Genomic DNA, 115,343 nt, shown 5'->3' on the forward strand with positions numbered 1-115,343 from the left:
TTATTGGGCGCGTCATATGCGGGAGGCGGTGCGTTTCGCGGATGGGGTGGGGGCGTTGGAGGAGTTGGGGGTCACGCAGTTCGTGGAGCTGGGCCCGGACGGCGTCCTGACCGCCCTCGTCCCCGACGCGCTGAGCAGCCCCGGCGGCGTCGAGGCGTTCCCCGTGCTGCGCCGCGACCGGCCCGAGCCGGACTCGCTGATGCAGGCCGTCGCCCGGCTGCACCTCCGCGGCGTCGGCTTCGACTGGCCGAGGCTGTTCGCGGACACCGGCGCCAGGAAGGCCGCCCTGCCCACCTACGCCTTCCAGCGCGACTCCTACTGGCTGCACCAGGACCCGGGCGCGGCGGGCCACGGCCCCGGCAGCACCGGCCACCCGCTGCTCGGCACCGCGGTGACCGCGGCGGGCAGCGGCGAGGTGCTGTTCACGACCCACCTGCCGCCGCACACCCACGGCCGGCTGACCGATCCGGCCCTGCCCGACGCGCCCGTCGTGCCCGCCTCCGCGCTGGCCGAGGCCCTCCTCAGGGCCGCCGGCGAGCTGGGCGCCGGGCCGCTCGAACGGCTGGCCGTGCACGTTCCGCTGCTCCTGCCCGAGCACGGTGCCGCGCAGCTCCAGACCGCGGTCGGCCCGCCCGACGAGGCCGGGCGGCGCCCCTTCGCGGTCCACGGCCGGCACGGTGACGGTGAGGCGCCCTGGACGCTGCACGCCGATGGCGTGCTCGGCACCGCGGAGGAGTCCCCCGCTCCCGCCGCCGGCCGCGGCAGGGAAGCGTCCGCGGAAGCCGCGCTCCCCGAGGAACTGCTGCCCGACGCCGCCGCGTACGGCATCCACCCGGCGCTCCTGGAAGCGGCCGTGCGCACGGCCGCCGGGGCGGCACCGGCCGGTACGGTCCGCGTGCCGGGCGAGTGGCGCGGTGTGCGGCTGCACGCCGCCGGAGCCACCGCGGTGAAGGTCCTGTCCGCCGGCGCGGGCGACGACGCCGTCTCCGTGCGGCTGACCGACCCCGCGGGGCGGCCGGTGCTGAGCGTCGACCGGCTCACGTTCCGCGACGTGCCCGAGGCCCGGTTCGCCGCGGCGGGCGCGGGCCGGTCGCTGTACGCGCCGGAGTGGACCGCGCTCGCGCCCGCGCCGCAGGGCGAGGCCGTGCCGTGGGCCGTGCTGGGCACGGCGGACGTCGAGGGCGCCGCGTTCGAGGACGTCGCCGGGCTCGCGGACGCCCTCGCGGCGGGCGCCCCGTTCGGCGCCGCCGTCACCGCCCTCGGAACGGGCCCCGACGCGCCCGCCGAAGCCCTGGATCTGGCCCGCGCCTGGCTCGCCGAGGAACGGGTCACCGGCCTGCCGCTCGTCGTCCTGATCCGCGGCGGCGCGTCCCTCACGCCGCCCAGCCCGGACGGCACCGACCCCGAGGGCCGGGCGGCCGCCGCGTGGGGACTGCTGCGCGGTGCGCAGGCGGAGGCCCCCGGCCGCTTCGTGCTGATCGACGTCGAGGACGGCCGGGTCCCTGGCGAACTCCTGTCCGCGGTGCTGGCCTCGGGCGAACCGCAGGCCGCGCTGCTCGACGGCGCCGCCCGCGTGCCGCGGCTCGGGCACGCCGCGGACCCCGGCGCGCCCGGCGGGCCCGGTGGCACCGCCCCCGAGCCGGCGACGCGCTTCGACCCGGACGGCACCGTCCTGATCACCGGCGGCGCCGGAACGCAGGCCGCGCTGCTCGCCCGCCACCTGGTGGCCGCGCACGGCGTGCGCCATCTGCTCCTGCTCGACCCGCGCGCCGAAGGCACCTGGCCCGAGCCAGAACTTCTCGAAGAACTGGGCCGGTCCGGTGCCCGTGTCACGGCCCTCACGTGCGACACCGCGGACCGTTCCGCGCTCGGGGCCGCGCTCGCCGCCGTCACGCCGCCGCTGACCGGCGTCGTCCACACCGCGGGCGCGGCGGAGGAGACGCCGCTGCCACGACTGACCGCCGACCGCCTCACCGCGGTCCTGCGGTCCGGGGCGGACACCGCGCGGCACCTGCACGAGCTGACCCGCGACTCGAACCCGGCCGCGTTCGTGCTGCTCACCTCCACCGCGGCGGCGACCGGCACCCCGGGCCTGGCCGCCCGCGCCGCGGCCGACGCCGCGCTGGACGGGCTCGCCCGGCACCGGGCCGCGCTCGGCCTGCCCGTGACCTCCCTGGCCCTCGGCCCCCGGGAAGCGGAATCCCCCGCGCCCCGCGAGGGCTTCCGCCCGCTGACCGAACGGGAGGCCACCGGGCTGTTCGACGCGGCGCTGCGCGCCGGGCCCGCGACGCTGGTCGCCCTGCCCCTCGACCCCGGCGCCATGCGGGCGGCCGGCGACATCCCCGCGCTGTTCCGCCGCCTGGTGCGTGCCCCGGCCGGGCCCGCGGCGGCCGGGACCGGCGTCCCGCTGGCCGAACGCCTCGCCGCACTCCCGGCCGAACAGCGCCACCCGGCCGCCCTGGCCGTCGTCCGGGCGGAAGTGGCCGCGGTCCTCGGCCGTTCCGACCCCGGCGCGATCGAGGCCGACCGCGCCTTCAAGGAACTGGGCTTCGACTCCATGATCGCCGTGGAGCTGCGCAGCCGCCTCGGTGAACGGACCGGCATCACGCTCCCGGCCACCCTGGCGTTCGACCACCCCTCCGCCCGGTCACTGGCCGCACACCTGGTCACCCTGCTGGCGCCCGACGCCGGACCGGCGGCGCAGGCCCCCGCGCTCGCCGAGCTGGACCGGCTGGAGGCGGTACTCGCCGCCGGCCCGCAGGACGAAGGGGAACGCGGCACGATCGTCGTCCGGCTCCAGACCCTGCTGGCCCGGCTGACCGAGACCACCGGCGGCGAAGAGGCCCCGGCACCGGCCGACAGCATCGAATCGGCGTCGGCGGAGGAGATCTTCGCCCTGCTCGACGGTCGGTCCGGCGGACCGGCCGACTGACCAGGCACGCCTGACCGCCTGTACCGACGTTCCCCGAAGGAGAACGAGGCTTCCATGTCAACTGTCTCCCAGGAAGAGAAGCTGCTCGCGTACCTGAGGAAGGCGACCACCGACCTCCAGAAGGCGCGCAGGCGGATCACCGAGCTGGAGTCCGGCAGGGACGAGCCCATCGCGATCGTCGGCATGGCCTGCCGCTATCCCGGCGCCTCGTCCCCCGACGCCCTGTGGCAACTTGTCCTCGACGAGCGGGACGTCATCACGGACTTCCCCACCGACCGCGGCTGGGACCTGGACAACCTCTACGATCCCGACCCCGACAAGCCGGGCCGGACGTACGTCAGGCAGGGCGGGTTCATCGACAGCGCGACCCGCTTCGACGCCGCGTTCTTCGGCATCTCCCCGCGCGAGGCCGTGGCGATGGAGCCGCAGCAGCGCGTGCTGCTCGAAACCGCGTGGGAGGCACTGGAGGGCGCGGGCATCGACCCGGCCTCGCTCAAGGGCAGCAGGACCGGCGTGTTCACCGGGCTCGTCGAGCAGAGCTACCTGAGCCTGGAGAACCCCGGCGAGTTCGACGGCTACCTGATGACCAGCATGCTCTCCAGCATGGCCTCGGGCCGCATCTCCTACACCCTGGGCCTGGAAGGCCCCGCGGTGTCCGTGGACACCGCCTGCTCCTCGGCGCTGGTGGCGCTGCACCTGGCGTCCCAGTCGCTGCGCGCCGGGGAGTCCGACCTCGCCCTGGCCGGTGCCTCCTACATCGCCGCGACCCCGCTGGGCCACATCGACTTCTCGCGCCAGCGCGGCCTCGCCGCCGACGGCCGCTGCAAGCCGTTCGCGGCCGGCGCGGACGGCATCGGCTGGTCCGAGGGCGTCGGCCTGCTGGTGGTGGAACGGCTGTCGGACGCGCGGCGCAACGGGCACACGGTGCTGGCCGTCGTGCGCGGCTCGGCCATGAACCAGGACGGCGCGTCGAACGGCCTGACCGCGCCCAACGGCCCCTCGCAGGAGCGCGTGATCCGCCAGGCATGGGCCAACGCCCGGCTGGGCGGCGCGGACGTGGACGCGGTGGAGGCCCACGGCACCGGCACCGCGCTGGGCGACCCGATCGAGGCGCAGGCCCTGCTGAACACCTACGGGCAGGAACGGCCGGAGGACGGCCGCCCGCTGTGGCTCGGCTCGCTGAAGTCCAACATCGGGCACGCGCAGGCCGCCGCCGGCGCCGGCGGCATCATCAAGATGGTGCAGGCCATCCGGCACGGCATCCTGCCCAGGTCGCTGCACGCCGAGGAGCCGACCCCGGAGGTCGACTGGACCGCGGGCAACGTCGAACTGCTCGCGCAGGCCCGGCCCTGGCCGCGGACCGGCCGCCCCCGCCGGGCCGGGGTCTCCGCGTTCGGCGCCAGCGGCACCAACGCGCACGTCATCCTCGAACAGGCGCCCCCGGCCGCGGAAACCGCGGAAGAACGGGCGCCCGCCGACGTCACCGCGCCCCCGGTGCCCTGGGTCCTCTCGGCCGGCACACCCGCCGCCCTGCGCGACCAGGCCCGCAGACTCCTGACACACGTCACCGCCCACGAGGACCTGCGGACCGCCGACGTCGCCTGGTCCCTGGCCACCACCCGCTCGGCGCTCGGCCACCGCGCGGCCGTCACCGGAGCGGGCCGCGAGGATCTCATCGCCGGGCTGCGCGCCCTGGCCGACGGCACGGCCTCCCCGCACCTGGTCCAGGGGAACGCGGCCCAGGCCGGCCGGACGGTGTTCGTCTTCCCGGGGCAGGGCGGCCAGTGGCCCGGCATGGCCCGCGAACTGATGGACACCTCACCGGTGTTCGCCGCACGCATCCACGCCTGCGGCCAGGCGCTCGCCCCGCACGTCGACTGGTCACTCGAAGACGTGCTCCGGGAGGCCGAGGGCGCCCCCTCCCTGGAGCGGGTGGACGTCATCCAGCCCGTCTCGTTCGCGGTGGCCGTCTCGCTGGCCGAGCTGTGGCGCTCCTACGGGGTCGAGCCGGCGGCCGTCGTGGGCTCCTCCCAGGGGGAGGTCGCCGCGGCCTGCGTCGCCGGAGGGCTGACCTTGGCGGACGCGGCGCGCGTCGCCGCCGTGCGCAGCCGGGTCACCACCGCTCTGGCGGGCCGCGGCGGCATCGTGTCCGTCGGGCTCTCCCGCGACGAACTCACCGCGCTGCTGCGGCGGTGGGACGGTCGGCTGTCCGTCGCCGTCGTCAACGGGCCGGGCTCGACCGTCGTCTCAGGCGACCACGACGCGCTCGCCGAACTCGTCGAGCACTGCCGCGAACACGGCATCCGCACCCGGCGCTTCTCCGCCGACTACGCCTCGCACTCCGCGCAGGTCGAGGAGATCCGTGACCGCCTCGTCCGGGACCTGACGCCCATCAGGCCCCGGCGGGGCACGGTGCCGTTCTACTCCACGGTCACCGCGGGCCCGCTCGACACCGCGGAGCTGGACGCCGAGTACTGGTACCGCAACCTGCGCCACCCCGTGGAGTTCGAGCGGACGACGCACGTGCTCGCCGAGCACGGCCACCACACCTTCGTCGAGGTCGGCCCGCACCCGGTGCTGGCCCCCGTGCTCCAGGACAACCCCGAGGCGGCCGTCGTCGTCGGCACGCTGCGTCGCGGCGAGGGCGGTCCCGAACGGTTCCTCGCCTCCCTGGGGCGGCTGTGGGCGGGCGGCGGCACGGTGGACTGGCCCACCGCCTTCGGCGGGCACGGCGCGCGCACCGTCCCGCTGCCCACCTACGCCTTCCAGCACGAGCGGTACTGGTACGCCGCGTCCGGCGCCGGTGCCGACGTCGGCCGCCACGGCCTGGCCCCCGTCGGCCATCCGGTGCTCGGCGCGGCCGTGACCGTGGCGGGCACCGACCAGACGCTGTTCACCGGTCGGGTCTCGGCCCGCACCAGCACCTGGCTCGGCGGCCACACCGTCCTCGGCACCGCCCTGCTGCCGCACGCGGCGCTCGCCGAACTGGCGGTCCGTGCGGGCGACGAGCTCGGCCTGACCGCCGTGGACGACCTGACGGTCGAGACGCCCCTGGTCCTCACCGAGCGGCAGGCCGTCCAACTCCAGCTGCGGGTGGGGCCGCCCGACGACGAGGCCGGGCGCCCGTTCACCGTGCACGCCAGGCCCGACGAGGGCGACGTCACCTGGACCCATATTGCCGGTGGCCGGCTCAGCCCGCGCGGCGCCGGGCCCTGGGCCGGGCCGGCCGCGTGGCCGCCGCCCGACGCGCTCAGGCTGCCGCCCGCCGAGGTCCGCGCCCGCCTGACGGCCGAAGGGCTGCCGGAAGGGCCCGTGCTCGCCGGGGTCACGGCCGCCTGGCGCAAGGGCGAGGAGGTCTTCGCCGAAGTGCGGCTGCCCGACGAACTCCGCGACGGAGCCGCCGGTTTCGGCATCCACCCGGTGCTGCTGGAGAGCGCCCTGGCCACCGTTCTCCTCACGCTCGAAGCCCCGCGGGAGGGCATCGCGCGCCTCGTGCGCCACGGCGGCTTCCGGCTCCACGCCACCGGCGCCACCGCGCTGCGCGTGCACGCGGCCCCGACAGGCGAAGGCGCCGTCTCGGTGACGATGACGGACCCGGAGGGCCGCCCGGTCGCCACGGCGGGGCCGCTGACCTTCCGCGGCGTCACGGCGGAAGAACTCGGCGGCACGGGCGCGCGCCACCACGACGACCTGTTCCACGTCGGCTGGCGGCCGGTCGCCCTGCCCCGGCCCGAAGTCCCGCTGCGCTGGGCGCAGCTGGGTACCAACCGGTTCGCGGCCGAGCACCTGCCGGACGTCGCCGCCGCGCGCAAGGCCGCGGACAGCGGGGAGGCGATGGCGGGCGTGTTCTCCTGGCACGGACCTGCGCCGGACGGCGACGTCGTCTCCTCGGTGTACGGCGCGACCCACCGTGCTCTGGACCTGGTCAGGGACTGGCTGGCCGACGACCGGCTCGGCACCACCCCGCTGGTGGTCGTCACCCGCGGCGCGGTCGCGGCCGGGGATGAGGACGTGCGGGACCTGGCCGGCTCGGCCGTCTGGGGTCTGCTGCGCACCGCCCAGTCCGAATCGCCCGGCCGGTTCGTCCTCGTCGACGTCGACGACGAGGAGGCGTCCGCGGCGGCCCTGCCCGCCGTCGTCGCCTCGGGCGAGGCCCAGGCCGCCGTGCGCGGCGGGCGGGTGCTCGTGCCGCGCGCCGAGCGCGTCGGGCCGCCGGCCCACGACACGGAGCCCAGCGGCGCCTGGAACCCGCACGGCACCGTCCTGATCACCGGCGGCACCGGAACGCTCGGCGCGCTGTTCGCCCACCACCTCGCCGCGGAACACGGCGTCGAGCACCTGCTGCTGACGAGCCGCAGCGGTCCTGACGCGCCGGGCGCCGACGCGTTGCGCGCCTCCCTCGAAGCGCTCGGCGCCCGGGTCACCGTCGCCGCCTGCGACACCTCCGACCGCGAGGCCCTCGCCGCGCTCCTCGCCGCCGTGCCCGCCGACCTGCCGCTGACCGGCGTGATCCACGCGGCCGGCGTCCTCGACGACGGCCTGATCACCGCCCTCACCCCCGAGCGGCTGAACGCGGTGCTGCGGCCGAAGGTGGACGCCGCCTGGCATCTGCACGATCTGACCCGCGGCCTGGAACTGTCCGCGTTCGTGCTGTTCTCCTCGCTCGCGGGCGTGATCGGCAGCGCGGGCCAGGCCAACTACGCCGCGGCCAACTCCTTCCTCGACGCCCTGGCGCAGCACCGCAGGGCCGCGGGGCTCGCCGCGACCTCCACGGCGTGGGGGCTGTGGGAGCAGCTGAGCGCCATGGCCGCGAACCTCGACCAGGCCGACGTCGACCGCATCGTGCGGACCGGCTTCCGGCTGGTGGCGTCCGACCGGGGGCCGAGGACGCTGGACACCGCACTCGCCCTCGGCCACGCCGCCGTCGTCGGCGTTCCGGTCGACATGGCGACACTGCGGCAGCGGCCCGCCCAGGCGCCGCTGGTGTTCTCCCGGCTGGCCCGCAGCCCGCTGCGCGGCACGGTGCGCGAGAACGGCATGAACGCGGAAACGCTCGCCGCGCTCCTCGCCGGACTGCCGGAGGCGGAGCGCCACCGCACCGTCCTGGACCTGGTGCGCGCCGAGGTCGCCGCCGTCCTGGGCCACCCAGAACCCGGCGGCATCGGGGCGGAACAGCCGTTCGCCGGGCTCGGCTTCGACTCGCTGACCTCCGTCGAGCTGCGCAACCGGCTCGGCGGCGTGGTAGGCCGCCGCCTGCCGGCCAGCCTGGTGTTCGACCACCCGACGCCCGGGGAACTGGCCGCCCACCTGCTCGGCGAGCTGCGGCCCGCGGATGCGGACCAGGACGCCGCGCAGCCCACCGACTACGCGGCCGACATCCGCCTCGCCGACGACATCCGCCCCGCCGATGAGGTCGTCCGCGTGGCCGAGGACCCGGCGGAGGTCCTGCTGACGGGGGCCACCGGCTTCCTCGGCGCGTTCGTCCTGCGCGACCTGCTGCGGACCACGAGCGCCACGGTGCACTGCCTGGTGCGGGCCGCGGACGAGGCCGACGGCCTTCGCCGGGTCCTGGCCAACCTGGAGTGGTACCGCATCCGGGACGAGGTCGACACCGGCCGGCTGCGCATCGTCGTCGGCGACCTGGCCGAGCCCGGGATCGGCCTCGCGGCGGAACGGTTCGACGCGCTCGCCCGCACGGTCGACGCCGTCTACCACTGCGGCGCCTCGGTCAACTGGATTCATCCGTATCCGACGCTGAAGGCCGCCAACGTCCTGGGCACCGAGGAACTGCTGCGCCTCGCCGCCCGGCACCGCACGGTGCCGCTGCACCACGTCTCCACCACCGGCGTGTTCGCCGGGCCGGTCACCCCGGGCGTCCCCCTGGCGGTGACCGACCCCACGGGCCCGGGCGAGGCGCTGCCGAACGGCTACACCCAGAGCAAGTGGGTCGCGGAGCAGATCGTCGGCCTGGCCCGCGAGCGCGGCCTGCCGGTGAACGTGTACCGCGTCGACCAGGTCGCCGGGGACCTCCGCAACGGCGCCTGCCAGACCCGGGACTTCGTCTGGCTGATGGTCAAGGGCGTCGTGCAGTCCGGCGCCGCCCCGAAGGCGCTGCCGGGGCTGTTCCGGCTGATGCCGGTGGACTACGCGAGCGCCGCGCTCGTCGCCGTCTCGCGTCGGCCCGCCTCCGCGGGCGGGACCTTCCACCTCGGCAACGAGAGCCACGTGACGATGGACGACATGGTCGCCGAGCTGCGGTCGTTCGGGTACCGGCCGGCGGAGGTGGACCCCGCCGACTGGATCGACCTCGTGCGGGCGGACCCCGACAACGCCATCGCGCCGCTCCTCGACGCGGTCGAGATGCTCGTCGAGGACAGCGAGTCGTTCTACCCGGCGACCGACACCGCGCGCACGGCGGCGGCACTCGGCGGCAGTGGCATCACCTGCCCCGCCGCGTCCGCCTCTCTCGTGCGCAAGCAGATCAGGTTCTTCGCGGAATCGGGCTGGTTCCCCGCTCCGGAAGGGAGCTGACCACCGGGCGGTGACCGTCCGATGGGCGCGTTTCGCCACACTCGTGTGTGACGTCGAACAGAGGAGACAGTATGGCCGGGACCGAGAGGGAAGCCGCGACTGTTCTGGACGCGGTGCGCGCAATTGTTCCGACGCTCAGGGAGAACGGGAAGGAAGGCGAGGACCAGCGCTGGATTTCGGAGCAGAATCTCGAACTCCTTGAGAAGGCCGACGTTTTCAGGGCCGGTGTGCCGAAGCGGTACGGCGGCCTCGAACTCTCCGTTCCCCAGCACATCGATCTGCTTCTCGAAATATCCAGGGGCTGCGGTTCGACCGGCTGGGTCTGCGAGGGCTTCATCACCGCGGCCTGGATGGTCCGCCTCTTTCCCGAGCGGGCGCAGCAGGAGGTGTACGCCGGCGGCTCGGCCCGCGTCTCCGGCGGCTTCACCCCCTCCGGCACCCTGGTGCCCACCGAGGGCGGCTACCTGCTCAACGGCGCCTGGCGGTTCAACACCGGCTGCCGCGGCGCCGACTGGAACCTGGCCGCCACCAACCTCCACCACCCGGACGGGACGGTCCAGCAGATGCTGACCGTGGTGCCGATCGGCGACATCACCTTCGATGACGACTGGGACACGATGGCCGCGGCGGCCACCGGGAGTTCGACGACGTTCGCGACCGACGTGTTCGTCCCGGCGCACCGGGCCATCGACATGGGCGAGGCGTTCGCGGCGGGCGGCGGCGAGCCCACCGGGCCGGGCGAGGGCCGGGACTACGGCCTGATCAGCGTCGTCATGGCCGAGTCGACCTCGACGCTGATCGGCATGGCGCAGGGCGCCTACGACCTCTTCCTCGAACGCGTGCACCGGCCGCTGTCCTACACCGCGTGGCAGGACCAGGCCGAGCATCCGCTGACGCAGATCCAGGTGGCCACCGCCGCCAACCAACTGGCGGCCGCCCGCGCGCTGCTGGCCGCCCAGGCCGGCATCGTGCAGGAGCGCGCCGACGCCGGCGAGCGGCTGACCACGGAGGAACGGGCCACGCTGCGCGGCCAGTGCGGCTTCGCGGTGAAGCTGGCGCGCGAGGCCACCCAGACGCTGTTCGCCGCGAGCGGCGCCTCGGCGATCCAGCGCAGCCTGCCCATCCAGCGCTTCTTCCGCGACGTCCAGGGCTTCTCCATGCACGCCGTGATGACCCCGGACGCCAATCTGGAGGTGTACGGGCGGGTCCTGCTCGGGCTCGACCCGAACACCACGGTGCTCTGAGCGGCCCGGCCGCCGGCCGGGACAGCGATGCGGCCTCCACGCCTTCGCCGGCGTGGAGGCCGCATCGTGTGTGCGGGCGGCGGGTCAGGTCCCCGAGTTCTTCAGGACCTCGGCCACCGCGGAGAAGTCGTCGTCGGCGAACCCGTCGGCCACCCGCCGGTCCATCAGCGACTGCATCGGGTCGAGCAGGTCCGTGCTGATGCCCTGGTCCAGGCTGGCCCGGCGGATGTTCCGGTACCCGACCTGCTGCATGCCGAGCGCGGCCACGACGTCCACCTGGTACTCGCCGGTGTCGATCTGCCTGGCGAAGTGGGGGATGATGCCCGTCATCGACGTCAGGTAGGGCACCAGCAGCTCGGCGGAGAAGTCCTGCGCCTTGACGCCCTCCGTGCCGACCACGGCAATGGCGTGCATGGCGCCGCCCAGCAGACCGTACATCGCGCCGTTCAGGGCCAGGTCGAGCAGCGAGGCCAGGCCCGCGTCGTCCCCGACGAACCGGGCCGAGCCCAGGACTTCGAGCAGCTCCCTGCCCGCCTCGAACGCGGCCTTGCCAGGACCGCTGTACAGGACGAACGCCGACTCGCTCCCGATGATCTGCGGCACCGCCATGATGCCGCCGTCGACGTACTCGCAGCCCAGCTTCCCTGCCCACCCGGCGGTGTCGCGGGCCTGCCTCGGCGTGCCGTTGGTCAGGTTGAACACGGCGCGGCCGCGCAGCGCGCCGCCCACCGGGTCGAGCACCTCGTGCACGGCGTCGTAGTCCAGGAGGCAGACGACCACGACGGGGCTGGCCCGTACGGCCTCCTCGACCGTGGCCGCACGCCTGGCCCCCTTGCCGACCAGCGGGTCCGCCTTGTCCGCCGTCCGGTTCCACACGGTCGTCGAGTGGCCTGCGGCGAGGAAGGCGTCGGCGAGCGCCGCCCCCATGTTGCCGAGTCCGAGTACCGTCACCGCGGTTGTGTCCACCACTGTCACATCGTCCTTTCCAGCTGGTCGTTGATGGGACGGTCGTCGCCCGGGCGCCCGTACTCCGGGCGCCCGTTCCTCAGGCGCCGGGACCGCCGGCCTCCGCGCCGAGCACCGACACGGCGGCGCCCGGACAGCAGTCGGCCACGTCCTTCGCGGACGTGATGTCGTCGGCGTCGGTGAGTTCCCGCCGCACCGGCTCCGCGACGCCCGCGCCGTTGAGCCGGAACAGGTCCGGGTGCATGGCGGCGCAGAGCCCGGACGCGATGCAGGCCCTTCCGTCGACGTGCAGCGTCCTGCTCATCCGGCGTTCTCCTCGCCCCTCACCGCGGCGCTTCGCCGTTCAGGTGGACGGGGAAGGACTGGATGCTGCGCACCAGCCACATGTCGTCGTACGTCAGCTCCTCGGCGGGCACCGCCGCCCGCATGGCGGGGAAGCGCCGCAGGATCGCCGGGATGGCGACGCTCGCCTCCAGGCGCGCGAGCGCCGCGCCGAGGCAGTTGTGCAGCCCGTGGCCGAAGCCGACGTGGCGCGGGCCGTCACGGGTGATGTCCAGCCGGTCCGCGTCCGGCCAGCGCCGCGGGTCGCGGTTGGCTGAGGCGATGGAGGGGATGACGGGCGTTCCCGCGGGCAGCCGCACCCCGGCGAACTCCAGGTCCTCCCGGGCGAAGCGGAAGAAGCCGACGGCCACGCCGCCGTTGAACCGGATGAACTCCTCGGTCGCGCTGTCCTTCAGATCGGGGCGCTCCATCAGCAGCCGGCGTTGCTCGGGGCGTTCCAGCAGGGAGAGGACGGAGGTGGCGATGAGGTTCCTCGTGGTGTCGAGCCCGGCCATGATCAGCACGGCCATCGTGGCGACGAGTTCCTCCTCGTTCAGCCGGTCGTCGCCGTCGCGCGCCTGGATCAGGGCGGAGGTGATGTCGTCGCCGGGCTCGCGGCGCTTGTGCGCGATCAGCTCACGCCCGTACTCGGCGATCTCCTCGAACGCGTCCCGGTTCTGATCGTCGTGGTCCGGGTCGGTGTGGAAGGCCCGCTCGATGGCGTGCAGCATGTCCTGGAACTTGCTGAGGGAGAAGCCCAGGATGCCGCCGATCAGGTGCGCGGGGATCGCGCCGGCGTAGTCCATGACGTCCGGCCGCTCCTGCTCGGCCAGGCGGTCGAGCGCCTCCTCGACGATCCGGACGGTCGGCTCCTCCCACTGGGCGATCCGCCGCGGCGTGAAGGTGCTCATGGTCAGCTTGCGCACCCGCGTGTGGTCCGGCGGGTCCAGCATCGTGAGGATGCGCTCGACCGCCGTGCCCTGCCCCACCGCCATGCCGCCGTCGACGAACTCCTTGCTCGCGAACGCCGGATTGTTACTGAAACGCGTGTCGCCGAGCAGCCGCTGCACGTCGTCGAAGCGCGTGGCTATCCACACCGGAATATCGCCCATGGGGAACTTGAATTCGTGCATGGGCGAGTTTTCGCGCAGCCACTCGTAGGTGGGAAAAGGGTCCTGGTAGAAGTCGGACTCGAACAGTTTGGTCGGCGGTGCCTTCGCAGTCATTCATGCCCCTCTCAACGGGCCGTGCATACGCTGCCGGAACGGGCTGGAGAGAACTCGCCGACAGGTTACGCGGACCGGGCAAGGGCGCAGTCATGAGCCGGTAATCGACCTGCGGAAAATACCGGGGAGAGGCGGCGGGGCATTTTGTCCCGGGGCCGGCGGGGCGCCGCGCCGCGGAAAACGGGGCGGACCGCGCCCGGTTGCCCGGGCGCGGTCCGCGGTGCCGCTGGGTGCCGTTCCGGCCGCGCCGCCTACAGGCCGAGGATCTGCGAAGCCTGCACCGAGGCGGTGAACCCTGACTCGACCGCGCCGTCCATGAAGCCCGCCCAGCCGTTGGCGATGTCGCTGCCGGCGAACACGACCCGGCCCTGCGGCTGCTGCACCGCCCGGAAGGGGCCGGTCAGCAGCCCCGGCCGCCGCACGGCCCAGCCGCCCGCCGAGTAGGGGTCGTTGCCCCAGTGCTGGGCCTTGACCGCGACCACCTCGATGCCCTCGCAGAACGGCTGCAGCTCCGCCTGGAGCCGCGTGCGGTTGCTGGGGTCGAAGCTGCCGTTGGAGGAGAAGCCGATCATGATGTTGCCGTCCGAGCGTTCCTTGAACGGGATGACCATGGCCACCGGCGCCCCGGGCGCGGCCTCGGCGTAGAACGCGTCCAGGTTGGCGCCGCGAACGTGCATGATGAACTTCTGCGAGGACCTGACGCCGATGCCGTCGGTCGACAGCGTGGTGTACTCGGTGGGCAGGGACGGCGCGAAGTCGATGCTGTTCCACAGGTTGACCGGGATGGCGAGGACCACGGCGCGCGCGGTGTGGGTCTCCCCGGACTTCGTGGTCACGGTCACCGAGGTGCCGTTGTCCGCGACGGAGGCCACCGGCGAGTTCAGCCGGAGCGTCGCGGTGGAGTCGTCGAGTATGGACTGCGCCATCGCGGTCGAGCCGACCACGGGCCGGTAGGTGCTGGTCGCCGCGTAGTCGTCGAAGGTCCAGCCCGACAGCGCCCACCAGTGGGCCATCGTCGTCAGGCCGATGGTGGAGGCCGATCCGGTCAGGCCGCCGATACCGCCGCTGATCAGCGCCTCCTCGTCGGGCGAGTAGCGCATCTGGTCGAGCCTGTCGCGCATCGACAGCGGGTCCAGGTCCGCGAGCAGGTCCTCGCGGAAAAGCGGCTCGTAAGGCCGCTCGAAGTACTGCTCCGATCCGTCGAACAGCGGCGTGATGAGCTGCGACTGCTGGTTGTACACGTCCGTCGGGGTGGACTCCAGGTACCCCGTCGCGGTGGGCGCCACGGCGCGCGTCGGAATGATGTCCGAGGTCAGGTCCCACCCGTAGCGCTGGACCTCCCGCCAGATGTTCGGCTGCCGCTGGTCTACCCAGGTGCCGCCCATCTCGACCTGCTCACCGGCGAACGTCGAGGTCCACGCGCGGCCGCCGATGCGGTCCCGCGCCTCGAGCACCAGCGTGCTCAGGCCCTTGGCCGTCAGCTCGCGGGCCGTGGTCACTCCGGCTATGCCGGCGCCTATGACGATGACGTCCACGGCGTCGGCCTGCGCCTGGGTGCCGCTCGCGGCGCGGGCCTGGGAGCCGAGCGCGGTCATCCCGAGCGGCGCCGCCAGCGCCGCGGCCCCGGCCGTCGTCAGCACCGACCGGCGGGAAGGAGCGTGCGCGGTCGGGGAAGTGGGCAGCTTTTCTTCGGCGTTCATACTGCTTCCTTGAGGAGTCGGTCGTGGCACGGCTCTGCCGGGTTGGCGACGTGGGTGCACCACTCGGTCCCCCCCGGTGCCGGCCGCGGACATGTGGTGCGCGCCCGGTGGGGGGATGAGCGTGATGCGCGTCGCGCACGACGGCGTCTCATCAGGAGCGCGGAAAGGACATGCTGGGCGCGCCGAGGGGTCGGTCGGCGGGACCCGGGTGCTTCGTTCGGCAGGTCGACGGACGCGGGCGGGCCCGGTCGTCCCGGCTGCCGCGCGTTCCGTGCCGTGGCGTGCGGTGGACAGCGGCAGGTCGGCCCGTGTCCGCCTCACTTCAAGGAGCGCGGCTTTCGCCGGAGGTGCCCGCTCACGGCCGGAGCCGAGGCGTATGTCTCCTTCCATCCCCCGTCGGGAACCGGCGCGTCTGCGCGGCCGGCCGGTCGGGCCGGCCACTCGCATACCGGTGCAAGGCCGCCGGCTTCCGGTCCGTCGGCGGCCAACTCACCTTATTGAAAAGCGGTGATGAACCCGCCATTGCGCGGTAATGGCCCGGTAATCGGCCGGCAGGGGGCCGGTGTGCGGGTCCGGCCCCCTGCCCTCAGCCCGCGGGCGGCGTCGCCTGGAAGCCGCCCCGCAGGAAGAGCAGGCCGGCGCCGTCCGAGCCGTTGCGGGCGCTGACCACGTCGCCGATGAAGATGGAGTGGTCGCCGGAGTCGTGGTACGTGGCGAGTTCGCACTCCAGCCAGGCCAGCGCGCCGTGCAGCAGCGGGGAGCGCGTCAGCGGCCCCGGCTCCCAGGCGAGGCCGTCGAACTGCTCGGCGCCCAGAGGCCGCTTCTTGTCGGCGAAGTGGCGGGCCAGGGACTCGTGTTCGGCGCCGAGCACCGAGACCCCGAAACGGCCCTCGGACATGATCGCCTTGTGCATGACGGCGCTGTGGGACACGCAGCACAGCACGGTGGGCGGCGTGAGGGACACCGAGCTGAACGCGTTGGCCGTCATCGCGTGGATGTTGTCGCCGCCGACGCTCAGCACGATGACGCCGGTCGCGAAGCGGGACATCGCCTCGCGCAGGTCGGCGGGTGTCGTCCGAGGGTGTGCGGCGGTCTCCCCTGAGGTCACAGAACTCATGCCGGTCCTCACGTATCAGCCGGTGTAGGTGTAGAAGCCGCGCCGGGTCTTCCGGCCCAGTGCCCCGTCCGCGACCAGGCGGAGCAGCAGCGGGGGAGGGGCGTACGCCTGCTGCCCGAACTCCTCGTGCAGGGCGGTCGCTGTCGAGGCGACGACGTCGAGGCCGATGAGGTCCGCGAGCCGCAGCGGGCCCACCGGGTGCGAGCAGCCCAGCTCCATCCCCGTGTCAACGACCTCCGCGGTGGCGAATCCCGACTCCACCATGCGGATCGCGGACAGCAGGTAGGGGAACAGCACGGCGTTCACGACGAATCCGGGCCGGTCGGGGGAGCGGATGACCCGCTTGCCCAGCACCTGGGTGAGCAGGCGCTCGGTCCGTTCCACGACCAGGCCGTCCGTGTGCACCGAGGCCGTCAGCTCCACCAGCGGCAGCACCGGAACGGGGCTGAAGAAGTGGACACCGATCAGCCGCTCGGCCCGGCCGGCCAGGCGGCCCAGGCGCACGATCGGGATGGAGGAGGTGTTGGACGCCAGGATCGCGTCCTGGGCCTCGACGATCTTGTCGAGCCGGGCGAACAGCTCGGCCTTGGCCACCTCGTCCTCGCGGATGGACTCGACGACGAACTGCCGGCCGGCCAGGGCGTCCAGATCGGGCGTCAGGGCGATCCTGGCGAGGGCCGCGTCGCGGCCCGCCGCCGTGAGCCGGCCCCTGGCCACCGCGCGGCCGAGCGAGTCGGCGATGCGGCGCCGTCCCGGCTCGACCGCGCCGGGCCCGGAGACGATCACCGTGACGTCGAGCCCCGCCCTGGCGCACAGCTCGGCGATGCCCGAGCCCATCAGGCCGCAGCCGACGACACCCACCCGGTGGATGTCCCAGGCGTCCCCGCCCGCCGCGGTCATGCGCCCACGCGCCAGCGGAGCAGGCCGGCGCCCAGCGACATGCCGCCGCCGAAGGCGGCGAGCAGCACCAGGTCGCCGTCGCGCAGCCGGTTCCCTAGGTGGGCGGTGTCGAGGGTGAGGGCGACGGAGGCGCTGCCTGTGTTCCCGTAGCGGTCCAGGGTCCTGTGCGTCTCGGCCGCCGTCAGCCCGCAGCGTTCCACGAGCTGGGAGAGCAGCACCCCGTTGGGCTGGTGCGGTACGAAGTGGTCGACCCGTTCCAGGGCGGTGCCGGTGCGTTCGCACAGCGCGTTGATGAAGTCCGGGAGGTGCTCCAGCACGAAGTCCCGTACGGCACGGCCCTCCATGCGGAAGAAGTGACCGCCCTCCTCGACGGTCTCGGCGGACGCCGGTCTGCGGCTGCCGCCTGCCTCGACCCGGATCAGGTGGTGCGCGTCGCCCCGGGCGGCCAGGTCGAACCCGAGGAACCCGTAGGGCGGTTCGACCTCGCCGACGACGGCGGCGCCCGCGCCGTCACCCAGCAGAACGGCGGTGCGGCGGTCGGAGAAGTCCAGGCTGCGCGAGTACAGGTCGGCGCCGATGACCAGCGCACGGCTGCCCGGCCGCTGGCGGATCAGCGCCTGCGCCAGCGAAAGGCCGTAGACGAAGCCGCTGCACACGACGTTGATGTCCAGGCAGGCCGCGGCGTTCGCGTTGATCCCCCGCTGGACGTGGTAAGCCGTCGGCGGCTGGGGGGAGTCGGGGGTGGACGTGGAGACGATGAGGTAGTCGATCTCGCCCGCGGAGACGCCGGCGGACTTCAGCGCGCGCTCCGCGGCGCGGATCGCCAGGTCCGAGGTGGCCTCGTCGGGCGCGGCGAAGCGACGGCCCGTGATCTGTGTCCGGTCCGCGATCCACTCCTCGGCGACGCCGACGCGAGCGGCGATCTCGGCGTTGGTGACCTCGGTTCCCGGCACGTAGGAGCCGGTGCCGAGGATGCCGATGGAAGGTTCTGTCGTCACAGCAGCCCCCGCAGCGGGTTCAGGGCGGCGGCGCCGAGCTTTTCGCGCCGCGCGGGATCGGTGACCCCGAGTCCTTCCCGGGGCGCCTGGCAGAGCACCGCGACCTTGCCGAGGTGCCGGTTCGTCTGCACCAGCCGGGCCGCCTCGCCTACCTCGTCGAGGCTGTACACGCTGGAGAGGACCGGCGAGATCTTCCCCAGGGAGACCAGCCGGTTGAGCTCGGCCTGCTCCTGGAGGTTGGCCGCGTGACTGCCCACGATCCGCTTGGAGTTCATCCACAGATAGCGGTTGTCGTACTCGTGGATGTAGCCGGTGCTCGACCCGCAGGTCACGACGGTGCCGCCGCGGCGCACGACGAACACCGAGATGCCGAACGTGGCACGGCCCACGTAGTCGAACGCGACGTGGGGGTCCTCACCGACCTCCTTGCGGATGATCCGGCCCAGGCGCTTGCCCTGCTCGATCACCTGCTCGGGCGTGGTGGCCTCGCCGAGGCCGACGTCGGCGCGGTTGACGATGACGTCGCAGCCCAGGGCCTGGAGCGCCTTGGCCTTGGTCTCCGAGCCGACCACTCCGACGGAGACGCCCCCGGCCTGCTTGACCAGCTGCACCGCGAACGCGCCGAGGCCGCCGGTCGCCCCCCAGATCAGGACGACGTCGCCCAGCTTGATCCGGGCGCCCTTGTCGCTGATGAGCATGCGGTAGGAGGTCGCGGCCGTCAGCAGGACGCCGGCCGCCTCCTCCCAGGTGAGATGGGCGGGTTTGGGCAGTACCTGGCTGGCCTTGACCACGGCGTAGTGGGCGAGCCCGCCGAAGTTCGTCTCGTAGCCCCAGGCGCGCTGGCCGGCGCCGAGCATGGCGTCGGCGTGCGTGGCCGGCTCGTGGTCGTCGACCTGGATACAGGTCAGGACGACGTGGTCACCGGGCCGCCACCGCTGGACGCCCGCCCCGGCGCGCACCACGATCCCCGATGCGTCGGAGCCGATCACGTGGTAGGGCCGGTCGTGCCGGGCGGCGGGCCCGCCCTCCCGGCCGTAGCGGCGCAGGAACTGGAAGGTCGGAACGGGCTCGAAGGTCGCCGACCAGACGGTGTTGTAGTTGATCGCGCTGGCCATGACCGCGACCAGCACCTCGTCCGGGGCCAGTTCGGGCATGGGCACGCGACCGACCCTGATGGACTTGCGCACGTCCTTGTCGCGAACGCCGTCGAACATCCCGACGTCCTCGGCCCGCAGGAATGCGGCGGTGTACTGATCCGGGAGTTCTTCCTGTGCCACGACCTCCGCGGACGCACCCGAAAGGAGAGTCTCGGTCAGAGAATCCATCGTGATCCATTCTCTACGGATGGGGGGCTGCCGGCCCGGCCGGTGAGGCCGGTCGGTGGGAGCGGAACGGACCTCGCGCCGGCGGACGGCGCCCGGCGCGGGCCCGGTCTCCGTTCGGCCCTGCGGTCCTTACGCGGCCGGCTTCATCACCGGGCGGTCGATGGCCATGACCCACTTGCCGTTCTCGTCGTGCACGAGAACGTCCGTGCAGGTGCCGTCGAGCTTTACGGGCTCGCCGTCGGGGCCCACGGTTTCGACGGAGAAGTCCACGATGAGGAGCATGGTGTCCGCGGTGCGGAAAGTCTTCAGCACCGTGGCGGTCAGCTTCGGCTTCGTGGCGAGGAATTCCTTGATGGCCTCGGTCCTCGCGGGGCCGGTGAGCGTCTTCCCCGTGAGGTTGGAGATCGCGTCCGCCCGGTACAGCTGGTCGAAGATGGAGCCGTCACCCGAATTGAAGGCTTCGGTGAACACGTCGTTCTGCTGGTCCGGGTCGTCGGTGAGAGAGAGATCGATGGTCGCGCTCATGGTGCGGGGGCCTCCTCGTTTGCTGGTCGAGTCCCGGGAAAGGCGGATGAATTACGTCAGGTCCGTGCCGTAGGGATTGTCGATGGCGAAACGCCACTTGCCGTCCTTGCCGCGGCGCAGCACGTCCACGCCGGTGCCCTGCTGCCGCTGCGGCCCGCCGGGCGCCCCGGGGATGTCGATAGTCCAGTCGACGGCGAGCAGGGCCGTGTCCGAGGTCACGTACGACTCGATGACCTCCGCCTTCATCACCGGCTTCTGCGCGAGGTATGCGGCCTGACCGGCCCGCCTTTCCGCGCCGGTGGCGGCCTTTCCCGGCTCCCACACGGAGACGGCGTCGTCGGTGTACAACCGGTCGACGGCGGCTGCGTCGCCCGAGTTGAACTCCCGGATGTAGTGCTCGACGTGCGCGAATATTTCCTTTTTGAGATCGTCACTGTTGCTGGCCACGGCGAAACCACTCCTCATCTATGTTTCGGCTGTCAATGACCGTTTCCGCGATGGGGTGCGTGAGCGTCGTCAAAAGTGTATGAGGGCCTATCCCATCGACCGGTCATCGCCGGGCCTGAGGGCGCTGCGGAACACGTGGTTACCGGGCCGTTACTGCACTCCCGGCCGGCTCGTGTACGTTCCAGAACCGATGAATAGTGATCCCTAAAGCCGCGCAGGCGGGCAACTCGGCCCTGCGGGGGCCCGTTCGGCGGTTCAGGGGGCGTTTTGAGGATTCGGCGACTGGCGGCACCCGCGCGCGGCTGATGACGAACGGCAGCAGGAATACCGCAATTTCCGATCGGAGCATCTCGATGATCAATGTGTTCCAGCCCAGCCTGGGCGCCGAGGAACTCGAGGCCGTGCAGGAGGTGTTCGAGAGCAACTGGCTCGGGCACGGCCCAAGGACCAGGGACTTCGAGGCGCGGTTCGCGGAGCACCTCGGGGTGGAACCCGAGCACGCCATCTTCATCAACGCGGCCACTGCCGGCCTCTTCCTCGCCACCGAACTGCTCGGCCTCGGCCCCGCCGACGACGTGGTGCTGCCCTCGGTCAGCTTCGTCGCCGCGGGCAACGCCGTGGCGGCCACCGGCGCCAGGCCCGTCTTCTGCGACGTTGACCCACGCACCCTCAACCCGACCGTCGAGCACGTGGAACGTGCGCTGACCCCCCGCACGAAGGCCGTCCTCCTGCTGCACTACGGCGGCCTGCCGGGCGATGTCGCCGCCATCGCCGACCTGTGCCGCGCCCGCGGCATCCGGCTCGTCGAGGACGCCGCCTGCGCGGTCGCCTCCACCGTCGACGGCAAGGCGTGCGGGACGTTCGGCGATCTGGGGGTGTGGAGCTTCGACTCGATGAAGGTCCTCGTCACAGGCGACGGCGGCATGCTGTACGTGCGCGACGCGGAACTCGCCCGCCGGGCCCGCCGCCTGGCCTACTACGGCATCGAACAGGTCAGCGGCTTCGCGGCCGCCAAGGTGACCGACCGCTGGTGGGAACTGAACGTCAAGGACTTCGGGCGCCGGGTCATCGGCAACGACCTCACCGCCGCGATCGGGGCCGTGCAGCTGCGCCGCCTGCCCTCGTTCGTCGAAAGGCGCCGCGAGATCAGCCGCCGGTACAACGAGCTGCTCGCGGACGTCGAGGGGGTCCGGCTGCCCCCGGCCCTGCCGGCCGGCCACGTCGGCACCCACTACTTCTACTGGGTGCAGATGGACCCGGCGATCCGCGACCGGGTGGCCGGCGACCTGCGTGACCGCGGCGTCTACACCACCTTCCGCTACCCCCCGCTGCACAAGGTGCCCGCCTACGGCGGCGACGCGGGCGAGCTGCCCGGCACCGAGGCGGCCTCGGAGTCCACGCTGCTGCTGCCCCTGCACCAGGGACTGCCGGACGCGGACGTGCAGACCGTCGCCGACGAGCTGCGCAAGGCGATCGAGCAGCGCGCCGGCGAGGCGAGGGGCTGACGGCCCGCGAGGAGGAGAGGCGGCCCGTCCGTGCACATCACAGAAACAGCGGTCCCGGGGACCTTCGTCGTCAACCCGGCCCAGCTCCCCGACGAGCGCGGCACGTTCTTCGAGAGCCTGCGCGCCTCCCGGCTGGCCGAGGCGGTCGGCCGCCCGTTCGTCCCCAGGCAGATCAACTTCTCCGTATCGCGCCGCAACACCCTGCGCGGGCTGCACGGCGTGGCGATCCCCCCGGGGCAGGCCAAGTACGTCACCTGCGTCCGCGGCGCGCTGCGCGACATCGTCGTCGACCTCCGCGTCGGCTCCCCGGCGTTCGGCCGGTACACCGTCAACGTGCTGAACGCCGAGTCCGGTCGGGCCCTGTACATCCCGGAGGGCGTCGGCCACGGCTTTCTCGCGCTCACCGACGACACCTGCATCTGCTACGTCCTGTCCAGCGAGCACGTCCCCGGCACGCAGATCGACATCAATCCGCTCGACGCCGACCTCGCGCTCCCGTGGGGGTTCTCCGAGCCTCCGCTGATGTCAGCGAAGGACGCGAAGGCCCGCAGCGCCGCGGAAGCCGAGTCGGCCGGCCTGCTCGCCACCTGGCGGGAAGCGACTCAAGGCACCCACTCCTTCGCCGTGAGGAAGACATGAAGGCTCTGGTCCTGTCGGGCGGGTCGGGTACCCGTCTGCGCCCCTTCAGCTATTCCATGCCGAAACAACTCATCCCGATCGTCAACAAGCCCGTGCTGGAACACGCCCTGGAGAACATCACCGCCCTGGGGGTGACGGATATCGGGATCATCGTCGGTGACTGGGGCCCCGAGATCGCCGCCGTCCTCGGCGACGGGTCGAGGTTCGGCGCCCGGCTGACCTACCTCAGGCAGGACCGGCCGCTCGGCCTGGCCCACTGCGTCCGGCTGGCCCGGCCGTTCCTGGGCGACGACGACTTCGTCATGTACCTGGGGGACAACATGCTCCCGCAGGGCATAGGGGAGATCGCGGAGGAATTCCGCGGCGAACGCCCCGCGGCCCGGATCGTGGTCTGCAAGGTGCCGGACCCGCAGGCGTTCGGCGTGGCGGAGCTCGATGCCGAAGGCACCGTCCTGCGGCTGGTCGAGAAGCCACAGCAGCCCAGGAGCGACCTGGCCATGATCGGCGTGTACTTCTTCACGCCCGCCGTCCACGAGGCGGTCGCCGCGATCCGGCCGAGCGCCCGCGGCGAACTGGAGATCACCGACGCCATCCAGTGGCTGGTCACCCACGGCGCCGACGTCACGGCCGCCGAGTACGCCGGCTACTGGAAGGACACCGGACGGGCCGAGGACGTGCTGGAGTGCAACCGGTGGCTGCTCGGCAGCATCGCCCCGCGCGTCGAGGGCGACGTGGACGCGGCCAGCGAACTCGTCGGCCCGGTCGTCGTCGGCCCCGGCGCCCGCGTGGTGCGTTCCCGCATCACGGGCCCCGCGATCATCGGCGCCGGCACCCTGGTGGAGGACAGCCGCATCGGCCCCGCCACCTCCATCGGCGACCACTGCGTGCTGCGGTCCACCCGCGTCGCGGGCTCCATCGTCATGGCGGGCGCCGCGGTCAGCCAGGTGCCCGCGCTGGTGGACTCCCTGATCGGCCGCGGCGCCACGATCGGCCCGGCCGGCCGGGGCGCGGCCCACCACCGCCTGGTGATCGGCGACCACAGCCGGGTGGAGGTTGCGGCATGAGGGTCCTCGTCACCGGCGGCGCCGGCTTCATCGGCTCCCACTACGTGCGCACGATGCTCGGCGGCGGCTACCCGGGTTACGAACGGGCCCGGGTCACCGTGCTGGACAAGATGACCTACGCGGGCAACCGCGAGAACCTGCCGCTCGGCCACCCGCTCCTGAAACTGATCGAGGGCGACGTCTGCGACAGCGCCCTGCTGCGCGACCTGCTCCCCGGGCACGACGCGGTGGTCCACTTCGCCGCCGAGTCCCACGTGGACCGGTCGCTGACCTCGCCCGGCGCCTTCATGCGGACCAACGTCGTGGGCACCCAGGTGCTGCTCGACGCCTGCGTCGCCACCGGCGTGCCGCGCATCGTGCACGTCTCCACCGACGAGGTGTACGGGTCCGTGGCGGAGGGCTCCTCCACGGAGGACTGGCCGCTGCTGCCCAACTCGCCCTACGCCGCGTCCAAGGCGTCCTCGGACCTGATCGCCCGCGCGTTCTGGCGCTCCCACGGCCTCGACCTGTCGATCACCCGCTGCTCCAACAACTTCGGCCCGCACCAGCACCCCGAGAAGCTGATCCCGCTGTTCATCACCAACCTGCTGGAGGGCTCGGACGTCCCGCTGTACGGCGACGGGCTCAACGTGCGGGAGTGGCTGCACGTCGACGACCACTCGCGCGCCGTCCAACTGGTCCTGGCCGGCGGCAGGGCGGGGGAGATCTACAACGTGGGCGGCGGCAACGAACGCACCAACCTCGCCGTCACCGAGCGGCTGCTCGACCTGTGCGGCGCCGACCCCGGCCGCGTCCGGCACGTGCCCGACCGCAAGGGACACGACCTGCGGTACTCGCTGGACGAGACCAAGATCCGTGAGGAGCTGGGCTACGCGCCGCGCGTCGACTTCGAGGAGGGCCTGGCCCAGACGGTCGCCTGGTACCGCGACAACGTGCACTGGTGGAAGGCGTCCAAGCACCGGAAGGAGCAAGAGGCGGATGCGTGACCGCGGCACCGCACGCGCCGCGGCGCGGCAGGCGAGGGCAGAGGGGCAGGCATGCCGATGAGCACCGTCACCATGCTGCGGGCCCGCCGCGACGACGGGGTGCGGGAGAAGTTCGCCCGTTCCGCCGCGTCGCCGGGCACCGCGGCCTCGCTGGGCACCGCGAAGTTCGCCGACTGGCTCGCCGGGCGGCGGCTGGCCCACCACTTCCGGGTGGAACGCGTGCCCTTCGCCCAGCTGGACGGCTGGTCCTTCGCGCCGGACACGGGGAACCTGGCCCACCGCAGCGGGCGCTTCTTCACTATCGAGGGCATCTCCGCCGAGACCGGCACCGCCCCGTTCCCGTACTGGGAACAGCCCATCATCAGACAGCCGGAAGTGGGCATACTCGGGCTGCTCGCCCGGGAGTTCGACGGAGTGCTGCACTTCCTGATGCAGGCCAAGATGGAGCCGGGCAACCGCAACCTGCTCCAGCTGTCCCCGACCGTGCAGGCCACCCGCAGCAACTACACCAAGGTGCACCGCGGGGCGGACGTCAAATACATCGACCATTTCGTCCGGGCGGGCCGCGGCCGCGTCCTGGCCGACGTCCTCCAGTCGGAGCACGGCGCGTGGTTCCTGGGCAAGTCCAACCGCAACATGATCGTCGAGACCGACGAGGACGTCGCCCTCGACGACGACTTCTGCTGGCTGACGCTCGGTCAGATCGGCGCGCTGCTGCGCCGGGACAACGTGGTGAACATGGACGCGCGTACCGTTCTGGCCTGCGTTCCCACCGGACGGGCCGACGAGGGCGCGCTGCACTCGGACCTGGGCCTGCGGTCCTGGTTCGCCGGCGTGCGCGCGCGGCAGGACGTCCGGGTGACGCGGAAACCGCTGGCGCGGGTCGCGGACTGGGTGCGAGGGCCGAGCGGCATCGAGCGCGAGGACGGCCGGTACTTCCGCGTGGTGGGCGTGTCCGTGGAGGCGGACAGCCGGGAGGTCGGCGGCTGGAGCCAGCCGCTGATCGAGCCCCGCGGCACCGGCGTCACCGGCTTCCTGACCCGCCGCTTCGGCGGCGTGCCGCACCTGCTGGTGCACGCCCGGATGGAGGCCGGTCTCCTGGACACCGTCGAACTGGCCCCGACCGTCCAGTACACGCCGGGCAACTACGCCCACCTCGCGGGCGGGCTGCGCCCGCCGTTCCTCGACGGCGTGCTGGCGGCGGAGCCGGCGCGCGTCCGCTACGAGGCCGTGCACTCCGAGGAGGGCGGGCGGTTCCTCAACGCCGAGAGCCGCTACCTGTTCGTCGAGGCCGATGAGAGCGAGGCGCCCCTCCGGCCGCCGCCCGACTACTGCTGGGCCACCCCGGCCCAGCTCAACGAGCTGGTACAGCACAGCCGTTACGTGAACGTCCAGGCGCGCACGCTCCTGGCGGTGCTCAACTCCGGTGCGGTGACGCTGTGAACGGCTCCGATGCCGTGTGGTCCCGCCCCGGGCCCTCCGTTCGACGACCCCGCCCGATTCAGCTAAGGAGCAGCAGAAGATGACGCCGACGCAACCGACGGGTGCATCCGTACTGGAAGCGGTCAGGGCCGCCGTCCCCACCCTGCGGGCGAACGGCCGCGAGGCCGAGGAGCGGCGCTGGCTCCCGGAGGACAATGTCCGGCTGCTCGATGAGGCCGGCGTCTTCCGGATGGCGGTGCCCGGCCGCTTCGGTGGGCTGGACCTGCCCCTGGCCGAGCAGTTCACGGTCCTGGAGGAGATCTCCCGCGGCTGCGGCTCGACCGGCTGGACCGCCGCCTCCTGGGTGTCGACGGCCTGGATGATCACGCTCTACCCGGACTCGGCCCAGGAGGAGGTCTTCGCCAAGGGAACGGTCCGCGTCTCGGGCGGCTTCACCCCCGGCGGCACCGTGACGCCCACCGAGGGCGGGTATCTGCTCGACGGCACGTGGCGCTTCAACACCGGCTGCCGCGCGGCGGACTGGGACATGCTGGCGGCCCTGCTGGAGAAGCCGGACGGCTCCGTGGAGCTGGTCTACGCGCTGGTCCCGATGGACGAGCTGGAGATCGCCGACGACTGGTACGTCTCCGCGGCCAGCGCCACCGGCAGCTCGACCGCGACGGCCAAGAGCGTGTTCGTTCCCGAACACCGGATCGCCGACGGCGAGGCGGCCGTCGAGGGCACCCTCACGGACCGCTGGAACTCCGGGGCGACCGGCCGCAATTACGGGCTGATCGGCCTCGTGATGACGGAGGCCGTGGCCGTCTACATCGGCATGGCGCAGGCGGCCTTCGACCTGTTCGTCGAGCGGCTGCCGGGCCGCGCGATCTCCTACACCAACTGGGAGGACCAGAGCCGGCACCCGCTGACGCAGCTCACCGCCGCCCAGGCGGAGAACCGGATCGCGGCGGCCAGGGCGCTCGCGGCCGAGGTGGTGGACCTCCTCCAGCGCAGGGCGGACGCCGGGGAATACCCCACCATGAAGGAACGCGCCAGGGTGCACGGCCGCTGCGGCTTCGCCATCCAGTCGCTGAAGGAGGCCGTGGAGCTGCTGCACTCCGTGAGCGGGGCGTCCGCGCTGGCCCGCAGCGCGCCGTTCCAGCGCTTCTACCGGGACCTGGAGGGCCTTTCGCTGCACGGGATGATGGCACCCGCCACCAATCTGGAGGTGCACGGCCGAGCCCTGCTGGGGCTTGAGCCCGACACCCCGGTGCTCTGAGAACGGCGGCCGGCCCGCGGGGTGTCCGCGGGCCGGCCGTTCTGCCGGGCATGACGAGGAGCCCGGGTCCGGCGCCGGACAGCTCCCGGCACCGGCACCGGGCCCCGTCGGCGGCGGGCCCGCACGGGCGGGCCCGACGGTGGGGGGCCGGAGCCGAAGGTCAGTCCTTCTTCTCCGGCTTCAGGAACATCTCCGCCAGCGCGGAGATGTTGTCCTCGGAGTGGCCCTCGGCGACGGCGCGGCGCAGCAGGTCGTGCATGGGGGCCTGCCAGCTGATGTCGACGTCCTCGTCCCTGCCCATCTGGTACTCGTCGTCGATGGCGGCGTGGAAGAGGCCGATGGAGGAGAACGCCTGGCTGTAGTCGCCCGAGTCGATCTGCTCCGCCAGCACCGGCAGGATGGAGTTGATCATCTCAAGCCACTTGATGGAGTAAGGCACCATGGAGGAGACCTCAAGGCCGCGCTTCTTCAGCATGGCGGCGCCCTGGAAGAAGCCGACGAGCGCCGGCAGCAGGGTGGTGCCGACGGCCGCCTCGTACAGCTTGGCGGTGTCCACGTCGGGGCCGAGGAAGACGGTGTCGCCGCCCAGCACCTTCACGGTCGACTCGTACTCGTCGAAGACGGCCTTGTCGCCGCTGTAGTAGATGAGCGTGTCCGCCAGGCCCACGGCCTGGGGCACATTCTTGACCGCCCCGTCCAGGAAGCGGGCGCCGTGCCCGGTGGCCCACTCCGCGAACTCGCGGGCGTGGCTGGGAATGCCGGAGTTGAGCGTGATCAGGGTGCGGCCGGACAGCGCGTCGGCGGCCGGCTCCAGCGCCTGCTTCGTCGCCTCGTAGGAGGTCATACAGGTGATCACCAGATCGCTGGCGGCGACGGCCTCCCCGATGGCCTCGGCACGCACCGCACCCTTGGCGACGAGCGGCTCGGCCTTGGCGGCGGTCCGGTTCCACACGGTCGTGGGGTGCCCGGCCCCGACGAACGCCTCGGCCAGCGCCGCGCCCATCGAGCCCAGCCCGATGAGGGTCACGGGTATGCGGTTGTCCTCAGCCATGTTTTTCCCAATCTGCTGTCGATTCTTTGGAAAATGACGCGAAAGCCGCCGCTTTCGATCACAAATGATCTCTGTTATAGGCGTCCGGTCCATGATGGTTCCTGCATAGACGTCGCTCAACTGCTCATCATTTGTTTGTCACGAACCTTTTTGTCAGTGGCCGATGCCGCGTCAGATGGTGTGACGGTGGTGTGCGCAGGGCCCCGGACGCGCCGCGGCATCGCGGCGGGGGCGCGGCGACGGGGGCGTGGCGGCGGCGGGTTACCCGGGAATGGGCGTGCGGTTGCGGGCCCCGCTGTAGCGTCCAGGCTGACTTGCCCGATTGTTGCGTCTTCAGGCCCGCGGCTCATCGACGTGGTCGCGCTTCTCCGAGGGAGAGCTCCGTGCGAGTGCTCATGACAATATGGCCAGGCACCGCCCATCTGTACCCCGTGGTGCCGCTCGTCTCCGCGTTGCAGAGCGCAGGGCACGAGGTGGTCATCGCCTCCCACCCCGACGTGGCCGCGACCATCACCTCGGTGGGCCTCACGGCCCTGCCGCTCGGCGAACGCGCCGGCATGCCCACCGCGCGCGCCGCGGCGCAGCCCGTGCCGCCCGGCATGGACGAGGAACTCGACCGCGTCGCGGCCGCCCTGGCACTCGACGGCGAGGACCACCATCCGTGGGGCGACTTCCGGCAGTTCGTGCTCCCGGCGACGTGGGAGTTCCACCCCGCCGGCGCCTCGTCCGCCCAGCCGATGCCCGGCATCGACGACCTCGTCGCCTACGCCAGGGTCTGGCAGCCCGACCTCGTCGTCTGGGACCCCGCCTTCCCCTCCGCCGCGGTGGCCGCCCGCGCCGCGGGCGCCGCCCACGCCCGGCTGCTGTGGGGCCCCGACTACTGGGGCTGGATCACCGAACGGCTGGCCGCCGCCCGCGCCGACGGCTCCGCCGCCGGAGCCGAGAGCCCCCTGGCGCGGGCGGTGCGGCCGGTGGCGGAACGGCACGGCGTCGAGGTCGACGAGGAACTGCTGCTCGGGCAGTGGACCATCGACACCATGCCCGCGCCGATGCGGCTGCCGACCCGCACCGTCCTGGTGCCGATGCGCTGGGTGCCGTTCACCGGAGCCGCGCCGATCCCCCCGTGGCTGCGCGAGGCCCCGAAGCGGCCGCGCGTGGCACTGTCGCTCGGGGTGTCGGTACGTCAGTTCTTCAAGGGCGGCGAGGAGTTCGTCGGGGCCCTGCTGGAAAGCGTCGCCGACCTGGACATCGATGTGATCGCCACGCTGGACGCCTCGCAGATCGCGGACTTCCGCGTGCCGCCCAACGTACGGACCGTCGACTACGTGCCGCTCACGCAACTGCTGCCGAGCTGCTCCGCCTTCATCCACCACGGCGGGATGGGCAGCTTCGCGGCCGCGACCGCGACGCGCACGCCGCAGCTCATCGTCGACGGCGACATCAAGATCGTGGTGGAGCACGCGGACGGCACCACGACCTCCTCCAGCCACAAGCACATGGACATGCGCCCCACTTCGGCCTACGTCCTCTCGCGGGGCGCCGGGCTGCTGCTCGACCAGAAGAAGCACTCCGTCGAGGAGCTGACGAAGCGGCTGGCCCGCGTCCTCGACGAGCCGTCCTTCCAAGCGGGGGCACGCCGCATCCACGAGGAGATGATGGCGACGCCGAGCCCGCACGATCTCGTCCCCCAACTGGAACGGCTGAGCGCCCGCCACCGGAGCCGGCCCTGACCGGACGTTCCCGACCGCGCGCCGTCCCGCCACCGCGTCAAAGCCCCGGAGAGCCAGAGAGGCAACCATGCGCCACACCCGTCTCGGCCGCACCGCCCTCCAGGTCAGCGAGCTGTGCCTGGGCAGCCTGAACCTGGGCGTCCGGGCCGACGACCAGGAGAGCCACGCCATCCTGGACACGGCCCTCGATCACGGCATCAATTTCGTGGACACCGCGAACCAGTACGGCTGGCAGAAGCACAAGGGCTACACGGAAGAATTCCTCGGCTCCTGGTTCGCGCTGGGCGGGGGCCGCCGGGAAAAGGTCGTCCTTTCCACCAAGGTCGGCAATCCCATGGACGACTGGCCCAATGAATCCGGTCTTTCCGCACGCCACATCATCGCCTCCTGCGATGCGTCGCTGCGCCGGCTGAAAACAGACTGGATCGACCTGTTCCAGATGCACCACGTCGACAGGAACGCGCCCTGGGACGAGGTGTGGCAGGCAATGGAGTTCCTGACCCGGCAGGGGAAGGTGCGTTACGTCGGCTCCTCCAATTTCGCCGGCTGGCATATCGCGGAGGCGCAGGAGAACGCCGCACGCCGTAATTTCCTCGGTATCGTCTCCGAGCAGAGCGTCTACAACCTTGTCACCCGGCACATCGAGCTGGAAGTCATTCCGGCCTGCCAGCGGTACGGGGTGGCCGTGCTCCCGTGGTCCCCGCTGCACGGCGGACTGCTGAGCGGCGTGCTGCGGAAGCTCACCGAGGGCGAGGCGATGAAGAGTGCCCAGGGCCGGGCCGCGGAGGCCCTGGAGACCCACCGCGAGGCCATCGCCGCCTACGAGGACCTGTGCGCGGAACACGGTCTCGACCCGGCCGAGGTCGGCCTGGCCTGGACGATGACCAGGCCGGGGGTGACGGCCCCGGTCATCGGCCCGCGCAGCGTGGCCCAGTTGGAGAGCGCCCTGCGGGCGGCGCGCCTCACCCTGCCGGACGAGGTGTGCAAGCGCCTCGACGTCCTCTTCCCGCCCATCGGCAAGGGCGGCCCGGGGCCCGAAGCCTGGGCCTGGTGACAGCCGGCCCGGGCCCGGCACGAAGCCCCCGGCGAGCAGCCGGGGCCTGGCCCCCGGGCGCGGGCGCCGGGGGCACCGGTACTTCCTGGGCGGGTACTTCCCTGGTGGGCCCTACGGGTGGGACACGGGGCGGCGGACAGTGCCGCCCAGGGCGATGTCGAAGACGGGCCGGCCGTCCTGGGTGCCGCCGACGAGGAGCGTGCCCCCGCCGTCGGGGCCGGGCGGCCCCGCGGGCCGGACCTCGATCCAGCACGGCTCGTCCAGTTCGGCGAACCGCTGGTAGCTGCTGCGGACGGTGCGCACCGCGAAGCCGGGGAGCCGGGCCCGTGCGGCCTGGAGGGCCGCTTCGACGAGCACGAGCCCCGGCACGTGGTCGACGGGATGGTCGAACAGGAGCGTGTTGGCGACGTCGTTGCGCAACTGCCAGTGGTGCGGGCGCAGCCCCGGCGACAGCACCACGTCCGCGTCGGCCGTGCGGCCGACGGACTCGGGGGCGAGCGGGGCGGGGAGGGGCCACGCGCCCCAGGCGGCGGTGGGGCGGCCTCCGCGCAGGCGCCGGTAGACCGCGGGGGAGACCCACCCGAACTCGGAGCGGGACGTGACGACGGTGGCGCCGTGCGCCCTGAGGCGGACCTCCATGGTCAGCGACCTGGCGGTGCGGCCCTTGCGCCCGGCCTCGGACACGGCGACCTCGATCTCCAGGGGCGTGGGACGGTCGTCCGGCAGGGCGAGGCCCTCGGCGACGTCGTAGTCCAGGGAGTGGAGCAGAGTCTGATAGGCCAGCGGCACGTCGTATTCCGCGTGGGCGATGGCGAGGCCGCTCTGTCTGATCAGCTGTGACAGAACGCGGGGATCGTAGGGCCGTATTCCGGCGCTTCCCGGCCATACGGCGGTGAGCAGAAACTTATGGGTTTTGAGTCGTTTCCAGCCGGTGATGAAGACAGTGTCCTCGTGTGCGAGGTGAACGTACGCCCGCGGCACGGTGCGTACTTCTGCGGAGATGCCGAAAGGGAAGTACGTCCTCGGCCGGGCTAAAGGATCGGACAATGGATGCAGACATGCAGCAGGAGCCTCGGTCACGATCCCCCCAGGATGCGATGCAAGCGACGAACAAGCACTGATAAGATACCGGCTCTCCGGTCTATTGCAAGGTGCAGGTAAAGAAAAAGTCATTGGAGTCCCCGTTGGCGAGGCAAGATCGGGCAATTCGGACCCGTCGGCTCTTTCTGGAGGCCGCGGCCGAGGTCTTCAACGAGTGCGGCTACGACGCCGCCTCCATCTCTGCGATCCTCGACAGGACCGAATTGACCCGTGGGGCCCTGTATTTCCATTTCACCTCGAAGGAAGAGCTGGCGCGGGGCGTGCTCGCCGAGGCCGTCACCTCCGAGGGGCTGGTGCCGCAGACCCTCAAACTCCAGGAGTGGGTGGATGTGGGCCTGCTGCTGGCCTACCGTCTGCCGAGGGAGCCGATGCTCAGCGCTTCGATCCGGCTCGCCGTCGACCCGAAGGCCCGCGGCCTGTTCGGCACCCGCTGGCCGGACTGGATCGTCCTCGGGGGGGACATGATCGCGGAGGCCCGCGCGCGCGGCGAGGTGCACGCCCATGTCGATCCGGTGGCTACCTCACGGCTGTTCGTCGGCGCCTGGACGGGAGTTCAGCTCGTGAGCGGTTCCCTGGAGGAGTCACCCGAGTTGGTCGACGAGATCGCGTCCCTCCTGGAGCTGGTGCTGCCCAGCATCGCCGTACCCGGCATCCTGGCCCGGCTGGACACCTCGTCCGGCCGCGCCGAACGGCTGCTCGCGGCCAGCAGGGCGGCGGCGGAGGGCCGGGGCGAGGACCCGGGCCCCCGGTCGGCCGACGGACCGCCGAAGGGCCGCTGACGGGCCGCCAGGCGTTCCGGTGGGCCCGGCGGTGGCCCGTTCGGGCGCGTCATGGGCCCGAAATACCGCCGTGCGGTGCCCGGATGGCCGGAGGCCCTACTGTTGAAGTGTCGAACGTCCGGTATGTTTATGGCAGAGGACGACGACTTGCTGTCACCGCGCCCTGATGTCCCGTCACGACGCTGTTCCCGCCCCCATCCCACCCACGTGTTTCCCCAGGTGAGGGCGGTCTCCGCGTCGTGCGACGCTGGTTGACGTCCCTCACGCAAACAAATGGAATGGTTGATTTATTGAGCCCGGCCCCACATCCGGATCAAGGGGGAGTGATGATAGCGACGTCAGACCCACCCGTATCAACCGGGCCCGAGCGATGACCTCACCCCAGGCCCCGCCGCGCGAGCCGTCCGCCCCCGGCCTCCCCGCCGGCCTCGGGTCGCGGCTGTTCACCTCCTTGCCCCGCGCCGGACAGCGACTGAAAGCCGAGCAGTACGTGCGCGGACTGCTGGCGTTACGCGGCCGCAAGACGCTGCGCAACATATCCGACTGCATCGGCGGCGACGCCACGCTCCAGAACGTGCACCACTTCATCAGCGTCTCCCCCTGGGACTGGCGACCCGTGCGCCAGGCCCTCGCGCGCCAGGTGCGGTCCCTCCTCGGGCACGAGGCCTGGGTCGTCCGGCCCACCGTCATACCCAAGGCCGGACGGCACTCGATCGGGGTCGACCAGCAGTACGTTCCGCACCTGGGCGAGATCATCAACGGGCAGCAGGCGGTGGGCGCCTGGGTGGCCTCGGAACGTGCCGCCGTGCCGGTTGACTGGCGCCTGGTGCTCCCGCGGCGCTGGACCGAGGGGCCGGTGCGGCAGCGGGCCAGCATCCCCGCCGAGGCCAGGGGCGGCAGCCCGGAGGAGTGCATTCGCGAACTCGTCACCGACCCGCACGGCGTGGTCGCCCCCGCGCCGCGGCCGCTCGTGGTCGACGCCGAGGGCGCGGACGCCGTCGCCCTCGCCCACCAACTCGCCGGGCGGGGCCAGGCGTTCATCGTCAGGGCCGGACGGGACACCCGCCTCCGCATCGACGCCTCCGTGCTGCCCGCCTACGGCGAACGCCTGCGCAGCGCGGAAGAGCTGATCGCCACCCTCACCAGGCTGCGTCGCCCCGTGCGGACCGAGGGCGGGCACACCATCGCCGCCGCGGTCCCCGTGGTCGCTCCTCAACTGCCCTCCGGGCCCCGGGACCTGGGCGCGGGCCCGCACGGGCTGCTGCTGGTGGGGGAGTGGTCCGTCGAGGCGCGCAGCGATGTGCGGCTGTGGCTGACGAACGCCGGCGGTCAGTCCCTGCCCTCCGTGCTGCGCCTGACGCGGCTCTCGGACGTCGTACAGCGCGACTTCGACCGGATCTCGGAACGTGTGGGGGTGCGGGACTTCACCGGCCGCTCCTACCCGGGCTGGCACCACCACGTCACGCTGGCGTCCGTGGCCCACTTCGCCGCGGTGCTGGCCGACACGGACCGCCTCCTCGCGGACGAGGCCGTCGCGTGGTGCCGAGCGCAAGACTCCGGGGACGAGAACATACCAACCGGCCGGTAGTGTGACCTTTCCTTGTAGCACGTGGTCTTCGGTGGAGCTGGTCCACCGTTCCCAGCATCACCTGGTGACGCCCACAGGCGCCGACGCGCCAAGACAGGAGCGTGTGCAATGCAGCTCAACCTCATCGGTCGCTTCGAGATCGTCACCGATGACGGCAGAGAGTACACAATCAATGCACCGAAGATCTCCCGGATGCTCGCGCTGCTGGCGCTCCAGCCCAGAGGCGTCGTGGCGACCGACCTGCTGATACAGGAGTTGTGGGGAGAGAATCCGCCGCGTGGCGCGCTGAGAACGCTGCAGACCCACGTTTACCACGCGCGCAAACTCCTCATGGAAGAAAAGGTCACCGAGCCGGACCGGGACCTTCTCGTCACCCGCGCCCCAGGTTACGAACTTCAGGTCGACGACGACGAGGTCGACACCATCAGTTTTGAACGACTCATTCAACGAGCCCAGTGGGAGCTGACCGCCGGCCGGGTCGAGCGGGCGGACGAGCAGGTGAGCCGCGCGCTCGGCATGTGGCGCGGCCCCGTGCTGAGCAATGTGCCCGTCGGCTGCGTGCTCGCCGGCCGGGTCGCCCGCGTTGAGGAGTTGCGCATTCGCGCGCTGGAACTGCACATCGAAACCGGCACCCTGCTGGGCAGACATCGCGAACTCCTGCCGGACCTGCGGACGCTGGTCCACGACTATCCCCTGCACGAGTGGTTCCACGGCCAGCTCATCTCGGCGCTGCACCAGGTCGGCCGCCGGGGCGAGGCCCTTCAGGCGTATCAGGACCTTTACCAGATTCTCAGCACCGAACTCGGCCTCCAGCCTTCGGACGATGTCCAGCGGCTCCAGGCCGAGATACTCAACGGCGCCGGCAGTGAGATGTTCCTGCGCCGCCCGCGCCCGGACGACTTCGGCCACGGCCCCGTGGCGGCCTCCCTCTCGGCGTGAGGGGCCGGGCCTGCTCAAGCAGGCCCGGCCCCGCCGGCCGCGCCGGCCGGCTCCCGCGTCAGCCCTGCATGACGGGAACGACCACCAGTTCGGCGATATTGACGTGTGGCGGCACCGAGACCGAGAACGTGATGGCCTCGGCGATGTCATCCGCGGCCAGGGGCTGCCCGTCGGCCCGCATGGCCGCCAACGTCTCCCGCATCCCCGCGTCGCGCATGTCGGCCCCCAGCTCGGTGACGGTGACACCGGGCTCCACGTTCCGCACTCGGACGCCGAGCGGGCCGAGTTCGACGCGCAGATTGCGGGTCAGGTGGGCCACGGCGGCCTTGGTGGCGCAGTAGACCGACCAGTTGGGGTAGAGGGCGTGCCCGGCCACCGATCCGACATACACGAGGTCCGCCGGGCCGCCCCCGGCCGCGGCGGCGAGCAGATCGCCGGTGAACGCCCGCGAAGTGTGCAGCAGCGCCCGCAGGTTCACGTCGATCATGCGGTCCCACTCCTCGGCGTCGCCGGTTTCGAAGGGCGCGCCGAGCATGACCCCGGCGTTGGCCACCACGAGGTCCACGCGGCCGAGTGCCGAGCCGATGGTCCGGGCCGCCTCGTCGAGGGCTGCCGGGCCGGTCACGTCGACCGCCACCGGCAGGATCGTTCCCTCGGCCGTGGGCCGCAGCGCTTCGGCCAGCTCGACGAGGCGGTCCTCGCGGCGGCCCAGCAGCGCGACGCCCGCCCCGGCCGCGGCCAGACGGCGGGCTGTGGCCGCGCCGATGCCGCTGGAGGCCCCGGTGACGACCGCGACCCGGCCGGCCAGCGGCCTGCCGGTGCCGGTGCCGGTGCTGCCCGGGTTCGTGCCGAGAGATGAGGAGGAAGAGGAAGAGGAAGAAGAGGAGTGCGTCATGCCCTCCACCCTGGGCCGGCCCCGGAGGCGCGACCAGGCACTGCCGGGACCGGTGGGGACGGCCCCGGGTGCGGCACGTCCCCCTCCGCGGCCGGACGGGACGCTCCGGACAAAGGTAGGGTGGGGTCATGCACCGGAGCCGTGTGTACGCGCTGCTGATCGACACGCCGGAGGCCGAGGCGTCCGACGCGGCGGCCTTCTGGTCCGCCGCCCTCAAAGCCCCCGCCGAACCTGACCCGGAGCAGGGGCAGTTCACCGTGCTGCACGAGGCCGTGCCCGGCATCGTCGCCGCGGTGCAGGCGGTCGACGACACCGCGCGCTACCACATCGACATCGAGACCGACGACGTCGAGGCCGAGACCGCACGCCTCGTCGCGCTTGGCGCGCGTCAGGAGGCGCAGTGGCTCGAGTGCCGCATCCTGCGTGCCCCCGGCGGGCACCTGCTGTGCGTCATCCCCGTGCACAGCGACCCGGAGTTCTTCAACTCCCGCGCGACCAGCTGGCCCTGACCCGAAGCCTTCCCGTGGGTCGTCCATCGGTGACCCGGCTGCACGGATTCCGCGCTGCGCCGGAGCGGGACGAAACCGCGGTCATCGTCCGCCGGAAGCGGAGGAGCGCCCTCGGATTCCGTCCAGGAGGTACATGGTGCGGCGGTCGTAGTCGTCCCGGGGAGGCCGCTTGCCGTGCTTGAGGGCGAGGGCGTTGTCGACGACGAGTGCGTGGAGGTCGGCCGCCGTGAACTCCGGCCGCAGCGCACCGCAGGCTCGTGCCGCTGCGATGAGCTCCTCGTTGGCCTCGCTCCCGACCCGGCAGATCTCCATGAGCTGCTGTGAATGCGGATATGTCTGCAACAGGACGTCGTTGCAGGCGGGCTGGCGGTACTGGAGGTCGCGGATCGCGGTGAGGTAGTACGTGATCCGCTCGCCGATGTCGTCGATGGTCCGGGTGTGGTCGATGACGGCGAACAGCTCACTCGCCACGACCTCTTCGATGACGGCTTCGATGAGGCCGATCCGCCCGCCGAACCGGTTGAAGATCGTGGCCTTGCTCACCCCCGCTGCCTTGGCGACCTCCGCCAGCGGCACCGTCAGGCCCTGCCCCCGGAAGGCGCCGATCGCGGCCGAGCGGATCTGTTCGGAATTGCGCCGGGCGTCGGCACGCAGCCGGGATGCCGCAGGCGTCGCACCCGCCATGGCCCTCACCGTCTCTTCCTGTTGCCCGGCGCCGTAATTTGACTCGCCTGGTCAGCTTACCTACGGTCGTAGGCGGAAGAGAAATTGACCAGCATGGTCAACTTAGGGTTCAGGAAGGTCGCGCACATGATCGTTGTCACCGGCGCCACCGGTGGGCTGGGCGGCGCCACCGTCGAGCATCTCCTCAGGCGCGTACCCGCCGACCGGATCGGTGTCAGTGTCCGCGACACCGCCAAGGCGCAGCACTTCGCCGACCGTGGCGTGCGCGTGCGGCAGGGCTCCTACGAGGAGCCGGCCACGCTGCGTGACTCCTTCGCCGGTGCCGAGCAGGTCCTTCTGGTGTCAGGCAACGACCCGGCCGCCGACATGGTCGGCCTGCACCGCGATGCCATCGAAGCCGCGGTCGCGGCCGGCGCCCGGCGGGTCCTCTACACGAGCCAGCAGGGCGCCGTCCCCGGCAACCCGTACCGGCCGTCGGGCATCCACATCGCCACCGAGGCGATCCTCGGTGACTCCGGAGTTGCCTGGACCGCACTGCGCAACGGTGCCTACGGTCCACTCGATCAGGTTCTCGGCCCGTGGCAGCGGACCGGCGTGATCGCCCAGCCGGAAGACGGCCCCGTGCCGTATACCGACCGCGCCGATATAGCCGAGGCCACCGCGGTCATTCTCGCCGGTGACCGCTCCTTCGACGGCCCCGTGACCCTCACTGCGCCGACCGCCGTCACCTTCGGCGATTTCACCGAGATCGCCTCTGACCTCACCGGTCGCACTATTGAGCGCGTCGTCCTGGACGACGAACAGTGGGTCGCCGACCAGACCACGAGCGGTGTGCCGGAGCAGACGGCCCGACTCATGCTCACCTGGTATCAGGCTGCCCGCGCCGGCTACTTCGCCGAGGCGGACCCTCTGGTGGCCGATCTCCTGGGCCGCGAGCCCCGCACCGCCGCCGACCGGCTCGCAGCCAACATCGCCGCCCGAAGCTGAGCTTCTTTCCGATCGCCTGATCGCCGATCGACTTCGCATGTCGGCCACCCGTGGCACCCGGCGGCGAGTGTTCACCGCGCTGATGGTGAGGCCCGACGCCGACGATGACCTCGGCCGGGCCGTCTCGGCGGACTCCACGATCGTGCGCGCTCACCAGCACGCGAAAGCGTGGCCGCCCCGGCGGACAGGGCGTACTCCTCCCGCCCGATCCGCGAGCACCTGCGCGGGCGCCGCATCCGGGCGGTGGTCCCCGTCCCCGCCGGCCAGCGCGGACACCGGCAACATCGGGACGGACGCGGCGGCGCACCACCCGCCTTCGACCGCGACACCTGTCAGCAGCGCGACACCGTCGAACGGTGCGTCAACCGCCCGAAGCGGTGGCGAGGCACCGCCACCCGCTACGGGAAGACCGCCACCCTCTGCCTGGCCGTCGCGCGCTGCGCGGGGCGGAGTGCCGCGGATGTGAGCGGCGCCGAGGGGTCGACCGACACGTCGAGCGGCGCGGGCGCGGCCCCGGCCCGGATCAGCAGATCGCCGACGGCGGCGATCATCGCCCCGTTGTCCGTGCAGAGCCACGGCGGCGGCACCCGCAGGGTGATCCCGGCCGCGGCGCACCGTTCCCCGGCCAGATTCCGCACCCGGGAGTTGGCGGCCACGCCGCCGACCAGGACCAGCGTGTCCACCGCGTGCGCCCGGCAGGCCGCGACGGCCTTGCGGGTCAGGACGTCCGCCACGGCCTCCTGCAGCGACGCGGCGCCGTCCGCGAGCGGCAGCCCGGCGCCGCCGGTGCGCTGCCGCTCCGCCCAGCGCGCGGCGGCCGTCTTCAGACCCGAGAAGGAGAACGCCCAGGGCGTGTCGCCCGGCCCGGTCAGCGGTCGCGGGAACGCCACCGCCCGCGGATCGCCGCCGCGCGCGGCCCGGTCGATCGCCGGGCCACCCGGGTAGGGCAGCCCGAACACCCGGGCCACCTTGTCGAAGCACTCGCCCGCCGCGTCGTCCAGCGTGTCGCCGAGGTGCACGATCGGGTCCCGGGCGAGGTCGCGCACCAGCAGCAACGAGGTGTGCCCGCCGGAGACGATCAGCGCCACGCACGGATCGGGCAGCGGCCCGTGTTCCAGTGTGTCGGCCGCCACGTGCCCCGCCAGGTGGTGCACGCCGTACAGCGGCACGCCCCGCGCGTAGGCCAGCGCCTTGGCCGCCGCGACGCCCACCTGGAGGGCGCCGGACAGGCCGGGTCCTGTGGTCACGGCCACGGCCCCGATGTCCCGCATCGTCAGCCCGGCCAGGGCCAGCGCCTCGCGCACCACGGGGGCAAGGGCGTGGACGTGGGCGCGGGCGGCGATCTCCGGCACGACTCCGCCGTAACGGGCATGCTCGTCCATGCTGGAGGACACCGCGTGGCCCAGCAGCCGGCCGTCGCGCACCAGGCCCGCACCGGTCTCGTCGCACGAGGACTCGATCCCCAGCACCACCGGGCCCACCGGCACCCACCTCCTGCATCAACTGCGTTACTGCAAAGCCTATGCAGTAAGTCGGCCGGAGCCGCCGGTGCCCCGGGTCACCGGCGCCCGTGGCCCCCGGCCCGCCCGTCGCGCGCCGCAAGGCGCTCGATCACACCGGTGACGTACGCGGCGTGCGGACGCAGCCGCGGGAGCAGGTCATCCCAGCGCTCCTCCTCCTCGCCGAGGTAGACGGCGCGGGCCCGGGCCAGCACGGGCCGGTGCTCCGCCGGAAGTTCCCCGAGCGCCCAGGCCGCGGCCTCGTCCTTGGACCGGATGACCCCGGTCGCCAGAGTGGTCCAGATCCGGGCGAACGTGAGAACGACGTTGCGCGTGTCGTGCTCCAGATCGGCCAGCAACTCCGGCACCCCCGCGACGATCGCGCGCTCGACGTCCTCGTGGGGAACGGGATCGAGCACCTCGCCCGGCGGCGGCCCGAAGAGCGCGGCGTTCCCGAGCAGGACCATGGTGATCAGCGGTGCGAGATCGGGGCTCGGCTCCGGCGACGGCACCTCGCCGCGCTCGTACGCGTCGCGCAGCCACTCGCCGTACTGGAACTCGCAGCGCGGCGGGTACCGCCAGGGGTGCACGTCGTCCTGGACGACGAGGGTCAGCTCGACCGGGCGGGCGGGGACCGGGCGGGCCTTCTCCCCGGAGATGCCGAGCAACTCGCCGACGAGCAGCCTGCGTTCCTCGGCGGTGGTGCGCCGCCGCAGGACGACGAACACGTCGACATCGCTGTGCGGCCGCAGCCCGCCGAGCACGGCGGAGCCGTGCAGGTACGCGCCCACGACATCGGCACCGAGCACCCCGCGGACGAGACGGACGACGTCCTGTTCCTGTGTCAACGGCCCGCCTTCCCGGACCGGACGGCACGGCGCGGCACACGGTGCGCCGGGAACGTGCGGCTCCGCCGTCCCGGTGGCGTCTGGGCAATGATCACGGCGCGATTGTAGGAAGCGGACGCGCCGCCGGCCAACGCGTTTGCGCGGGACGCGCGAAGACGCCGACCGGGACCGACCCGGGAGCCGGCAGCCGGGCGGCGCGCGGCCCGCGTTCAGCCGCCCGACCAGTGGAAGCGGCGCTCCGGGCGGCCGGTGGCGCCGTACCGCAGGGAGACCCCGGCCCGGCCCGTCGCGGCCCAGTACTCCAGGTACCGGCGGGCGCTGCCCCGCGAAAGGCCGCTGACGGCCGCGCACTCGGCCGCCGACAGGTCGCCGTCCGCCTCGATCAGCGTGCGGCGGACCAGCGCGGCGGTCTCGCGGGACAGGCCCTTGGGCATGCGGGAAGCCGCGGGGGTGCCGAAGATCCGGTCCACGTCCTCCTGCCCGGGCGCCCGCATGGCGGCGAGCTGCCGGTGACGCCGCTCGTAGTCGCGCAGCCGCTGCTGGAGAACCGGCGCCTCGAACGGCTTGATGACGTAGTGCACTGCGCCGCCCCGCAGCGCGCTCCTGACCGTCTCCGCCTCCCTGGCCGCGGTGACCACCAGCACGTCCGGCTCGGTGCCGCCGCCCGCGCCCGCCCGCAGCCGCCGGAGCACCTCCAGGCCCCCGAGGTCCGGCAGATAAAGGTCGAGCAGCACGAGGTCGGGCCGCAGCCTAGCCACGGCGTCGAGCGCCGAGGCGCCGGTGTGCGCCTCGCTCGCCACCGTGAACCCCGGGGTCCTCTCGATGATCTTGCGATGCAGCCTGGCCACCATGAAGTCGTCGTCCACCACCAGCACGCTGATCACCGCGCCGCCCCCGCCCCGTTCCGCCGGGCGTCCTGCCACGGCAGCCGCGCACGGAACGCGGCGCCCTCCACGGTCGCCTCACCACCCCTGCGGGCGCACACCAGCCGGGTGATGGCCAGGCCGAGCCCGCGGCCCGAGCCGTCCGCGGCGACCTTGGTGGTGAAGCCGTGCCGGAACACCTCCTCGGCCAGCTCCGGCGCCACCCCAGGACCCGAGTCGGTGACCACCAGGGCCACTTCGGGCCCGTCCCCGCCGTCCCGCACGGTCAGGTCCACCTCCACCCACGCCGGCGGCCCGCTGCCGCGCACCGCGTCCAGCGCATTGTCGACCAGATTGCCGGTCACCGTGACCAGGTCGGCGGACAGCGTCTCGGGGACCGGGCCGAGGCTGCTGCGTTCCGTGATCCGCAAGGTGGCGCCCTGTTCGGCGGCCAGGCTGGACTTCGCGATCAGCAGCGCCGCGAGCGACGGGTCCGCCACCTTCGTCAGCACGCCCGAGGTGCGCTCGGCGTGCGCGCCGCCGACGCCGCGTATGTACCGCAGCACCTCCGGATACTCGGCCAGCTCCACCAGACCGGCAATCACGTGCAGGTGGTTGGAGAACTGGTGCGCCTGCGCCCTGAGCGTGTCGGTGACGCTCCGCGTGGTCTCCAACTGGTGCTGGAGCGAAGCCAGTTCCGTCAGGTCGCGCATGGTGGTGACCGAGCCGGCCGGCTGGCCGCCCGTGACCAGCGGCATCCGGTTCAGAGTGAGGATGCGCTCGCCGGTGAACACCACCTGGTCCCGCCCGCTGACGCGGCCCGCCAGCACGTCGTGCAGCCGCGGCTCCACCAGAAGCTCCGCCAGGGCGCGGCCGGTGGCCTGCCGCGGCAGCCGCAGCAGATCGCGGGCGCTGTCGTTGGCCAGTGTCACGCGGCCGTTGCCGTCCAGGCCGAGCAGGCCCTCCTTGATGCCGTGCAGCATCGCCTCGCGGTGCTCGACGAGACGGGTGATCTCGCCCGGTTCGAGCCCGAGCGTCTGCCGCTTGATGCGCCTGGCCAGCAGGTACGAACCCGCCGCGCCCAGCGCGCTGGCCACCGAGAGATACAGCAGCAGATCGGGCGCCGCGGCGGCGACCCGTTCCGCGAGCGGCTTCGCCTCGCTCGCCACCGCGACCACGCCCAGCAGCGCCCCGGTCTCCGCGAACACCGGGACGTGCGCCACCAGGGACGTGCTGCCGTCCGCCGTGGTCGTCCCGGTCCAGGACCGGCCGTCCAGCACGTTGCTGCCGCCCAGCGGGAGTTCGCGGCCCACGCGCCGTGGGTCGGCGGCGGTCAGCGCCCTCAGGTCCGGGCCCGCGATCTCCACCGAGGAGGCGCCGGAGACGCCGCGCGCGTGCTCCGCCGTGGCCTGGAGGATGCCGCGCCGCGCCACATCCGTCAGCCCGACCCTGACCGCCTCCTGCGAGGCCACCGCCTCCGCGACGTTCAGCAGCCGGCCGCCCTCGCTGCGCCGGAACTCCTGGTCCGCCTGCGCGACGGACACCGCCGCGATCACGGCCAGCACCACGACGATCAGGCCGAGTTGCAGCACCAGGAACTGCCCGGCCAGGGTGGGCCTCGGCAGGGAGAAACGCGCACCCGGCATCCGCACGCCCACTCCTGACCCCCTGTCGCCAACGTCTCCGCGGCCACCGCGCCCGTGAGCACAATGACCAAAACAAGCACAAGTGGCAGCAACCCGCACGGGTACTGACAGCCCCGGAGCCCGGCGGCACGATGACCGACCATGTTCACCAAGCATCCGCACCCGCGCCGTCGGCCCCTGGCCGCCGGAGTCTACGGGGTCGTGGTCACCGTGCTGGTCTCGCTGGCCGTGCTCGACGCGGGACTCGGCGAGTCCGGCGGCGGCGCGCGCAACAGCCTGACGCTGATGGCCCCCGCGGCACCCGGCGGCGGCTGGGACCTCGCCGCGCGCGAGTCCCAGCAGACCATGCGTTCCGCGGGCATCGTCAACAGCGTCCAGGTGGTCAACGTGCCCGGCGCGGCCGGGACCATCGGGCTCAGCCAGACCGTCGACCGGGCGGGGGACGCCTCCCTGCTGCTGATCACCGGCACCGTCATGGTCGGCGGCATCGAAGTCTCCGGCAGCGAGGACACCCTCCGGGACGTGACGCCGATCGCCCGCCTCGCGGACGACTACGGCGTGGTCGTCGTGCCCGCCGACTCCCCCTACCGGACGCTGGACGACCTGCTGGCGGACTGGCGGCGCGACCCGGAGGGCACGGCGATCGGCGGCGGTTCGCTGGGCGGCACCGACCACCTGCTCGCCGGGCTCCTCGCCCGGGAGGCCGGCGTGGACCCTGACCTGCTGAACTACATCGCCTACCCGGGCGGGGGAGAGGTGACGACGTCGCTGCTGTCCCACACCGTGGCGGCCGGCGTCAGCGGCTACAACGAGTTCTCCGACCAGATCGAGTCCGGCCGCTTCCGCGCGCTCGGCCTGTCCGCGGACGAGCGGATCGAAGGGATCGACGTGCCGACCCTTGCCGAGCAGGGCCTCGACGTCGCCCTGCCCAACTGGCGCGGCGTGGTCGCGCCCCCCGGCCTCACCGCGGAGGAACGGGCGGAGCTGGAGGACATCGCCACCGAGCTGGCCAGGTCGCCGGAATGGGCCGAGGTGCTGGAGCGCAACCGCTGGGCCGACACCTTCATGACCGGCGAGACCTTCGAGGCGTTCCTCGACGAGGAGACCGCCCGCGTGCACCAGGTGATCGAGGAGCTGGGACTGTGAGCGCGACCGCCGAGCGCGACGGGACCCGCGCACCGGACCCCGAAGGCCCCGAAGGCCCGGAAGGCGCCGACGGGCCGGAAGGCCCGGCACCCGCGCCCGCCGGACGCGGCGAACTCGCCGTCGTGGCCCTCCTGCTGGGCCTCGGCGCCTTCCTCACCCACGGCACCGTCACCATGACCGTGCCCTCGACCGCCGGCTCCCCGGGGCCGCGCTTCTTCCCCGTCATCGTCATCATCCTCACCTTCTCCCTTGCCGCCGCCCTCGCCTTCCAGATCCTGCGCCGCCCGCGGTCCGCGGCGGCGCCCCCCGCGGACGCCCCCGCCGCCGGGCACCCGCGCACCTACACGGACTGGCGGGCCGTCGGCATCGTGGTCGCCGCGTTCGCCGCGTTCATCGTGCTCCTGACGCCGGCCGGCTGGCTGCTGTCCGCCGCGCTGCTGTTCTGGGGCGTCTCCTACGCGCTGGACGGGAAACGGCCCCTGTTCGACGCCGGGGTGGCGCTCGCCGTCTCGGCCGCCTTCCAGCTGGCGTTCTCCGCGGGGCTCGGCCTCAACCTGCCGGCCGGCGTACTGGAAGGAGCCTTCTGATGGACACCGTCTCGCTGCTCCTCGACGGCTTCGGCGCCGCACTGACCCCGCTCAACCTGCTGCTGCTCGTCACCGGCGCGCTGCTCGGCACCGCCGTCGGCGTGCTGCCCGGCCTCGGCTCGGCCATGGCGGTGGCCCTGCTGCTGCCGGTGACGTTCGGGCTCGACCCGACCGGCGCGTTCATCATGTTCGCCGGGGTGTACTACGGCGGCCTGTTCGGCGACTCCACCACCGGCATCCTGCTGAACACGCCGGGCAACAGCTCGGCGATCGCCGCCACCATCGAGGGCCACCGGATGGCGCGGGCGGGGCGCGCGCCGCAGGCGCTGGCCACCGCGGCCATCGGGGCGTTCACCGGCGGCCTGATCGCCACCACCCTCATGGTGTTCTTCGCGCCCAGGCTCGCCGACTGGGCCTCCCTCTTCGGCCCGGCCGAGTACTTCGCGCTGGCCGCGTTCGCCTTCGCGGCCACCGCGACCGTCGTGGCGGACTCCGTCGTCAAGGGCGGCATCGCCCTCGCCATCGGCCTCGCCCTGGCCCTGGTCGGCGTCGACCCGACATCCGGCGCCGCCCGGTTCACCCTGGACCAGGCGCCGCTGTTCGACGGCATCGCCATCGTGGTCATCACCGTGGGGCTGCTGGCGCTCGGCGAGGTCCTGCACGTCGCCTCCCGCATCCACCGCGATCCGCAGGCGAGCCGGCCCGCCCTCGCCGGACGGCCGTGGCTGTCGCGGCAGGACGTGCGGCTGGCGTTCCCCGCCTGGCTGCGCGGAACGGGCTTCGGGGTGCCGTTCGGCGTGATCCCCGTCGGCGGCTCGGAGGTCCCCACGTTCCTCGCCTACGCCACCGAGAAGCGGCTCGACCGGCGGCGGAAACGGCCGATGTTCGGCCGCGGCGCCATCCAGGGCGTCGCCGGGCCCGAGGCGGCGGGCAACGCCACCGCGGGCAGCGCGATGGGCGCGCTGCTCGCGCTCGGACTGCCGACGTCCGCGACGGCCGCCATCATGCTCGCCGCGTTCCAGCAGTATGGGATGCAGCCGGGGCCGCTGCTGTTCGAGCGGAACGGCGACCTGGTGTGGGCGCTGCTGGCCTCGCTGTTCCTCGGCATCGGCGTGCTGCTTCTCATCAATCTGCCGTTCGCGCCGCTGTGGGCCAAACTGCTGCTGATCCCCAGGCACTACCTGTACGCGGGCATCACCGTCTGCTGCGGCCTGGGCGTGTACGCGACCAGCGCCTCCTCGTTCGACCTCGTCCTGCTGCTGCTGATCGGCCTGCTCGGCCTTATGATGCGCCGCTACGGGCTCCCCCTGGCGCCGGTGCTGATCGCCGTCATCCTCGGGCCGCTGGCGGAGACCGAACTGCGGCGGGCGCTCGCCGTGGGCGAGGGCGACGTGGGAGTGCTGTTCGACAGTGGAATCGCGCTGGGCCTCTACGGGCTCCTGGTGGTGGGAGCCGTCGTGGCGGTGGCCGCCCGGCTCAGGCGCCGGCGCGCCACGGCCGCCGCGGGCTGAACGGGTGCGCGGGCGGCGGAATGTGGCGGCGGCCGGGGCGGGGCGGACCGCGATGTGCGTGCTGCTCGCGTTCGCCGTCGTCGCCGCCTGCGCGGTGGGGCCCGACACGGCGGGGCGGCTGCGGGTGATCGTGCCCAACACCGCGGGCAGCGGCTACGACCTCACCGCACGGACACTCGTCATCGCGCTGCGCGAAGCCGGACTCGCCGACGACGTACAGGCGTTCAACCTCACCGGCGGCTCGGGCACCGTGGCGCTCACCCGGCTGGTGCACGAGCGCGGCAACGACCGGCTGCTGCTCCTGATGGGCCTCGGCCTCGTCGGCAGCACCCGTGCCACGCCGGACGCCGCGCGGATCAGCGACGCCGTCCCGCTGGCCCGGCTCGTGGGCGAGCCGGAGGCGCTGATCGTGCCGGCCGGCTCGCCGTTCACGACGGTCGGCGGGCTGCTCGGCGCCTGGGGCCGGGGCGAGCTGACCGCCGGGATCGGCTCGCACCTCGGCGGCCCGGATCACCTCGCGCTGACCCAGACCGCGCGGGCCGCGGACATCGACCAGGAAACGGCCGCGGTCGAACGGTACGACGGCGGCGGCGCGTTGCTCGGCGCGCTGCTCAGCCACCGGGCCGACTTCATCATGACCGGCATCAGCGAGTACCGCCACGCCATCGCCGCGGGCGAAGTGCGCGTCCTCGCGGTCACCAGCGCCGAGCGGGTGCCGGGGCTGTCCGCGCCCACCCTGCTTGAGCAGGGCTACGACCTGGAGGTCGTCAACTGGCGCGGACTGCTCGCTCCGCCAGGACTGACAACCGGGCAGCGCGACGACCTGCTGGCCCTGCTGGACGACCTGCACGCCAGCGACGCCTGGCGCGAGGCCCTGCGGGAGAACGGCTGGCAGGACGCCTACCTCACCGGAGAACCGTTCGCCCGCTTCCTCGCCGAGGAACACGCCCGCGTCGGCACCCTCCTCGACGGCTGACCCGCACCGCGCGGGCACGCTCGGGAGTGCCGCGCCGCCGGGCCCGGTGGGTGCGGTCAGACCTGTTCGAAGTGGAAGGACTTGATGAAGCAGTCGCGGGGCTGGGTCACGGCGAAGAGGATGCACTCGACGAGCGACTGGGCGGTGAGAGCGTCCTTGGCTCCCCGCGGCGCGGTCTCCCACTCCTCGGCGAGCGGGTCGGCGTTGTCGAAGTCGGGCGGGTAGAGCGAGATCACCCGCACACCCTGGGGGCGCAGCCGCCTGGAGAGGATCTCGGTGAATCCCGCCTGGGCGCTCTTGGCCGCGTAGAAGGCGTCGTGCGCGTCCGAGCGCTGATGGCCGGCGGTGCCGCAGGCCGAGACCATCGTGATCACGTCCGGCTTCTCCGAGTTGAGGAGCAGCGGCAGGAAGCTCTTGGTGACGAGGATGGTGCCCGTGGCGCCGGAGGCCACGGTGTCGACCACGTCGGCGTCGGAGGCCGACTGGAGGGCCGGTCCCTCCAGATAGCGGGCCCCGTTGTTGATCAGCACGTCGACCCGATCGGTGTGCGAGGCGACGCGCGAGGCGAAGTCACGGATCGAGGCGGCGTCCGTCAGATCGCAGGCGAACGCGTGGACCCGCCCCCGGTCGCTGATCTCGTCGCGCACGCGCTCCGCGGCGGCGAGGGTGCGGGCGGAGAGGAAGACCTCGGCGCCGAGCTCGGCGAGCCGGAGCGCCAGGGTCCGCCCGAAGTCGCGTCCGGCGGCGGTGATGACGACACGGTGATGGTCGAGTCTCATGAGGCTGCTCCTGGTTCCTGGACGAGCGGTGGACAGTCGGGGACCGCCGCCACGCGGGGCGTGGGACGCGAACGACCACCCCCGCCCGCCACTGCGCCTGTGGTCCGACCCTATGGTCCGATGTCCCCGGCCGGGGCCCGCCGGCCGACGCCACCCGAAGCCCCTCGCCCTCGCGCCGGCTCCGCACCGGCCGGTCGCAGTGAGAACGCGCCGGGGGTCCCGGAGTTACGTCGCCGGGCGACGAGGCACTCGGAAGAGGAACCCCCGCGGCCCGCGCGCCGTGCCACCGACTCGCCGATGCCCATGTCCCCGCCGGGCAGCGGACATGGGCATCGAGTACGCGCGGCAGCCTCCTCAGGAGGTGAGGATCTGCCGCGCCAGGTCGGCGATCGGCGCGCCGGCCCGTTCGCCGTAGTTGCTCAGGACCACCACGGCCCACTCGGCGGCCGGCGGGAAGATCTGGAGGCTCGTCGACACGCCCGCCGAGCCGCCGCTGCGTATGACCACCCACGTGTCGCCCGACAGGGCCAAGGGCGTGCCGTAGCCCTCGAACGTCATGGCGCGGCCGGGCTCAGCGGCCACCGGCTCGCCGCCGCCAGGCCCGCCGCCCTCCCCGGGCCCGCCCGACCCGCCGCCCGGCAACGGCATCTTCGGGGACAGCAGCAGCTCCGCCTGCGCGGAGCCGACCAGTTCGCCCGCCGTCAGCGCCCGCGCGAAGCGCACCAGATCGAGGCAGGTGGCGAACGCCCCGCCCGCCGGGGTGCCGATGAAGCCGTGCGCGTCGATCACCTCGACCAGTTCCCCGCCGTCCGGCCCCGGCGCGTAGGGCCGCGCGACCTCCGGGTCCGCGCGCCACTCGGTGCGGGTGAGGAACGCCGCGCCGGCCATCTCCGCGGCCTCGAAGACCCGTTCCCGCACGTAGTCGTGGTAAGGCACCCCCGCGACCTCCTGCACGATGGCACCCAGGACGTGGAAGGCGGAGTTGCTGTACGTCTGACCGGCGCCGGGATCGAACAGCAGCGGCAGTTCGCGCACCACGTCCGTGATGCCGTTCATGACCTCCTCGGCGCTGTCCCACGCGGGGGAACGTTCCCGGTAGGCCGCGCTGCCGTGGAAGTCGCCCATTCCCGAGGTGTGGGTCAGCATGTGGTGGACCGTCACCCGCTCCGCGGTCCCCGCGGGGAACCCGCCGATCAGCGCACCCAGCGTGTCGTCGTAGCGCAGGGCCCGCTGCTCGACGAGCTGGGCGATGGCGACCGCCGTGAAGATCTTGTTGATCGAACCGAGGATGAACGCGGTGTCCGGCCCGTTCGGAACCGACCGTTCCCTGTTCGCCGACCCGTGGGAACGGGCCAGCACCTCCCGCCCCCGGCGGGCCACCAGCACGCTCCCGGAGAACTCGTCCCGCTCCGCCAGTTCGGCGATGAACCGGTCCAGCGCGCCGTCAGGACGCAGCTCGGCCGGCACGTCCCCGTGCCCCGAGCCCGTCCCCGACGCGGCGTGCGCCCGCGGGGCGAGCGCCGCAACACTTCCGGCGGCCACGGGAGCCGCCCCCATCAGGCCGAGAATCGACCGTCGAGTCGTCGTCATGCGGCCCATTTCTACGGCCCCCGACCGTTCGCCGGCCGATCGCCGTTCCATACGCGGGCCATACGCGCCGCCTGCGACGCTGCCTGCCATGCGGGTGCTGGTGGTCGAGGACGAGCGGCCCCTGGCCGGATACATCGCCGCCGGGCTGCGCAAGCACGGCTTCGCCGTCGACCTCGCGCACGACGGCCGGGCCGCGCTCGACAAGTGCGCGCTGACCCCGTACGACGTGGTCGTGCTCGACCGCGGCCTGCCCGCCGTGCACGGCGACACGGTCTGCCGCACGCTCGCCGCGCGCGGCACCGCACGCGTCCTCATGCTCACCGCCTCCGGAGCCGTGCAGGAGCGCGTCAACGGCCTGGCCCTGGGCGCGGACGACTACCTGGGCAAGCCGTTCGCCTTCTCCGAACTCGTCGCACGCGTACGCGCGCTCGCGCGGCGCACCACCCGCGCCCGGCCGCCCGTGCTGCGCGCCGCCGGTGTCGTCCTGGACTCCGCGCGCCGCACCGCCGAGCGCGACGGCCGCCCGCTGCACCTGACCCCCAAGGAGTTCGGCGTGCTGGAGCAACTCCTGGCCGCCGACGGGGACGTGCTGAGCGCGGAGACCCTGCTGGAGAAGGTCTGGGACGAGCACGCCGACCCGTTCACCAACGCGGTCCGCCTCACCGTGGGCACCCTGCGCCGCAAGCTCGGCGATCCGCCGCTCATCTCCACGGTCACCGGCGCCGGTTACCGGATGGTGCCGTGCGGCCCCGGCTGACCGCCCGCCTCACGGCCCGCGGCAGGCTGGCGCTGCTCCACACGGCGATGGTCTCGGCGGCGGGCGCGGTGCTGACCGTGCTCATCTACCTTCTGATGCGGCGCAGCCTGGGCACCCGCACCCTCGTCGAACGGCGTACCGCCCCGGGCACCGAGCAGGAGCTGCCCGAGCCGCCCGAGCCGCCCGGGCTGCCAGGACTCGCCGAACGGGCGCGCGGGGAAGCGCTGGCCACGCTCGTGACCCAGGCCGGGATCGCGCTCGCGGTGGTCTCCCTGCTGGCCGCCGCGCTCGGCTGGCTGGTGGCGGGGCGCGTGCTGCGCCCCATCCGGGCCATGACCGCCACCGCCCGCCGCGTCTCCGCCGAGAACGTGTCGGAGCGCGTGCCCGTCAACGCCCCGGCCGACGAGCTATCCGGCCTGGCGACCACGGTCAACGGCATGCTCGACCGCATCCAGCGCGGCATCCACGAGCGGGACGTGGCGCTGGAGAGCCAGCGCATGTTCACGGCCAACGCCGCGCACGAGCTGCGCACCCCGCTGGCCACCATGCGCACCGCGATCGACGTCACCCTCGACGGGGAGCCCGGCCGCGAGGAGCTGACCACCATGGCCCACGACGTGCGGGCCGCCGTCGAGCAGAGCAGGCGGACTCTGGACGGGCTGCTCGCCCTGGCGGGCAGCCAGGCAGCGCCCCGCGAACGGCTCCCCGCCGACCTCGCCGACGCGGCCGACGCGGCCCTCGCCGACGCGGCGGCCGAGGCGCGGGCCCGCGGCGTCACCCCGCGGGCCCGCCTCCGCCCCGCGCCCGTGCGGGGGGAGCCGGTCCTGCTGGAGCGCATGGCGCGCAACCTCGTGGACAACGCCCTGCGTTACAACCATCCGGGAGGCCGGGTCACGGTCGAAGCCGGTACGGCCGCCGGCGAAGCGTTCCTGCGCGTGGCCAACACCGGGCCACGCGTCGCCGCCGAGGCGGCGGACGGGCTGTTCGCACCGTTCGTCCGCGGCGACGACGACCGCGCCCGCGCGGAACGGGGGGCCGGTCTCGGCCTCGCCATCGTCCGCGCCGTCGCCACCGCCCACGGCGGCGCGGTCACGGCCAAGTCCCGCCCCGCGGGCGGCCTCGACATCACCGTCCGCCTCCCGAGCGGGGACGGCGGGCCCGGTTGACGGCGCCGCCCGGACCACCGCTCAGGCCAGCGTCGCGTGCAGCCCCTCGGCGAACTCGTCCGGGCGCCACATGTAGCCGACGTGGTCGCCGGGGAACTCCACGGCCTCGGTGCCGAGCCGATCGGCCGCGTCCACGACGATGCGGGTCGCGATCTCGGCCCGGTAGTGGCCGACTCCCAGTACCAGTTCCGGCAGTTTCGCGCGCAGGCCGTCGAGGTGCGGCCGGTACCCGATGAACGGAAGCATCTCGTGCGCCAGCATGAACTCCAGATTGCCCTCGATGCGGTCGCCGAAGTCCGGATCGGCGTCACCGCCCGGGTAGGGCAGGTCGGTCGCCGGGTCCTTCTCCCCGGGATCGAGCGCCGCGAACTGCTCGTACGCCTCCGGCGCGCCCACGGTGCGATACGTGTGGTGGACCGCGTCGTACCTCGCCCGCAGCGCCGCCGCGTCCTGGAGCAGGGTGATGAACGGCGGCTCGTGCGAGACCACGTGGCCGAGGCGGTGTCCGTGGCGGGCGGCCAGTTCCAGCGCGACGACGCCTCCGCCGCTGCTGCCGAACACATGTGGCGTCCCGTCGGTCAGCTCCGCCAGCAGCCGCAGGGCATCGTCCGCCTGCTGGTCCACCCGCAGGTCGGTCGCCGGGCCATGGAGCCGGCTCCGCGAATTCCCCCGGCGGTCATAGGTGATGACCGTGTACTGATCGGCGAGCACCGGCGCGATCGCGGCGAACGAGCCGGCGTCGAGCTGGCCGCCGTGGATCATCAGCAGGGGGTGCCCGCAGCCCCGGATCTCGTAGTACAGGCGCGCTCCCGGCACCCGCAGGTACCCCGTTCGCACCGGCCGCCGGACGCCCGTTGCGCTTCCGCGGCCCGCGCCCGTCGTCATCGCCCCGGCGGCGGCCAGGGAAGCCAGGAGAACTGCTCGTCTGTTGATCATGCGTTGATTCCATCCCGTCACCCGCCGCCGCCGACAGCGCGCAAGGGCCCCATTCACGGCGGCCAGGCCCCCTCGAACGGACCGGGACACCCGACTTTGGTAGGGGATTCACCGGCGGCCGGGCCGCCGGCCGGACGCGGCTGGGTACCGTCTCCCTCATGGGGCGCGCGCGGATCGTCGATGTGGGGGTGGTGGCCCTCGCCGGCCTGCTCACCTCGGTGAACATGGCGACCCAGATCCCGGCCTTCCGCGCGCCGTACGACGCGATCGTCGGCGGCCTGCTGCTGACGGGCGCGCTGTCGCTGTGGTTTCGCCGGCGGGCGCCCGTCCCGGTCGCCTGGTTCATCGCGGGACTCGCCGCCATGCTGGTCGCAGCCGTGTGGATGTGGCCGGGCGCCGAGCCGGGGACCCAGTCGGAGGCGGACAGCACCTTGCTCCCGGCGGCGGCCCCGTTCGCCGCGTACAGCGTGGCGGTCTTCGGCCGCGGTCGTCGGTCGGACCTGCTGCCGCTGGCCGTCGTCGTCGGCATCGCTTGTCTGGGCGTGCCGCCCGCCGCACGCGTCAGCATCGTCATCGGCCCGGTCCTGACGCTGGTCGGCGGGCCCGCGGTGCTCGGCCGGTACCTCCGGGCCCGGGCAGAACGCCGGGAACGCGAGCACCAGCTGAGCGCCGAGCGGGCCCGGATCAGGGAACGGCAGCGGCTGGCCGCCGAGGTGCACGACATCGTGAGCCACCGGGTGAGCGTGATGGTTCTCCAGGCCGGGGCTTTGCACCTGACCACGGCGGACGAGTCGGCCCGGCGGGCGGCGGGGGAGCTGCGCGCCACCGGCTGCCAGGCACTGGCGGAGCTGCGGGACCTCGTCGGGCTGCTCAGCGCGGACGGCCCCGCGCAGACCTCGGCGCACGCCGACCGCGAGCCCCTCCCCGATCTGTCCGTGCTGGTCGAGTCGTCGGAGTCGGTCGGCATTCCCGTGGAGACCCGCACGGTGGGGGACCCGGCCCTGGTGTCCCCCGCGGTCGGCCGCACGGTGTATCGCGTCGTCCAGGAGGCGTTGACCAACGTGACCAAGCACGCGCCCGGTTCGCGGGTCCGTCTTGAGGTGCGATATCTTCCCGCCGAAGTGGAGGTCAGCATTCACAACACGGCGCCGACCGGGACGGGCGACGCCGCGTTGACGTCCGCCGGCGGCGGCGCCGGGCTGCTGGGCCTGCGGCGGCGCATCGAGTTGATCAACGGCACGCTGCGGGCCGAGCCGTGCGCCGATGGCGGGTTCCGGGTCGACGCCTGGCTGCCCTCGTTCGTCCGCGCGACGGGTGAGGGCCGGTGATCCGCGTTCTCCTGGTCGACGACGACCCCCTGGTGTGCGCACATCTGCGGACGATCCTCGGGACGGCCGACGGCATGGAGATCGCTGCCGAGGCGTACGACGGCGCGGAAGCGCTCGAAGCCGTCACCAGGTACCGGCCGGACGTCGTGCTGATGGACCTGCGGATGCCCGGCGTCGACGGCCTCACGGCCATCGCCCACATCAGCGCGCTCAGCAAACCACCGGTCGTCGTCGCCCTCACCACCTTCGACACCGACCTCCACGTGCTGGAGGCGCTGCGTGCGGGAGCGGCCGGGTTCCTGCTGAAGACAACGCCGCCGGAGGACCTCATCGGACTGATCCGGGTCGCGGCGGACGGGCATACCGTGCTCTCACCGGCCGCGACCCGGCGGCTGCTCGACGCCGCGGTCGGCCGCCAAGCGGGCCGCGACAGCACGTCCGCGCTGGTCGGGACCCTGACGGGAAGGGAGCGCGAGGTCCTGGCCTGCTTGGGGCACGGGCTGTCCAACGCCGAGATCGCCCGTCGGCTGCACCTCACCGAGGCGACGGTCAAGGGCCACGTCTCGCGCATCCTGGTCAAACTGGACTGTGCGAACAGAACGCGGGCCGGACTGCTTGCCCAGCAGGCCGGACTCCTTTCGCCGCCCCGGCCCGCAGGCGCGTGAACGACCGCAGGCCGAGGGGGTCTTCGAGGTCCGGGTCCGGTCCGCACCGTGGCGGTCTTCACCCGGGCCTGCGCATACGGCCGTGCCGTATCGCCGATCGCGATACGGAACGGCCGTCCGCGGGCGCGGAGCGGGCGGTCAGATCCTGCCGGCCCCGGCGCGTGCGGTGACGCTGGACTTGACGCCGCTGGCGCTGTCCAGCGAGTACCCGTACGGGATCGAGGCGACCGAGCCGCCGGTCTCGCCGGAGCCGGAGTTCACGAAGTGGTTGTTCCTGGCCACCAGCGAACCCTCGTCGGAGGAGCCCTCACCGAGGTGGAACGGGTCGTCGGTGTTCTCGAAGTAGTTGCCCTCGACCAGGACGCCCGCGTTCTCCGTGGAGGCGACGCCGTAACTTCCGACGCTGTCGAAATAGTTGTTGTACACGTGCACCGGGTTGCCGAACCTCACCCGGGGATTGCGCTGGTTGGTCCCGTCGAACCAGTTGTGGTGGTACGTGACCCGGAGCTTCCCGGAGTCCTCCGAACTATTGCTGTCCGAGTGGCCGAGCAGCATGTTCTTGTCGACGTCGTACGAGCGGTTCCACGACACGGTGATCCGGTCCGAGGCCCGCTTGATGTCCAGTGCGCCGTCGTTCGGGTTGGTGAAGCTGTTGTGGTCGATCCACACGTTCGTCGCGTACTCGACGTTGATCCCGTCATCGTCCGAATTGCTGAACGTGAGGTTCTGCACGATCACATTGTTGACACGGGAGATGTTGATTCCGCTCCCGTTGATGCGCGCGGAGGAACCGACCCCGAGGATCGTGGTGTTGGCGGACACCTTGACCATGTCGCTGAGGTTGATCGTTCCGTTGACACGCACCTCTTTGGCACCGGACCGCTGGACCGCGGAGGTGAACTCCGAGGCGTTGTACACGTTGATCGTGGTACCGCCGGCGCCGCCCGTGGTGGCGGCGCCGAAGCCGGTGGGGGAGCCGACCGCCAGGGTGTGCTGGTCGGACGTTTCCGCCGCCGTGCCAGAGCCGGCCGCACCGACGGTAAGGCTTACCGCCGTTGCGAAAGCGACAATACCGGCCAATGTGAACCTTGCGCTCGTCCTGCGCATGATCTCTCCGATTCGCGGCAGGTGGTGCGAGGAATGGGGGGTGTGGAGCATGTGCGACATGTGCAATGCCTGCGGAGGAATTCCGCTCGACCCGGCATGCGTGCCGATATTAAGCCCGAGTTGTGTGGGTGATGAGGGGCCTCGCGTGCACTATTCCGGTGTCCTCGTCCCCGGTGCGGCGCCCCGGCCCCCCGAAATACGGCGAAAACTTTCGCATGGCCGGCCTGCCGCACGTTCGCCCCCGGCGCCGTCAGACCCGCTCGTAGACCGAGACGTGCTTGCGGCTCGCGGCCGTGAACGGGCTGCGGTCCCAGTCCCCGTACCGCTGCCGCAGGCGCATCCCGGCCACCTCCGCCATCAGGTCGAGCTCACTCGGCCAGCAGTACCTCAGCCGCAGCGGCCGCAGCGTGGTGCCCTGCGCGTCGAAGGCCACCCGCTGGTAGGTGACCGCCTGCTCGACCGGGTCGTGCAGCAGGAACTCCATGTGCACCGCGTCCTCGGACAGGGCGCGGGTCGCGACGCGCTGGCCGCGGTCGAACTCGGTCACGTCCTGGACGAAGCACTCGATCACGAACACGCCGCCCGGCTGGAGTACTTCGGCGACGTTGCGGAAGCAGTCGACCTGCCGGGCCTGGTCCGGCAGGTTGAAGAGGGTGTTGAACACCAGGTACGCCAGGGCGAACGGCCCGGTCACCGGCACGTCCGCCATGTCCCCGATGACGGTCGGGACCGCCGCGCCGCCCGGCTTCGCCCGCATCCGTTCGGCCATGGCCGCCGATCCCTCGACGCCCTCGACGGCGACGCCCCGCGCGGCGAGCGGCAGGGCCACCCGGCCGGTGCCCACGGCCAGTTCGAGTGCCCGCCCGCCCGCGGGCACGAGGCCGGCGAGGAAGTCGACGGCGGGCGCTGGGTCGGGGGCATTCCCCTCGTCGTACTCGTGTGCGTAACGGTCGAAGAACGACGGGTCGTTGAGTCCGCTCATGCCGGTGACCCAACCAGCCCCCGCCCGCCCGCCGCCACTGGTTTCCGCGGGGCATCGAAAATTTTCTGTGGCGACGTAAGAGAACGATTTCTGTTCACCTGCGCGATGATGACGAGCGTCTTCCTCACCCCACACAGGAGGTTGCGCAGTCATGCGGGACAATCGATTGCAGCCCGGTCCGACGACGAGCCGCCGTCGCCTGCTCAAGGCTTCCGTTCTCGGCGCGGGGGCGGTCGCCCTGACCGCGACCGCCCGGGCCGCCGCGGGGGCCGGGGCGCCCGCGCCCCGCGCGGACTCCGTCCGCCCGCTGGCGTTCACCCACCCCGGGATGCTGCACCGGCAGTCCGACTTCGACCGGATGGCCGACCGGGTCGCGGCCGGTACCCAGCCGTGGCTGGCCGGGTGGAACCGGCTCACGGCCAACGGCCACTCCGCCGCGAGCTGGACGCCCAGGCCCACGGCGACGATCATCCGCGGCGGCGACGGCCAGAACTACCCGCAGCTCTACAACGACATCCACGCCGCGTACCAGAACGCGCTCCGCTGGAAGGTCACCGGCGACACGGCGCACGGCGACAAGGCGCGCGACATCCTCAACGCCTGGTCGGGCACGCTGACGACGGTGACCGGCAACGCCGACCGGTTCCTGGCCTCCGGTATCTACGGTTACCAGTTCGCCAACGCCGCGGAGATCATGCGCGGTTACTCCGGCTTCGACCTGGGCCGCTTCCAGCGCATGATGACCGATGTCTTCTACCCGCTGTGCGACAACTTCCTGGTCAACCACAACGACGCGTGCATCACGAACTACTGGGCCAACTGGGACCTGTGCAACATGGCCGCCATCATGGCCATCGGCATCCTCAACGACGACCAGGCCATGTTCGACCGCGCCGTCGACTACTTCCACAACGGCGAGGGCAACGGCTCCCTCCCGCACGCCGTCCCGTTCCTGCACGGCGACCTCGCCCAGTGGCAGGAGAGCGGCCGGGACCAGGGGCACAGCCTCATGGGCATCGGCCTGATGGGTTCGATCTGCGAAATGGCGTGGAACCAGGGCGTCGACCTCTACGGAACGGACGACAACCGCTTCCTGAAGGCGTGCGAGTACGTCGCCCGCTACAACCTGGGCCACGACGTGCCGTTCACCACGTACGGCTGGGGCACGGGCCAGAACTGCGCCTACCGCGAGCACACCGCCGTCTCCGCCGCGGGGCGCGGCCAGGTGCGGCCGGTGTGGGAGCGGATCTACCACCACTACTGGGGGCGGCAGGGCCTGAACACGCCGAACGTCGCGGAGATCGCCCGTGCCAACAGCCCGGAGGGCGGCGGTGGTGACTACGGGACCACCAGCGGCGGCTTCGACGAACTCGGCTTCGGCACACTCACCTACGTGCTGAAGTGAGCCGGTGCGCATCCGGCCCGCCGTGCCCGTGCCCGTGCGCACGGGCACGGCGGACGTCCCGGCGAAAGCATGTTCACCAAACCGCTGGTTCCGGGGGTTTGAGAAGGGAACGGTGCCCTCGGGCGGCAGGCGGTGCCTACCTTCGTGTCTGTGTGGGATCACCACACTTATGGGAGGAGCGGCACCGTGATGGAGGGCGTGGAGGCCCGGGACGGGCTGATGCTGCTCGCCGGGCTGGTCGACCGGGTCGTCTGGCTCGACCGTTCGGGCTTCCTGCCCGCGTCGTTCGGCTATCCGGCGCCGTGGCTGCGGCACGAAGCGGTGTCCCCGCTGCTGCGTTCCGCGCCGTCGCCCCGCCCCGCCGGGTCCGCGGCGCCGCCGGGGACCCGCCGTGTCGCCGTGGCCTTCGCGCCCGAACACGGCGACCACGCCACGGCATGGGCCGAGGCGTCCGGGCACCGGCTCCTGGCGGCCGACGCGGTGGTGACGGCCAGGGCCGCGGACAAGATCGACGCGCTGGAGCTGTTCCGTGCTGCGGGAGTCGCGGTGCCCGAGCACGTCGTCATTCCCGCACGGGAACGCCGCCGCGCCGCGGCCTACTGGCGGCCGGAGTGGCCCGCGGCGGTGCTCCAGCGCCGGGAGAACAACCTGCTCGGCCGCGGCACCGTGCCCGTGGGCGGCGCCGGTGAGCTGGCGGCGGCGCTGCGCGCCTGGCCGGGCCGGGTGCTCAAACTCAGCAGGCTGGTCCCCGGGCTCTCCCTCACCGTGAGCGCGTGCGTGGGCGGCGACCGCACGGTGGTGGCTGCCGTCTCGCACCAGCTCGTGGGCCTGCCCGAACTGACGCCGCACTGGGGGACGCACTGCGGCAACCAGCTGGTGGGGCCCGCCGATCTGCCCGAGGGCGTGTACGAACGCGTCCGGCGGACCGCGCATTCCGTCGGCGAGGTCCTGCGCGCACGCGGCTACCGCGGCGTCTTCGGGCTCGACCTGCTGGAGGACGGGGGCGACGTGCTGGCGGTGGAGGTCAATCCCCGCTTCCAGACGGTATCCGCACTGGTCCAGGCGGCCGAGCACGCGGCGGGCCTTCTGCCCTCCCTCGGCCTGCACATCCTCGCCTGCCTGCTCCCCGCGCTGCCACCCGGCCGCCTCAGCCGGGCGCCGGTGCCGCGGCCGAGCCAGCTCGTGCTCCACGCGGCCGGCCCGCTGGAGATCACCGCCCCGCCAGCCGCGGGCCGCTACCGGCTCGATGCCGACGGCGTCGCGCACGGCCCGGACCCGGACGGCCCGCGACCGCCGGCCGCGCTCCGCCCGGACGAGGCACTGTGGTGGCCGCACGCCGCGCCGGGCAAGGCCGGAACCGGGGACGAGCTGCTGCTGATGCAGTTCGGCCGTCCCCAGTGCGGGACGGCGCCACGCCCGCCGCTCGGCACGCGAGCGCGGACGTGGCGGGACGCCGCGCTGCGCGCCCTGGGCGTGGCGGCATGACCCCAGGCCCGGGGAGCCGCGGGCCGGAGGCGGAGGCCCACCTGCCCTATCGGCCTGGGGAGTTGGCCCTGTCCCCCGAAGAGATGCGGCGCGCGGGGCAGCGGGCGGTCGACCTCGTGGTCGAACGGCTGCGGGGGGTCGCGGACGGCCGGCCGCATGCCGTGGCGACCTCGGCCGAGCTGGCCGCTCTGGCCGACCGTCCGCTGCCAGAGGAGCCCGGGGACCTGACCGGACTGCTGGAGTGGGCGGCCAGGGAGGTGCTGCCGACCGGGGTGCGCTTCGACCACCCGCGCTGCTTCGCGTTCGTACCGACGACCGGCAACTTCCCCGCCGTGCTGGCCGACGCGCTGGCCTCGGCGTTCCTCAGCGTGCCAGGCGCCTGGCTGGTGGGTGCCGGTCCGACGCGGATCGAACTGACCACGCTGGCCTGGCTCGTCGAGCTGCTCGGCCTGCCGCCGACCCACGGCGGGCTGTTCGTCAGCGGCGGCTCCGTGGCCAACCTGACCGCGCTGACGGCCGCCCGTGACCACCGGCTCGGCGGGGACCTCGCGCGGGCCCGGCTGTACTGCTCCTCCCAGGCCCATCCGTCGATCGCGCGCGCGGCCCATATCATCGGGCTTCGGCGCGACCAGGTGGTCGCGCTCACCCCGGGGCCCGGCGGGGGCCTGGACCCCCGGGCGGTGCGGGCCCGGGCGACCGCGGATCTGGCAGCCGCGCTGCGGCCGTTCGCCGTGGTGGCGACGGTCGGCACGACGGGCACGGGGGCGGTGGACCCGCTCCCGGAACTCGCCGTCGTCTGCCGGGAGTTCCGGCTCTGGCTGCACGCCGACGGGGCGCACGGCGCGGCTGCCGCGCTGACGGCGCGCGGCCGGAGCGCCTGCCGGGGCCTCGAAACGGCCGACTCCCTCACGATCGACCCGCACAAATGGCTGTTCCAGCCCTACGAGGCGGGCTGCCTCCTGGTCCGCGACCCCGCCCTCCTGAAGGCCACGTTCCGGATGGGCCGGCACCGGCTGGACTCCGGCTACCTGTCGCCGGCCCGGGCCACGGGCGAGCAGATCAACCTCGACGACTACGGGCCCCAGCAGTCGCGCGGCCTGCGGGCGTTCAAGCTGTGGCTCTCGCTGAGCACCTTCGGAGCCGCCGCCTTCCGGCGCGCCGTGGATCACGGCCTCGACCTCGCCGAGTACGCCGGCGCCCGGATCGAGGCCGAGCGCGATCTGGAACTGGTGACGCCGCCGAGCCTGGGCATCCTGACGTTCCGCTACCGGGGCGGACGTTCCCCCGCCGACGGCGCCCACGACCAGGAACGGATCAGCGCCGCGGTGTGCCGCACAGGGCGCGCCATGGTCCTGACCACCGAGGTGAACGGGGCGCGCGTGCTGCGGCTGTGCACCATCAACCCCGCCAGCACGCGGGCCGACATCGACGAGACGCTCGGCCTCGTCCTGAACGCCGGCCGCGGCCGCTGACCGCCGCACCCCGCCGGCCAGGCCCCGCCCGGCGCAATCGAGGAGGACCCCCATGGACCTGGAACACTGGCTCGGACGGGCCGTCGAGGAACACCGCAGGTGGACGGCAAGCTTCGGCCCGCGCCCTGCACATCCGGCGCTCGCCGTGGACGCCGGGGAACTGTCCTCGGCCTTCGCCGAGCTGACCGAACGGCTGGGCGGGAGCTACCCGTTCTTCCACCCCCGCTACGCGGCCCAGATGCTCAAACCCCCGCACCCCGTCGCCGTGGCGGGCTACCTGGCCGCGATGCTGGTCAACCCCAACAATCACGCCCTGGACGGCGGTCCCGCCACCTCGGCCCTGGAGGCCGAGGTGGTCGAGCGGCTCGCGGCGATGTTCGGCTACGGCGACCACCTGGGCCATCTCACCAGCAGCGGCACGATCGGCAATCTGGAGGCGCTGTTCGTCGCGCGCGAGACGCATCCCGGCAAGGGAGTCGCGTTCAGCTCGGACAGCCATTACACCCACGCCCGCATGTGCCACCTGCTGGGCGTTCCCGCACATGTGGTGCCGACGGACGGCCGGGGCCGGATGGACCTCAGCGCGCTGGAACGCGTCCTCGCCACCGGAACGGTCGGCACCGTCGTCGCCACGGCCGGCACCACGGGGCTCGGCGCGGTGGACCCGGTGGACGGCATCCTCGCACTGACCGAACCGGCGGGCGTGCGGGTCCACGTGGACGCGGCGTACGGCGGGTTCTTCACGCTGCTTGCGGACGCGGACGCGGACGCGGAAGGCCGGGCCGCCGAGGGCCCGTTGGTCGATCCCCGGCCCTGGCGGGCGCTGCCGCGCTGCGACTCGGTGGTCGTCGACCCCCACAAGCACGGCCTCCAACCCTACGGTTGCGGCGCGGTCCTCTTCCGCGACCCGGAGGTGCAGCGCTTCTACCGCCACGACTCGCCCTACACGTACTTCACCTCCCGGCGCCCGCACCTGGGGGAGATCAGCCTGGAGTGTTCGCGCTCCGGTGCGAGCGCCGCCGCGCTGTGGCTCACCCTGCGGCTCTTCCCGCTCACCCGGGACGGGCTCGGGCAGATCCTGGCCGCGGGTCGCCGGGCTGCCCTGCGCTGGGCCGACCTCATCGGCGCCTCGCCCCACCTGGACCTCTACCAGCGGCCCCAGCTCGACATCGTGACCTACTATCCGCGTCTGACACCGCCCTCGCTCAGCCGCATCGCCGCGGCCGGCGAGGGCGTGATGCGCAGGGGCGTGAACGGGGCGGCCGGTGACCGCGTGTTCCTGAGCACGGCCCGCGTCGGCGCCGAGGAGTTCGCGGCCCGCAGACCGGACGCCGTGCGGGACGCGGCAGGGACGACCGTGCTGCGCAGCGTGCTGATGAAGCCTGAGTCCGAGCTCTGGCTGGACCGGCTGCACCGGCGGGTCGAGGCCCTCGCCGCCGAAGAGGCCGAAGAGGCCGAAGAGGCCGAAGAGGCCGACGGGGGCAGCGGGGGCAAGGGTCATGGCTGACGGCGGCACCGGCACCGGCACCGGCCCGGTGCCGGAGGACGGCGGAACGCCCGCGGCGGGGTTCCTGCCGCTGCCGGACGACCTCCGGTTCCCGGGCGCCCCCGCGGGCGCGGGGCAGCGGGCCGGGGCCCGGGCGGCGCAGGAGGCCGAGTACGAGCGGTACTTCCGCATCAGCCGCACCCGTCCGGACCGGGACGTCTGGACGCACAGCCTGCTCACCGCGCAGTCCGCGCTGCTCGCCGACTTGGCCGGCACCCGCCTGACCGACGGGGAACGCGCCGATCTGCTCACGGGCCTGGTGCTCCTCGGCAATGCGGCGCTGGCCGGGCCCGGCGGGCCGGCGGACCCGCCCCGGACCGCCGGGCCGCCGCCGGGCGGCCCGGCGGGCCGGGAGGACCCGGCCGCCGGGCCGCCCGAGCCGGCAGCGGAACGGCCCGCCCTGTCGCGCTGGCGGATCGGCCACCAGATCTTCCACCTGCATCTCACCCTGATGAACTCGCTGCTGGACGAGGCGCTCCTGGCCGCGAGGGCTTGCGAGTGGCCGCGGCTGACCGGTCTCCTGGACCGGCTCTGCCAGCTCTACGACTCCGCGACCGCCGCGATGACGTACGCCGCCGACTTCGGCCCTGACGCGCCGGACCTGTACCGGCGACAGGTGCGTCCGACCATGGAACCGCCGTTCGTCAGCCCGGGATTCTCCGGAATGTTCAACCGGGAGCACCGGGAGATGACGCGCCTCCTCGGAGCGGTGCGCCGCGCCCTGAAGCGGGTCCCGGCCACGGGCGAAGGCACCGCGGAGGTCAGGGCGGCCGGCGCCCGGCTGCGCGCCGCCCAGGCCCGCAACCGCGCCAACCACCTCAGGATCTGCGAGCGCTGCGTACCGGACGGCGTGTCCCTGCTGCGGGAGCACCTGGACCGGCAGGACGCCCCGCCGCCGGCGGAGGAGGCGAGCGGGGAGGCGCGGTCCTGATCGGTCGGGCGACCGGCCGGACGCGGCCGTGAGCGGAAGGCGCCGATCAACGTTCTCTCCCCGCCCACGCGGGTCGCATATTGGCTGTGTCCAAGTGGTTTTCCTCGTCGGCACGTGCCGGTACCTTCCTCCTCTAGAAAACGTTTGCCATCCATCAGCTCGGAGGAGCGACATGCACGTGCCGCGAAGAGGCGCCCCGAGACCGCAGCACCCGCCCTCCCGGCCGGTGCTCGGCGTGATGACGCTGCTGGTCCTGGTGGCGGGGCTGCTGACCGCGGTCCCCGCGGGGGCCGACGAGCGTTCCGGCGGGGGCAACGTCGACGTCCTGACCTTCGGCGACGAGGCGTCCGAGGCGGCCCACGGCCTGGTGGCGCCCGGCACCACGGTGGAGACGGGGGCGGCGGGGGAGACGGCACGGGTGGCGCGGCCGCCGGACCCGCCCGGCCCGCGGGCGGCGGACCTGACGTTCACCATGGCGGTCGACCCGCGCGACCAGAACTACCTGACGGTCAAGTTCTGGGGCGGGGACACCAGCACGGAGAAGTCGATCGTGTACGTCAACGGCGAGCAGCTCGGCTACCGCAGGTCGGGTGACTACGAAGCGCTCAACCCCGGGCACGCCCGCCCGGTGCCGGACCGTTTCGTCCACGCGACGGTGATGCTGCCGCTGGCCATGACCCAGGGCGAGGAGGAGGTGCGGATCACCCTCGCGTCCTTCGCGAACGACTTCTCCACCCCGCTGACCGCCCCCTCGCGCGGCTTCTACCGCGCGTACACGCACACCGACGCCCGGGTGGACCTCTCGGCCGAGGAACTGCCGGCCGGGAACCTGCCCACGCAGGTGGCGGACGCGCTGCCGGCGGCGGAGCGGCAGGCTCTGATCGACGGGTACACGCAGACCCAGCTCGACAACTTCCACACCATGTCGGAGACGGTCGACGCCTCGGGCACCGCCCGGTTGAGCATCGAACGCTACAAGGACGATCTGCGGTTCTACGCCACCGCGCTCACTCAGGACTGGTCACCGGCCGAAACACCGGAGGACAAGGCGGCGGCGCTCGAACGGATCTTCCGGACCATCGACAACCACGTCATCGACTACTACGGCAACACCATGCTCCTCGGCAACGGCGGCCACCAGTCCGACTGGGGCGGCTACTACGGCGCGCTCGGCGAGGCGCTGTACATCGTCGAGAACCTCATCGCGGACGAGGAGGTCTACGGCCGCGAACGGTTCGACGCCTTCCTCGACCAGCCCTTCGACACCGGCACCGAGGCCGGCGAGACCTCGCTGGCCGCCGAGGACTGGGACGGCGGCGAACTGACCCGCCGCGAGGCGTGGGAGCGCACCCTCAAGGCCAACTTCGACTTCGCCCGCTCGCGGCTCTCCTACATCTTCAACCAGGTCATGTACACCTACGAGGGGGCCTGGGAGGCCCACGAGGGCCTGCGGGTCATCGGCAGCGAGTTCTACGAGGGCAAGGAACGCAGCCACGCCATCGTGCGGGAGTCGCTCGGCATCGCGCCGTTCCTCGGCGAGGAGGTGCTCGTCGGCCCCGAGGGCGAGGAACTCGACCTCTTCCACTCGCTCTTCTGGCACGACCGCACCGCCCGCTACACCGACGACTACCGGCAGATCGTCATGAAGGGCCTGGCGCGCAGCGCGCTCGACGAGGACGGCGGCGTCCGGCGCCGCCTCCCGCTCGGCGAGCACTACCCCACGATCACCGCGGCCGGTCTCACCCGGGAGAACGGCTACGTCGGCAACTACGGCGAGTCCACCAACTACTTCCCCGAGTGGTTCCACCGCACCTGGGGGCACGCGGGCGACGAGGAGCTGAACGACGAGATCCTGGAGATCACCCTGCGCAACGTCCACGCCCGCGGCTACACCCGCTACAGCGACACCGACGCGGACGGCAACCGCGTCATGCGGATGAACCAGGTCGTCGACGAGCGCAACACCGGCTTCCCCGGCAAGCTCGCCTACACCAGCGTGGACCGCCCGATGCACTTCGCCTCCCTGGAACAGCACATGGCCGACCACGCCGGGCACTACGCGGGCGAGGAGTGGGCGGACAGCTGGCGGTACGCGGCGGAGGCCGTCGGCTTCATGCAGCAACAGCTCGCCGACAACCAGTACTTCAACAACTTCGCGACCAACACCGGCGCCAAGTGGCGCGAGGATCTGCGGCTGGCCGAGACCTACGCGTACGTCACCGGCGGGCGCGCCGCGTACGAGCGGTTCGACGGCGAGACGCGCGCCCGAGTGGTGCTGCCGCAGACGGATTTCGACCGTTACACCGAGGACCAGCTCGCCGCGCTCGGCGTGGACCCGGCCGACTACGAGCGGTTCGCCTGGGTGGACGTCGACAACGCGTTCGTCTCGCTCCGCGACGGCGACACCCGCGTCTTCGGCGCGCTCAACGAACGCCAGCGCGGCTACGCGGGGAACGGCCGGCTGCATGTGCTGAACGGCGATCACCACGCGATCGTGCAGGTCGAGACCGAGGGCGTGTTCGCGTACGAGGACTACTACGGCAGGATGGACAACATCGATGTCGACTTCATGGAGGACCAGCAGACCGGCGGCGCCGACGCCCCGCAGGCCCTGGCCGGCGAAATCGCGCCGATCGTCCGCCAGCCCGGCGTCGGCGAGGTGCGGCGGGAAAACTTCGAGGCGGACCACGCCTACTCCGGCTACCCCGACCTGCTGACCGCCCAGTACGGCGAGTACTTCTTCGCGTTCAACACCACGCGCCCCGAGTACGGCAACGAGACCAGCCACGAGGTGCGGCTGCCCGCGGGCACCCGCGGGCGCGTGCTCGACCTCGTCTCCGGCACCGAACTGCGCGTGCGCGACGGCGCCGTCGCCGTGCCGCCCCGCTCCGCGATCGTGCTGAGGCTCGACGACCCGGCCACCGAGCGGCGGCCGTCGAACGTCGACTTCGTCCACGCGGTCCCGGGCGACGGCGGAACCGCGCTCAGCTGGAACCCCTCCGCGGGGGCGGAGCACTACATCGTCCGGCGCGCGAGCCGCGGCGACGGCGAGTTCGAGACCGTCGCCCGCCGCGTCACCGGCACCGATTTCGTGGACGAGCACGCGCGGGACGGCCGTTCCTCCTCCTATTCCGTGACCCCGGTCAACCGGCACGGCCGCGGCGCCGCGTCGCACCCCGTCGAGGCGGACCCGACCGACCCGGTCTCCCCGCGGCTCGCGGGCACCGGCTGGCGCGACGACCGGCTCGGCTCCCTCACCGCCGGCCGGGCCCGCGTCTCCCGCGACGGCATCACCATCACCGGCGGGAACGGCTCGGGACTGGGCGCGGGCGACGACTACATGCTCCACACGCGCGACATCGACGACTCGCTGCACTACGTCAGCCGCCCGCTGACCGGCTCGGGGACCGTCACCGCGCGGCTCGACGGGCACGCGGGGCCGGCGACCGGCGTCATGCTGCGCGACTCGGCCGACCAGGACACCCGGCACGACCGCTACGTCTACTTCGGCGCCGACCAGGACGGCAACCTCGTGCTGGCCAACCGTTCCCGCGACAGCCGCCACGACTGGCAGGACGAGGTCCGCAGCCCCCTCAGCCTGCTGGCCGAGGGCATGGACGCCGACTCCCACCCCTGGCTGCGCCTGCAACGCGACGCCGGAACCGGCCTGGTCACCGCGTTCGCCTCGGCGGACGGCCTGACCTGGGAGTACGCCGGAGAGCTGTTCACCCCCTTCGCGCAGAGCGTCCACGCGGGGGTCACCGCGGCCCGGAGCGGCACGTTCACCGCCGTCGACGTGGACCGCACCGCCCCGGACGAGGTCCTGCCCCACGCCCGTCGGGACGCCGACCGCGTCACCCTCACGTGGAACAAGCCCAAGGACGCCGTGTCCTTCGAGGTCTACCGCACCGACGACGCGCGCACCGCCCGGCAGGACCCCGCCCGCCGCCCGCACGGCTGGGAACGCGTCGCCGAAGGCCCCGCCACCTCCGTCACCGACCACCTGCGCACCGGTCAGGCGTACTACAAGGTCGTCGCCCGGCTCGCCGACGGCGGCCACCGCACCTCGCGCCGGCCCGTCGCAGCCGAGGCAGAACCGCTGGAACAGGTCATCGCCCGGGCCGGGGACGTCGATCCGGGCGCCCACACCCGAGGCAGCCACTTCCTCTTCACCGAGGAGCTGGCCGCGGTCGAGGCCGCGGCGAGCCGGCCGGACGCCGACGTTCCCGCGCTGGTCGACCGCGTCTACGCCGCCTACGGGCTGCTCGTCCTTCGCGACACCCTGCTCCGCCCGGTGCCGGTGACGAGGGACATGGTGCTCGCCTCCACGCCGCCCTGGGGCGGCGGGGGCACCCCGCAGGACAACGCCTGGCGCGCCTTCGACGGCGACACCGCCACCTTCACCGACACCACGGCGGCCACCAGCTGGATCACGGTCGACTTCGGCGACGGCGGGCCGGTCGGCGTCGACGCCGTGCGCCTCCACCCCCGCACCGGTCAGGTGACACGGGCGAACGGCACCCGGCTCCAGAGCTCGAACGACGGCGGCCTGACGTGGGAGACGTTCCACACCGTCCAGGGCGTGGGCGAACCGCGCTGGTACGACGTGGCGTTGACGGAGCGGGTGAGCAGCCGGCTCTTCCGGATCTTCGACGACCACGACGGCCGGGCCAACCTCGCCGAGGTCGAACTCCGGTCCTGGACACGCGACCTCACCCTGGCCGCGCTGCTCCTCGACCGCGCCGCCGCGGTCGACCGCGGCCGGTACACCGAGGACACGCTGGCCGCTCTCGACGCCGCCGTCGCCCGCACGCAGGAGGCGGTCGATGCGGCGGACGGCGGCCAGGAAACCGTCGACACCGCCGCCGACGGCCTGCTGGCGGCCCTGACCGGACTGGCGGCCCTGACCGGACTGGCGGAACGCGCCGCCTGACGCCCGCCCCGCCCCCCGCCCTCCGTCGCCCCCTGCCGCCCGCCGTTCAGGAGCGCGCGGGGGGCGGCGGGGGCGCGGTGGATTCGCGGATCACCAGGTGGGTGCCGAGCACGAGGTGCTGGTCCGCCGCGGAGATCGTGCCCTCCCGAAGCCCCAGCGACAGCCGCACGGCCGCGCGGCCCAGCTCCTCGTACGGCACGTGCACCGTCGTCAGGCGTGGGCGGAGATCGGTGGCCGGCGCGACATCGTCGTAGCCGACCAGGGACACGTCCTCGGGCACGCGCAGGCCGCAGTCGTTCAGGGCGGTCAGCGCACCGGCCGCGGCGCTGTCGGTGACGGCGAAGACGGCCGTGAACGCCAGGCCGCCGCGGATGCTCCCGACGATCCGGTCATGGGCCGTGTCCCGCTCGAAGTCCGATTCGATCACCAGCCGTTCGTCCTCATCGCCGCCGTGCTCGCGCAGCGCCCTGCGGTATCCGGCCAGCCGCGCCGTCGCCGTCGTCGTGCCGAGCGGGTCCGCGCCGACGAAGGCGATCCTGCGGTGCCCGCGGGCCAGGAGGTGGCTGACGGCCGCATGCGCCCCGGCCTCGTTGTCGTACTCGATGACCGTCGCGGGCACCCCGTCGCCGATCGGCGGCCGGCCGCACAGCACGAGCCGCGAACCGGACGCCTCCAGGGAGCGGGCGACCTCCGCGAGCCGCCGCCGGTACCGCTCGTCGTCCATGACGCCGCCGACCAGGATCACCGCGCCCGCCCGCTGCGCGCGCATGGTGCGCACCACGGCGAGTTCGCGTTCCGCGTGCCCCTGGGTCGTGCAGATGAGGCAGAGCCGCCCGCGCCGGGCGGCCTCCTCCTCGACCCCGTGGGCGACCAGCGCGAAGGACGGGCCGCGCACGTCGTTGACGACGAACGCGACCGACTCGGTCGCCTGCCCTCGCAGGGCGCGGGCGTGCGAGTTGGCCACGTAGTCCAGCTCCTCGACCGCGCGCAGCACGCGCTGACGCGTGTGCCGCGTCACCGGGTAGGACCCCGACAGGACCCGGGAGACGGTGGCGACGGACACCCCGGCTCGTTCGGCCACGTTCCGCAGTGTCTTGGGGCCTTCGCTCGGGCTCACCGGCCGGATGAATAGAAAAGGTTCATCTCCATCTTGCCGAGTGTAAGCGTGTGTTGCGCGTCCAGCCACCCTGGCCCGAGAAGTTCGGGCACGAGCATTGACGCGCTGTGAAAGGGGCGTCTAGCGTGCCGGTACGGCGCGATCCGGGGGCAAGGGCCCGGTGCGTGACGGCAGAAAAGGATTTCTCTGCGCCGGGGGATGTGCCGTCCCCGTCGATGGATGACGGCGGGTCGGCACCCAGCTTGAGAAAACGTTTACTTTCAAAGTGCACCACGGACGGTCACGTCGGCGCCGGGGACCGGCGTGCGACGGCCCGCACCACGGATCGGAAACCTCAGGGAGCAGGAGCATGAAGAGCGCGATGAGGCGTTGCCTGACCGGCGGCGTGACCCTCGGTCTCGTCGTCGGCGTCACGGCGTGCGGCGGGGGCGGCGACGACGACTCCGGATCGGGCTCCGGTCCGGTGACGATCGAGCTGTGGAGTGACCGCGCCGGCACCGAGACGGCGGTCGCCGCCTTCAACGCGGCGCACGAGGACGTCACGATCGAATGGGTCAACGTCCCGAACGCCGACCTGCCGAACAACCTCAACAACGCCCACGAGGCCGGTGACTCCTCCGGCACCGCCTGTCTGGCGCAGACCGACAACCGCAACGGCGCCATGCTGCTGGCGCAGGGAGTGATCGCCGACATCGGCGAGCAGGTCGAGCCGCACACGGACGCGTTCTCCGAAGGCGCCGTGGACGCCCTGACGATCGCCGACACCGTCTACGGGGTCCCCATCCAGCGCCAGCCGCTGTTCTCGGTGTTCTACGCACCGGCCTTCGAGGAACGCGGCCTCGACTACCCGACGACGTGGGAGGAGGCGATCGAGGCCGGGCGGGAACTGAAGGAGGACGGCATCCACATCTTCAACCTGGCCGGTGAAGACCCCTCCACGTTCATGGGCCTCGCCTGGCAGGCCGGGGCGCGCTGGTACCAGGTGGAGGGCGACGCCTGGAAGATCGACTTCGTCAACGACGCGTCGCTGTGGGCCGCGGACGTCATGCAGACGCTGCTGGACGAGGACCTGGTCGAGCGCATCTCCTACGCCGAGTACGCGGCGATGATGCAGCAGTACGACCAGGGGAGGATCGCCATGCGGCAGGTCTCCACCTGGCAGCTCGCCGGCCACCAGCGCAACATGGACGCGTCACTCGGCCAGTGGGAGCCGGCGCCCAACCTCATGGACCCCGGCGCGAGCGCACCGGTCTCGGCGGCGGACACCGCGGGTTACATGGTTCCCTCGCTGTGCGAGAACCAGGAGGCGGCGGTCGAGGCGGCCGTGTGGCTGGCCACCCAGGAGGAGCCGGTCACCGCGATGGCCGACCCCGTCGACGGCTCCGGCTGGTACCCGGCCGTGACCGATTCCCGGCCCTACCTCGACGCCGTCGTACCGCGCGATCTGTTCGGCGAGCACGCCGGGCAGGCCGTGCCGGTCATCGAAGAGGCGGCGGCCGAATTCGCCGAAGGCTGGGTCTACGGGCCGAACTCCGCCGCCATGTACGAGGAACTCGCCGATCAGTGGGGGAAGGCGATGAACGGCGAGATCACCGTCGAGTCGGTCCTGACGCACATGCAGGAGTGGACCGTGCGCGATCTGGAACAGCAGGGCCTCAACGTCGTCGAGTGACCCGGTTCCCGAACAAGGTGAGGCACCTCCCATGACGATTACCGTCACCAAGTCGGCGTCGGCTGGTACCAGACCGGACGCATCCGCTCATCGCCGATCGCCACGCTGGCGGACACTGCGCGCGGTCAAGGGCGCGGGCTTCGCCGCCCCCTTCCTCCTCGGTTTCCTGTTCGTGTTCGTCGTCCCGGTGGGGTACGCCCTGTACGAGAGTCTGTTCTCCGAACGGAGTTCCGGCCTCGGAATCGGCGGCCGGGAACGGGTGTTCGTCGGCTTCGACAACTTCTCCCGCGGCTTCGAGGACGGCGCCTTCTGGCTGTCCATCGGCCGGGTCCTGACGTTCGCGAGCATCCAGATCCCGGTCATGCTGCTGCTCGCCCTGACGATGGCGCTGCTGCTCGACACCGTCGCCACGCGCACCGCCCACCGGTACCGGCTGGCGTTCCTGGTGCCCTACATGATCCCGGGCATCGTCGGCACGCTCATGTGGATGTACCTCTACAGCCCACGGCTGGGACCGATCACGGACATCCTCGACGGGCTCGGCATCAGCAGCAACTTCTTCGCCTCGGAGATGCTGTGGGTGTCGATGGGCAATCTGCTCACCTGGAACGGCGTCGGCTTCAACATGCTGATCATCTACGGGGCCCTGCGGGCGGTGCCGCGGGAGATCTTCGACGCGGCCCGGGTCGACGGCGCCTCGGAGTTCAGGATCGCCATGTCGATCAAGGTGCCGTACGTGCGGGGCGCACTGGTGCTGACCAGCATGCTGTCGATCATCGGAATGCTTCAGATCTTCAATGAGCCGCTGCTGTTCCGTCAGGTGGCACCGGAAACGGTGACAAAGAGCTACACGCCGATCATGTTCATCTACTTCCAGGCGTTCGACAGCAACGACTACGGCTATGCCGCCGCCCTGTCGATCATCCTCGCGATGCTCGTCGGCGCCGTCTCCTTCGCCTTCTACAAGCTCACGAACAGGCCGCAGCCATGACCCTCACCGAACAGGACGCGACCACCACCGTGTTCCGTGACCGCAGGCGCCGGCGGGCGCAGCGCCGCGCCGCGGAGGACCGGGACGAACGCCCGCCGGGCGGCCGCCGCCCGGCCTCGTCCCGCGTGCTGGTCCTGGTGGCCCTCGCCCTGCTGACGCTGTACTCCGTCGCCCCCGTGTGGTGGCTGATCGTGTCGGTCACCAAGGATCAACGGGACCTGCTGTACTCCAACGGCCTGTGGTTCGCCGAGTTCAACTTCTTGGACAACCTTGATCAGGTATTCACCTACAACGACGGCATCTTCGTGCGCTGGATGGGAAATTCCCTGCTCTACGCCGGAGTCGGCGCCGCTGTGTGCACCCTGATCTCGGTCGCCGCCGGATACTCACTGTCCCGCTTCAGCTGGCCCGGGCGGCAGGCCGCGATGGCCGCGGTCATCGGCTCGTTCCTCATTCCCGGCGCCATGCTGACCCTGCCGCTCTATCTCCTCTTCGCCGAGGTCGGCCTCGTCGACTCCGTCTGGGCGGTCCTCATCCCGACGTTCATCAGTCCGTTCTCCGTCTACCTCGCCAAGGTCTACGTGGACGGCGCCATCCCCGAGGAGATCATCGAGGCCGCACGGATCGACGGCGCGGGCGAGGTGCGGATCTTCTTCCAGATCGTCGCCAGGATGATGACCACCGGCAGCGCGACGGTCTTCCTGCTGTCCTTCGTCAGCAACTGGAACCAGTTCTTCCTGCCACTGACCATGCTGCGCGGCGAGGACAAGTGGACGCTCAGCCTGGGGCTCTACTACTGGAACGCCAAGCGCGACGAGGCCGGGACCGACCTCACCGCGCTCGTGCTCACCGGGGCGCTGCTGTCCATCATCCCGCTGGCCCTCTTCATGATCGCCATGCAGCGCTACTGGCGCACCGGCGTCACCCTCGGCAGCCTGAAGTAGCCCACCCCCCCGCCCGGCACCGGCCGCCCGCCCGTGCCGGGAGGGGAGCCCTCGTCCGTCGGTGGCCCTTGAACTGCCGCCCGGCTGCTAGAACTGGGCGCGGGCCAGCCTGATCACCAGCCGGCAGAGAAAAGTGGCGGGTCCTCACCGATCCAAACGTTCCTGATTAGCGTTTCTGGACGATACACGAGGTCAGGGATATGAGGAGGAAAACCGCTCAGGCGGTCAGGCCGGGTTCGAAGTACCCCGGCGTACGGAAGAGGCCCGCGAAGGTCCCGGGGCCGTGCCGCTCATCCAGCCACGCCCCGAGTGCGCCCACATCGCCGCTGATGATGGCTGATAGGAGGCGCGTGTGGCACTCGCTCTCTTCTCCAGTGGCGAACTCCTCAAGGAAGTGCGAATACCGACGATTGACGCCTTTCTCGTAGCCGCTGAGGGCCGCCGCGTATCGCGTCTGCTCTTCGCTTCCCGTCATGTCCAGCACGTGCTCGGTGTCCTCCTCTCTCAGCGTTCCCGTCACGTCCCGGAACGCGAGTGCGCCGAGGATGTCTGAGGGTTCCGTCACGCCGAAATGCTCTGCCGTCTGCCGGGTGATGGCGCGCGCATCTCTGTCGCACGCCCCCTCCATGACGATTCCTAGGTTTCTGGTGTGGTGGCTTCGGCGCTGGTCGGCAGCCGAGTAGGACTGTCCGCTTGTGCGGCGGTAGTTGATTCCGTACTGAGTGCGGACGGGCACACCTGCTACTTCGACATACCGCCGACGCGATCCGTAGTGAAGGCAGTCGTGCGTATACGCGCGCAGGAGATCGAGAAGGGCCAGCGCCGGGCACTCGGGGTTCCGCCGTTCCAGAGGCCCGTACATGGTGATGACGGCCACCATTTGAAAGTGCCGATACCCCTGGTCCGGGTGGTGAAATCCACCGAAGGCACCAGCACGCGAGGACTCGCAGCCGACCAACACACGCTCAAGCGGCAACATCTGCACCATCCCGTACCCGGCGTACCGGCGTTTGGCGGCTTCAACGCCATCACGGAAAGGCGTGGTGTCGATGCCGTCCGCTTCCCACGTGCTGAGCCTTTCCGAGAGGGGCCGGAACACGTGGGCGGGGTGCTTTCCCGTGAGCAGGGACGCATCGGCGCGCATCGCTGCGAGTACTGCTATTTCCTTAGCGCCGATAACGGACTCGTTCGGGGCGAGTTCCGTCAACTCACTGTGCCTGCCTTGATGAGCTGAACATGAGACTCCTGCGTCCCTTCCGGGAGCGCATCCGGGTAGCACCATTTCGCCTCCAGAATTTCGAAGCCGTCAATCTTGAGAGTTCCGCCCACATGAAGAGCTGCGTACGCGATCTCCACGCGGAGCTTGTAGCCGCTGGTTACTTGAACCAGTCGCCCCGGAGCGACGTCAAGGCCGGTTTCTTCCCGGACCTCTCGGACGATGGTCTCGGGAAATTCCTCGTTCTTGATTGCGTACCCGGTCGGGAGCCCCCATGGCCGGTCGGCAGGCCACATGCGGTGTTTGAGCAGTAGGACTTGACCTTGTTCGTTCCGCACCACACCCGTGACGCCGATCATGAACTTGGCGTGGGCGAACCACAGGACACGCCATTGCAGAGGGCCACGGATGAGTTTCCAGATTCGGGCAATAATTCGCTTCATACGCACACTTCCATAGGGCAAGCGCCTGGTGCGCTTGCGGTACCTGACTCAACCTGTGCCACGGGGTTCGGGTCACGCCCAGGCTTTGCCCCCCGCCTGGCGGTGTTGTTCTTCTGCCCTCCGGGCGGGGCTCCCGGCCTCGCGTTGGTGCGGGGGCCGGGATGCTCGTAGCAGATGGGGTGCCTGCCCCCGGCGGTCGAACCGGAAGCTTGCCGGCCATCCGAGGGCGAATTGCGGTGAGGCGGCGGCACCACGGCTGCCGAAGTCGACATGGCGCTTCCCGCGCGGATTGTGCCGATCACTTCGCGCCGGTGCCCTGCGATTCTGGTCACTGGAAGTCTCCTGGAATCATGGTGCGCGGAAGTTAGGAATGCTGACGGTAATTGACGTGCCTGACGTTCTCCCTTAATGGGCGAAGGTCCATTTCTGTGCTGTCTCGGTCTCTTCTTCGATCGGTCCCTTCTCGCCGAAGTCAGCGCACTCGCATGCCACCTTGACGGGGGCAGCGTCCGAATCGTGATTCGGCGTCAATATACAGTTCCGGAAGCGGCGGCGCGTGCCCATCACTCACCCGCCCCGTTGTGGCCGTGGTGCAGCCTCATATCGCGAAACTCGGCCACGTTCAGCCCGTGATGCAGGTACTCGGGCAGCCGTTCGGCGAGGAACCGCAACTCGTGCTCAGTCGCGCCACCGTTCGCCGGCACGGCCGACGAGTGTTCAAGCGCTATGGCCGCGTCGTGGAGCTGGGCGCCCGCCGACGAGTCAGCGAGACGGGCAAGCGTCCCGGCCTTGTTGCCCGGCGAGAGCAGGCCGGGCGCCCTTCTCCTTCGTGCCACGGCAACATCCGTGCGACCGCCGACGCTGTACGTGAACTCAGGCATGGTTGACTGCTCCTTTCAGCTGGCTCATGCCCCCGAGCCGACGCGCATCGGTTGCGGAGGCCTCCTGACACTCAGTCAACACGTGCGCTGACGTGCGGGCTTGCACACTTCATGCACAGCGGCGTGCGGCACTCCTCCATGGCTGGCAGCATTGAAGTCCCGAGACGACCGACGGGAGGCTTCAGACCATGACCGGAACAACGAAGATGCCCGGGCCCGGCCAGAACGTCGCGGTTCTCCGCAAGGCCCGTGGGATGGGACAGGCGGCGCTGGCGCGCAGGGCGGGCATTTCCGTATCGCTGCTCAGTAAGATTGAGATCGGTGACCGGACACTGAGTCAGGGAGTGGCTGCATCCATCGCAAGCTCTCTCGGTTATACGCTCGATGAGGTGCTGGGTAAGACCCCAGTCGAACCAGCCAATGAGGGGAAAATCAAAGAGCTTAGGGGGGCAATTCGACGCTTCGATCTTCCGGGTGAACCGCACCAGAACTCGAGCGAACTTGTCGGCGCCCTTGGAGAGATCATCCGGTTGCGGGGTAATGCTGATCTCGCGGGGGTACTGAGCCGCTTGCCAGGGCTGTTGGCCGACGCGACAAACCATGCCCATGTCGTTGGACGTCCTGGCGCCTGGTCAATGGTGGCTGACGTTTACAGCACTGTTTACTGGTTGGCTGCCCGTCACCGCTGGATGGATCTTGCTGATCTGGCGGTCACCAAGCAGAGGATGGCGGCTGAGCGCGCTGATCCGCTGGCGGCAGTAATCGCAGCGCGGGACGAGGCGGGCACATTCCTGAACTTTGGCGACTTCGCGGGAGGGCTAGCAGTAGTTGATCGCGCCGTGGTTCAGGCAGAAACCATCCTCACAGCGCACGAACGCCTTTTTGGGCTGGGGATTTTGCATCTCCGAGGAATGACTCTGGCCGGGCGACTCAAAGATAAAGTCGAGGCGGCGCGGCACCGAGAACAGGCGTGGCGAATGGCTGATGAGTTCCCCCGTGATGCTGGGGATCACGGTATTCATTTCGGCCCGGAGAACACGCTGACTCATGTCGTGGCCACGTCCGTAGACCTGGAGGAATACGGCGACGCATTGTCTGCCATGGAGAACATCAGTCACAATCCGCTTTCCCTGCCGGCAACGCGAATCGGGCCGCTCCGCATGAATTTTTCTCGGGCGCGGCTCGCACTTGGCGATCGTGAGGGTGCGCTCGACTCGCTCTCTGATGCTTGGGATGCTGCTCCCCAAATGGCCCGGGTTCACCCGCACAGCCAAGAGCTTCTGCGCGTCTTGACTTCCATTCATCGCAGGAGCAACCCCAGGCTCATGACGTTGGCCAAACGAGCCGGAATCCCCTTCTGACGTTGTCAACATCTTATCGCGCACCTGAAACCGTTCAGCCGCAGCCTCGTTGACCAGGTCCAGCGCCTGCTCCGAGTGCACTCGGCGATGTCCGCGGCCCGGTCCGAAATCTCTGCCGCGTGCGCCTGCCCGCCCGGGAGAGGACAGGGGGGTGCGGGCCGTCAACTCCCCGGGCGGGGTGGGGCGGTGGTGGAGCGGACGACGAGGCGGGTGGGTACGAGCGTGGTGCCGCGTTCGGGTGCGTCGGTGCGGAGCTGGCGCAGTACGCCCTCCACGAGCAGGCGGCCGACCTGCGCGAAGTCCTGGTGGATGGTGGTCAGCGGCGGGATGAACGAGGCCGCCTCCGGAATGTCGTCGAACCCGACCACGCTGATGTCCCCGGGCACGGCCCGGCCCTTCTCGTGCAGCGCGTGCAGCAGCCCGAGCGCCATCTGGTCGTTGGCCGTGAACACCGCCGTGCAGCCGGGCTCGTCGGCCAGGCGCAGCCCGGCGCGGTAGCCGGACTCGGCCGACCAGTCGCCCCGCACCGGCGGCGGCGACTCCCGGCCGGCCTCCGTCAGGGTGGCCCGCCAGGCGTCGGCCCGCCGCTGCGCGGCGAAGGACTCCTCGGGGCCCGCCAGGTGCCAGACCGTGCGGTGGCCGAGGTCCAGCAGGTGGCGCACCGCCTCGCGGGTGCCGCCGGCCTGGTCGGTGTCGACGACGCTGTAACGGTCGCCCGCGTCGGAGTCGGCGACCACGACCTGCACGCCGGGCGGCAGCGAGACCGTGGCCGTGTCCAGCAGGTGCACCTCCATGATCACGATGAAGGCGTCCACGGCCAGCTCGCCGAGCCGCGTGAACGCGCCGCGCACCTCGTCCTGCGTCGGCGCGGCCACCGGCAGCAGCGTGACGGCGTAGCCCTCGTGCGCGGCGGAGGAGGCGATGGCTTCGAGCGTGCGGACGTTCCCGGTGGTGGAGAGCGTGAACAGGATGACGCCCAGCGTGCGGAACTCGCCGCTCTTCAGGGCGCGGGCCGCGCTGTTGGGCCGGTAGCCGAGCTCCTTCATGGCGGCCAGCACCTGCAGACGGGTCGCCTCGACGACGGTCGGGTGGCCGTTGGAGACGCGGGAGACAGTTTGCGAGGAGACGCCGGCCAGCCGTGCGACGTCCGCCATGGAGACCCGGCGCACCCGCCGGGCCGCCGGGGCCGCGGCCGGGGGAGAGGGACTGTCCTCGCTGTCCACGGGCTCCGCCATGTTCGTCCGCCTCCCGAAGTCTTGACGCGTTCCAGGGAGAAGTGTAAACATCTCGCGACACTGATGTTTGCGTAAACATCGCGTAACGCCGTCGCCGCCCCCGGGGCGGATGTTTGCGCGAACGTGGATCTTTCCCGGCAGCACGAGCCGAGCAGCACGAGCCGAGCAAGACGAACCGAGCAAGACGAGCCGTACATCACGACGAGCGAGGTACCGCATGACGACGCTGTCCCCGCCCGCGCGAGCGGGACGCAACGCGCTGTCCCCGCCCGGGCCACGCCGCAGGCGCCGCTGGACGGGCTGGGCGTTCGTCGGACCGTTCATGGCGGTCTTCGCGCTCGTCTTCCTGGCCCCCATCGGGTATTCCCTCTACCTCAGCCTCTACCAGGATCAGCTGGTCGGCGGGAACTCGTTCGTCGGCCTGGACAACTACCAGCGCGCCCTGGAAGACCCGCAGTTCTGGGAAGCGCTGGGCCGGGTGGCGACATTCCTGGCCGTCCAGGTGCCGATCATGCTCTGCATCGCGCTGCTGGTGGCCCTGGCACTGGACAGCGGCCGGCTGTACGGCAGGGACTTCTTCCGCATCACGATCTTCCTCCCCTACGCCGTGCCCGCCGTCGTCGCCACCCTGATGTGGGGCTTCATGTACGGCACCCGCTTCGGCCTGGTCGGCAACATCAACGACGCCCTGGGCACCGACCTGCCCGACCCGCTCTCGCCCGATCTGATACTCGCGGCCATCGGCAACATCGTGACCTGGGAATTCGTCGGCTACAACATGCTGATCTTCTACTCCGCGCTCCGCGTCATCCCGCACTCGCTCTACGAGGCGGCCGAGATCGACGGAGCCGGGCAGTGGCGCGTGATCACCGCCATCAAACTGCCCGCGATCCGCGGTGCGCTGGTCATCGCGACGATCTTCTCGATCATCGGCACCTTCCAGCTGTTCAACGAGCCGAGCATCCTCCAGAGCCTGGCCCCGAACGCGATCACCAGCGACTACACGCCCAACCTCATGACCTACTCGCTGTCCTTCGCCGGCCAGCAGCACAACTACGCGGCCACGGTCGCCATCGTCATGGGCCTGCTGACCATGATCGTCGCCTACGTCGTGCAGCTGCGCGGCATGCGAAAGGAGTCGTGAGCGGCGATGAGCGCTCCCGCCCCGACCGTCAACGCGCCGCACAGCACCAGGAGCCGCGCGCCGCGGCTGCGCCCCGCCCGACGTGCCGGCGGCGCCGCGGGCCGCCCGGGCCGCAATCGCCGCAGCGTCCCGCTGACCCTGGTCACCGGACTGGTCCTGCTCTACACGCTGGTGCCGCTGGCGTGGCTGTTCGTCAACGCCACCAAGACGCAGTCCAGCCTGCTCGACTCCTTCGGCCTGTGGTTCAGCGGCGACTTCGCCCTCTTCAGCAACATCGCCGACACCTTCACCTACGACGACGGCGTCTTCGGCCGCTGGCTGCTGAACACCCTCATGTACGTGGTCCTCGGCGCCGGCGGTGCCACGTTCCTGGCCGTGCTGGGTGGCTACGCGCTGGCCAAGTACGACTTCCCCGGCAAGCGCGGGGTGTTCGCCGTGGTCATCGGGGCCGTCGCGGTGCCGGGAACGGCGCTCGCGGTCCCCACGTTCCTGATGTTCAGCGAGATGGGGCTGACCAACACCCCCTGGGCGGTGATCATTCCGTCCCTGATCTCGCCGTTCGGGCTCTACCTGATGTGGGTGTTCGCCAGCGAGGCGATCCCCACCGAACTGCTCGAAGCCGCCAGGATCGACGGCTCCGGCGAGATCGGCACGTTCTTCCGGGTCGCGCTGCCCATGCTGGCGCCCGGCATCGTCACGGTCTCCCTGTTCACCATCGTCGCCACCTGGAACAACTACTTCCTGCCGCTCATCATGATCAAGGACCCCGACTGGTACCCGCTGACCCTGGGGCTCAACGCGTGGAACGCGCAGGCGTCCACGGCAGGCGGCGAGGCCATCTTCAACCTGGTGATCACCGGCTCGCTGCTCACCATCGTCCCGCTGATCGCCGCGTTCCTCCTCCTCCAGCGCTACTGGCAGTCCGGCCTGGCCGCCGGAAGCGTGAAGGGATGAGCCGCCCGCGCCCCCTCAACTCCCGTCCGCACCCTGTTCTCTGACGACGAAGTGAGATGACGACCATGACCACCTTCAGACGCCCCCTGGTCCGCGGCGCGGCCGCGGCCTGCGCCCTGGCCCTCGGGCTCACGGCCTGCGGCTCCTCCGACGACGACGCCGGTGAGGAGTCATCGCCCGACGCGGTGCAGGCCGCCCTGGAGGAGGGCGGCGAGATCACGGTGTGGGGCTGGGACCCCACCCTGGAACAGGTCGTCGCCGACTTCGAGGCCGCCCACCCGAACGTGGAGGTCGACCTGGTCAACGCGGGCACCAACACCGACCAGTACACCGCGCTCCAGAACGCCATGTCCGCCGGCTCCGGCGTGCCCGACGTCGCGCAGATCGAGTACTACGCCATCAGCCAGTTCACCATCTCCGAATCCCTCACTGACCTGTCCTCCTTCGGCGCCGACGATCTGGACGGCACCTTCTCGCCCGGCCCGTGGAGCACCGTGCAGGTGGGGGACGGCATCTACGGACTGCCCACGGACTCCGGCCCGATGGCGCTGTTCTACAACCAGGACGTCTTCGACGAGCACGGCATCGAGGTGCCGACCACCTGGGACGAGTACGTCCAGGCCGCCCGCGATCTCCACGCGGCCGACCCCGACGTCTACATCGGCGCCGACGCAGGCGACGCCGGCTTCGCCACCAGCATGATCTGGCAGGCCGGGGGCCGCCCCTACACCGTGGACGGCACCGAGGTGGCGATCGACTTCACCGACGAGGGCTCCGCGGCGTTCGCCGAGACCTGGCAGCAGCTCCTCGACGAGGACCTGCTCGCGCCCATCACCGCCTGGAGCGACGAGTGGTACCAGGGCCTGAACGACGGCACCATCGCCACCCTCGCCACCGGCGCGTGGATGCCGGGCAACCTGGTGTCCGGCGCGCCGGACGCGGCCGGCTCGTGGCGCGTCGCGCCGCTGCCCCAGTGGGAGGAGGGGGCGAACGCCAGCGCGGAGAACGGCGGTAGCTCCCTCGCCATACCCTCGGCCGCCGGCAACAAGGAACTGGCCTACGCCTTCCTGGAGTACGCCAACGTCGGCGAAGGCGTCGGCGTCCGCGTCGCGGACGGGGCGTTCCCCGCCACCACCGCCGAGCTGGAGTCGGAGGAGTTCCTGAGCACCGAGTTCGAGTACTTCGGCGGTCAGACGGCGAACGAGATTTTCGCGGCGTCCGCCGCGAACGTCGGCGAAGGCTGGTCGTACCTCCCCTACCAGGTCTACGCCAACTCGGTCTTCAACGACACCGTCGGCCAGGCGTACATCTCCGGAACCACGCTCACCGAGGGGCTCGCCGACTGGCAGCAGATGTCCGCCGACTACGGCACGGAGCAGGGCTTCACCGTCCAGGAGTGACCGCCGCGGCGGGCCGCGCCCCCGGCCCGCGGCCCGCCACGGCTGCCCCGGCCCGCCCCGGAACGACCCCTCCGTGCACCGGCGCCACCGCCCGGGCCCCGCCCCGGCCGGTGTGCCGGCACCCGCACGCGCACAGTCAAGGAGAAGCACATGCCCCGCGCCTCGACACACCGCTGGCCGCTCCGGCCCGCCGCCACGGACGGCACCGCCCGCCGCTTCGAATACGGCGCCGACTACAACCCGGAACAGTGGCCGAAGGAGGTGTGGCGCGAGGACATCCGGCTGATGCGCGAGGCCGGAGTCACCCTCGTCTCCCTCGCGATCTTCTCCTGGGCCCGCATCCAGCCGGCGCGGGACACCTGGGACTTCGCCTGGCTGGACGAGGTGATGGGCCTGCTCCACGACGGCGGCATCGGCGTCGACCTGGCCACCGCGACCGCCTCCCCGCCGCCCTGGCTGACCACGGCGCACCCCGAGATCCTGCCCGTCACCGCCACGGGCGAGACGGTATGGCCCGGCGCCCGCCAGCACTGGCGGCCCACCTCCCCGGTCTTCCGCTCCCACGCCCTGCGCCTGGTCACCACCATGGCGGAACGCTACGGCGACCACCCCGCCCTGGTCGCCTGGCACGTCAACAACGAGCTGGGCTGCCACAACATCTACGACTACTCCGACGACGCGGCCCACGCCTTCCGCACCTGGCTGCGCTCGCGCTACGGCGGCATCGACGCCCTCAACGACGCCTGGGGCACGGCGTTCTGGTCCCAGCGCTACACCGACTTCGAGCAGGTCCTGCCGCCCCGGCTCGCCGCCTCGCACCCCAACCCCACGCAGCAGCTCGACTTCAAGCGCTTCTCCTCCGACGCGCTGAAGGACTACCTGCGCGCCGAGCGCGAGGTGCTGACGCGGATCACCCCCGGCGTGCCGGTCACCACCAACTTCATGGTGATGGGCGAGACCAAGGGCATGAACTACGCCGACTGGGCCGCCGAGGTCGACTTCGTCTCCAACGACCACTACGTCCACCCCGGCCCGCAGGGCCTGGACGAACTGTCGTTCTCCGCCAACCTCACCGGCAACCTCGCGGGCGGCAAGCCCTGGTTCCTGATGGAACACTCCACCAGCGCCGTCAACTGGCAGCCCGTCAACCGGGCCAAGGAGCCCGGTGAACTGGCCCGGGACTCCCTGCTGCACGTCGCGCACGGCGCGGACGCCGTCTGCTTCTTCCAGTGGCGCCAGTCCGCGGCCGGCGCCGAGAAGTACCACTCCGCGATGGTGCCCCACGCCGGCCCCGACAGCGAACTGTTCCGCTCGGTCGCCGCCCTCGGCGCCACCCTGCGCGACCTCGCCCCGGCCGCCGGAACGGAACGGCTGCGCGCACCTGCCGCGATCCTCTTCGACTGGGAGTCGTGGTGGGCCAGCGAGCAGGACTCCCACCCCTCCTCGCGGCTGCGCTACCGGCAGGAGGCGCTGGACTGGTACTCGGCGCTCCTCGCCCTGGGCGTGCGCACCGACGTGGTGCCCACCGGCACCCCGCTGGACGGCTACGGCCTGGTCGTCGCGCCCGTCCTGCACGTCGTTCCCGAATCCCTCGCCAAGGAGCTGACCCGGTACGTCGACGGCGGCGGCCACCTGGTCACCACCTACTTCTCCGGCGTCGTCGACGAGCACGACCACGTCTGGCTCGGCGGCTACCCGGGACCGCTGCGCGACCTCCTCGGCATCCGCATCGAGGAGTTCGCCCCGCTCCAGGACGACGAGCGCGTCACGCTCGACGATGGCACCACCGGCACGCTGTGGACCGACCTCGTCACCGTCACCGACCCGGCCACCGAGGTCCTGACCCGCTACGCCTCCGGCCACGCCGCGGGCCGCCCCGCCATCACCCGCCGCGCCGCGGGGCCTGGCTCCGCCGCCTACGTCTCGACCCGCCTCGGCCCCGGGCAGCTGGCCGGAACGCTGACCCGCCTGCTCGACGCCGCCGGGGTGAGCGGCGAACTGCCGCGGGCCGTCCGGGGCCGCGCCGAGCTGACCGTGCGGACCGGACCCGACGCGGACTACTGGTTCCTGGTGAACCGCACCGACGAGCCCGTGTCCCTCGACGGCGTCACCGGCGAGGTCGTCGCCGGGACCGCCGCCGGCGCGGACAGCGGGCCCGTACTGCCCCCACGGGGCGTGATCGTCGTGCGGCGCCCGGCCGGCACCTGACCCCGGCCGCCGCACGATCTCCGCAGTACCTCGCAAGGAAGCGACAGGCACGAGGGAGAACCCATGAGCCGAAGAATCCGCACCACACCCCGCGCCAGGACGGGGCGCAGGGCCCTGGCCGCGTGCACCGTGCTGGCCGCCGCCGGCGGAACGCTCGCCGCCGGCCCGCTGCCCGCCGCGGGCGCCGCGGGGACGACCGCCGGGGCCGCCACCGCGGTCACCATCACACCCGATCCGTCCTATCAGGGCCAGGAGTTCGAGGGCTGGGGGACCAGCCTGGTGTGGTTCGCCAACGCCACCGGCGACTACCCGGACGAGATCCGCGAGGAACTGGCCGAGCTGGTCTTCGGCGACGAAGGACTGGCCCTCAACATCGCCCGCTACAACGTCGGCGGCGGCAACGCCCCCGACGTCACCGACTACCTGCGGGCCGGCGGGGCCGTCGAAGGCTGGTGGCAGGCGCCCGAGGGCACCACCCGCGAGGACACGGACTGGTGGAACGCGGACGACCCGGCCCACTGGAACGCGGACGCCGACGCCACCCAGCGCTGGTGGATCGACCGCATCGCCGAGGAGATCGACCACTGGGAGGCGTTCAGCAACTCCCCGCCGTGGTTCATGACAGAGAGCGGCTACGTCTCCGGCGGCTTCGACGCAAGCGCCGACCAGCTGCGCCGCGACTCGGTCGAGGACTTCGCCGCCTACCTCGTCGGCGCCGTCGAGCGGATCGAGGACGCGCACGGCATCGAGGTGGACACCCTCGACCCGTTCAACGAGCCCAACACCAACTACTGGAGCACCACGCTCGGTCCGGACGGCGAGCCCGTCGGCGGCCGGCAGGAGGGCGCCCACATGGGCCCCGAACTCCAGCAGGAGGTCATCAGCGCCCTCGCCGGGGAACTCGGCGCGGCCGGCACCGACGCCGTCATCTCCGCGATGGACGAGACCAACCCGACGACGTTCGCGACCAACTGGCAGTCCTACCCTCCTCAAGTGCGCGAGCTCGTCGACCAGATGAACGTCCACACCTACGGCACCGGCGGCCGCACGACCGTCAGGGACCTGGCCAAGGCGGAGGACAAGCCGCTGTGGATGAGCGAGGTCGGCGGCGACTGGGGCAACATCGGGCAGGACTTCGAGTCCATGGTCCCCGGCCTCGGCCTGGCCCGCCACATCGTCGACGACCTGCGCCAACTGGAGCCCTCCGCATGGGTGTTCTGGCAGCCCGTGGAGGACTTCGACAACATGGCGCCGGGCGGCGAGTCCGAGGAGGGCGGCAACTGGGGCAGCATCCAGCTGCCGTTCAGCTGCACGGACGAGGACACGCTGGAGAGCTGCCCGATCCACACCAACACCAAGTTCGACACGGCGCGGAACTTCACCCACTTCATCCGCCCCGGTGACCGGCTGATCCGCACCGACGAGCCGGCCAGCGTCGCGGCCGTCGACGGCGCGGACGGGGCCACCGTGGTCCACGTCAACGACTCCGCCGCGGACCGCGAGGTGACCCTCGACCTGTCGAAGTTCGCCAGGCTCGCGCGCGGCGCGACCGTCACGCCCGTGGTGACCGACGCGGACGGCGCGCTGGTGACCGGCTCGCCCGTGCGCGTGACCGACGACCGCGCCACCCTGACCGTGCCCGCCGAGTCGGTGACCACCTTCGTGGTGGACGGCGCCTCCGGCGTCGCCAGGGACGCCGCGCTGATCCAGCGCGACGCCTCCTACGCCCTCACCGGCGTGCAGAGCGGCCGTTCGCTGTCCGTCTCAGACGACGACGGCGGCGCCGCGGTCATCCGCACCGCCGACCCGGCCGACGAGGCCCAGCGGTGGGAGGTGCGGAAGGTGACGCGCGGCACGGACAACGCGCAGCGCTATGTGCTGAGCAACAGCGCGGACGACCAGCGCCTGGCGCTGCGCGACGGCGCGCTCGTCCTGGAACGCGACCGCGGGCGTGCCGACGCCGCGGCCCAGTGGATCATGTCCACCACGGGCGACGGCACCTGGACCTTCGTCAACGCCGCCACCGGCGAACTTCTCGAAGTCCCGGGCCAGGCCACCCACGACGGCGCCCCCGCAGGCGCCTGGCCACCCAACTCCGGCGACAACCAACGCTGGAACGTCACCCGCCTCGACCGCTGAGGAACAGGCGCCCTCCCGGCCCGGTTCCGCCCCGCCCACGGGGCGGAACCGGGCCTCCGCGGGCCTGTGCCCGCTCGGCCGCGTGCCGACCGTGAGAAGGTCTCTTTGAACTGTCGCTTCTGGACGGTCCGCCGCCCCGGCGTGAGGGGGCGTCCGCGCGGAGCGGGCGTCCGCGCGGCCGGTGTTGTCCGGAGCGAGGGCTCGGCCGGGCTCGGTGTTCTGCCCGTGATGTTCAGCGAGAGCGGGGAACGTGCCCCACGGGACGGGGGCCATGACAGCAGGCCAGTAGTCGCGACCGTGCCTACTTGCGCACGTGGAAGCGCAGCATGGTGACCCCGCCCGACTGGACGTTGCTGAACGGTTCCAGGTCGATCCGGTCGAGGCCCGGTGGCGCGAAGCGGACGCCGTCGCCGAGCAGCACCGGCAGCACGTACACCAGGATCTCGTCGACGAGGCCGCGCTGCAGGCACTGGGCGGCCACGTCGGCGCCGAGGATCTCCAGGTTCTCCTCGCCGGCGGCGCGGCGTGCCGTGGCCACGGCTTCCTCGATGTCGCAGGTCAGGAAGGTGACGTTGGGGTCCGGCTCGTCAGGCGGGCGGTGGGTGAGGACGAACTGCGCCCCGCCGTCGTAGCCGGTGTTCTCATCGGACATTCGCTTGCCGACCTCGTACGTGCCCCGGCCGATGAGCATGGCGCCCGTGGCCGCCATGACCTCCGGGAACGTCGCCGACGTCATGTGCTCGAATATCCAGTCCATCGTGTGGCCGGGACCGGCGATGAACCCGTCGAGGGACATCACCCTGTTCACGACCACTTTGCCGGTGCCCGCATCCGTCATGCGTCTTCTCCAAGCAGGTGGAAGGCCGGGATCGCATCATAGGTCGGTGAGCAACATCCTCTCCGGCCGGAGCCACGACCCGGACCTGTCCCACGGCGCCACCGCGGTGTTCATCGACGTGCTGATGCCCACCGTGTCCGATCTCGCCGCCGAGGACTGGGGCTTCCACTTCGCGGCGCTGGTGACCCTGCGGGACCAGAACGTCATGTGAGCCCACCATCGGTCGGGCGGTCAGCCGGAGGCGGTTCCCCGGCAGCGGGGGTGGGAGGCGAGCCAGTCGGTGGCGGCCCGCAGGGTGGCCCGTTCCCCTCTGGTCTCCTCGTCGGGCCGCAGCGGCTGATCGTGCGGGTAGACCCGGCCGGTACGATCAGCCTCGCGGACCTCGGTCAGGAGCAGCACCGCGCCGTCGGGAAGTTCGTGAAGGGCGTTCCCCGTGGGCACGCCGAAGGTGGGGCGGCCGAACGACCTGGTGTCGGGTCGCCCGCGGAAGGCGATGGCGACGGCTTCGCCGGCGCTCGCGGTCGCGGAACCGGTGAGGACGGCGACGGGCGGCATGGCGGGGAGGACCGGCTGCGCCGGACCGAGTACACCGCCCTCGACGAGCACGGCGCCCTCCTCGATCACCCAGGGGCCGCGCCGCCCGTCCGCGTGCACGAAGGCCCCCACCTCGCCGTCGCCGAGGAGCCCCGCGACGACGGCCAACTGCGCCCACATGTTGCCGCCCGTGTTCTCCCGGAGATCGACCACCCAGCCACATGCCCCGCCCCCGACGGCCTCCCGCACGGCGTCCCGCCCCTCCCGCACGTAGGCGGCCTCCCCCTCCTCGGAGGCAGGGGCCCCGGGCAGGGTGAGATGGGCGAACCCGCCGGGCAGTGACCGCCCCTGGGGCCCGGCGCCCTCGACCAGAGGCCCGTGGAGCACCTCCGCGGCCGCGTCCGGGCGGACCAGGTAACTGTGCCGGTCACCCAATGACCGGAGCGCGACCTCGATCGCCGCATGCGTGTCACCCGGTGTCCGCGCCCCGGCAGCCGGTCCGCGCGCCTCTGCGCGCACCGCCGGCCAGTCGACCCGCCGGCTGAGCAACGCGTTCTCCTCCATCAGGTCGAGAACGGTCGTCAGGTAGGCGTCGGCCTCACGGGACATCCCTCCGTCCGACCCGGGGGCCGACCCACTCCCGACGCCGCCACCGGCCAGCACGATCACCGCCAGGACAGGCACGACACGTCGCCACATCACCAACCAACTCACCCCCCACTGCGGAACGTTCGGCCGGGCACGCGAGGTTCCCCGCTTGGCTCTGTTCCACGAGAACCGGTTCCGGCTCTGAGGCGTGCGAGTCCACGCTTTGACCGCGGAGGCCACGAAGGCGCACGTCTGTTCCTCGGTATTCGGCCCTCACGGCTGGAAGCGACAGGCTTCAGGCAGGCAGGCCCGCCCAGGAACGCACATCACGCCAGTCGGTGAGCTCGATCCTGTGCAAGGGCATCGCACCCCGACCCACGAGCTGATCTTGCCAGGTGGCAGGAGGAGGCCTTGGTTCGAAGACCGGCACTCACCGGCGGGCGGGCGCGGACTCGCTTGGGATGCCGCGCGTGTCGAAGCGGCTGCGGGCGGACTCGATCTCGTCGAGGTAGCGGTGGGTCCACGCGCACATGCCGTTGACCGTCTCGCGCAGCGCCTCGCCCGCTTCGGTCAGGCGGTACTCGACACGCGGCGGCACGGTCGCGTGCACCGTCCGGTGCACGACTCCGTCACGTTCGAGCCCGCGCAGGGTCTGGGTGAGCATCTTGTGGCTGATGCCGTCGACCGCGGTCCTCAGCTCGGTGAAGCGCAGCGTCCGCTCGCCCAGGACATTGATGATCAGCAACGCCCACTTATTGGCCACGCCGACGAAGATCTCGCGGGCCAGCGAATCGGCGCGCGTCACGTCCGCGTCGTCGGGATGACGCTTGCTCCGCTCGGTCACGACGGGCACCCCTCTCACCGGTAGGCGCGTTCTGCCTGGACACAGCTTACTTCCCCGCGGTGAGCGAGTAACCATAAGTGCCCACCCGGGCCGGTCACGGGGCGAGGGCTTGAGGAGCGGTCGCCGGGGTGTCCTCGCCGGGGTCGGCGAAGCGGAGTCCGAGGCCCGCGTGGTCGGTTTCGGTCAGGCGGCCGCCCGCCACGTGCACGGGTGAGGGGTCCCGGAGCACGCCGAGGGCGCCGAAGCCGGCGTCCTCCACCTCCTCGACCATGACGTCCGCTCCGAGGGTGAGCGCGAGCTGACCCGACAGCTCCGGCAGGAGGTGCGGGTGCAGGGCCGCGCCGTGTTCCCGCGCGAGCCGGACGATGCGCAGGAACGGCGTGATCCCGCCGACGCGCACGATGTTGGGCTGCACGACGCGGGCCGCCCCGGCACGCAGGAAGTCGGCGAATCGGTACTCCGTGTGCAGGTTCTCGCCCACCGCGACGGGAACCGCGACCCGCCGGGCCAGCTCGGCATGCGCCGCGAGGTCGTCGGCGCGCAGGGGCTCCTCGACCCAGGCCGGTGCGAACGCCGACAGCGCGGTGACGGCCCGGGTGGCGCGGTCGAGGTCCCAGCGCTGGTTGGCGTCGATCATCAGCCGGCGCGTCGGCCCGAGGACATCCCGGACCGCGGCGACGCGTTCGACGTCCTCGCCGAGGTCGGGCTTGCCGACCTTGACCTTCACCGCGTCAAAACCCGCGGCCACCCACCGTTCGGCCTGGGCACGCAACTCGTCGAGGGAATAGTGCAGGTTGACTCCGCTGCCGTACACCTCGACGCTCTCCCGCGTCAGGCCCAGCAGCCCGGTGAGCGGCAGCCCCGCGCGGCGCGCGGCGGCGTCCCACAGGGCCAGGTCGAGGCCGGCGAGGGCGATCGTCGTCAGCCCGCCGCCACCGGCTTCGTGCAGGTACTCCCACAGGGGCTGCCAGACCGCCTCGGGATCGGCGGTCCTGCCGAGCGCGGCCCCGGCGATGTCGTGCTTCAGGAGGGCGAGCACCGCCTCGGCGCCGATGGTCGGCGTCCAGGAGAAGCCGTGCCCCTCGGTGCCGTCGGAGAGCGACACCGTGGTCGCGATCACGTGGACGCGCGGCACGTCGGGGCCCCACGGTCTGCTGAGCGGCACCAGGACCAGACGGGCGCCGAGCCCGGTGATGTGCGCCGCGCCGTAAGCCGGCGAGGCCGTCCTGCCGAGACGCATACGGCCCCCTGTTCGAAACGGCTGCCAGAAACCGTTTCACGTGCCGTCGGCTACCGCAACGCCGGGGGCGGCAGGCCCGGGGGGCCTGCCGCCGGTGAATGCGCGGATGCGGCTGCTCAGCAGCTGTTGTCGGCGCTGTTCTCGAACGTGACGTTGCTGATCGTGGTGTTGTCGCCGCACGGGTTCTCCGTGAGGGCGGAGTCGATCAGTGTGAAGTTGGACAGGGTGATGTCCCGGTTGTTCGCGAACTCGGCACGTGCGGCGAGCCGAACCTCTCCGCCGCCCGAGATGGTGCCGCCCTCGCTCGCGATCGTGACGTTGTAGCAGTTCTCGATGAGCACCGCGTTGTTGCCGGTGTCCGCGATATCCACCCGGTCGATCACCGCGCCGCCGCTCTCCGAGACGCAGAAGATGCCGCGCCCGCCGCCGCGGGCGATGACCTCGCCGACGTGGATGTTGGTGCTGTAGTCGTTCAGGGCGCCGTTGTTGTTGGCCATGCGGAAGGCCGCGTAACCGGTCCCGGCGCCCGCGTTCGTGGCGTTGACGGTGCCGATGTCGGCATTGACCGTGTCGTTGAGCAGCAGCCCCGACTCGCCGACGTCGGTGGCCGTGATGGTTCCGGCCGTGAAGCCGTCGACGCCGTAGGTCTCCACCGCGTGGGCGCCCGCCCCGCTGATGGTCGCCGAGTCGATGCTGATGCCGGTGGTGCGCTCGCCGGTGTTGTCGTGGTTGTCGATGCGGATGCCGAGGCCGCCGGAGAGTTCCATCCTGATATCGCCCATCGCCACGTCGTGGGCGTTCTGGACGAAGATGCCGAAGTACGGGGCCCCGTGCATGTTCTCCAGGAACGGGATGGCCACGTTCTCCGCGTTCCGCACCCGGATCGGGGCCTGGTCGGCGGCCATGCCACCGGTGACGTTCAGCGTTCCGCACACCTCGAGCGAGGTGTGGCTCGGCAGGTCGAGCGAGGCGTCGGCGGGTACGTCCCCGGAGCCGCGCACCACGACCGACTCCATGTTCGTGCGGCCCTCGGTGAGGCTGGCGACGCCGGCGCGCATGGCCTCCAGCATCGAGTCACCGCTGTAGCCCGGCGCGGTCCAGGTGCTCCCGTCCAGGACCACCTCCGCGTCGTAGCTGCCGTCGCCACAGGCCAGCGTCTCCGGCGCGTCGGCCGTGTCCTCGGCGGCACCGGCCGTCGCGGTCAGGCCGACGCCCGAACTCACCACGGCCAGCAGACCGGCGGCCAGGAGGGTGAACCTGCGCTTCCTGCGGGGGGATGCGGCTCTGCTTCCCATTGTTGCTCCTGTGTGTGGGGGATGTGGCGGGCCGGATGGGGCTCCCGGGGGTGAATCGATTCATTCGCGGGGTGTCCGCAGCCCGCATGTGGGGGATTCGAAGATTGGCACAGGTGCGTGCCGCAAGCGCTTACTCAGCGCCCGTGGCCCGGGAGTATGGCAACGCGGGACCGCGGCCGTCAATGAATTCGGCAGCGACGGGCGAGAGTTGCACACGACCCCGGCGCACGACGTCCCCTTCCGCCGGCCCGGTCGCGCGGGGCGTTGGCTCGGGCCGCGGCGCACACGTTCCACGGTTCCCGCGCACGTGGCGCGGTGCGTCAGGCGGGGGCCGGGGAGCCGCTGGAGGTGCGGACGATGAGGCGGGGCTGGAGCGTGAGCTGCCGGATCGGGAGGCTGTCGGGGTGGGGGTGGGTGAGGCGGTCGAGCAGGAGGTGGGCGGCGTGGACTCCCAGCTCGTGTTTGTGGGGGGCGACCGCGGTCAGCGGGACTTCGGCGAGGGAGGCGATCTCGTCGTCGTAGGCGATGAGGGCCAGGTCGTCGGGGATGCGGAGGCGGTGGGCGCGTGCGCGGCGCATGATCTCGATGGCGTCGTGGTCGGAGTGGATGAGGGCGGCGCGGGTGTGCGTGGTGCGGCAGGCGTTGATGAAGTGGTCGTAATGGGTGGTGGCCTCGGTGCTGCCGAGGGTGGGGCGCCCGCTGTCGGTGGTGGGGGCGGCGGGGTCGAGGCCGAGGTGGTGTACGGCTTGGGCGTGCCCCTGGGTGACGAGCGGAGCGGTGGGGCTCCCATTGGTGAACAGGGCGATGCGCTGGTGGCCCAGCTCCGCGAGGTGGCGGACGGCGTTGTAGGCGCCCTGCTGGTGGTCGGAAATGACGTACTCGCAAGCCACGTAGGGGTTTTGGGGCTGGCGTTCGAGCAGGACGTAGGGAAGTCCCGCGGTGGTGAGGTGGTCGAGGGTGGTGGGGGGCAGGTGGTGGCCCCCGGTGGAGACGATGAGGAGGCCGGTGGCGCCGGCGGCGGTGAGTTCCGCGATCTGCTCGTGGTCGCGGGGCTGTGCGTAGTCGGTGAGACCGATGATCACACGGGCCCCGCGTTCGGCCGCGGCGGCGCGGACTCCGGCGATGACCCGGGGGTAGTAGTAGGTGGCCGAGGGGACGAGGAGGCCGAGGGTGTGGCCGCTGTCCTGGGGAACGGGGGCGGGCGGGGCCGCGGGGTGGGCGGGGGCCTGGGGCGTTGTGGGTGCGGCGAGGAGGGCACCGCCGCGGACGCGGGTGACGCGCCCTTCGGTCTCCAGGTCGACCAGGTCGCGCCGGATGGTGGCGCGTGAGACACCGAGCCGGGTGGCGAGTTCGGTGATTTTCAGGACGCCGGATGCTTCGAGCTCTCTGACCAGCAGCTCGTGTCGTTGCGCGACGAGCATGTCGGCCATGGGCGCCTCCTGTGAACAGATTTTGAGCATCCTAAAGCAACACCGCCGAAGCTGCTCAATTGCGGTGGGCCCGAGCGCTACGCACCGTACCCGCGTGCGAGGCGCGGCCGGGCAGGACTCCGGGGGCGTCGCGGGTATCAGCTTGCTTCAGAAGTGCGCACTCACGGCGGGCGCGGAGCCCGTGCGGTCATGCCCCGCGGTCGGGCCGGAGTGCGGTGTGGCCGAGGCGGGCTCCTGACCGCGGGGCGGGTGAGGTGGATCACAGGCGGAGCCGGCGGCGCACCGATGAGTCGGTTGCTCGGGGCGGGTCTGCCGGGTGTAGCGATGACTGGAGGGAGACGAGATGAGCCACGACTCGACGCCTCGCGGCCGGCAACAGCAGGTGTTCGCGTTCCTGTTCTGTTCGCTCGACGGGTATCACGAGGGGCCCGGCGGGAACTGGGCTGGGGGCTCTACGACGAGGAGTTCTTCGACTGGAACCTGCGCCAGACCCGCGAAGTGGGTGCCCTCCTGCTGGGGCGGCGCACCTACGAGCACTTCGCCGATGTCTACACCTCGGCCGCAACCGCGGAGCGGCTGCCCGAGGTCACGGCCTTCATGAACGGCGTGCCCAAGACGGTGGTGACGAGCGGTGCCCCGGTCACCCCCTGGAAGGGCACCCGCATCACCGACGGCAGCGGCCTGGAGGCCGAGGTCGCGCGGCTCCGGGCCGAATCCGCCGGTGACGTCGCGGTCTTCGGGAGTTCGGGACTGGTCGTGACCCTGCTGGAGCAGGGACTGGTGGACGAGCTGCGGATCTTGCTGCATCCGGTGCTGCTGGGCCGTGGCCGGAGCCTGTTCGCCGGCCTGGAGGACCGCGTCGACCTGACGGCCGGGGCGGTGACCGTATTCCGTTCCGGCAACGTCCTTCTGCGGTACCGGCCATCGGGCCGCGCCGGGAGCCGCCGGCTCGATCTTCGAGAACGGCTGACACAGTGAGGTGCGAGGGTCCTGGCGGCTGTGTCCGGCACGTGACTCGGACGTCGTCCGCGTCGTGAAGACTTCGAACCACGCACGTGCCACCGTCGTGGAGGACTGAACGGGCCGCCGCGCTGCTGCCTCCAGCACGGCCGAGCCCCGTCTGCCGGAAGGCGGGAAGCGGCACCGACGCCGCATGAACTGTTCGTTGCGGTCCCGCTCCTCGTCGACGGCGCCGAAGGCAACGGAGCCGATCCGCCTGACCCGGTCCAGGCCGCCGCCCTCCCCGTGCGCGCGGGGCGGCGCGGCATCGGTAGGGCAGGGAGTGGCCGCACCCCGCGGTCCACGCCGTACTGCCGGCATGGTGACTCTCATCCGGGACGGCTGTCAGCCGAAGTCGTCGGGAACGATGCGAAGTTTCTGCGCGATGCGGGCGAGGGCCTTCTGGTCGGTCGTGTTGAGCGAGTCGAGGACGATACGGCGTACGGCGCGCAGGTGTGTGGGTGCTGCCAGGCGCACGATGTCGAAGCCGGCGTCGGTGAGTTCGGCGAGGGTATAACGGCCGTCGGCCGGGTCGGGCATCCGTACGACCCAGCCGCGCTGTTCACAGCGTTTGATGACGTTGGACAGGCGGGAGAGCGACCCGCTGGCGAGGAAGGCGAGCTCTCCCATCCGCAGCTTGCGCTGCGGAGCCTCGGAGAGGTGGCTGAGCACGAGGTACTCGAACAGGGTGAGGCCGTGTTCCTGCCGCAGTGGCGACTCCAGCTTGCCGGGCAGCAGCAGGACAAGGGAGATCAGCCCCGTCCACGCCGTCTTCTCCTGCTCGTCGAGCCATCGCAGCTCCTCGTCGTCCTCGCCGTCCGCGTGTCCGCCCGTGCCGCTCATGGGCCCTTCCGTGCTGCTCATGGCTCTTACCGCCCCTCCGGCGAAGTCCGCCGTCACTTTGCACTTGAAGTCATCGCTTGCTACTATCACTTTACGCGTGAACTCATGAGAGAGGAAACGCGCCCCTATGGACGGGAAGAGGAAGCATCATGAGCACCGTCACGTTCGGCATCACTCCTGGATACGGCGAGAAACTGCACGAGGCCCTCGGCTACAGCGGGGCCGTCCGCGTCGGCGACCGGGTCGAGATCTCCGGCCAGGCGGGGGTGAATGACGACCTCGTCATCCCCGACTCGCTGGAAGACGAGATCGTCCAGGCTTTCGACAACGTGGAACGCACGCTCGCCACGGTCGGCGCGACATGGAAGGACGTCATCCACGTCAACTCCTACCACAAGGTCGCACCGGGAGATGACGCCATCGGCGACGACCACAACACGGTCATGGCCGAGCAGTTCCGCCGTCGCCTCGGCGGCCGTGCGCCGATCTGGACCGAGACGGGCGTCACGGTCCTCGGCATCGCCGCGATGCGCGTGGAAATCCGCGTCACCGCCATCGTCGGCTCCGGGGACTGAACTGCACCTCTTTCGCCGCAGGCGCTCCCCGGGAGCCGCTGCTGGCTCCCGCCTCGGCGCCGTGGCGGACGACCACACGGTGGGCCCGGATTCCGCGCATACGTGTCTCCCTTCCACTTGGGGGAGGGAGGCTGACGCGGTATTACTCCGCGGGGTCAACCACCGGCATGCGTGATCCGCAGTGCGAACGTCCCGTCGGCCACCTCCGCCGTCAGGTCCAGGCTGTGCACCGTTGCCGTGGTGCCGTCGTGTCCGTCGTGGCGGTGGTCGCGGACGGCGGCCCGCCAGCGGCTGGCGTCGTACTCGAGCAGCAGGGCCCCGGAAGGTCCCGTCACCAGGGCACGGCCGGGCCCCGGCAGAGTGATGGGGAAGAACGACATGAACCGTTCGGTGACGTCGAGCGGCGTGCTGCCCGCGATCTCGTCCCGGACGGTGAGCGTTCCGGCGGCGAACTCGAAGTCCCGCACCAGCGAGCGGAGCGGGGCGACCGGGTAGCCGTGGCTGAGGTCCAGGCGGAACCTGGCGCGCCCGCCGCCGTGTTTGGCCAGCAGTACCTCGGCGCGTGCCGTTGCCGAGCTTTCCTGGGCCGTTCCGTTCACGAGCGGAACGCTGTGCCCGTGGGAGCCGGTGCACAGGATGTCGTAGCGCGCCGGGCCGAAGTAGTCGCGGGTGTACAGACCGGAGCCCAGTTCGGCGAGCAGCGGCTCGCCGTCCAGGGCGACGACGAACGACCCCAGGTCGTTGTGGTTGTGCGGCTCCTGGTTGTGGCCGCCCTTGGCGGCGAAGGCCAACTCCCGCCCGCCGTCCCGGTGCCGGCCGATCATCCACTGCGCGTCGGCCAGGTACCCGCCCTCGTCGGGGGCCGGGTCCCGTGCCGGGCGCGGGTGCCGCGTCGCCCACACCAGTGCGCGCAGCGCCGGGCCCCAGCGCCCGCAGTGGTCCACCACGTCCGGCGCCGCCAGGTGTTCGGGCGCGTGCGTCACCGCGGGAAAGCGGTGGTTGAGCAGCGCGGCGAGTCCCGGTTCCCGTGCGCCCTTCGGGCGGGCGTCGGAGAAGGCGGCGACGACCGCGCCGGAGAGGAAGACGCGCTGCGGGAAGAGCGCGATCCGCTCCACCTTCCCGCCGCCGTCGGCGAGCAGGTCGATCGCCCCGCCGGTGCGGCGGCGCAGCGCCTCCGCGTAGTTGACGAAGAAGCCGAAGCCGTAGGCCCAGTAGTCGAGCCCTTCCAGGCAGGCCCCGTCGTCCCCGTAGCCCGCGAGGAACCGCTCCATGGCCGCGACCACCCGCACGGTGATCTCGACGAGTTGCTCCTCCTCGTCGTCCCCGAGCAGGTGCAGGGCGGCCATGCCGACTCCGCACGCGCACACCGCCGACCAGTTGGTGTGGTCGTGCTCCCACCAGTTGGGCGGCAGGTCGAGGAACGGCTCGATCACCCGGTGCCTGGTCTCCCGGGCGGCGCGCGCGGCCACCAGCGGAGCCAGCCGGGCGGGCAGCAGCCGGGGGATCTCCGCCAGGGCGAACGCCGTTTCGGCGGCGAAGAGGTCGATCTGCCGGGCGTGCGGTACCCCGGGGTCGGTCGCCAGCAGCCCCGTCAGGTGCGCGGGCAGGGCCCAGGCGTACTCGTCGCAGATCGCCCAGATGGTGTCCTCCAGGGCGGACACGCCGCCGTCCGGGTGGGCCAGGGCGTGCAGGGCCAGGTCGGCCAGTCGGCGCCTGCGGCCGAAGTAGTCGTTCTCGAACGCCCGGCGCGATCCGTCGTCGGCGAACATCCGGTACCGGGAATGGGGCAGCACGGTGATCTCCGTGCGTTCCCACTCGGCGGCGCGGGCGTCGATCGCGCGCAGGTAGCCGTCGGCCGGCGGGGTGCGCCTGGCGCGTTCCCACAGCTCGGGGTCGGCGTATCCGTCGAGGACCGCTTCCCGCCGGCCGGCGCGCAGCGCCGCCCGAATCCCGTCCCTGCCCCGAGGCACGCGTCCCATCGTCTTCCGTTCCTTCGGCCGCCCGGCCTGTCGAGTGTCGCTTGTCGTGTGTCGAGTGTGTCGGGCGCGTACCATCTTGGCGCCATTGATTATTTCTTATTTAGTTGTGCGCGGTGTGTCTCGACTCGTGACCGCCTGACCCGCCTGTGTCCGGAGGACGCCGTGCTCTCCCCATCTCCCCGCGAAGGCCGGCTCGCCGGCCGGTGTGTCGTCGTGACGGGCGCCGCCTCGGGCATCGGGGCGGCCACCGCTCGGCGGGCGGCCGCCGAGGGGGCGGGCGTACTCGTCGCCGACGTGCAGCGCGACGCAGGCCAGGCCGTGGCGGCCGGCATCCGTGCGGACGGCGGACGGGCCGTCTTCCAGCACTGCGACGTGGCCGACGAGAACGCCTGGGCCGCTGCCGTCGCGGCGGCAACCGAGCACTTCGGCCCGGTGCACGGGCTCGTCAGCAACGCGACGACGGTCCGCCTCGCTCCCGCCGACGGCATGGCCCCCGCCGAGTGGAACCGGCAGCTGGCGGTCGGCCTCACCGGTTCGTTCCTCGGCTTCCGGGCCTGCCTGCCCGGCCTGAAGGAGACGCGGGGCAGCGCCGTCCTGGTGTCCTCCGTGCACGCCCTGGTGGGGCTGCCCGGACGGCCCGCCTATGCGGCGGGCAAGGCTGGACTGACCGGCCTGACCCGGCAGTTGGCCGTGGAGTACGGCCCCGACGTGCGGGTGAACGCCATTCTTCCCGGACCGGTGCTCACCCCGGCCTGGGACGGCGTCGGCGCCGCCGACCGGGAGAAGTCGGCCGGGCAGACCGCTGCCCGCCGCCTCGGCAGGCCCGAGGAGGTCGCGTCGGCGATCGCCTTCCTGCTGACGGAGGACGCCTCGTTCGTCACCGGGGCCTCGCTCGTCGTCGACGGCGGCTGGAGCGTGCTGAAGACCAGCTCCTGAACGGTGTCGCCGGTCAGCCGCGGAAGGCGTCGTTGCACTGGCGCTGGAGGGTGACGTCCGCCCACATGGTGTGGTGCGGCGCGGCGTTGGAGCACACGACCGTGCCCAGCGCGCCGACGCGTGCGCTCTCGGCGACCGCGCGGCGGCAGATCGCCGCGCCGACCGGGCCCTCCTCGAACGTGCCGTGCGGTGGCGTGTAGCCCACCCAGCCCTCGCCGAAGACGAGCGGCACGCCGGCCGCCGCGGACCAGTCGGCGGCGGCCTCGATCCACGTGACCAGCCGCTGTTCCATCGCCTTCCGGTGGGTCGCGTACCGGTCGTACAGCCAGGCGTCCCACTTCTGCGGGTCGCACCAGTCGTGCACGTACACCTCGCGGGTGCCGACGATCGTCGCCTCCAGGCGCCACCGCCGGTCGGCGGGCGGGGCCCAGTCGGCCAGCTCGGGGGCTCCGTCCCGCAGCAGCGCGCGGCGGGCCGCCTCCTGCGGGAAGGGGCGCCCTCCGTCGCGCAGCGCGAAGGTGTCGATCAGCTCGTCCAGTACGCCGTAGACGTAAGGGTGGAAGACGGCGACGTCCACGTCGCGCGGGATGCCGCGCAGGGAACCGACGGGTACCGAGGCGTAGTTGACGGTGACGGGCAGGTCCGGGTGGCGCTGCTTGAATCGCGCGATTCCGCGTGCCAGCCGGGGCTCGAGCGCGACGACGGGGTCGTCACCGGCGAGCCCGTCGGTCAGGTGACCGGCCTGGACCTCGTTGTGCAACTCGGTGAAGGCGACGCGGTCGTCGAGACCGCCGTGCGCGGCGAGGAAGTCGATCAGGTCGCCCAGGGCGTCGGCCAGCACCTCGGCGCGCCGCTCGGGATCGACGGCCGTGAGGGCGTCGTGCCAGCGCCGGTCCTCGGCGAAGGACGCGCTCTGCTGGTATTCCCAACTGGAGAGGATGACGAAGAAACCGTGGCGGCGGGCGGCCTCGAAGAGCGCCAGCAGATGGGCACGGCCGTCGATCTCGGTGGTGCCGCGGACGTCGTACCAGCGCACCCGCCGGCCGTAGTCGCCGCCCAGCGGCCCGAGCCGCAGCCGCGTGGTGTCGATGCCGGAGCCGAACAGCAGGAACGGCATCGCGCAGATGCGGATGGTGTTGTAGCCGCGGTCGGCGGCCTCGGCGAACGCCCGGTCGAGATCGGCGAACGGCTCACCCGGTCCGGTGCGGGTGTACCAGGTGAAGTCCCACAGGGAGATCGTCAGCTTTCCTGGCAGGTGGGCGGGCAGCGGGGTGGGCACGGTGCGGGGCCTCTCGGTCGGTGGTTCGGGGTGCGCCGCGCACGAGGCACGCGCGGTTCCGGCGCGCCTCCTGGGCACGCGGGGAGAGCATGCGGGACTCCAGCGGTGAGCGGTCGGCGGGTGGCCTCATCGTCCAATCCGCCCCCGGCGGTGTCAAGAAGTATTCATAAATAATGCTCACTGTAGGGTAGGGGAGTTTCCATCCGCAGTCCCGCACCGGGGAGGGCAGCGCCATGGCGTCGTACTCGGGCCGAGGGGTCCACGGCCAGGTCGTTCAGCACCTCGGACTCCGCATCGTGGGCGGCGAGTTCACCGAGGGCGACATACTGGACATCCGGGCCGTCGGTGCGCAGCTCGACGTCAGCCTCACCGCGATGCGGGAGGCGCTGAAGGTGCTGGCGGGCAAGGGGCTCATCGACGCCCGCCAGAAGCGCGGCACCTTCGTCCGGGCCCGGTCCGCCTGGAACCTGCTGGACCCCGACGTCATCCGCTGGCGCACCGAGGGCGGCGATTCCGAACAGCTCATGCACGACCTGGCCGACGTCCGTTCCATCGTCGAGCCCGCCGCCGCCCACCGGGCCGCCCTGCGCCGCACCGAGGCCGACCTGGCCGCGCTGGACACCGCGCTGAGCCGCATGGCGGACGCCCGCGGCGACTCCGCGGAAGCCGCCGACGCGGACGCCGCCTTCCACCGGGCCCTGCTCAACTCGACGGGCAACGAGCTGCTCGGCCGCCTCGACCTGCTCCTGGAGCCGGGGTTGCGCGAACGCGACCGCCTGGTCCACGCCCACCTGGTCGCCGACCCCGTCCCCAGCCACCGCGCCGTTCTCGACGCCGTCCGCGACCGGGACGCCCCGCGGGCGCAGGCCGCCATGCTCGATCTCCTGGCCCAGGCCGCCGAGGACTTCGGCCGCGTCGCGCCGAGGCTGCCGGGCCCCGGCCGGCCGGAGGCGCGTGAAGAACGCGCCCCGGGCAGCTGACGGGCGCCGCCCCGGCGTTCGCTACCGCTCCATGCGGGCCCTGCACAAAGCCGGACGCCGAACTCTGGCGCCCCTGCCCGACCTGCGGCGAGGCCGAACGGCTGACCGCGCCCGGCCCCTGCCGTCGCCGCACGCTCAAGCAGCGACTCAACGGCCTCCTCGCCGACGACACCGGCGCCGTCCCGCCGAAGCTGCAGGCCCTCCACGACGCGCTATCTGGCACCCAGCGGACGGCGACGGCCATGAACTGGCTCTCGAAGGGCATCGTCTCCACCGTTCTGTCCGACCTGGCCTCCGGCCGACGTTCCCCGACCCACGAGGCCCTGGACGAACTCCCCGACAGTAAGGTCGTCGAGCACATCCGCGGCGTCCTCGTGGCAGCCGGCGCACTGCCGCCCCGAGACGAGCAGATGGTCCGCCTCGAACGGCACGTGAAGGACCTCGTCGCCTCCCACTCCACCCCCGAGGGGCGGCAGATCCTGCACCGCTACGCGACCTGGCACCTGATCCGCCGGCTTCGCCGCCGAAGCCGCGGCAACGACATCACGCACACCCAGCTCAACGTCGTACGCCAGCACCTGCGGGCCGCCGTCTATCTCCTGGACTGGCTCACGGACCAGGACCTGACCCTGGCCAGCTGCCGACAGAGCGACCTCGAACGCTGGATGACCCGCGACGAGACCCGACTCCGAAGAGAGGCAGGGCACTTCGTGCGCTGGGCTCTCACCCAGAAGATCGCCCGAGACCTCAGCTTCCCGGCCGTGAAGTGGAACGGCCCGTCCCAGGCCATGGACGACGACGCCCGCTGGGCCATCGCCCGCCGCCTGCTGCACGACGACACCATCCGGACCGAAGACCGCCTGGCCGGCCTGCTGTTGCTCCTCTATGCCCAGTGGCCAGCGGCGATATCCCGGCTGACCACCGACCACCTCGAGGAGACCGACCAGACGGTCCGCATCGCCTCGGCGACGTCGCGGTCACTTTGCCCGGACCCATCGCCGAGCTGGCCCTGAAGCAGGTCGCCGCCCGCCGCAGCCACGCGGCCATCGCCCAGACCGACTCCCCCTGGCTCTTCCCCGGCGGCCAGCCCGGCCGACCAATCAGCGCCTGGGCCATGGGCGAACGACTCCGCAAGCTCGGCATCCGGCTCGCCGAGACCCGCTCCACCGCGCTGTTCCAACTCGCCACCGAACTGCCCGCCGCGATCCTCGCCCGCACCCTCGGCATCCACATCAGCGTCGCCGTCAAATGGCAGCGAGCCGCCGCCGGCGACTGGGGCGCCTACGCCGCCGAGATCAGCCGCCGCTCAGCCCCGCTCACCCACACCCCCGCTCACGACACCGAACAGGGCACCCGATGACCACCCCGGACCTCTCAGCCGACTGGCTCACCACCTGGCAACACGAGATCACCGCCATGCTTCAGCAGACCCTCGCCCGCTTCGAGACCGCCTACGGCTACCCACCAGGCGACAACGACGTTCTCGTCGCCGACGACCAAAGCCGAGCCACGGCCGCACGGCTGGAAGACGCCACCGTCCCCGCCGACCTGCTCACCTTCTACTCCTCGATCGCCGAGCTGTAGCTGCCCCACATCGACCACGGATACTTCAACCACCCGCCCGACCTGGTGCTCGACCACCTCACCGAATACGGACCAGTCCGCCTGACCGACCACCACACCGGCATCGCGTTCGGCAGCGATGGCGGAGGCATCCTCTTCGCACTCGATCAGAGCGGGCAGGTTCACCGATCCACCACAGCGTCATGGTTCGACGACTTCGAGCCGACAGCCCCAACCCTGACCCAGTTCCTCGAACAGATCCACCGAGCCACCGCGACCTTCACCAACGACACCAAGCGCCACGCGGCCACCGAACACAGCTGACCGACCCCGCCGATGGGCGCAGTCCACGAGGCATTCCGAGAGTTCCAATACCCGACTCCACCATCAGCCCGTCCGGGCGGGGCACAGGCCAAGTTCCTTGCGGAGGTCAACGCTGAGGAGGCGGAGCGCAACAAGGATCTCGTGCTGGCCGAGTACCGGCGCTATCAGCAGGGCGAGATGCCGTCAGGTCCCGGCGCCCGCGATCTGATCAGCTTCTTCGCCAGCGTCGACGGGAAGCTGGCCCGGGCGGCCGCGGAGGATCCCACGGTCGTCGGCAGCGACCAGGAGGTGAGAGCCCTCCTCGCCGAGGTCGCCGGCGTCTTGCACCTGGGGGTGGCGAACTACTGCTGGTTCATCGATCCCTCCAAGGCGTTGTGCCTGAAGCTGGCCGGTACCCCGAACGCGACGAAGCCCCCGGCGGGCATGTGCGATTCCGCCCGCTGCCCGCAGGCCACCCACCATCCCCGCCACCGTCCGGTGTGGGCCGAGAGTGTGCGGACCAAGCAGGTCTTCATCGGATCGATCGGCCGCAACCACAAGACCGAAAAGGCCCGGCTGCAGGCTGACGTGGATCGGGACGTGAAGGTCCTCGCCTCGATCGACGCCGCCGCCGCCGCGTAAGGAGAAACCCCACCTCATGGCTCGAATCAGCGCAGAGACCCGCGCCCGCAACGAGAAGGCCGTCCGAGCCGCGATGGACTGGCTCCTCAAGGGCGACCTCCCGCCCGGCGGCAGCTGCGACCTGAAGACACTGGCCACCGAAGCCGGTGTAACCCGTACCGCGTTCTACCCGAAGAAGAACCGTGACGGCACCACCCGCCCCGGCCCTTACCAGCACCTCGGCGAAGAGTTCGAGCGGCGCCTCCGTACTCTGCAGGAGGCCGGAGAGGTCGTCGACCCGCGGATCGAGCAGATCGAACGACTCAAGACCAAGGTCTCCGAGCTCAAGGAACGCCTAGTCCTGTCCTGTCGATCTTGTCGGATCAGCCCGCGGCTCCCCCAGACTCCTCCCCCAGACTTCGTCTGGGAGGTGCCCCCAGGGAGGTGCCCCCAGATGCGGTGCATCGCAAGGCACCGGATCGCAGCTCATACTTGGCCGTATTCGCGCGATTCGGTAACGCAGCGTGGGGGCACCTCCCAGCCGCCAGGCTGGGGGAGTGCCGTAGCTGGGGGCACCTCCCGGACGGAGTCTGGGGGAGTCGTGGGCCCGGCAAGATCGGCAGGACAGGGCCTAGCTCAGCGAGACGAGACCGTTGCCGAGCTCACGACGTTCGAGGAGCTCGCCGTCTCGCGCTTGGCCGCACAGCACGACGAGATCGTACGTCCACGGGAACAGGCCGCAGCCCTCAGCAACGTCCGCCGCCTGCCCGCCGCCCGCCCCGGAACGGCCCCGTACGGATCGTGCAGCTGAGCCATGTCTAGGACGGGTCCGGACACGGCGAGGGAGCCCGTCGGTGTAGCCTGCCGTGTTCCCTCGCCGTCCGCACCAATGGCCCCCTCAAGGGCGACGTTGATCGAAGGCTCGTCGATGGGCAGATCGTGGTGTTCATACAGGTCACGGCCCCGAATGCCGTCCCGGGATGCTCGTTGAAAGCGGTCGCGATGCGCTGATAGACGGTGGCACGGTGTTGTCGGCGCGTATGCGGTTTTTGTTACGCGGACGATATGTGTCCGCTCGTAGCATCGAGAGTATGCGTGTGTTGATCGTCGAGGACGAACCCTATATGGCGGAAGCCATCCGCGATGGCCTGCGCCTGGAAGCGATCGCGGCCGACCTCGCGGGCGACGGCGACATCGCCCTGGAAATGCTGAGCATCAACAGCTACGACATCGCCGTCCTCGACCGCGATATCCCCGGCCCTTCTGGTGACGAGATCGCCAAACGCATCGTCGCCTCGGGCAGCGGCATGCCGATCCTCATGCTGACCGCGGCCGACCGCCTCGACGACAAGGCCTCCGGTTTCGGACTCGGCGCCGACGACTACCTCACGAAACCGTTCGAACTGCAGGAACTCGTCCTCAGGCTCCGGGCGCTCGACCGCAGGCGTGCCCACAGCCGGCCCCCGGTCCGTGAGATCGCAGGGCTGCGGCTGGATCCGTTCCGACGCGAGGTCTACCGGGACGGCCGCTACGTCGCGCTGACGCGCAAGCAGTTCGCCGTACTCGAGGTCCTCATCGCCGCCGAGGGCGGTGTCGTCAGCGCCGAGGAACTTCTGGAGCGCGCGTGGGATGAGAACGCCGATCCGTTCACCAATGCTGTGCGCATCACCGTCTCAGCACTGCGCAAGCGTCTCGGTGAGCCGTGGATCATCGCCACGGTCTCCGGCGTCGGCTACCGAATCGATGCACAGCCGCGGGCCGGAGACGGGGGAGAGAACCATGGATAGAGCGCCTGGATTGAGTGTCCGCCTCAAGCTCACCCTCAGCTACGCCGGATTCCTCATGCTCGCCGGTGCCTTGGCGCTCGCCGCCGCAGGAGTGTTCCTCCTGCGACAGGGGTGGTTGCAAACCAACGAAGAGGGGGCATGGAAAAGAAACCCGGTCATCGACTTCGTGCAGGGTTTCGCGCCAACGGCAGCCGCAGTAATGGTGTTCCTCCTCATGTTCGGCCTCCTGGGAGGATGGGTCCTGGCCGGTCGTATGCTCGCCCCCCTGGCTCGCATCACCAACGCCACCCGCACGGCCGCTACGGGATCGCTCTCGCACCGTATCCAGATGCCGGGCCGCCAGGACGAGTTCCGCGAACTTGCCGACGCCTTCGACGCGATGCTCGCACGGCTTGAAGCACACGTCGCCGAGCAGCAGAGATTCGCGGCAAACGCCTCGCACGAACTACGCACCCCGCTGGCCATCTCGAAATCACTTCTCGACGTGGCCCGCACCGATCCATCACACGACACCGGCGAAGTCCTCGACCGCCTCCAAGCTGTCAATACCCGAGCGATCGACCTCACTGAAGCGTTGCTCTTGCTCAGCCGAGCCAACCAGCGATCCTTCACCCGAGAACAGGTCGACCTCTCCCTCATGGCGGAAGAAGCCACCGAAACACTGCTCCCCCTCGCAGAAAAGAACGGCGTCACCATCGAGACCCACGGCGACATCACCCCCGCGAGCGGATCGCCGGCGCTCCTGCTGCAACTGACCATGAACCTCGTGCACAACGCGATCGTCCACAATCTGGCCGAACAGGGCAGGGTGTGGGTCACTACCGGCGCCCACCCCGGCACCGTGATGCTCACGGTCGAAAACACCGGCGAGAAACTGCCTCCACACCTGGTCTCGACGCTCACCGAACCATTCCAGAGGGGCACCGAGCGCATCCACGCCAACCAGACGGGCGTCGGCCTCGGCTTGGCCATCGTCACAACCATCACTCGCGCACACGACGGCACCCTCACCCTCACCCCGCGCGACACCGGCGGCCTGCGCATCACGGTGGAACTGCCCGCGCGCACGTCCCCGCGGTCGTGATACGCGCCCCGCCGACTACGCGGGTGGTGCGGCCGTGTCGACGTACGCCAGGATCTGCCGGATGTCCCACGCGTGCTGCGCGGCATCGTGAGCATTCTTGTGCGCCACGTCCTCGGCGCGCTGGATGCCGCGTTCGGTGTGCTCGAGCACCACGTGGGCCTCAAGGGCGGCGGACACCGAGTCCACCCAGGCGTCGGCCGCCCGCTCCAGCGACCACAGGGCGCCGGCCAGGGCCACGTCGTTGTAGCGGGCCCGGCCCAGCAGATCCTGGTCGAAGCCGGGCAACGAGCGCGATCCCGAGAGGCGTGCTCCGGCCAGCCGCTCGGCCAGTTGCGCAGGCTGTCCGTGCCGTGGCTGACGTACGCCGCAATGTTCCAGCCGAGTTCCGGATGCCGCTCGTCGCCCCGGCGTCCCTCGAGCAGTGCCGCCTACCGCGCGGGCAGTCCCTCGACCTGGTCCATGGCGTCGTCCGGCGTCAGCGACCAGTCGAAACCGCAGCCGCTGGTCGGCGCCCCGGCGACCTCACGCGGTCCGAGCGGCGGTCTCCGACAGGAAGCCGTGTCCGAGCTCGGCGGAGAGGCCGAGGTAGTGGCGGAAGTTGTAAATCAGCGGGTTCCAGACCCCGGGGCGGCATGGACGCGCAGCGTCTCACACTCGACACTTAAGAATCCGCCCTCCCCACCCGGCGTGAGCGCGCAGGCGCGCGCCTCCAGCTGTAGGACGCACTCAGCGACGCGTGGCGGGGTCACGAGATCGACGTCGGCGGGGGTGAAGCCTGCGGCGCGAACTTGTCGGGTTCGTGCCGGTACACCGCGCGCCTACTCTCCGGCACCGGGTCGACCCCGGTGAGCGGAGCGCGGCGCTCCACCTGTTCCCAGAGGCCCGGCACGGCGACGTTGAGCACCAGCTCGGGGCGTACGGCGAGGTTGCGCGGCGTCCGGCTCGCATCGCCGAGGCCAAGGACCACGTTCTGGCCCAGGACCCAAGCGCAGGAGATCGGGGCGATGTTGGCGGTTTCGTCGTCGTTCTCGGTGGTCAACAGGACCACGGGCATGCCGAAGTACAGGATGCTCACGGCCGAATCGCACGGTGGGTTCGTCCGTCATAGGCCAGGACGCTGAGGTCAGGGCCCCTCGGCCGGCGTCGAAGCGTCGCCCGCCGACTATGGCCGGGTGACCAGCACCGACACCTTCACGAAGAGCCCGGCCTAGTCTCCTTGGGTGCCCTGCCGACGGATCGCACCAGCGCCGCCATGTGCCTAGCCCTGCTCGACGGCCGCGCCTGGACGGCCGCCGACCTGGCCCGGCTTGCCGGGGTGGCGCCGTCCACCGCGAACAGCCACCGCGACCAGCTGGTGGCCTGCTCGGCGAACACCGCGCGGGCCGGCAAAGCGGGCCGACAACGTATCGGCAGCGTATCGAAAACTGCATACGCGCCGGCAACACCCCGTTTCCTTGAATGGAGGCATGACCTACAGCGAACCAGTGGGAATCACCGCTTTCGGATGCGGGCGGGACGAAGCCGCACGGTTCCGGGAGCTGGCGCCCCGATTCGGGGTGACGCCGAAGATCACAGAATCCGCGGTGTCGGAGGGCAACGTCCACCTGGCATCCGGAAACCGGTGCATCAGCGTCGGACACAAGACCCGGATCACCCCGGCGACAATTCGTGCGCTGAGCCGAGTCGGCGTCTCCTACATCTCCACAAGAAGCATCGGGTACGACCACATCGACGTGGATTATGCGGGCCGCGTCGGCATTTCCGTCGGGAACGTCTTCTATTCCCCCGACAGTGTCGCCGACTACACGGTGATGATGCTGCTGATGGCGGTGCGCCACGCCAAGTCCACTGTCCGCCGTGCGGATGTGCACGACTACCGGCTGCACGACGTACGGGGGAAAGAGCTGCGCGACCTGACCGTCGGCGTGGTCGGAACGGGGCGCATCGGCACGGCCGTCATGGAAAGGCTCCGCGCCTTCGGATGCCGGATATTGGCGTACGGAAATCGTGCCGGTGAATTTGGCGACCCCGGCGACGAGGTGTCGCTCGATGAATTGCTGAGGTCGAGCGACGTCGTCACGCTCCATGTGCCGCTCAACGCCGAGACGCACCACCTTCTGGACCGTGAACGCATCCAGCGGATGAAACCCGGCGCGTTCGTGGTCAACACCGGGCGCGGTGCCCTCGTTGACACGACCGCGCTGGTCGCGGCGCTGGAGGACGGGTGCCTGGGTGGTGTCGCCCTCGACGTCGTCGAGGGCGAGGAGGGCGTGTTCTACGCCGACCGACGGAACGCTCCCATCGACAGCAAGCCACTGCTGCGGCTGCAGGAAATGCCGAACGCGTTCATCAGTCCGCACACCGCGTATTACACGGACCGTGCCCTGAGCGACATGGTCGAGAACTCGATCACCAACTGCCTGGAATTCGAAAGCAGGAATCAGCATGTCTAAGGCCAAGCTTCAGGTCGGAATCGTCTTCGGAGGCTGCTCGGAGGAACACCCCATCTCCATCAAGTCCGCGCAGGAGATCGCGCGGAACCTCGACCCGGACAAGTACGAGCCGTACTTCATCGGGATCACGCGCAACGGCGCCTGGAAACTCTGCGAGGGCCCCGCCGCGGACTGGGAGAGCGGCGCATACCAGCCCGTCGTGCTGTCCCCGGACCGCGGCGTACGCGGACTGCTCGTCCTCGATCAGGGGAAGTACGAGACGATCGGCCTGGATGTCGTGGTGCCCGTCCTGCACGGCAAGTTCGGGGAAGACGGCGCGATCCAGGGCCTGCTCGAGCTGTCCGGAATCCCGTACGTGGGCTGCGACGTCCAGAGTTCCGCGCTGGGCATGGACAAGTCCCTCGCCTATGTCGTCGCCGCCGGCGCCGGAATCGCCACGCCGGACTTCTGGACGGTCGCGGCGGGCGAGGAAATCGACGCCGACCGGTTCACCTATCCCGTCTTCGTGAAGCCGGCCCGCTCGGGATCGTCCTTCGGGGTCAGCAAGGTGGCGAACGCGGAAGAACTGCCGGCCGCGCTGGACGTCGCCCGGCGGTACGACACGAAAGTCCTGGTCGAGGAGGCGGTTGTCGGCAGCGAGGTTGGATGCGCCATCCTGGGCGGCGGAATGGACCTGACCACGGGAGAAGTCGACCGCATCGCCCTGTCCCACGGATTCTTCCGGATTCACCAGGAGGACGAACCCGAGACCGGCTCCGACAATTCGACGCCGATCGTCCCCGCCGACATTCCGGCTGAATCCCGGGCACGCGTCCAGGAAGTGGCGAAGGCCGTCTACCGGGCCCTGGGCTGCAGCGGACTCGCCCGCGTGGACCTGTTCCTCAAGGACGACGGACAGGTCGTCCTCAACGAGGTCAACACATTCCCCGGCATGACCTCGTACAGCCGATATCCGAGGATGATGGCCGCTGCCGGGGTTCTGCTGTCCGAAGTGATCGACCGCCTGGTGACCGGGACGCTCGCCCGGCCTCTGAGTCCGACGGGGCAGGCCGATGCGTAACGACTTCGTCTTCATAGACGAGTACATGCCCGGGGTCCGCTGGGACGCCAAGTACGCCACCTGGGACAACTTCACTGGAAAACCGGTTAACGGATACCTGGCCAATCGCATCGTCGGCACCAGGGCCCTGTGTGCGGCATTGCAGAGCGCGCGAGAAGAGGCGGCCTCGCACGGATTCGGCCTCCTTCTCTGGGACGGCTACCGCCCGCAACGTGCCGTGGATTCTTTTCTGCGCTGGTCGGAGCAGCCGGAGGACGGCCGCACCAAGCATCGCCACTACCCCAATATCGACCGGTCCGGGATGTTCGAGAACGGATACGTGGCCGCCAAGTCGGGCCACAGCCGCGGAAGTACCGTCGACCTGACGCTGTACCACCTGGAAAGCGGCGACCTCGCCGCCATGGGCGGCGACCACGACCTGATGGACTCGATCTCGCACCACGGAGTGGAAGGAATCCCGCGCGCCGCGGCGGACAACCGCAGGCGTCTTCTCTCCATCATGGAGACCTGCGGATTCAGCTCCTACGCATGCGAATGGTGGCATTACACGCTCAAGGACGAGCCCTACCCGGACACTTATTTCGATTTTCCCATCACACAGGTGAGTCTGGGATGAATACGGCGAGGCTCCGGCGGTCCGGCCGGAGCCTCGGCGTCCCCGGACGCCAAACGGCGAAAGCGAGCACCCTCACCAGACACCACCTATCGTCGGCGTATCGAGAACCGCATACGCGCCGGCAACACCCCGCCGCCTTCACTGGAGCCATGACTCGGAGCCAGCCGTCCCTCGCCCCGCACCCCCTCTCCCTCGCCGAGATCGCCGCGCTCGTCGGCGGCTGGGTCACGGGTGACGCGACCGTCACAGTGAGTGCGCCGGCCGTACTCGACAGCCGGTACGGCGAACCGGGCGGTCTCTTCGTCGCCATGGTCGGTGAGCGCGTCGACGGCCACGACTACGCCGTCCACACCCGTGCGACCGCCGTGCTCGGCTCACGGCCGACACCGCTCCCCACAGTCGTCGTCGACGACGTACCGGCCGCACTGCAGACACTTGCCGCCCACGCCGTGGCCCGGCTGCGCGAGCGGCTGACCGTCGTCGCGGTGACGGGCTCGCAGGGCAAGACCAGCACCAAGGACCTGTTGTCCGTGGTCCTTTCGGGCGCCGGGCCGACCGTCGCCACACACGGTTCGTACAACAACGAACTCGGCGTGCCCCTGACCATGCTGCGCGCCAACGCGCACACCCGCTTCCTCGCCGTCGAAATGGGAGCCCGCCACCTCGGCGACATAGCCCACCTCACCGGCCTGGTCGCACCCGACATCGCGGTCGTGCTCAACGTCGGCCAGGCGCACATCGGGGAGTTCGGCTCGCGCGCGGCCATCGCACGGACCAAGGGCGAACTCGTGCGCGGCCTCGTACCCGGCGGCACCGCCGTCCTCAACGCCGACGACCCCCGCGTCGTCGCGATGCGCGCGCTGACCGACGGGCCGGTCCTGACCTTCGGCCGCGCCGAACACGCCGACGTGCGTGTCCAGGACCTGGTCCTCGACCGCCTGGGCCGGGCGACCTTCACGCTGCGCACCTCCGGCGCCTCGGCCCGTGTCGCGCTGCCGCTCGTGGGCGCCCACCAGGCACTCAACGCGGCGGCCGCCGCCGCGGCGGGACTCGCGGCCGGCATCCCCCTGGTCACCTCGGCGGTGGCCCTCAGCACCGCCTCACTGTCCAGGTGGCGCATGGAGCGCCGCACCCTGGCCTGCGGCGCGACCCTGCTCAACGATTCCTACAACGCCAACCCCGACTCCACCCGAGCCGCCCTGGACACGCTCGCCGCGATCGCGGGCCGGCGCCGTATCGCCGTACTCGGCGCGATGCTCGAACTCGGCGCCGACAGCGAGGCCGAACACCGAGCAGTGGGCGAGTACGCGGCCGCGCGCGCCGACCTGGTGGCCGTCGTCGGCGAAACCGCCCGTCCCGTCGCCGACGCCGCGGGGGAGCGGGCGGTCGCGTTCACCGACAACCAAGCAGCCGCCGCCTGGCTGCGCGAGATCCTCACCGGCGGCGACGTCGTCCTCGTCAAGGCGTCGCGCGGCGCCCGCCTCGACGAGGTGGCCGCCGCACTCGGGTAACCGTGCGGCGCGGGCTCAGCGCCCGCGCCGCCGCATGTACAGGTCGAAGGCGCGGTAGACCAGCGGTCGCAGCGGCAGATCCCACTCCCCGACGTACCGCACCGCCCGCCCCCCGGTGCCGACCTTGAACCGGATCAGGCCCACATGCGGATCAGCGGCATCGAGCGTCGGCGTGATGCCCCGCAGGTCGTACACGTCGCAGCCCGCCGCCAGGGCGTCACGGATCATCGCCCACTGGCACGCGTTGGAACCCCGCACCTCACGTTTGGCCGTCGAGGAGGCGCCGTACGCGTACCAGGCGTGCGCGCCGACCCGCACCAGGATCGTGGCAGCCACCAACTCGCCCTCGTGGCGTGCCAGATAGAGCGCGATCCGCCCGGGATCCTCGGCGCTCAACTCCGCGAACATCGTCTTGAAGTACGCCAGCGGCCGCGGCGTGAATCCGTCGCGCGCGGCGGTGTGCACGTAGAGCTCGTGGAACGCCGCGAGGTCCGACGCGGCACCGACCGTGACCTCGACCCCCGCCTTCGCGGCCTTCTTGATGTTGCGGCGCCACTGCTGGTTCATGGCCTTCAGGACGTCGTCCTCGGACCTTCCCGCCAACGGCACCTCGTACGTGAACTGCGGCTGCCCGGCCCCGAACCCGTCCTCAGGGCTCTGCGGCAGCCAGCCGGCCGCCCGGAGCCGTCGGCTCACCTCGGCACCGATCGGATCGACGTGCCCGTCGGGGAGTCTGGTGAGCCGCCGCACCCCCGGATCGGCCACGCCGTCCTTGACCTGCGCCGCATCCCAGGTGTGCGTCCGCACCGGCGGGCACAGCCGGATCGCGAACGCGCCGCGGGCCTTGAGATATGCCGCCAGCGGGTCGAGCCACGCACCGATGTCCCCGGACCAGTCGATGTCAGGACCCCACGGCACATACGCAAGCGTGAACCGTGACAGCCCCGGCACCGGCCGGTGAAGGACAAGCCCCGCCCCCACAAGCCGCCCGCCGTCGAACCATCCGAGCGACTCACTGCGCCACTCCGTCTTCACCCGCCCCCACGCCGGGGTCTGCACGAAGTTCACCGACCGCCGCGCCCGCACGAAGGCCAGGTGCTCGGCGTCGCTGATCGGCGCGACGGTCAGCGTCACAGGGAGGGACAGGGGGGCTGGTTCACGGTAGGACATGACGCCAGTCAAGTCGGCCCTGTGTTGCCGGCACGTATCCGCTTTTCGATACGCCGACGATATGCGCCGCTCAGGCGCTCCGCGCCCGCCACAGATCGTGCTGCCTCTCCGGCCCGGCGCCACAGCCGCGCGCCCCCGTCAGGAGTGAGGTCGTCCAGCGGTACGAGGAATCGGTTCGCGAGGACGTCGGCGAACCTCTCGATGTCTCGGATCGGCTCGGGCGCCGCGCTACCGGCGCCGAGTTCGCGCAGGGTACGCAACGCGAGCATAAAGATGCGCCCGTCGACGGGCCGGGCAGCGATCAGCGAGGTCACGTACGTCGAATCGGTCACGGTGGACAGCTCGTGCGAGCGCGCGGTGAAGTCGGCGATGTCGCGCAGCCGGAAGTCGTAGAAGGCGATCGAACCGCCGGGCGCGTGGTGGAAGCGCCAGGTGCCGGGACCGAGGCGTTCGAGGCGGTAGTCAGGCCGTCCTGGACGTGGCCACCCGCGCGCAGCTGCAGCGGTTCGAGGAAGCCATCGCCGATACCCGCGTCGGCGAGGAAGCAGGCACGGCCGGACGTGATCTAGGTCATGCGGTCGTGCAGGTCAAAGGGACAACATGCCTCGCTGCAACGCGACACAACGGGGACTCTCACCCCTCGCGTAAAGCGACATGACCTGCGGGGGACACGACATCTGCCGACACAATGGCGCCGGAAGCGCCGGAAGCGCCGGAAGCGCCGGAAGCGCCGGAAGCGCCGGAAGCGCCGGAAGCGCCGGAAGCGCCGGTCTCGGCGAACGCCTGGGCGACCGCGGTCAGGAAGTGGCCCGCGTAGTGCCCGCGGAGATTGCCGTCGGCGGTCTCCCGGCCACCGGGCGGGTGCGCCCCGCGGGTGTCGAGGCCGGCGTTCGTCCGGAAGACGGACAGGATGCGATCGGCCGGATGGGCCGTCAGGTACTCCAGCATGAGGTCCCGCTGCGCGGCGAACACCCCGTCGCCGAGCCGGACTTGGTGCAGAGGGAAGGGCTTCGCGGCCCAGGTCGGCGGCACCGGCACGCCGGTGGCCGCGGTGGTGGGGGCGGCGAGCGGCGAGCGGCGAGACGCCGGTGGCGGCGGTGGCCGCGGACGCCGGCGCGGCGGCGAGCGCGGAGACCGAGGGGGCGACGGCGGCAGCGGCCGCCAGGCCGAGCACGCCACGGCGGGAGAATTTCTCATGCACGGCGGTGTTCCTCTCTTCCGGCGCAGACCTGCGAAAAAGATGGGAAAACCTTTTCGTCGAGCCTGGAGCCGCCTGCCGGGAGGGTCAACCGCCGTGCAGTCCCCGACCGTTGGGGCCGGGACCGGTCAGGGACCGTCAGGACCGTCAGGGGGCGGGGGAGCGGAGCGGGGCGGCGGCCGGGACGCCCGTGGAGTCGCGGACGACGAGCCGGCACGGCACCGTCCTGACGCCCTGCGAGGGTTCGCCGTCGATCGCCTCCATCAGCGTCAGCGCCGCGGCGCGGCCCAGCTCGGTCAGGCCCATGTCGACGGTGGTCAGCGTGGGGCGGGACGCCTCGGCCATCACGTCCCAGTTGTCGTAGCCGACGAGGGCCACCTCCTGCGGCACCAGGCGGCCCGACTCGCGCAGCGCGTCCGCCGCGCCGCGGGCGATCTGGTCGTTGCCGCAGAACATCGCGTCCACCGCCGGATCGGCGTGCAGCGCGATGAGCGCGGCCTGACGCCCCCACGCCTCGGTCCAGGAGCCGTAGTGCGGCCGGCCGCCGGACAGCTGTGCACCGGCCTCCGCCAGGGCGCGCACGGTGTGCTCCGCGCGGACCGTCGCCGCCAGGTGGTGTGCGGGACCGGTGAGGTGGGCGATCCGCCGCCGGCCCGTGGCCAGCAGGTGCTCGACGACGAGCCGGGCCCCCTCGGCGTCGTCTGGCACCAGCGAGATGTCCTGCGGATCGGTGGAAGGCCCCAGGGCGTACACCACCGGCACCGGCGTCGGCAGCTTCAGCGGGGGACGCGGGTCGGTGCGGCGACCGGTGACGATCAGCCCGTCGATGCGGCGCTCCAGTAGACTGCGAACGTAGTGCTGCTCGCGGATCTTGTCGCCGCGGGTGTCGCACAGGAAGACCGATATCTGACCCGCCCCCAGCGCGTCCTCCGCGCCCAGGAGCACGGGCAGGCTGAACCTGCCGATGTCGTCGGTCGTGATCAGCCCCACGGTGTAGGTGCGCCCCGAATGCAGGCTCCGGGCCGCCGCGTTGGGCTGGAAGCCCAGCTCGCGGGCGACGGCGACCACGCGCTCGCGCGTCTCGGGGCGGAGCCTGCCGCGTCCGTTGATGGCCTTGGACACGGTCCCGGGGGACACCCCGGCGCGTGCGGCGACATCGTGGATCGTGACCACCCGCGCCCGTGCCCCCTCCCGAGGCGTCACCGTCATGCGAAAACCATTTCCTCTCTGCCGCCCGGCGCAGGCCCTGCCGGGACGGGCGGCCGGGCCACCGCCGTTCGCCCTCAATCATAGTCATTCCGCGGGCAGTC

At 71.6% G+C, this 115,343-nt stretch carries 99 protein-coding genes and 1 pseudogene; 56 read left to right on the forward strand and 44 right to left on the reverse strand.

The window, feature by feature from the left end; genetic code table 11:
* The 3 genes from RM779_RS28330 to RM779_RS28340 form a co-directional block, all read left to right on the forward strand.
* The coding region (locus RM779_RS28330) for a KR domain-containing protein (RefSeq protein ID WP_311620630.1) at positions 1–2,932 on the forward strand (2,932 nt) is incomplete at its 5' end.
* Positions 2,933–3,025: 93 nt separating this feature from the next.
* Positions 3,026–9,463 (forward strand): thioester reductase domain-containing protein, encoded by a 6,438-nt coding sequence (locus tag RM779_RS28335; RefSeq protein ID WP_449657311.1) that lies wholly within the window; start codon positions 3,026–3,028, stop codon positions 9,461–9,463.
* Between the two features lie 71 nt (positions 9,464–9,534).
* Positions 9,535–10,707 (forward strand): acyl-CoA dehydrogenase family protein, encoded by a 1,173-nt coding sequence (locus RM779_RS28340; RefSeq protein ID WP_311620632.1) that lies wholly within the window; start codon positions 9,535–9,537, stop codon positions 10,705–10,707.
* Between the two features lie 84 nt (positions 10,708–10,791).
* Here RM779_RS28340 and RM779_RS28345 read toward each other — a convergent pair whose 3' ends face one another.
* From RM779_RS28345 to RM779_RS28390, 10 genes are all read right to left on the reverse strand, one after another.
* Positions 10,792–11,676, reverse strand: a complete 885-nt coding sequence (locus tag RM779_RS28345; RefSeq protein WP_311620633.1) for an NAD(P)-dependent oxidoreductase — start codon at positions 11,674–11,676, stop codon at positions 10,792–10,794.
* Positions 11,677–11,752: 76 nt separating this feature from the next.
* Positions 11,753–11,977, reverse strand: coding sequence for a ferredoxin (locus tag RM779_RS28350; RefSeq protein WP_311620634.1), 225 nt, complete (start codon positions 11,975–11,977; stop codon positions 11,753–11,755).
* Between the two features lie 19 nt (positions 11,978–11,996).
* A complete protein-coding gene (locus RM779_RS28355; protein WP_311620635.1) occupies positions 11,997–13,220 on the reverse strand; it encodes a cytochrome P450 family protein in 1,224 nt (407 codons plus the stop codon).
* A 251-nt stretch (positions 13,221–13,471) separates the two neighbouring features.
* Entirely contained in the window at positions 13,472–14,920 is a 1,449-nt protein-coding gene (locus tag RM779_RS28360; RefSeq protein ID WP_311620636.1) for a flavin monoamine oxidase family protein, read from the reverse strand.
* Positions 14,921–15,506: 586 nt separating this feature from the next.
* Positions 15,507–16,037, reverse strand: a complete 531-nt coding sequence (locus RM779_RS28365) for a flavin reductase family protein (RefSeq protein ID WP_311620637.1) — start codon at positions 16,035–16,037, stop codon at positions 15,507–15,509.
* Positions 16,038–16,052: 15 nt separating this feature from the next.
* Positions 16,053–16,937 carry a 3-hydroxybutyryl-CoA dehydrogenase gene (locus tag RM779_RS28370; RefSeq protein ID WP_311620638.1) on the reverse strand — a complete coding sequence of 295 codons (885 nt, stop codon included), beginning with the start codon at positions 16,935–16,937 and terminating at the stop codon, positions 16,053–16,055.
* A complete protein-coding gene (locus RM779_RS28375) occupies positions 16,934–17,935 on the reverse strand; it encodes a 3-oxoacyl-ACP synthase III family protein (RefSeq protein ID WP_311620639.1) in 1,002 nt (333 codons plus the stop codon). Before RM779_RS28375 ends, RM779_RS28370 begins: the two co-directional genes overlap by 4 nt.
* A complete protein-coding gene (gene ccrA, locus RM779_RS28380; protein WP_311620640.1) occupies positions 17,932–19,260 on the reverse strand; it encodes a crotonyl-CoA carboxylase/reductase in 1,329 nt (442 codons plus the stop codon). Before ccrA ends, RM779_RS28375 begins: the two co-directional genes overlap by 4 nt.
* Before the next feature lie 129 nt (positions 19,261–19,389).
* Complete coding sequence (locus RM779_RS28385; RefSeq protein ID WP_077057657.1) at positions 19,390–19,785, reverse strand: YybH family protein; 396 nt, start codon at positions 19,783–19,785, stop codon at positions 19,390–19,392.
* 51 nt (positions 19,786–19,836) lie between these two features.
* Positions 19,837–20,232 (reverse strand): YybH family protein, encoded by a 396-nt coding sequence (locus tag RM779_RS28390; protein WP_311620641.1) that lies wholly within the window; start codon positions 20,230–20,232, stop codon positions 19,837–19,839.
* 353 nt (positions 20,233–20,585) lie between these two features.
* Between RM779_RS28390 and RM779_RS28395 the strand changes: the two genes are divergently transcribed.
* The 6 genes from RM779_RS28395 to RM779_RS28420 all read left to right on the forward strand — a co-directional run bounded on the left by RM779_RS28395 (position 20,586) and on the right by RM779_RS28420 (position 27,127).
* On the forward strand, positions 20,586–21,737 hold the full coding sequence (locus RM779_RS28395; RefSeq protein ID WP_311620642.1) for a DegT/DnrJ/EryC1/StrS family aminotransferase: 1,152 nt from the start codon (positions 20,586–20,588) through the stop codon (positions 21,735–21,737).
* Between the two features lie 30 nt (positions 21,738–21,767).
* Entirely contained in the window at positions 21,768–22,376 is a 609-nt protein-coding gene (locus RM779_RS28400) for a dTDP-4-dehydrorhamnose 3,5-epimerase family protein (RefSeq protein WP_077057654.1), read from the forward strand.
* Complete coding sequence (locus RM779_RS28405; protein ID WP_311620643.1) at positions 22,373–23,440, forward strand: glucose-1-phosphate thymidylyltransferase; 1,068 nt, start codon at positions 22,373–22,375, stop codon at positions 23,438–23,440. The genes RM779_RS28400 and RM779_RS28405 overlap by 4 nt, the downstream gene beginning before the upstream one ends.
* The gene (rfbB, locus tag RM779_RS28410; RefSeq protein ID WP_311620644.1) at positions 23,437–24,426 is read left to right on the forward strand and encodes a dTDP-glucose 4,6-dehydratase; all 990 of its coding nucleotides are present in this window, start codon (positions 23,437–23,439) and stop codon (positions 24,424–24,426) included. The genes RM779_RS28405 and rfbB overlap by 4 nt, the downstream gene beginning before the upstream one ends.
* Before the next feature lie 57 nt (positions 24,427–24,483).
* Positions 24,484–25,869 carry an NDP-hexose 2,3-dehydratase family protein gene (locus RM779_RS28415; RefSeq protein WP_311620749.1) on the forward strand — a complete coding sequence of 462 codons (1,386 nt, stop codon included), beginning with the start codon at positions 24,484–24,486 and terminating at the stop codon, positions 25,867–25,869.
* A 79-nt stretch (positions 25,870–25,948) separates the two neighbouring features.
* The gene (locus RM779_RS28420; protein WP_311620645.1) at positions 25,949–27,127 is read left to right on the forward strand and encodes an acyl-CoA dehydrogenase family protein; all 1,179 of its coding nucleotides are present in this window, start codon (positions 25,949–25,951) and stop codon (positions 27,125–27,127) included.
* A gap of 160 nt (positions 27,128–27,287) precedes the next feature.
* Here RM779_RS28420 and RM779_RS28425 read toward each other — a convergent pair whose 3' ends face one another.
* Entirely contained in the window at positions 27,288–28,178 is an 891-nt protein-coding gene (locus RM779_RS28425) for an NAD(P)-dependent oxidoreductase (protein WP_311620646.1), read from the reverse strand.
* A 395-nt stretch (positions 28,179–28,573) separates the two neighbouring features.
* On the opposite strand from RM779_RS28425, the gene RM779_RS28430 reads away from it, so the two are divergent.
* On the forward strand, positions 28,574–29,908 hold the full coding sequence (locus tag RM779_RS28430) for a nucleotide disphospho-sugar-binding domain-containing protein (protein ID WP_311620647.1): 1,335 nt from the start codon (positions 28,574–28,576) through the stop codon (positions 29,906–29,908).
* Between the two features lie 67 nt (positions 29,909–29,975).
* Complete coding sequence (locus tag RM779_RS28435) at positions 29,976–30,962, forward strand: aldo/keto reductase (RefSeq protein ID WP_311620648.1); 987 nt, start codon at positions 29,976–29,978, stop codon at positions 30,960–30,962.
* Positions 30,963–31,073: 111 nt separating this feature from the next.
* Here RM779_RS28435 and RM779_RS28440 read toward each other — a convergent pair whose 3' ends face one another.
* Entirely contained in the window at positions 31,074–32,135 is a 1,062-nt protein-coding gene (locus RM779_RS28440; RefSeq protein WP_311620649.1) for a ScbA/BarX family gamma-butyrolactone biosynthesis protein, read from the reverse strand.
* A gap of 11 nt (positions 32,136–32,146) precedes the next feature.
* Here RM779_RS28440 and RM779_RS28445 point away from each other — a divergent pair, with 11 nt between their 5' ends.
* The 3 genes from RM779_RS28445 to RM779_RS28455 all read left to right on the forward strand — a co-directional run bounded on the left by RM779_RS28445 (position 32,147) and on the right by RM779_RS28455 (position 35,369).
* On the forward strand, positions 32,147–32,842 hold the full coding sequence (locus tag RM779_RS28445) for a ScbR family autoregulator-binding transcription factor (protein ID WP_311620650.1): 696 nt from the start codon (positions 32,147–32,149) through the stop codon (positions 32,840–32,842).
* 370 nt (positions 32,843–33,212) lie between these two features.
* The gene (locus RM779_RS28450; RefSeq protein ID WP_311620651.1) at positions 33,213–34,430 is read left to right on the forward strand and encodes an IS701 family transposase; all 1,218 of its coding nucleotides are present in this window, start codon (positions 33,213–33,215) and stop codon (positions 34,428–34,430) included.
* 108 nt (positions 34,431–34,538) lie between these two features.
* Positions 34,539–35,369, forward strand: a complete 831-nt coding sequence (locus tag RM779_RS28455) for an AfsR/SARP family transcriptional regulator (RefSeq protein WP_311620652.1) — start codon at positions 34,539–34,541, stop codon at positions 35,367–35,369.
* A 58-nt stretch (positions 35,370–35,427) separates the two neighbouring features.
* Here RM779_RS28455 and RM779_RS28460 read toward each other — a convergent pair whose 3' ends face one another.
* Positions 35,428–36,264, reverse strand: coding sequence for an SDR family oxidoreductase (locus RM779_RS28460; protein WP_311620653.1), 837 nt, complete (start codon positions 36,262–36,264; stop codon positions 35,428–35,430).
* Positions 36,265–36,392: 128 nt separating this feature from the next.
* Between RM779_RS28460 and RM779_RS28465 the strand changes: the two genes are divergently transcribed.
* Positions 36,393–36,773, forward strand: a complete 381-nt coding sequence (locus RM779_RS28465; protein WP_311620654.1) for a VOC family protein — start codon at positions 36,393–36,395, stop codon at positions 36,771–36,773.
* A gap of 81 nt (positions 36,774–36,854) precedes the next feature.
* Here RM779_RS28465 and RM779_RS28470 read toward each other — a convergent pair whose 3' ends face one another.
* The gene (locus tag RM779_RS28470) at positions 36,855–37,457 is read right to left on the reverse strand and encodes a TetR/AcrR family transcriptional regulator (RefSeq protein WP_311620655.1); all 603 of its coding nucleotides are present in this window, start codon (positions 37,455–37,457) and stop codon (positions 36,855–36,857) included.
* A gap of 126 nt (positions 37,458–37,583) precedes the next feature.
* Between RM779_RS28470 and RM779_RS28475 the strand changes: the two genes are divergently transcribed.
* On the forward strand, positions 37,584–38,444 hold the full coding sequence (locus tag RM779_RS28475) for an NAD(P)H-binding protein (RefSeq protein ID WP_311620750.1): 861 nt from the start codon (positions 37,584–37,586) through the stop codon (positions 38,442–38,444).
* Positions 38,445–38,842: 398 nt separating this feature from the next.
* Here the strand turns inward: RM779_RS28475 and tsaD are convergent, their stop codons facing one another.
* The 4 genes from tsaD to RM779_RS28495 all read right to left on the reverse strand — a co-directional run bounded on the left by tsaD (position 38,843) and on the right by RM779_RS28495 (position 43,300).
* Positions 38,843–39,931 carry a tRNA (adenosine(37)-N6)-threonylcarbamoyltransferase complex transferase subunit TsaD gene (gene tsaD, locus RM779_RS28480; protein WP_394813412.1) on the reverse strand — a complete coding sequence of 363 codons (1,089 nt, stop codon included), beginning with the start codon at positions 39,929–39,931 and terminating at the stop codon, positions 38,843–38,845.
* Between the two features lie 71 nt (positions 39,932–40,002).
* Positions 40,003–40,791 carry an aminoglycoside adenylyltransferase family protein gene (locus RM779_RS28485; RefSeq protein ID WP_311620656.1) on the reverse strand — a complete coding sequence of 263 codons (789 nt, stop codon included), beginning with the start codon at positions 40,789–40,791 and terminating at the stop codon, positions 40,003–40,005.
* A 209-nt stretch (positions 40,792–41,000) separates the two neighbouring features.
* A complete protein-coding gene (locus tag RM779_RS28490) occupies positions 41,001–41,675 on the reverse strand; it encodes a response regulator (protein WP_171987619.1) in 675 nt (224 codons plus the stop codon).
* Entirely contained in the window at positions 41,672–43,300 is a 1,629-nt protein-coding gene (locus RM779_RS28495) for a sensor histidine kinase (RefSeq protein WP_311620657.1), read from the reverse strand. The genes RM779_RS28490 and RM779_RS28495 overlap by 4 nt, the downstream gene beginning before the upstream one ends.
* Positions 43,301–43,441: 141 nt before the next feature.
* Between RM779_RS28495 and RM779_RS28500 the strand changes: the two genes are divergently transcribed.
* Genes RM779_RS28500 through RM779_RS28515 form a run of 4 tightly spaced genes read left to right on the forward strand, consistent with a single transcriptional unit; the run spans position 43,442 to position 47,520 of the window.
* On the forward strand, positions 43,442–44,446 hold the full coding sequence (locus RM779_RS28500; RefSeq protein ID WP_311620658.1) for a Bug family tripartite tricarboxylate transporter substrate binding protein: 1,005 nt from the start codon (positions 43,442–43,444) through the stop codon (positions 44,444–44,446).
* Positions 44,443–45,033: a tripartite tricarboxylate transporter TctB family protein gene (locus RM779_RS28505; protein ID WP_311620659.1), complete on the forward strand. Its 591-nt coding sequence runs from the start codon at positions 44,443–44,445 to the stop codon at positions 45,031–45,033. The genes RM779_RS28500 and RM779_RS28505 overlap by 4 nt, the downstream gene beginning before the upstream one ends.
* Positions 45,033–46,544 (forward strand): tripartite tricarboxylate transporter permease, encoded by a 1,512-nt coding sequence (locus tag RM779_RS28510; protein ID WP_311620660.1) that lies wholly within the window; start codon positions 45,033–45,035, stop codon positions 46,542–46,544. Before RM779_RS28505 ends, RM779_RS28510 begins: the two co-directional genes overlap by 1 nt.
* Before the next feature lie 4 nt (positions 46,545–46,548).
* Entirely contained in the window at positions 46,549–47,520 is a 972-nt protein-coding gene (locus RM779_RS28515; RefSeq protein ID WP_311620661.1) for a Bug family tripartite tricarboxylate transporter substrate binding protein, read from the forward strand.
* Between the two features lie 56 nt (positions 47,521–47,576).
* On the opposite strand, the gene RM779_RS28520 is transcribed toward RM779_RS28515, so the two are convergent.
* Together RM779_RS28520 and RM779_RS28525 are read right to left on the reverse strand one after the other, a co-directional pair.
* Entirely contained in the window at positions 47,577–48,299 is a 723-nt protein-coding gene (locus RM779_RS28520; protein WP_311620662.1) for an SDR family oxidoreductase, read from the reverse strand.
* 354 nt (positions 48,300–48,653) lie between these two features.
* On the reverse strand, positions 48,654–49,889 hold the full coding sequence (locus RM779_RS28525) for a serine hydrolase domain-containing protein (RefSeq protein WP_311620663.1): 1,236 nt from the start codon (positions 49,887–49,889) through the stop codon (positions 48,654–48,656).
* A gap of 88 nt (positions 49,890–49,977) precedes the next feature.
* Between RM779_RS28525 and RM779_RS28530 the strand changes: the two genes are divergently transcribed.
* Positions 49,978–50,646: a response regulator transcription factor gene (locus tag RM779_RS28530; protein WP_311620664.1), complete on the forward strand. Its 669-nt coding sequence runs from the start codon at positions 49,978–49,980 to the stop codon at positions 50,644–50,646.
* Positions 50,631–51,812: a sensor histidine kinase gene (locus RM779_RS28535; protein ID WP_311620665.1), complete on the forward strand. Its 1,182-nt coding sequence runs from the start codon at positions 50,631–50,633 to the stop codon at positions 51,810–51,812. Before RM779_RS28530 ends, RM779_RS28535 begins: the two co-directional genes overlap by 16 nt.
* A 21-nt stretch (positions 51,813–51,833) precedes the next feature.
* On the opposite strand, the gene RM779_RS28540 is transcribed toward RM779_RS28535, so the two are convergent.
* A complete protein-coding gene (locus RM779_RS28540; RefSeq protein ID WP_311620666.1) occupies positions 51,834–52,748 on the reverse strand; it encodes an alpha/beta fold hydrolase in 915 nt (304 codons plus the stop codon).
* A gap of 158 nt (positions 52,749–52,906) precedes the next feature.
* Here RM779_RS28540 and RM779_RS28545 point away from each other — a divergent pair, with 158 nt between their 5' ends.
* Both RM779_RS28545 and RM779_RS28550 read left to right on the forward strand, forming a co-directional pair.
* On the forward strand, positions 52,907–54,076 hold the full coding sequence (locus RM779_RS28545) for a sensor histidine kinase (RefSeq protein WP_311620667.1): 1,170 nt from the start codon (positions 52,907–52,909) through the stop codon (positions 54,074–54,076).
* On the forward strand, positions 54,073–54,741 hold the full coding sequence (locus RM779_RS28550; RefSeq protein WP_311620668.1) for a response regulator transcription factor: 669 nt from the start codon (positions 54,073–54,075) through the stop codon (positions 54,739–54,741). The genes RM779_RS28545 and RM779_RS28550 overlap by 4 nt, the downstream gene beginning before the upstream one ends.
* 138 nt (positions 54,742–54,879) lie before the next feature.
* Here the strand turns inward: RM779_RS28550 and RM779_RS28555 are convergent, their stop codons facing one another.
* Both RM779_RS28555 and RM779_RS28560 read right to left on the reverse strand, forming a co-directional pair.
* Positions 54,880–55,821 (reverse strand): pectate lyase family protein, encoded by a 942-nt coding sequence (locus tag RM779_RS28555; RefSeq protein WP_311620669.1) that lies wholly within the window; start codon positions 55,819–55,821, stop codon positions 54,880–54,882.
* Positions 55,822–56,098: 277 nt separating this feature from the next.
* Positions 56,099–56,830: a class I SAM-dependent methyltransferase gene (locus tag RM779_RS28560; RefSeq protein ID WP_311620670.1), complete on the reverse strand. Its 732-nt coding sequence runs from the start codon at positions 56,828–56,830 to the stop codon at positions 56,099–56,101.
* Positions 56,831–56,981: 151 nt separating this feature from the next.
* On the opposite strand from RM779_RS28560, the gene RM779_RS28565 reads away from it, so the two are divergent.
* The 6 genes from RM779_RS28565 (at position 56,982) to RM779_RS28590 (ending at position 68,602) form a co-directional block, all read left to right on the forward strand.
* Positions 56,982–58,235: an alginate lyase family protein gene (locus RM779_RS28565; protein ID WP_311620671.1), complete on the forward strand. Its 1,254-nt coding sequence runs from the start codon at positions 56,982–56,984 to the stop codon at positions 58,233–58,235.
* A gap of 189 nt (positions 58,236–58,424) precedes the next feature.
* Entirely contained in the window at positions 58,425–59,720 is a 1,296-nt protein-coding gene (locus tag RM779_RS28570) for an ATP-grasp domain-containing protein (protein ID WP_311620752.1), read from the forward strand.
* On the forward strand, positions 59,717–61,192 hold the full coding sequence (locus RM779_RS28575; protein WP_311620672.1) for a pyridoxal phosphate-dependent decarboxylase family protein: 1,476 nt from the start codon (positions 59,717–59,719) through the stop codon (positions 61,190–61,192). Before RM779_RS28570 ends, RM779_RS28575 begins: the two co-directional genes overlap by 4 nt.
* A gap of 52 nt (positions 61,193–61,244) precedes the next feature.
* Positions 61,245–62,699, forward strand: a complete 1,455-nt coding sequence (locus tag RM779_RS28580) for a pyridoxal phosphate-dependent decarboxylase family protein (RefSeq protein ID WP_311620673.1) — start codon at positions 61,245–61,247, stop codon at positions 62,697–62,699.
* Positions 62,692–63,669, forward strand: coding sequence for a hypothetical protein (locus RM779_RS28585; RefSeq protein ID WP_311620674.1), 978 nt, complete (start codon positions 62,692–62,694; stop codon positions 63,667–63,669). Before RM779_RS28580 ends, RM779_RS28585 begins: the two co-directional genes overlap by 8 nt.
* A 178-nt stretch (positions 63,670–63,847) precedes the next feature.
* A complete protein-coding gene (locus RM779_RS28590) occupies positions 63,848–68,602 on the forward strand; it encodes a discoidin domain-containing protein (RefSeq protein WP_311620675.1) in 4,755 nt (1,584 codons plus the stop codon).
* Between the two features lie 46 nt (positions 68,603–68,648).
* Here the strand turns inward: RM779_RS28590 and RM779_RS28595 are convergent, their stop codons facing one another.
* Entirely contained in the window at positions 68,649–69,683 is a 1,035-nt protein-coding gene (locus tag RM779_RS28595) for a LacI family DNA-binding transcriptional regulator (RefSeq protein ID WP_311620676.1), read from the reverse strand.
* A gap of 385 nt (positions 69,684–70,068) precedes the next feature.
* Here RM779_RS28595 and RM779_RS28600 point away from each other — a divergent pair, with 385 nt between their 5' ends.
* Genes RM779_RS28600 through RM779_RS28610 form a run of 3 tightly spaced genes read left to right on the forward strand, consistent with a single transcriptional unit; the run spans position 70,069 to position 73,326 of the window.
* A complete protein-coding gene (locus RM779_RS28600) occupies positions 70,069–71,391 on the forward strand; it encodes an ABC transporter substrate-binding protein (protein ID WP_311620677.1) in 1,323 nt (440 codons plus the stop codon).
* A gap of 31 nt (positions 71,392–71,422) precedes the next feature.
* Positions 71,423–72,382, forward strand: coding sequence for a carbohydrate ABC transporter permease (locus RM779_RS28605; RefSeq protein WP_311620678.1), 960 nt, complete (start codon positions 71,423–71,425; stop codon positions 72,380–72,382).
* A complete protein-coding gene (locus RM779_RS28610; protein WP_311620679.1) occupies positions 72,379–73,326 on the forward strand; it encodes a carbohydrate ABC transporter permease in 948 nt (315 codons plus the stop codon). The genes RM779_RS28605 and RM779_RS28610 overlap by 4 nt, the downstream gene beginning before the upstream one ends.
* A 217-nt stretch (positions 73,327–73,543) precedes the next feature.
* Here RM779_RS28610 and RM779_RS28615 read toward each other — a convergent pair whose 3' ends face one another.
* The 4 genes from RM779_RS28615 to RM779_RS28625 form a co-directional block, all read right to left on the reverse strand.
* Positions 73,544–74,533, reverse strand: a complete 990-nt coding sequence (locus tag RM779_RS28615; protein WP_311620680.1) for a hypothetical protein — start codon at positions 74,531–74,533, stop codon at positions 73,544–73,546.
* On the reverse strand, positions 74,530–74,985 hold the full coding sequence (locus RM779_RS28620; protein WP_311620681.1) for an NUDIX domain-containing protein: 456 nt from the start codon (positions 74,983–74,985) through the stop codon (positions 74,530–74,532). The genes RM779_RS28615 and RM779_RS28620 overlap by 4 nt, the downstream gene beginning before the upstream one ends.
* Positions 74,986–75,390: 405 nt before the next feature.
* Entirely contained in the window at positions 75,391–75,549 is a 159-nt protein-coding gene (locus tag RM779_RS33900; RefSeq protein ID WP_449657310.1) for a DUF7848 domain-containing protein, read from the reverse strand.
* A complete protein-coding gene (locus tag RM779_RS28625; RefSeq protein ID WP_311620682.1) occupies positions 75,549–75,866 on the reverse strand; it encodes a hypothetical protein in 318 nt (105 codons plus the stop codon). Before RM779_RS28625 ends, RM779_RS33900 begins: the two co-directional genes overlap by 1 nt.
* 188 nt (positions 75,867–76,054) lie before the next feature.
* On the opposite strand from RM779_RS28625, the gene RM779_RS28630 reads away from it, so the two are divergent.
* The gene (locus RM779_RS28630) at positions 76,055–77,227 is read left to right on the forward strand and encodes a helix-turn-helix domain-containing protein (protein WP_311620683.1); all 1,173 of its coding nucleotides are present in this window, start codon (positions 76,055–76,057) and stop codon (positions 77,225–77,227) included.
* 161 nt (positions 77,228–77,388) lie between these two features.
* Here RM779_RS28630 and RM779_RS28635 read toward each other — a convergent pair whose 3' ends face one another.
* Complete coding sequence (locus tag RM779_RS28635; protein ID WP_394813413.1) at positions 77,389–78,462, reverse strand: LacI family DNA-binding transcriptional regulator; 1,074 nt, start codon at positions 78,460–78,462, stop codon at positions 77,389–77,391.
* Positions 78,463–78,679: 217 nt separating this feature from the next.
* Between RM779_RS28635 and RM779_RS28640 the strand changes: the two genes are divergently transcribed.
* The 5 genes from RM779_RS28640 to RM779_RS28660 all read left to right on the forward strand — a co-directional run bounded on the left by RM779_RS28640 (position 78,680) and on the right by RM779_RS28660 (position 86,307).
* Positions 78,680–79,606, forward strand: a complete 927-nt coding sequence (locus tag RM779_RS28640; protein ID WP_311620684.1) for a carbohydrate ABC transporter permease — start codon at positions 78,680–78,682, stop codon at positions 79,604–79,606.
* A 6-nt stretch (positions 79,607–79,612) separates the two neighbouring features.
* Positions 79,613–80,560: a carbohydrate ABC transporter permease gene (locus tag RM779_RS28645; protein WP_311620685.1), complete on the forward strand. Its 948-nt coding sequence runs from the start codon at positions 79,613–79,615 to the stop codon at positions 80,558–80,560.
* Positions 80,561–80,625: 65 nt separating this feature from the next.
* Positions 80,626–81,960 carry an ABC transporter substrate-binding protein gene (locus RM779_RS28650; RefSeq protein ID WP_311620686.1) on the forward strand — a complete coding sequence of 445 codons (1,335 nt, stop codon included), beginning with the start codon at positions 80,626–80,628 and terminating at the stop codon, positions 81,958–81,960.
* A 150-nt stretch (positions 81,961–82,110) separates the two neighbouring features.
* The gene (locus RM779_RS28655; RefSeq protein WP_311620687.1) at positions 82,111–84,168 is read left to right on the forward strand and encodes a beta-galactosidase; all 2,058 of its coding nucleotides are present in this window, start codon (positions 82,111–82,113) and stop codon (positions 84,166–84,168) included.
* A 63-nt stretch (positions 84,169–84,231) separates the two neighbouring features.
* Entirely contained in the window at positions 84,232–86,307 is a 2,076-nt protein-coding gene (locus RM779_RS28660) for an RICIN domain-containing protein (protein ID WP_311620688.1), read from the forward strand.
* 301 nt (positions 86,308–86,608) lie between these two features.
* On the opposite strand, the gene RM779_RS28665 is transcribed toward RM779_RS28660, so the two are convergent.
* Entirely contained in the window at positions 86,609–87,145 is a 537-nt protein-coding gene (locus tag RM779_RS28665) for a dihydrofolate reductase family protein (protein ID WP_311620689.1), read from the reverse strand.
* 46 nt (positions 87,146–87,191) lie between these two features.
* Here RM779_RS28665 and RM779_RS28670 point away from each other — a divergent pair, with 46 nt between their 5' ends.
* Entirely contained in the window at positions 87,192–87,356 is a 165-nt protein-coding gene (locus RM779_RS28670) for a hypothetical protein (RefSeq protein WP_311620690.1), read from the forward strand.
* A gap of 20 nt (positions 87,357–87,376) precedes the next feature.
* Here the strand turns inward: RM779_RS28670 and RM779_RS28675 are convergent, their stop codons facing one another.
* From RM779_RS28675 to RM779_RS28695, 5 genes are all read right to left on the reverse strand, one after another.
* The gene (locus RM779_RS28675) at positions 87,377–88,288 is read right to left on the reverse strand and encodes a S41 family peptidase (protein ID WP_311620691.1); all 912 of its coding nucleotides are present in this window, start codon (positions 88,286–88,288) and stop codon (positions 87,377–87,379) included.
* A gap of 409 nt (positions 88,289–88,697) precedes the next feature.
* On the reverse strand, positions 88,698–89,111 hold the full coding sequence (locus tag RM779_RS28680) for a winged helix-turn-helix transcriptional regulator (protein ID WP_394813414.1): 414 nt from the start codon (positions 89,109–89,111) through the stop codon (positions 88,698–88,700).
* A gap of 94 nt (positions 89,112–89,205) precedes the next feature.
* Positions 89,206–90,351, reverse strand: coding sequence for a mandelate racemase/muconate lactonizing enzyme family protein (locus tag RM779_RS28685; RefSeq protein ID WP_311620693.1), 1,146 nt, complete (start codon positions 90,349–90,351; stop codon positions 89,206–89,208).
* A gap of 116 nt (positions 90,352–90,467) precedes the next feature.
* Complete coding sequence (locus RM779_RS28690) at positions 90,468–91,646, reverse strand: right-handed parallel beta-helix repeat-containing protein (protein ID WP_311620694.1); 1,179 nt, start codon at positions 91,644–91,646, stop codon at positions 90,468–90,470.
* 320 nt (positions 91,647–91,966) lie between these two features.
* Positions 91,967–93,076, reverse strand: a complete 1,110-nt coding sequence (locus RM779_RS28695; RefSeq protein ID WP_311620695.1) for a LacI family DNA-binding transcriptional regulator — start codon at positions 93,074–93,076, stop codon at positions 91,967–91,969.
* A gap of 498 nt (positions 93,077–93,574) precedes the next feature.
* Here RM779_RS28695 and RM779_RS28700 point away from each other — a divergent pair, with 498 nt between their 5' ends.
* Positions 93,575–94,054, forward strand: coding sequence for a dihydrofolate reductase family protein (locus RM779_RS28700; RefSeq protein ID WP_311620696.1), 480 nt, complete (start codon positions 93,575–93,577; stop codon positions 94,052–94,054).
* 366 nt (positions 94,055–94,420) lie between these two features.
* On the opposite strand, the gene RM779_RS28705 is transcribed toward RM779_RS28700, so the two are convergent.
* A complete protein-coding gene (locus RM779_RS28705; RefSeq protein WP_311620697.1) occupies positions 94,421–94,939 on the reverse strand; it encodes a MarR family winged helix-turn-helix transcriptional regulator in 519 nt (172 codons plus the stop codon).
* A gap of 128 nt (positions 94,940–95,067) precedes the next feature.
* Here RM779_RS28705 and RM779_RS28710 point away from each other — a divergent pair, with 128 nt between their 5' ends.
* Positions 95,068–95,493: a Rid family hydrolase gene (locus tag RM779_RS28710; RefSeq protein ID WP_311620698.1), complete on the forward strand. Its 426-nt coding sequence runs from the start codon at positions 95,068–95,070 to the stop codon at positions 95,491–95,493.
* Positions 95,494–95,648: 155 nt separating this feature from the next.
* Here the strand turns inward: RM779_RS28710 and RM779_RS28715 are convergent, their stop codons facing one another.
* The gene (locus RM779_RS28715) at positions 95,649–97,472 is read right to left on the reverse strand and encodes a heparinase II/III domain-containing protein (RefSeq protein WP_311620699.1); all 1,824 of its coding nucleotides are present in this window, start codon (positions 97,470–97,472) and stop codon (positions 95,649–95,651) included.
* 162 nt (positions 97,473–97,634) lie between these two features.
* On the opposite strand from RM779_RS28715, the gene RM779_RS28720 reads away from it, so the two are divergent.
* Positions 97,635–98,408, forward strand: a complete 774-nt coding sequence (locus tag RM779_RS28720) for an SDR family NAD(P)-dependent oxidoreductase (protein ID WP_311620700.1) — start codon at positions 97,635–97,637, stop codon at positions 98,406–98,408.
* Between the two features lie 13 nt (positions 98,409–98,421).
* On the opposite strand, the gene RM779_RS28725 is transcribed toward RM779_RS28720, so the two are convergent.
* Positions 98,422–99,687, reverse strand: coding sequence for a cellulase-like family protein (locus RM779_RS28725; RefSeq protein WP_311620701.1), 1,266 nt, complete (start codon positions 99,685–99,687; stop codon positions 98,422–98,424).
* 233 nt (positions 99,688–99,920) lie between these two features.
* On the opposite strand from RM779_RS28725, the gene RM779_RS28730 reads away from it, so the two are divergent.
* The 9 genes from RM779_RS28730 to RM779_RS28770 all read left to right on the forward strand — a co-directional run bounded on the left by RM779_RS28730 (position 99,921) and on the right by RM779_RS28770 (position 106,025).
* Positions 99,921–100,667 carry a FadR/GntR family transcriptional regulator gene (locus tag RM779_RS28730; protein WP_311620702.1) on the forward strand — a complete coding sequence of 249 codons (747 nt, stop codon included), beginning with the start codon at positions 99,921–99,923 and terminating at the stop codon, positions 100,665–100,667.
* 242 nt (positions 100,668–100,909) lie between these two features.
* Positions 100,910–101,680 carry a hypothetical protein gene (locus RM779_RS28735; RefSeq protein ID WP_311620703.1) on the forward strand — a complete coding sequence of 257 codons (771 nt, stop codon included), beginning with the start codon at positions 100,910–100,912 and terminating at the stop codon, positions 101,678–101,680.
* The gene (locus tag RM779_RS28740; RefSeq protein WP_311620704.1) at positions 101,650–102,027 is read left to right on the forward strand and encodes a hypothetical protein; all 378 of its coding nucleotides are present in this window, start codon (positions 101,650–101,652) and stop codon (positions 102,025–102,027) included. Before RM779_RS28735 ends, RM779_RS28740 begins: the two co-directional genes overlap by 31 nt.
* Positions 102,024–102,251, forward strand: coding sequence for a hypothetical protein (locus tag RM779_RS28745; protein WP_311620705.1), 228 nt, complete (start codon positions 102,024–102,026; stop codon positions 102,249–102,251). Before RM779_RS28740 ends, RM779_RS28745 begins: the two co-directional genes overlap by 4 nt.
* A gap of 45 nt (positions 102,252–102,296) precedes the next feature.
* On the forward strand, positions 102,297–102,554 hold the full coding sequence (locus RM779_RS28750) for a hypothetical protein (RefSeq protein WP_311620706.1): 258 nt from the start codon (positions 102,297–102,299) through the stop codon (positions 102,552–102,554).
* Between the two features lie 141 nt (positions 102,555–102,695).
* The gene (locus tag RM779_RS28755) at positions 102,696–103,175 is read left to right on the forward strand and encodes a hypothetical protein (protein ID WP_311620707.1); all 480 of its coding nucleotides are present in this window, start codon (positions 102,696–102,698) and stop codon (positions 103,173–103,175) included.
* A gap of 16 nt (positions 103,176–103,191) precedes the next feature.
* A complete protein-coding gene (locus RM779_RS28760) occupies positions 103,192–103,965 on the forward strand; it encodes a hypothetical protein (RefSeq protein WP_311620708.1) in 774 nt (257 codons plus the stop codon).
* A gap of 280 nt (positions 103,966–104,245) precedes the next feature.
* Positions 104,246–104,941 (forward strand): response regulator transcription factor, encoded by a 696-nt coding sequence (locus RM779_RS28765; RefSeq protein ID WP_311620709.1) that lies wholly within the window; start codon positions 104,246–104,248, stop codon positions 104,939–104,941.
* Positions 104,934–106,025 (forward strand): sensor histidine kinase, encoded by a 1,092-nt coding sequence (locus RM779_RS28770; RefSeq protein ID WP_311620710.1) that lies wholly within the window; start codon positions 104,934–104,936, stop codon positions 106,023–106,025. Before RM779_RS28765 ends, RM779_RS28770 begins: the two co-directional genes overlap by 8 nt.
* 15 nt (positions 106,026–106,040) lie before the next feature.
* Here RM779_RS28770 and RM779_RS28775 read toward each other — a convergent pair whose 3' ends face one another.
* Both RM779_RS28775 and RM779_RS33805 read right to left on the reverse strand, forming a co-directional pair.
* Positions 106,041–106,310 (reverse strand): hypothetical protein, encoded by a 270-nt coding sequence (locus RM779_RS28775; protein ID WP_311620711.1) that lies wholly within the window; start codon positions 106,308–106,310, stop codon positions 106,041–106,043.
* Positions 106,311–106,547: 237 nt separating this feature from the next.
* Positions 106,548–107,138: pseudogene (locus tag RM779_RS33805) on the reverse strand (flavin reductase family protein).
* A 353-nt stretch (positions 107,139–107,491) separates the two neighbouring features.
* Here RM779_RS33805 and RM779_RS28790 point away from each other — a divergent pair.
* The 4 genes from RM779_RS28790 to RM779_RS28805 all read left to right on the forward strand — a co-directional run bounded on the left by RM779_RS28790 (position 107,492) and on the right by RM779_RS28805 (position 111,665).
* A complete protein-coding gene (locus RM779_RS28790; protein ID WP_311620713.1) occupies positions 107,492–108,478 on the forward strand; it encodes a D-isomer specific 2-hydroxyacid dehydrogenase family protein in 987 nt (328 codons plus the stop codon).
* Positions 108,471–109,538, forward strand: coding sequence for a D-alanine--(R)-lactate ligase (gene vanA, locus RM779_RS28795; RefSeq protein ID WP_311620714.1), 1,068 nt, complete (start codon positions 108,471–108,473; stop codon positions 109,536–109,538). The genes RM779_RS28790 and vanA overlap by 8 nt, the downstream gene beginning before the upstream one ends.
* A complete protein-coding gene (gene vanX, locus RM779_RS28800) occupies positions 109,531–110,154 on the forward strand; it encodes a D-Ala-D-Ala dipeptidase VanX (RefSeq protein ID WP_311620715.1) in 624 nt (207 codons plus the stop codon). The genes vanA and vanX overlap by 8 nt, the downstream gene beginning before the upstream one ends.
* 149 nt (positions 110,155–110,303) lie before the next feature.
* The gene (locus tag RM779_RS28805) at positions 110,304–111,665 is read left to right on the forward strand and encodes a UDP-N-acetylmuramoyl-tripeptide--D-alanyl-D-alanine ligase (protein ID WP_311620716.1); all 1,362 of its coding nucleotides are present in this window, start codon (positions 110,304–110,306) and stop codon (positions 111,663–111,665) included.
* A 15-nt stretch (positions 111,666–111,680) separates the two neighbouring features.
* On the opposite strand, the gene RM779_RS28810 is transcribed toward RM779_RS28805, so the two are convergent.
* From RM779_RS28810 to RM779_RS28825, 4 genes are all read right to left on the reverse strand, one after another.
* Entirely contained in the window at positions 111,681–112,835 is a 1,155-nt protein-coding gene (locus RM779_RS28810) for a lipid II:glycine glycyltransferase FemX (protein WP_311620717.1), read from the reverse strand.
* An 8-nt stretch (positions 112,836–112,843) separates the two neighbouring features.
* On the reverse strand, positions 112,844–113,167 hold the full coding sequence (locus tag RM779_RS28815; protein ID WP_311620718.1) for a hypothetical protein: 324 nt from the start codon (positions 113,165–113,167) through the stop codon (positions 112,844–112,846).
* 301 nt (positions 113,168–113,468) lie between these two features.
* Positions 113,469–113,873: a beta-L-arabinofuranosidase domain-containing protein gene (locus RM779_RS28820; RefSeq protein WP_311620719.1), complete on the reverse strand. Its 405-nt coding sequence runs from the start codon at positions 113,871–113,873 to the stop codon at positions 113,469–113,471.
* A 307-nt stretch (positions 113,874–114,180) separates the two neighbouring features.
* Positions 114,181–115,242, reverse strand: coding sequence for a LacI family DNA-binding transcriptional regulator (locus RM779_RS28825; protein ID WP_311620720.1), 1,062 nt, complete (start codon positions 115,240–115,242; stop codon positions 114,181–114,183).
* Positions 115,243–115,343 lie beyond the last annotated feature (101 nt).

This window comes from Streptomyces johnsoniae (assembly GCF_031845565.1).
GTDB lineage: Bacteria > Actinomycetota > Actinomycetes > Streptomycetales > Streptomycetaceae > Streptomyces > Streptomyces johnsoniae.

Excerpts from the sequence above, each read along its gene's own strand:
- RM779_RS28715 (WP_311620699.1), bottom strand. The coding sequence starts at position 97,472 with ATGGGACGCGTGCCTCGGGGCAGGGACGGGATTCGGGCGGCGCTGCGC.
- RM779_RS28660 (WP_311620688.1), top strand. The coding sequence starts at position 84,232 with ATGAGCCGAAGAATCCGCACCACACCCCGCGCCAGGACGGGGCGCAGG.
- RM779_RS28650 (WP_311620686.1), top strand. The coding sequence starts at position 80,626 with ATGACCACCTTCAGACGCCCCCTGGTCCGCGGCGCGGCCGCGGCCTGC.
- RM779_RS28470 (WP_311620655.1), bottom strand. The coding sequence starts at position 37,457 with ATGGCGGGTGCGACGCCTGCGGCATCCCGGCTGCGTGCCGACGCCCGG.
- RM779_RS28790 (WP_311620713.1), top strand. The coding sequence starts at position 107,492 with ATGACCTACAGCGAACCAGTGGGAATCACCGCTTTCGGATGCGGGCGG.
- RM779_RS28640 (WP_311620684.1), top strand. The coding sequence starts at position 78,680 with ATGACGACGCTGTCCCCGCCCGCGCGAGCGGGACGCAACGCGCTGTCC.
- RM779_RS28665 (WP_311620689.1), bottom strand. The coding sequence starts at position 87,145 with ATGACGGATGCGGGCACCGGCAAAGTGGTCGTGAACAGGGTGATGTCC.
- RM779_RS28695 (WP_311620695.1), bottom strand. The coding sequence starts at position 93,076 with ATGGCCGACATGCTCGTCGCGCAACGACACGAGCTGCTGGTCAGAGAG.
- RM779_RS28645 (WP_311620685.1), top strand. The coding sequence starts at position 79,613 with ATGAGCGCTCCCGCCCCGACCGTCAACGCGCCGCACAGCACCAGGAGC.
- RM779_RS28460 (WP_311620653.1), bottom strand. The coding sequence starts at position 36,264 with ATGACGCACTCCTCTTCTTCCTCTTCCTCTTCCTCCTCATCTCTCGGC.
- RM779_RS28360 (WP_311620636.1), bottom strand. The coding sequence starts at position 14,920 with ATGAACGCCGAAGAAAAGCTGCCCACTTCCCCGACCGCGCACGCTCCT.
- RM779_RS28530 (WP_311620664.1), top strand. The coding sequence starts at position 49,978 with ATGCGGGTGCTGGTGGTCGAGGACGAGCGGCCCCTGGCCGGATACATC.
- RM779_RS28405 (WP_311620643.1), top strand. The coding sequence starts at position 22,373 with ATGAAGGCTCTGGTCCTGTCGGGCGGGTCGGGTACCCGTCTGCGCCCC.
- RM779_RS28395 (WP_311620642.1), top strand. The coding sequence starts at position 20,586 with ATGATCAATGTGTTCCAGCCCAGCCTGGGCGCCGAGGAACTCGAGGCC.
- RM779_RS28520 (WP_311620662.1), bottom strand. The coding sequence starts at position 48,299 with ATGAGACTCGACCATCACCGTGTCGTCATCACCGCCGCCGGACGCGAC.
- RM779_RS28450 (WP_311620651.1), top strand. The coding sequence starts at position 33,213 with ATGACCTCACCCCAGGCCCCGCCGCGCGAGCCGTCCGCCCCCGGCCTC.
- RM779_RS28610 (WP_311620679.1), top strand. The coding sequence starts at position 72,379 with ATGACCCTCACCGAACAGGACGCGACCACCACCGTGTTCCGTGACCGC.
- RM779_RS28495 (WP_311620657.1), bottom strand. The coding sequence starts at position 43,300 with ATGCCGGGTGCGCGTTTCTCCCTGCCGAGGCCCACCCTGGCCGGGCAG.
- rfbB (WP_311620644.1), top strand. The coding sequence starts at position 23,437 with ATGAGGGTCCTCGTCACCGGCGGCGCCGGCTTCATCGGCTCCCACTAC.
- RM779_RS28585 (WP_311620674.1), top strand. The coding sequence starts at position 62,692 with ATGGCTGACGGCGGCACCGGCACCGGCACCGGCCCGGTGCCGGAGGAC.
- RM779_RS28675 (WP_311620691.1), bottom strand. The coding sequence starts at position 88,288 with ATGTCCCGTGAGGCCGACGCCTACCTGACGACCGTTCTCGACCTGATG.
- RM779_RS28745 (WP_311620705.1), top strand. The coding sequence starts at position 102,024 with ATGACCACCCCGGACCTCTCAGCCGACTGGCTCACCACCTGGCAACAC.
- RM779_RS28825 (WP_311620720.1), bottom strand. The coding sequence starts at position 115,242 with ATGACGGTGACGCCTCGGGAGGGGGCACGGGCGCGGGTGGTCACGATC.
- RM779_RS28600 (WP_311620677.1), top strand. The coding sequence starts at position 70,069 with ATGAAGAGCGCGATGAGGCGTTGCCTGACCGGCGGCGTGACCCTCGGT.
- RM779_RS28415 (WP_311620749.1), top strand. The coding sequence starts at position 24,484 with ATGAGCACCGTCACCATGCTGCGGGCCCGCCGCGACGACGGGGTGCGG.
- RM779_RS28770 (WP_311620710.1), top strand. The coding sequence starts at position 104,934 with ATGGATAGAGCGCCTGGATTGAGTGTCCGCCTCAAGCTCACCCTCAGC.
- RM779_RS28440 (WP_311620649.1), bottom strand. The coding sequence starts at position 32,135 with ATGACTTTTTCTTTACCTGCACCTTGCAATAGACCGGAGAGCCGGTAT.
- RM779_RS28525 (WP_311620663.1), bottom strand. The coding sequence starts at position 49,889 with ATGACGACGACTCGACGGTCGATTCTCGGCCTGATGGGGGCGGCTCCC.
- RM779_RS28760 (WP_311620708.1), top strand. The coding sequence starts at position 103,192 with ATGGCTCGAATCAGCGCAGAGACCCGCGCCCGCAACGAGAAGGCCGTC.
- RM779_RS28705 (WP_311620697.1), bottom strand. The coding sequence starts at position 94,939 with ATGAGCAGCACGGAAGGGCCCATGAGCGGCACGGGCGGACACGCGGAC.
- RM779_RS28475 (WP_311620750.1), top strand. The coding sequence starts at position 37,584 with ATGATCGTTGTCACCGGCGCCACCGGTGGGCTGGGCGGCGCCACCGTC.
- RM779_RS28690 (WP_311620694.1), bottom strand. The coding sequence starts at position 91,646 with ATGGGAAGCAGAGCCGCATCCCCCCGCAGGAAGCGCAGGTTCACCCTC.
- RM779_RS28540 (WP_311620666.1), bottom strand. The coding sequence starts at position 52,748 with ATGATCAACAGACGAGCAGTTCTCCTGGCTTCCCTGGCCGCCGCCGGG.
- RM779_RS28710 (WP_311620698.1), top strand. The coding sequence starts at position 95,068 with ATGAGCACCGTCACGTTCGGCATCACTCCTGGATACGGCGAGAAACTG.
- RM779_RS28365 (WP_311620637.1), bottom strand. The coding sequence starts at position 16,037 with ATGAGTTCTGTGACCTCAGGGGAGACCGCCGCACACCCTCGGACGACA.
- RM779_RS28580 (WP_311620673.1), top strand. The coding sequence starts at position 61,245 with ATGGACCTGGAACACTGGCTCGGACGGGCCGTCGAGGAACACCGCAGG.
- RM779_RS28560 (WP_311620670.1), bottom strand. The coding sequence starts at position 56,830 with ATGAGCGGACTCAACGACCCGTCGTTCTTCGACCGTTACGCACACGAG.
- RM779_RS28510 (WP_311620660.1), top strand. The coding sequence starts at position 45,033 with ATGGACACCGTCTCGCTGCTCCTCGACGGCTTCGGCGCCGCACTGACC.
- vanA (WP_311620714.1), top strand. The coding sequence starts at position 108,471 with ATGTCTAAGGCCAAGCTTCAGGTCGGAATCGTCTTCGGAGGCTGCTCG.
- RM779_RS28455 (WP_311620652.1), top strand. The coding sequence starts at position 34,539 with ATGCAGCTCAACCTCATCGGTCGCTTCGAGATCGTCACCGATGACGGC.
- RM779_RS28370 (WP_311620638.1), bottom strand. The coding sequence starts at position 16,937 with ATGACCGCGGCGGGCGGGGACGCCTGGGACATCCACCGGGTGGGTGTC.
- RM779_RS28625 (WP_311620682.1), bottom strand. The coding sequence starts at position 75,866 with ATGCCTGAGTTCACGTACAGCGTCGGCGGTCGCACGGATGTTGCCGTG.
- RM779_RS28500 (WP_311620658.1), top strand. The coding sequence starts at position 43,442 with ATGTTCACCAAGCATCCGCACCCGCGCCGTCGGCCCCTGGCCGCCGGA.
- vanX (WP_311620715.1), top strand. The coding sequence starts at position 109,531 with ATGCGTAACGACTTCGTCTTCATAGACGAGTACATGCCCGGGGTCCGC.
- RM779_RS28570 (WP_311620752.1), top strand. The coding sequence starts at position 58,425 with ATGGAGGGCGTGGAGGCCCGGGACGGGCTGATGCTGCTCGCCGGGCTG.
- ccrA (WP_311620640.1), bottom strand. The coding sequence starts at position 19,260 with ATGGATTCTCTGACCGAGACTCTCCTTTCGGGTGCGTCCGCGGAGGTC.
- RM779_RS28350 (WP_311620634.1), bottom strand. The coding sequence starts at position 11,977 with ATGAGCAGGACGCTGCACGTCGACGGAAGGGCCTGCATCGCGTCCGGG.
- RM779_RS28545 (WP_311620667.1), top strand. The coding sequence starts at position 52,907 with ATGGGGCGCGCGCGGATCGTCGATGTGGGGGTGGTGGCCCTCGCCGGC.
- RM779_RS28605 (WP_311620678.1), top strand. The coding sequence starts at position 71,423 with ATGACGATTACCGTCACCAAGTCGGCGTCGGCTGGTACCAGACCGGAC.
- RM779_RS28565 (WP_311620671.1), top strand. The coding sequence starts at position 56,982 with ATGCGGGACAATCGATTGCAGCCCGGTCCGACGACGAGCCGCCGTCGC.
- RM779_RS28765 (WP_311620709.1), top strand. The coding sequence starts at position 104,246 with ATGCGTGTGTTGATCGTCGAGGACGAACCCTATATGGCGGAAGCCATC.
- RM779_RS28655 (WP_311620687.1), top strand. The coding sequence starts at position 82,111 with ATGCCCCGCGCCTCGACACACCGCTGGCCGCTCCGGCCCGCCGCCACG.
- RM779_RS28465 (WP_311620654.1), top strand. The coding sequence starts at position 36,393 with ATGCACCGGAGCCGTGTGTACGCGCTGCTGATCGACACGCCGGAGGCC.
- RM779_RS28810 (WP_311620717.1), bottom strand. The coding sequence starts at position 112,835 with ATGTCCTACCGTGAACCAGCCCCCCTGTCCCTCCCTGTGACGCTGACC.
- RM779_RS28685 (WP_311620693.1), bottom strand. The coding sequence starts at position 90,351 with ATGCGTCTCGGCAGGACGGCCTCGCCGGCTTACGGCGCGGCGCACATC.
- RM779_RS28735 (WP_311620703.1), top strand. The coding sequence starts at position 100,910 with ATGAACTGGCTCTCGAAGGGCATCGTCTCCACCGTTCTGTCCGACCTG.
- RM779_RS28355 (WP_311620635.1), bottom strand. The coding sequence starts at position 13,220 with ATGACTGCGAAGGCACCGCCGACCAAACTGTTCGAGTCCGACTTCTAC.
- RM779_RS33900 (WP_449657310.1), bottom strand. The coding sequence starts at position 75,549 with ATGGGCACGCGCCGCCGCTTCCGGAACTGTATATTGACGCCGAATCAC.
- RM779_RS28575 (WP_311620672.1), top strand. The coding sequence starts at position 59,717 with ATGACCCCAGGCCCGGGGAGCCGCGGGCCGGAGGCGGAGGCCCACCTG.
- RM779_RS28730 (WP_311620702.1), top strand. The coding sequence starts at position 99,921 with ATGGCGTCGTACTCGGGCCGAGGGGTCCACGGCCAGGTCGTTCAGCAC.
- RM779_RS28805 (WP_311620716.1), top strand. The coding sequence starts at position 110,304 with ATGACTCGGAGCCAGCCGTCCCTCGCCCCGCACCCCCTCTCCCTCGCC.
- RM779_RS28620 (WP_311620681.1), bottom strand. The coding sequence starts at position 74,985 with ATGAAGCGAATTATTGCCCGAATCTGGAAACTCATCCGTGGCCCTCTG.
- RM779_RS28435 (WP_311620648.1), top strand. The coding sequence starts at position 29,976 with ATGCGCCACACCCGTCTCGGCCGCACCGCCCTCCAGGTCAGCGAGCTG.
- RM779_RS28420 (WP_311620645.1), top strand. The coding sequence starts at position 25,949 with ATGACGCCGACGCAACCGACGGGTGCATCCGTACTGGAAGCGGTCAGG.
- RM779_RS28430 (WP_311620647.1), top strand. The coding sequence starts at position 28,574 with ATGACAATATGGCCAGGCACCGCCCATCTGTACCCCGTGGTGCCGCTC.
- RM779_RS28635 (WP_394813413.1), bottom strand. The coding sequence starts at position 78,462 with ATGGCGGAGCCCGTGGACAGCGAGGACAGTCCCTCTCCCCCGGCCGCG.
- RM779_RS28385 (WP_077057657.1), bottom strand. The coding sequence starts at position 19,785 with ATGAGCGCGACCATCGATCTCTCTCTCACCGACGACCCGGACCAGCAG.
- RM779_RS28630 (WP_311620683.1), top strand. The coding sequence starts at position 76,055 with ATGACCGGAACAACGAAGATGCCCGGGCCCGGCCAGAACGTCGCGGTT.
- RM779_RS28425 (WP_311620646.1), bottom strand. The coding sequence starts at position 28,178 with ATGGCTGAGGACAACCGCATACCCGTGACCCTCATCGGGCTGGGCTCG.
- RM779_RS28340 (WP_311620632.1), top strand. The coding sequence starts at position 9,535 with ATGGCCGGGACCGAGAGGGAAGCCGCGACTGTTCTGGACGCGGTGCGC.